Origin of the sequence: Bibersteinia trehalosi (genome assembly GCF_004346205.1) — a bacterium.
Classification (GTDB): Bacteria; Pseudomonadota; Gammaproteobacteria; order Enterobacterales; family Pasteurellaceae; genus Bibersteinia; species Bibersteinia trehalosi.
In genome coordinates this window covers 114,555-229,897 of the sequence record NZ_SMAM01000004.1, presented here as the reverse complement: position 1 = coordinate 229,897, position 115,343 = coordinate 114,555, and the positions used below count along the sequence as shown (strand labels likewise).

Annotated in this window: 115 protein-coding genes, 3 tRNA genes and 1 pseudogene (2 of these 119 cut by a window edge); 33 read left to right on the top strand and 86 right to left on the bottom strand. The window is 42.5% G+C overall.

From position 1 onward, the window contains the following. From mfd to ubiE, 29 genes are all read right to left on the bottom strand, one after another. Nucleotides 1-3,248: the 5' portion of a transcription-repair coupling factor gene (gene mfd / locus EDC51_RS05885; RefSeq protein WP_131928428.1), read on the bottom strand. Its footprint begins 331 nt before the window's first position; 3,248 of the gene's 3,579 nt are visible here — the first part of the coding sequence; its start codon is at nt 3,246-3,248; the stop codon falls past the left edge of the window. Nucleotides 3,249-3,311: 63 nt separating this feature from the next. After that, entirely contained in the window at nt 3,312-4,391 is a 1,080-nt protein-coding gene (gene recF, locus EDC51_RS05880) for a DNA replication/repair protein RecF (RefSeq protein ID WP_131928427.1), read from the bottom strand. A 127-nt stretch (nt 4,392-4,518) separates the two neighbouring features. After that, entirely contained in the window at nt 4,519-5,622 is a 1,104-nt protein-coding gene (dnaN, locus tag EDC51_RS05875; RefSeq protein ID WP_015433494.1) for a DNA polymerase III subunit beta, read from the bottom strand. 10 nt (nt 5,623-5,632) lie between these two features. Next, nucleotides 5,633-6,985 (bottom strand): chromosomal replication initiator protein DnaA, encoded by a 1,353-nt coding sequence (gene dnaA / locus EDC51_RS05870; RefSeq protein WP_131928426.1) that lies wholly within the window; start codon nt 6,983-6,985, stop codon nt 5,633-5,635. Between the two features lie 155 nt (nt 6,986-7,140). Beyond that, on the bottom strand, nt 7,141-7,395 hold the full coding sequence (gene rpsQ / locus EDC51_RS05865; RefSeq protein ID WP_015433496.1) for a 30S ribosomal protein S17: 255 nt from the start codon (nt 7,393-7,395) through the stop codon (nt 7,141-7,143). After that, nucleotides 7,395-7,586: a 50S ribosomal protein L29 gene (rpmC, locus tag EDC51_RS05860; protein WP_015433497.1), complete on the bottom strand. Its 192-nt coding sequence runs from the start codon at nt 7,584-7,586 to the stop codon at nt 7,395-7,397. Before rpmC ends, rpsQ begins: the two co-directional genes overlap by 1 nt. Further along, complete coding sequence (gene rplP, locus EDC51_RS05855) at nt 7,586-7,996, bottom strand: 50S ribosomal protein L16 (protein ID WP_015433498.1); 411 nt, start codon at nt 7,994-7,996, stop codon at nt 7,586-7,588. Before rplP ends, rpmC begins: the two co-directional genes overlap by 1 nt. 13 nt (nt 7,997-8,009) lie before the next feature. After that, on the bottom strand, nt 8,010-8,714 hold the full coding sequence (gene rpsC, locus EDC51_RS05850; protein WP_015433499.1) for a 30S ribosomal protein S3: 705 nt from the start codon (nt 8,712-8,714) through the stop codon (nt 8,010-8,012). A gap of 22 nt (nt 8,715-8,736) precedes the next feature. Next, nucleotides 8,737-9,069: a 50S ribosomal protein L22 gene (gene rplV / locus EDC51_RS05845; protein WP_005599292.1), complete on the bottom strand. Its 333-nt coding sequence runs from the start codon at nt 9,067-9,069 to the stop codon at nt 8,737-8,739. 10 nt (nt 9,070-9,079) lie between these two features. Next, on the bottom strand, nt 9,080-9,355 hold the full coding sequence (rpsS, locus tag EDC51_RS05840) for a 30S ribosomal protein S19 (RefSeq protein WP_005539416.1): 276 nt from the start codon (nt 9,353-9,355) through the stop codon (nt 9,080-9,082). A 30-nt stretch (nt 9,356-9,385) separates the two neighbouring features. Beyond that, nucleotides 9,386-10,207, bottom strand: a complete 822-nt coding sequence (gene rplB / locus EDC51_RS05835; RefSeq protein ID WP_006249360.1) for a 50S ribosomal protein L2 — start codon at nt 10,205-10,207, stop codon at nt 9,386-9,388. A gap of 18 nt (nt 10,208-10,225) precedes the next feature. Further along, entirely contained in the window at nt 10,226-10,528 is a 303-nt protein-coding gene (rplW, locus tag EDC51_RS05830) for a 50S ribosomal protein L23 (RefSeq protein WP_172635305.1), read from the bottom strand. Continuing rightward, the gene (rplD, locus tag EDC51_RS05825; protein ID WP_015433501.1) at nt 10,528-11,130 is read right to left on the bottom strand and encodes a 50S ribosomal protein L4; all 603 of its coding nucleotides are present in this window, start codon (nt 11,128-11,130) and stop codon (nt 10,528-10,530) included. Before rplD ends, rplW begins: the two co-directional genes overlap by 1 nt. Before the next feature lie 15 nt (nt 11,131-11,145). Further along, a complete protein-coding gene (gene rplC / locus EDC51_RS05820; RefSeq protein WP_015433502.1) occupies nt 11,146-11,772 on the bottom strand; it encodes a 50S ribosomal protein L3 in 627 nt (208 codons plus the stop codon). A 16-nt stretch (nt 11,773-11,788) separates the two neighbouring features. After that, nucleotides 11,789-12,100, bottom strand: a complete 312-nt coding sequence (gene rpsJ, locus EDC51_RS05815) for a 30S ribosomal protein S10 (RefSeq protein ID WP_001181005.1) — start codon at nt 12,098-12,100, stop codon at nt 11,789-11,791. A gap of 308 nt (nt 12,101-12,408) precedes the next feature. After that, on the bottom strand, nt 12,409-14,490 hold the full coding sequence (recG, locus tag EDC51_RS05810) for an ATP-dependent DNA helicase RecG (protein WP_131928425.1): 2,082 nt from the start codon (nt 14,488-14,490) through the stop codon (nt 12,409-12,411). A 152-nt stretch (nt 14,491-14,642) separates the two neighbouring features. Next, a complete protein-coding gene (locus EDC51_RS05805; RefSeq protein WP_064318603.1) occupies nt 14,643-15,218 on the bottom strand; it encodes a protein-methionine-sulfoxide reductase heme-binding subunit MsrQ in 576 nt (191 codons plus the stop codon). Further along, on the bottom strand, nt 15,218-16,159 hold the full coding sequence (gene msrP / locus EDC51_RS05800) for a protein-methionine-sulfoxide reductase catalytic subunit MsrP (RefSeq protein WP_131928424.1): 942 nt from the start codon (nt 16,157-16,159) through the stop codon (nt 15,218-15,220). Before msrP ends, EDC51_RS05805 begins: the two co-directional genes overlap by 1 nt. A 101-nt stretch (nt 16,160-16,260) precedes the next feature. Then, nucleotides 16,261-18,147 (bottom strand): RelA/SpoT family protein, encoded by a 1,887-nt coding sequence (locus tag EDC51_RS05795; RefSeq protein WP_015433506.1) that lies wholly within the window; start codon nt 18,145-18,147, stop codon nt 16,261-16,263. An 85-nt stretch (nt 18,148-18,232) separates the two neighbouring features. Next, nucleotides 18,233-18,514 carry a DNA-directed RNA polymerase subunit omega gene (rpoZ, locus tag EDC51_RS05790; RefSeq protein WP_015433507.1) on the bottom strand — a complete coding sequence of 94 codons (282 nt, stop codon included), beginning with the start codon at nt 18,512-18,514 and terminating at the stop codon, nt 18,233-18,235. 148 nt (nt 18,515-18,662) lie between these two features. Beyond that, nucleotides 18,663-18,749 (bottom strand) — tRNA-Leu (locus EDC51_RS05785). A gap of 4 nt (nt 18,750-18,753) precedes the next feature. Further along, nucleotides 18,754-18,829, bottom strand: a tRNA-Gly gene (locus tag EDC51_RS05780). Nucleotides 18,830-18,911: 82 nt separating this feature from the next. Continuing rightward, nucleotides 18,912-19,880 (bottom strand): lipopolysaccharide heptosyltransferase RfaC, encoded by a 969-nt coding sequence (gene rfaC / locus EDC51_RS05775; RefSeq protein WP_131928423.1) that lies wholly within the window; start codon nt 19,878-19,880, stop codon nt 18,912-18,914. 44 nt (nt 19,881-19,924) lie between these two features. Beyond that, nucleotides 19,925-20,668 (bottom strand): twin-arginine translocase subunit TatC, encoded by a 744-nt coding sequence (gene tatC, locus EDC51_RS05770; protein WP_025289991.1) that lies wholly within the window; start codon nt 20,666-20,668, stop codon nt 19,925-19,927. Further along, a complete protein-coding gene (tatB, locus tag EDC51_RS05765) occupies nt 20,658-21,230 on the bottom strand; it encodes a Sec-independent protein translocase protein TatB (protein WP_125134479.1) in 573 nt (190 codons plus the stop codon). Before tatB ends, tatC begins: the two co-directional genes overlap by 11 nt. Nucleotides 21,231-21,233: 3 nt before the next feature. After that, nucleotides 21,234-21,458 carry a Sec-independent protein translocase subunit TatA gene (tatA, locus tag EDC51_RS05760; RefSeq protein WP_015433511.1) on the bottom strand — a complete coding sequence of 75 codons (225 nt, stop codon included), beginning with the start codon at nt 21,456-21,458 and terminating at the stop codon, nt 21,234-21,236. Between the two features lie 82 nt (nt 21,459-21,540). Then, nucleotides 21,541-23,157: a ubiquinone biosynthesis regulatory protein kinase UbiB gene (gene ubiB, locus EDC51_RS05755; RefSeq protein WP_131928422.1), complete on the bottom strand. Its 1,617-nt coding sequence runs from the start codon at nt 23,155-23,157 to the stop codon at nt 21,541-21,543. Beyond that, nucleotides 23,157-23,783: a ubiquinone biosynthesis accessory factor UbiJ gene (locus EDC51_RS05750; RefSeq protein WP_015433516.1), complete on the bottom strand. Its 627-nt coding sequence runs from the start codon at nt 23,781-23,783 to the stop codon at nt 23,157-23,159. Before EDC51_RS05750 ends, ubiB begins: the two co-directional genes overlap by 1 nt. Next, nucleotides 23,783-24,535: a bifunctional demethylmenaquinone methyltransferase/2-methoxy-6-polyprenyl-1,4-benzoquinol methylase UbiE gene (gene ubiE, locus EDC51_RS05745; RefSeq protein WP_015433517.1), complete on the bottom strand. Its 753-nt coding sequence runs from the start codon at nt 24,533-24,535 to the stop codon at nt 23,783-23,785. Before ubiE ends, EDC51_RS05750 begins: the two co-directional genes overlap by 1 nt. 97 nt (nt 24,536-24,632) lie before the next feature. On the opposite strand from ubiE, the gene hemG reads away from it, so the two are divergent. After that, on the top strand, nt 24,633-25,151 hold the full coding sequence (gene hemG / locus EDC51_RS05740) for a menaquinone-dependent protoporphyrinogen IX dehydrogenase (RefSeq protein ID WP_131928421.1): 519 nt from the start codon (nt 24,633-24,635) through the stop codon (nt 25,149-25,151). Nucleotides 25,152-25,258: 107 nt separating this feature from the next. Then, nucleotides 25,259-25,657: a large-conductance mechanosensitive channel protein MscL gene (mscL, locus tag EDC51_RS05735; RefSeq protein ID WP_015433519.1), complete on the top strand. Its 399-nt coding sequence runs from the start codon at nt 25,259-25,261 to the stop codon at nt 25,655-25,657. An 81-nt stretch (nt 25,658-25,738) separates the two neighbouring features. Here the strand turns inward: mscL and EDC51_RS05730 are convergent, their stop codons facing one another. The 13 genes from EDC51_RS05730 to EDC51_RS05670 all read right to left on the bottom strand — a co-directional run bounded on the left by EDC51_RS05730 (nt 25,739) and on the right by EDC51_RS05670 (nt 38,961). Then, on the bottom strand, nt 25,739-26,308 hold the full coding sequence (locus EDC51_RS05730) for a DUF5358 domain-containing protein (RefSeq protein ID WP_125134493.1): 570 nt from the start codon (nt 26,306-26,308) through the stop codon (nt 25,739-25,741). Nucleotides 26,309-26,321: 13 nt separating this feature from the next. Continuing rightward, the gene (locus tag EDC51_RS05725) at nt 26,322-27,071 is read right to left on the bottom strand and encodes an amino acid ABC transporter ATP-binding protein (protein ID WP_015433521.1); all 750 of its coding nucleotides are present in this window, start codon (nt 27,069-27,071) and stop codon (nt 26,322-26,324) included. Nucleotides 27,072-27,146: 75 nt separating this feature from the next. Beyond that, nucleotides 27,147-27,863, bottom strand: a complete 717-nt coding sequence (locus EDC51_RS05720; RefSeq protein ID WP_131928420.1) for an amino acid ABC transporter permease — start codon at nt 27,861-27,863, stop codon at nt 27,147-27,149. A gap of 145 nt (nt 27,864-28,008) precedes the next feature. Next, nucleotides 28,009-29,784, bottom strand: a complete 1,776-nt coding sequence (locus tag EDC51_RS05715) for an AMP-dependent synthetase/ligase (RefSeq protein WP_131928436.1) — start codon at nt 29,782-29,784, stop codon at nt 28,009-28,011. Nucleotides 29,785-29,883: 99 nt separating this feature from the next. Beyond that, nucleotides 29,884-30,516, bottom strand: a complete 633-nt coding sequence (locus tag EDC51_RS05710; protein WP_131928419.1) for a LysE family translocator — start codon at nt 30,514-30,516, stop codon at nt 29,884-29,886. After that, nucleotides 30,517-30,942, bottom strand: coding sequence for a hypothetical protein (locus tag EDC51_RS05705; RefSeq protein ID WP_131928418.1), 426 nt, complete (start codon nt 30,940-30,942; stop codon nt 30,517-30,519). It abuts the gene before it with no gap. Continuing rightward, the gene (locus EDC51_RS05700) at nt 30,923-31,189 is read right to left on the bottom strand and encodes a hypothetical protein (RefSeq protein ID WP_131928417.1); all 267 of its coding nucleotides are present in this window, start codon (nt 31,187-31,189) and stop codon (nt 30,923-30,925) included. The genes EDC51_RS05705 and EDC51_RS05700 overlap by 20 nt, the downstream gene beginning before the upstream one ends. 267 nt (nt 31,190-31,456) lie before the next feature. After that, a complete protein-coding gene (gene mrcB, locus EDC51_RS05695) occupies nt 31,457-33,853 on the bottom strand; it encodes a penicillin-binding protein 1B (RefSeq protein ID WP_131928435.1) in 2,397 nt (798 codons plus the stop codon). A gap of 155 nt (nt 33,854-34,008) precedes the next feature. Further along, nucleotides 34,009-34,872 (bottom strand): pyridoxal kinase PdxY, encoded by an 864-nt coding sequence (pdxY, locus tag EDC51_RS05690; protein ID WP_131928416.1) that lies wholly within the window; start codon nt 34,870-34,872, stop codon nt 34,009-34,011. A 15-nt stretch (nt 34,873-34,887) separates the two neighbouring features. Beyond that, entirely contained in the window at nt 34,888-35,610 is a 723-nt protein-coding gene (locus tag EDC51_RS05685) for a DUF4850 domain-containing protein (protein ID WP_170169271.1), read from the bottom strand. Nucleotides 35,611-35,695: 85 nt separating this feature from the next. Beyond that, a complete protein-coding gene (gene accA / locus EDC51_RS05680) occupies nt 35,696-36,649 on the bottom strand; it encodes an acetyl-CoA carboxylase carboxyl transferase subunit alpha (protein WP_025289998.1) in 954 nt (317 codons plus the stop codon). Between the two features lie 184 nt (nt 36,650-36,833). Further along, complete coding sequence (locus tag EDC51_RS05675) at nt 36,834-38,237, bottom strand: multicopper oxidase domain-containing protein (RefSeq protein ID WP_131928414.1); 1,404 nt, start codon at nt 38,235-38,237, stop codon at nt 36,834-36,836. A gap of 1 nt (nt 38,238) precedes the next feature. Continuing rightward, nucleotides 38,239-38,961 (bottom strand): 1-acylglycerol-3-phosphate O-acyltransferase, encoded by a 723-nt coding sequence (locus tag EDC51_RS05670; protein WP_064318596.1) that lies wholly within the window; start codon nt 38,959-38,961, stop codon nt 38,239-38,241. A gap of 199 nt (nt 38,962-39,160) precedes the next feature. Between EDC51_RS05670 and tpx the strand changes: the two genes are divergently transcribed. The 7 genes from tpx to menH all read left to right on the top strand — a co-directional run bounded on the left by tpx (nt 39,161) and on the right by menH (nt 46,303). Then, nucleotides 39,161-39,661 (top strand): thiol peroxidase, encoded by a 501-nt coding sequence (gene tpx / locus EDC51_RS05665; protein WP_025290001.1) that lies wholly within the window; start codon nt 39,161-39,163, stop codon nt 39,659-39,661. Nucleotides 39,662-40,194: 533 nt separating this feature from the next. Beyond that, nucleotides 40,195-40,788, top strand: coding sequence for an RNA pyrophosphohydrolase (rppH, locus tag EDC51_RS05660; protein WP_015433531.1), 594 nt, complete (start codon nt 40,195-40,197; stop codon nt 40,786-40,788). After that, entirely contained in the window at nt 40,785-41,573 is a 789-nt protein-coding gene (locus tag EDC51_RS05655; RefSeq protein WP_131928413.1) for a sulfite exporter TauE/SafE family protein, read from the top strand. The genes rppH and EDC51_RS05655 overlap by 4 nt, the downstream gene beginning before the upstream one ends. An 8-nt stretch (nt 41,574-41,581) precedes the next feature. Then, nucleotides 41,582-42,376 carry a prolipoprotein diacylglyceryl transferase gene (gene lgt, locus EDC51_RS05650; RefSeq protein ID WP_025290003.1) on the top strand — a complete coding sequence of 265 codons (795 nt, stop codon included), beginning with the start codon at nt 41,582-41,584 and terminating at the stop codon, nt 42,374-42,376. Between the two features lie 84 nt (nt 42,377-42,460). Next, nucleotides 42,461-43,744, top strand: a complete 1,284-nt coding sequence (gene hemL, locus EDC51_RS05645) for a glutamate-1-semialdehyde 2,1-aminomutase (protein WP_131928412.1) — start codon at nt 42,461-42,463, stop codon at nt 43,742-43,744. Nucleotides 43,745-43,835: 91 nt separating this feature from the next. Further along, a complete protein-coding gene (gene menD, locus EDC51_RS05640; RefSeq protein WP_131928411.1) occupies nt 43,836-45,545 on the top strand; it encodes a 2-succinyl-5-enolpyruvyl-6-hydroxy-3-cyclohexene-1-carboxylic-acid synthase in 1,710 nt (569 codons plus the stop codon). Continuing rightward, entirely contained in the window at nt 45,545-46,303 is a 759-nt protein-coding gene (gene menH, locus EDC51_RS05635; RefSeq protein WP_131928410.1) for a 2-succinyl-6-hydroxy-2,4-cyclohexadiene-1-carboxylate synthase, read from the top strand. The genes menD and menH overlap by 1 nt, the downstream gene beginning before the upstream one ends. A 97-nt stretch (nt 46,304-46,400) precedes the next feature. On the opposite strand, the gene EDC51_RS05630 is transcribed toward menH, so the two are convergent. Together EDC51_RS05630 and EDC51_RS05625 are read right to left on the bottom strand one after the other, a co-directional pair. After that, on the bottom strand, nt 46,401-47,438 hold the full coding sequence (locus EDC51_RS05630; RefSeq protein ID WP_131928409.1) for an LLM class flavin-dependent oxidoreductase: 1,038 nt from the start codon (nt 47,436-47,438) through the stop codon (nt 46,401-46,403). Nucleotides 47,439-47,507: 69 nt separating this feature from the next. After that, nucleotides 47,508-48,455, bottom strand: a complete 948-nt coding sequence (locus tag EDC51_RS05625) for a GlxA family transcriptional regulator (protein ID WP_131928408.1) — start codon at nt 48,453-48,455, stop codon at nt 47,508-47,510. A gap of 140 nt (nt 48,456-48,595) precedes the next feature. On the opposite strand from EDC51_RS05625, the gene EDC51_RS05620 reads away from it, so the two are divergent. Next, on the top strand, nt 48,596-49,450 hold the full coding sequence (locus EDC51_RS05620) for an MBL fold metallo-hydrolase (protein WP_131928407.1): 855 nt from the start codon (nt 48,596-48,598) through the stop codon (nt 49,448-49,450). 71 nt (nt 49,451-49,521) lie between these two features. Here EDC51_RS05620 and EDC51_RS05615 read toward each other — a convergent pair whose 3' ends face one another. Next, nucleotides 49,522-51,804 (bottom strand): TonB-dependent receptor domain-containing protein, encoded by a 2,283-nt coding sequence (locus EDC51_RS05615; RefSeq protein ID WP_131928406.1) that lies wholly within the window; start codon nt 51,802-51,804, stop codon nt 49,522-49,524. Between the two features lie 178 nt (nt 51,805-51,982). On the opposite strand from EDC51_RS05615, the gene udp reads away from it, so the two are divergent. The 4 genes from udp to murI all read left to right on the top strand — a co-directional run bounded on the left by udp (nt 51,983) and on the right by murI (nt 54,718). Next, the gene (udp, locus tag EDC51_RS05610) at nt 51,983-52,744 is read left to right on the top strand and encodes a uridine phosphorylase (RefSeq protein WP_025266685.1); all 762 of its coding nucleotides are present in this window, start codon (nt 51,983-51,985) and stop codon (nt 52,742-52,744) included. 113 nt (nt 52,745-52,857) lie between these two features. Beyond that, nucleotides 52,858-53,451, top strand: coding sequence for an SGNH/GDSL hydrolase family protein (locus tag EDC51_RS05605; protein ID WP_131928405.1), 594 nt, complete (start codon nt 52,858-52,860; stop codon nt 53,449-53,451). 3 nt (nt 53,452-53,454) lie between these two features. Further along, a complete protein-coding gene (locus EDC51_RS05600) occupies nt 53,455-53,955 on the top strand; it encodes a chorismate--pyruvate lyase family protein (RefSeq protein WP_125134466.1) in 501 nt (166 codons plus the stop codon). Further along, nucleotides 53,930-54,718 (top strand): glutamate racemase, encoded by a 789-nt coding sequence (gene murI / locus EDC51_RS05595; protein ID WP_015433551.1) that lies wholly within the window; start codon nt 53,930-53,932, stop codon nt 54,716-54,718. The genes EDC51_RS05600 and murI overlap by 26 nt, the downstream gene beginning before the upstream one ends. 10 nt (nt 54,719-54,728) lie before the next feature. On the opposite strand, the gene EDC51_RS05590 is transcribed toward murI, so the two are convergent. Then, a complete protein-coding gene (locus EDC51_RS05590; RefSeq protein WP_015433552.1) occupies nt 54,729-55,601 on the bottom strand; it encodes a LysR family transcriptional regulator in 873 nt (290 codons plus the stop codon). A gap of 102 nt (nt 55,602-55,703) precedes the next feature. Between EDC51_RS05590 and EDC51_RS05585 the strand changes: the two genes are divergently transcribed. The 8 genes from EDC51_RS05585 to crp all read left to right on the top strand — a co-directional run bounded on the left by EDC51_RS05585 (nt 55,704) and on the right by crp (nt 61,066). Next, the gene (locus EDC51_RS05585) at nt 55,704-56,393 is read left to right on the top strand and encodes a pirin family protein (RefSeq protein WP_025266681.1); all 690 of its coding nucleotides are present in this window, start codon (nt 55,704-55,706) and stop codon (nt 56,391-56,393) included. A gap of 67 nt (nt 56,394-56,460) precedes the next feature. Next, nucleotides 56,461-57,006 carry an NADPH-dependent FMN reductase gene (locus EDC51_RS05580; RefSeq protein ID WP_015433554.1) on the top strand — a complete coding sequence of 182 codons (546 nt, stop codon included), beginning with the start codon at nt 56,461-56,463 and terminating at the stop codon, nt 57,004-57,006. Nucleotides 57,007-57,126: 120 nt separating this feature from the next. Further along, nucleotides 57,127-58,020: a site-specific tyrosine recombinase XerD gene (xerD, locus tag EDC51_RS05575; RefSeq protein WP_015433555.1), complete on the top strand. Its 894-nt coding sequence runs from the start codon at nt 57,127-57,129 to the stop codon at nt 58,018-58,020. 2 nt (nt 58,021-58,022) lie between these two features. After that, the gene (locus tag EDC51_RS05570; protein WP_407636809.1) at nt 58,023-58,328 is read left to right on the top strand and encodes a DUF5389 family protein; all 306 of its coding nucleotides are present in this window, start codon (nt 58,023-58,025) and stop codon (nt 58,326-58,328) included. A 74-nt stretch (nt 58,329-58,402) separates the two neighbouring features. After that, the gene (locus EDC51_RS05565) at nt 58,403-58,948 is read left to right on the top strand and encodes a DsbE family thiol:disulfide interchange protein (RefSeq protein ID WP_025266679.1); all 546 of its coding nucleotides are present in this window, start codon (nt 58,403-58,405) and stop codon (nt 58,946-58,948) included. A gap of 1 nt (nt 58,949) precedes the next feature. Next, entirely contained in the window at nt 58,950-59,411 is a 462-nt protein-coding gene (locus EDC51_RS05560) for a cytochrome c-type biogenesis protein (protein ID WP_131928404.1), read from the top strand. A 1-nt stretch (nt 59,412) separates the two neighbouring features. Continuing rightward, nucleotides 59,413-60,306 (top strand): c-type cytochrome biogenesis protein CcmI, encoded by an 894-nt coding sequence (ccmI, locus tag EDC51_RS05555; protein WP_025266677.1) that lies wholly within the window; start codon nt 59,413-59,415, stop codon nt 60,304-60,306. An 85-nt stretch (nt 60,307-60,391) separates the two neighbouring features. Then, nucleotides 60,392-61,066: a cAMP-activated global transcriptional regulator CRP gene (gene crp, locus EDC51_RS05550; protein ID WP_025266676.1), complete on the top strand. Its 675-nt coding sequence runs from the start codon at nt 60,392-60,394 to the stop codon at nt 61,064-61,066. A 40-nt stretch (nt 61,067-61,106) separates the two neighbouring features. On the opposite strand, the gene def is transcribed toward crp, so the two are convergent. Continuing rightward, a complete protein-coding gene (gene def / locus EDC51_RS05545; protein ID WP_015433562.1) occupies nt 61,107-61,619 on the bottom strand; it encodes a peptide deformylase in 513 nt (170 codons plus the stop codon). Between the two features lie 120 nt (nt 61,620-61,739). Between def and dprA the strand changes: the two genes are divergently transcribed. Then, nucleotides 61,740-62,855 carry a DNA-processing protein DprA gene (gene dprA, locus EDC51_RS05540; RefSeq protein WP_131928403.1) on the top strand — a complete coding sequence of 372 codons (1,116 nt, stop codon included), beginning with the start codon at nt 61,740-61,742 and terminating at the stop codon, nt 62,853-62,855. A 112-nt stretch (nt 62,856-62,967) separates the two neighbouring features. Next, on the top strand, nt 62,968-64,362 hold the full coding sequence (gene fumC / locus EDC51_RS05535) for a class II fumarate hydratase (RefSeq protein ID WP_131928402.1): 1,395 nt from the start codon (nt 62,968-62,970) through the stop codon (nt 64,360-64,362). Between the two features lie 49 nt (nt 64,363-64,411). On the opposite strand, the gene pdxH is transcribed toward fumC, so the two are convergent. Next, on the bottom strand, nt 64,412-65,044 hold the full coding sequence (gene pdxH, locus EDC51_RS05530; RefSeq protein ID WP_131928401.1) for a pyridoxamine 5'-phosphate oxidase: 633 nt from the start codon (nt 65,042-65,044) through the stop codon (nt 64,412-64,414). Between the two features lie 57 nt (nt 65,045-65,101). Beyond that, entirely contained in the window at nt 65,102-66,481 is a 1,380-nt protein-coding gene (selA, locus tag EDC51_RS05525; RefSeq protein ID WP_131928400.1) for an L-seryl-tRNA(Sec) selenium transferase, read from the bottom strand. A 66-nt stretch (nt 66,482-66,547) separates the two neighbouring features. On the opposite strand from selA, the gene EDC51_RS10810 reads away from it, so the two are divergent. Both EDC51_RS10810 and gntR read left to right on the top strand, forming a co-directional pair. Then, nucleotides 66,548-66,642 (top strand) — tRNA-Sec (locus tag EDC51_RS10810). Between the two features lie 18 nt (nt 66,643-66,660). Beyond that, a complete protein-coding gene (gene gntR / locus EDC51_RS05520) occupies nt 66,661-67,659 on the top strand; it encodes a gluconate operon transcriptional repressor GntR (protein WP_131928399.1) in 999 nt (332 codons plus the stop codon). Between the two features lie 199 nt (nt 67,660-67,858). Here gntR and EDC51_RS05515 read toward each other — a convergent pair whose 3' ends face one another. From EDC51_RS05515 to ilvC, 3 genes are all read right to left on the bottom strand, one after another. After that, the gene (locus EDC51_RS05515; protein ID WP_131928398.1) at nt 67,859-68,488 is read right to left on the bottom strand and encodes a glutathione S-transferase N-terminal domain-containing protein; all 630 of its coding nucleotides are present in this window, start codon (nt 68,486-68,488) and stop codon (nt 67,859-67,861) included. Nucleotides 68,489-68,649: 161 nt separating this feature from the next. Next, a complete protein-coding gene (locus EDC51_RS05510; protein ID WP_131928397.1) occupies nt 68,650-71,403 on the bottom strand; it encodes an autotransporter outer membrane beta-barrel domain-containing protein in 2,754 nt (917 codons plus the stop codon). Between the two features lie 224 nt (nt 71,404-71,627). Continuing rightward, entirely contained in the window at nt 71,628-73,109 is a 1,482-nt protein-coding gene (ilvC, locus tag EDC51_RS05505) for a ketol-acid reductoisomerase (RefSeq protein ID WP_131928396.1), read from the bottom strand. A gap of 232 nt (nt 73,110-73,341) precedes the next feature. On the opposite strand from ilvC, the gene ppa reads away from it, so the two are divergent. From ppa to EDC51_RS05470, 7 genes are all read left to right on the top strand, one after another. Beyond that, entirely contained in the window at nt 73,342-73,869 is a 528-nt protein-coding gene (ppa, locus tag EDC51_RS05500) for an inorganic diphosphatase (RefSeq protein ID WP_015433573.1), read from the top strand. Between the two features lie 60 nt (nt 73,870-73,929). Next, nucleotides 73,930-74,694 carry a M48 family metallopeptidase gene (locus tag EDC51_RS05495; RefSeq protein ID WP_015433574.1) on the top strand — a complete coding sequence of 255 codons (765 nt, stop codon included), beginning with the start codon at nt 73,930-73,932 and terminating at the stop codon, nt 74,692-74,694. A 217-nt stretch (nt 74,695-74,911) separates the two neighbouring features. Next, nucleotides 74,912-75,277, top strand: coding sequence for a YgiW/YdeI family stress tolerance OB fold protein (locus EDC51_RS05490; protein ID WP_131928395.1), 366 nt, complete (start codon nt 74,912-74,914; stop codon nt 75,275-75,277). A gap of 75 nt (nt 75,278-75,352) precedes the next feature. After that, nucleotides 75,353-76,027, top strand: a complete 675-nt coding sequence (locus EDC51_RS05485; protein ID WP_025290032.1) for a response regulator — start codon at nt 75,353-75,355, stop codon at nt 76,025-76,027. Continuing rightward, the gene (gene qseC, locus EDC51_RS05480) at nt 76,014-77,432 is read left to right on the top strand and encodes a quorum sensing histidine kinase QseC (protein WP_131928394.1); all 1,419 of its coding nucleotides are present in this window, start codon (nt 76,014-76,016) and stop codon (nt 77,430-77,432) included. The genes EDC51_RS05485 and qseC overlap by 14 nt, the downstream gene beginning before the upstream one ends. 95 nt (nt 77,433-77,527) lie before the next feature. Beyond that, nucleotides 77,528-78,229 (top strand): AzlC family ABC transporter permease, encoded by a 702-nt coding sequence (locus tag EDC51_RS05475; RefSeq protein ID WP_015433583.1) that lies wholly within the window; start codon nt 77,528-77,530, stop codon nt 78,227-78,229. Beyond that, nucleotides 78,216-78,545, top strand: coding sequence for an AzlD domain-containing protein (locus EDC51_RS05470; protein WP_015433584.1), 330 nt, complete (start codon nt 78,216-78,218; stop codon nt 78,543-78,545). Before EDC51_RS05475 ends, EDC51_RS05470 begins: the two co-directional genes overlap by 14 nt. A 32-nt stretch (nt 78,546-78,577) precedes the next feature. Here EDC51_RS05470 and EDC51_RS05465 read toward each other — a convergent pair whose 3' ends face one another. From EDC51_RS05465 to rplJ, 34 genes and pseudogenes are all read right to left on the bottom strand, one after another. After that, nucleotides 78,578-79,813, bottom strand: a complete 1,236-nt coding sequence (locus EDC51_RS05465; RefSeq protein WP_131928393.1) for an NAD(P)/FAD-dependent oxidoreductase — start codon at nt 79,811-79,813, stop codon at nt 78,578-78,580. A gap of 127 nt (nt 79,814-79,940) precedes the next feature. Then, nucleotides 79,941-82,286, bottom strand: a complete 2,346-nt coding sequence (locus tag EDC51_RS05460; RefSeq protein ID WP_131928392.1) for an MMPL family transporter — start codon at nt 82,284-82,286, stop codon at nt 79,941-79,943. After that, nucleotides 82,283-82,876, bottom strand: coding sequence for a LolA family protein (locus EDC51_RS05455; RefSeq protein ID WP_131928391.1), 594 nt, complete (start codon nt 82,874-82,876; stop codon nt 82,283-82,285). Before EDC51_RS05455 ends, EDC51_RS05460 begins: the two co-directional genes overlap by 4 nt. Continuing rightward, complete coding sequence (locus EDC51_RS05450) at nt 82,873-83,319, bottom strand: acyl-CoA thioesterase (protein WP_211334994.1); 447 nt, start codon at nt 83,317-83,319, stop codon at nt 82,873-82,875. Before EDC51_RS05450 ends, EDC51_RS05455 begins: the two co-directional genes overlap by 4 nt. A gap of 84 nt (nt 83,320-83,403) precedes the next feature. Then, entirely contained in the window at nt 83,404-83,829 is a 426-nt protein-coding gene (locus tag EDC51_RS05445) for a hypothetical protein (protein WP_015433589.1), read from the bottom strand. Nucleotides 83,830-83,841: 12 nt separating this feature from the next. Then, nucleotides 83,842-84,768: an LpxL/LpxP family acyltransferase gene (locus EDC51_RS05440; protein ID WP_131928389.1), complete on the bottom strand. Its 927-nt coding sequence runs from the start codon at nt 84,766-84,768 to the stop codon at nt 83,842-83,844. Then, nucleotides 84,765-85,487 carry a glycosyltransferase family 2 protein gene (locus tag EDC51_RS05435; RefSeq protein WP_131928388.1) on the bottom strand — a complete coding sequence of 241 codons (723 nt, stop codon included), beginning with the start codon at nt 85,485-85,487 and terminating at the stop codon, nt 84,765-84,767. The genes EDC51_RS05440 and EDC51_RS05435 overlap by 4 nt, the downstream gene beginning before the upstream one ends. Nucleotides 85,488-85,568: 81 nt before the next feature. Next, entirely contained in the window at nt 85,569-86,774 is a 1,206-nt protein-coding gene (locus tag EDC51_RS05430) for an AMP-binding protein (protein WP_131928387.1), read from the bottom strand. 4 nt (nt 86,775-86,778) lie between these two features. Further along, a complete protein-coding gene (locus EDC51_RS05425) occupies nt 86,779-87,330 on the bottom strand; it encodes a COG4648 family protein (RefSeq protein ID WP_131928386.1) in 552 nt (183 codons plus the stop codon). 20 nt (nt 87,331-87,350) lie between these two features. Next, the gene (locus EDC51_RS05420) at nt 87,351-88,862 is read right to left on the bottom strand and encodes an ApeI family dehydratase (protein WP_249038479.1); all 1,512 of its coding nucleotides are present in this window, start codon (nt 88,860-88,862) and stop codon (nt 87,351-87,353) included. A gap of 252 nt (nt 88,863-89,114) precedes the next feature. Further along, the gene (locus tag EDC51_RS05415) at nt 89,115-89,360 is read right to left on the bottom strand and encodes an acyl carrier protein (RefSeq protein ID WP_015433595.1); all 246 of its coding nucleotides are present in this window, start codon (nt 89,358-89,360) and stop codon (nt 89,115-89,117) included. A gap of 1 nt (nt 89,361) precedes the next feature. Next, nucleotides 89,362-89,622: a phosphopantetheine-binding protein gene (locus tag EDC51_RS05410; protein WP_015433596.1), complete on the bottom strand. Its 261-nt coding sequence runs from the start codon at nt 89,620-89,622 to the stop codon at nt 89,362-89,364. Between the two features lie 2 nt (nt 89,623-89,624). Continuing rightward, a complete protein-coding gene (locus EDC51_RS05405) occupies nt 89,625-90,386 on the bottom strand; it encodes a lysophospholipid acyltransferase family protein (RefSeq protein WP_131928384.1) in 762 nt (253 codons plus the stop codon). Beyond that, nucleotides 90,371-91,123: a beta-ketoacyl synthase chain length factor gene (locus tag EDC51_RS05400; protein ID WP_131928383.1), complete on the bottom strand. Its 753-nt coding sequence runs from the start codon at nt 91,121-91,123 to the stop codon at nt 90,371-90,373. Before EDC51_RS05400 ends, EDC51_RS05405 begins: the two co-directional genes overlap by 16 nt. Next, nucleotides 91,120-91,623: a DUF4410 domain-containing protein gene (locus EDC51_RS05395; protein WP_025290050.1), complete on the bottom strand. Its 504-nt coding sequence runs from the start codon at nt 91,621-91,623 to the stop codon at nt 91,120-91,122. Before EDC51_RS05395 ends, EDC51_RS05400 begins: the two co-directional genes overlap by 4 nt. Before the next feature lie 397 nt (nt 91,624-92,020). After that, a complete protein-coding gene (locus tag EDC51_RS11000; protein WP_131928382.1) occupies nt 92,021-92,269 on the bottom strand; it encodes an ATP-binding cassette domain-containing protein in 249 nt (82 codons plus the stop codon). Next, nucleotides 92,266-93,843, bottom strand: a complete 1,578-nt coding sequence (locus EDC51_RS05385) for an RNA-directed DNA polymerase (RefSeq protein WP_211334989.1) — start codon at nt 93,841-93,843, stop codon at nt 92,266-92,268. The genes EDC51_RS11000 and EDC51_RS05385 overlap by 4 nt, the downstream gene beginning before the upstream one ends. 113 nt (nt 93,844-93,956) lie before the next feature. Beyond that, nucleotides 93,957-94,847: a BtrH N-terminal domain-containing protein gene (locus EDC51_RS05380; protein ID WP_249038478.1), complete on the bottom strand. Its 891-nt coding sequence runs from the start codon at nt 94,845-94,847 to the stop codon at nt 93,957-93,959. 80 nt (nt 94,848-94,927) lie between these two features. After that, on the bottom strand, nt 94,928-95,353 hold the full coding sequence (locus tag EDC51_RS05375; RefSeq protein ID WP_131928381.1) for a hypothetical protein: 426 nt from the start codon (nt 95,351-95,353) through the stop codon (nt 94,928-94,930). Further along, nucleotides 95,350-95,697, bottom strand: coding sequence for a hypothetical protein (locus EDC51_RS05370; RefSeq protein WP_249038477.1), 348 nt, complete (start codon nt 95,695-95,697; stop codon nt 95,350-95,352). The genes EDC51_RS05375 and EDC51_RS05370 overlap by 4 nt, the downstream gene beginning before the upstream one ends. A 173-nt stretch (nt 95,698-95,870) precedes the next feature. Beyond that, complete coding sequence (locus tag EDC51_RS05365; protein ID WP_131928380.1) at nt 95,871-97,139, bottom strand: beta-ketoacyl-ACP synthase; 1,269 nt, start codon at nt 97,137-97,139, stop codon at nt 95,871-95,873. A 62-nt stretch (nt 97,140-97,201) separates the two neighbouring features. Continuing rightward, nucleotides 97,202-97,930, bottom strand: coding sequence for a 3-oxoacyl-ACP reductase FabG (gene fabG, locus EDC51_RS05360; RefSeq protein WP_131928379.1), 729 nt, complete (start codon nt 97,928-97,930; stop codon nt 97,202-97,204). A 1-nt stretch (nt 97,931) separates the two neighbouring features. Further along, complete coding sequence (locus tag EDC51_RS05355) at nt 97,932-99,842, bottom strand: RNA-binding domain-containing protein (RefSeq protein WP_131928378.1); 1,911 nt, start codon at nt 99,840-99,842, stop codon at nt 97,932-97,934. A gap of 7 nt (nt 99,843-99,849) precedes the next feature. Further along, on the bottom strand, nt 99,850-100,308 hold the full coding sequence (locus EDC51_RS05350) for an ApeP family dehydratase (RefSeq protein ID WP_131928377.1): 459 nt from the start codon (nt 100,306-100,308) through the stop codon (nt 99,850-99,852). Continuing rightward, entirely contained in the window at nt 100,301-101,518 is a 1,218-nt protein-coding gene (locus EDC51_RS05345; protein WP_131928376.1) for a beta-ketoacyl-ACP synthase, read from the bottom strand. The genes EDC51_RS05350 and EDC51_RS05345 overlap by 8 nt, the downstream gene beginning before the upstream one ends. Before the next feature lie 8 nt (nt 101,519-101,526). After that, nucleotides 101,527-101,982 carry a hypothetical protein gene (locus EDC51_RS05340; RefSeq protein WP_131928375.1) on the bottom strand — a complete coding sequence of 152 codons (456 nt, stop codon included), beginning with the start codon at nt 101,980-101,982 and terminating at the stop codon, nt 101,527-101,529. Between the two features lie 136 nt (nt 101,983-102,118). After that, a pseudogene (locus EDC51_RS05335) lies at nt 102,119-102,724 on the bottom strand (hypothetical protein); the annotation flags it as partial. Nucleotides 102,725-102,778: 54 nt separating this feature from the next. Further along, on the bottom strand, nt 102,779-103,870 hold the full coding sequence (locus EDC51_RS05330) for an MFS transporter (RefSeq protein WP_249038476.1): 1,092 nt from the start codon (nt 103,868-103,870) through the stop codon (nt 102,779-102,781). A 61-nt stretch (nt 103,871-103,931) separates the two neighbouring features. Beyond that, nucleotides 103,932-104,315, bottom strand: coding sequence for a hypothetical protein (locus EDC51_RS05325; protein ID WP_131928373.1), 384 nt, complete (start codon nt 104,313-104,315; stop codon nt 103,932-103,934). Beyond that, the gene (locus EDC51_RS05320) at nt 104,315-105,046 is read right to left on the bottom strand and encodes a HesA/MoeB/ThiF family protein (protein ID WP_249038480.1); all 732 of its coding nucleotides are present in this window, start codon (nt 105,044-105,046) and stop codon (nt 104,315-104,317) included. Before EDC51_RS05320 ends, EDC51_RS05325 begins: the two co-directional genes overlap by 1 nt. Before the next feature lie 439 nt (nt 105,047-105,485). Continuing rightward, entirely contained in the window at nt 105,486-109,763 is a 4,278-nt protein-coding gene (gene rpoC, locus EDC51_RS05315; protein WP_064318548.1) for a DNA-directed RNA polymerase subunit beta', read from the bottom strand. A 323-nt stretch (nt 109,764-110,086) separates the two neighbouring features. Then, a complete protein-coding gene (rpoB, locus tag EDC51_RS05310; protein ID WP_025290060.1) occupies nt 110,087-114,115 on the bottom strand; it encodes a DNA-directed RNA polymerase subunit beta in 4,029 nt (1,342 codons plus the stop codon). A 398-nt stretch (nt 114,116-114,513) separates the two neighbouring features. Further along, entirely contained in the window at nt 114,514-114,882 is a 369-nt protein-coding gene (rplL, locus tag EDC51_RS05305; RefSeq protein WP_005818237.1) for a 50S ribosomal protein L7/L12, read from the bottom strand. Between the two features lie 55 nt (nt 114,883-114,937). Further along, nucleotides 114,938-115,343 carry the 3' portion of a 50S ribosomal protein L10 gene (gene rplJ, locus EDC51_RS05300; protein ID WP_015433609.1) on the bottom strand. It continues 86 nt past the right edge of the window, so only the last 406 of its 492 coding nucleotides appear in the window; the start codon falls outside the window, past its right edge; its stop codon occupies nt 114,938-114,940.

Genomic DNA, 115,343 nt, shown 5'->3' with positions numbered 1-115,343 from the left:
TTTTCACTGCTTGCGATGCGTTTATAGAAGGATAAACGCATATTGACATCAGGCAGGTAATCATCAGGGATTAACGCAGGAACACGCAGTTCAATCTCCGCTTGATTTTGGGTGATTTCATCAAGGCTCGGCTCTCGCCCTTCTTGTAAAGCTTTGACTGCACTTTCTAGTAAATCCATATAAAGCGAAAAACCGATAGATTCAATTTGTCCGCTCTGTTCCGAGCCAAGTAATTCGCCTGCACCACGGATTTCTAAATCGTGGGTCGCCAACGCAAAACCTGCCCCGAGATTATCAATGGTACTCATCGCCTCCAAGCGTTGCTCGGCATCTTTGGTGAGTGTTTTCGGGTGTGGGGTGAGCATATAGGCGTAGGCTTGGTGGTGCGAACGTCCGACTCGTCCTCGCAGTTGGTGCAGTTGTGCCAGCCCGAATTTGTCCGCCCGTTCGATAATAATGGTATTGGCAGTCGGCACGTCAATCCCCGTTTCAATAATGGTGGAGCAGACCAGCAGATTAAAGCGTTGATGATAAAAATCGCTCATCACCCGCTCCAATTCACGCTCACGCATCTGCCCGTGTCCGATCACAATTCTTGCCTCTGGCACAAGTTCTGCCAATTTCTCGGCACAGTTTTCAATGGTTGCCACATCGTTGTGCAGGTAGTAAACCTGCCCACCACGTAGAATTTCACGCAAAATTGCCTCACGGATTACCATTTCATCACTTTGTCGCACAAAGGTTTTGATTGAAAGTCGGCGAGCCGGCGGGCTGGCGATAATCGAGAGATCTCGCATTCCGTTGAGCGCCATATTCAGCGTTCTTGGAATTGGCGTAGCGGTGAGGGTTAGAATATCCACATTGGCACGCAGTTGTTTGATCTTCTCTTTTTGGCGTACGCCGAAACGGTGTTCCTCATCAATCACCAGCAAGCCAAGATCACGGAACGCTACATCGTCTTGCAACAATTTGTGCGTGCCGACCAAAATATCCACTTTGCCCTCCGCCACATTTTGCAAAATCGTTTTCTGCTCTTTGGCGGTTTTAAAGCGAGAGAGAACTTCCACATTCACAGGATAGTTGGCGAAACGATCTTTGAAATTCTCATAATGCTGTTGGGCAAGCAAGGTGGTTGGGGCAAGAATGGCAACCTGTTTATGGTTCATCACCGCTAAGAAAGTCGCTCGAATGGCCACTTCGGTTTTGCCGAAGCCGACATCGCCACACACTAATCTATCCATCGCTTTGGCTTGGCACATATCGCTAATTACGGCATTGATGGCAATTTTCTGATCGTCTGTTTCCTCGTAAGGGAAAGTGGCACTAAACTGGTCAAATTCCGCTTTGTCGTAGGCAAAAGCAAAACCGGTTTGGCTTTCTCGTTTGGCGTAAACATCGAGCAATTCTGCCGCCACATCACGGATTTTTTCCGCTGCTTTCTGACGGGTTTTCGCCCACGCCTCACTGCCTAATTTGTGCAGCGGTGCGGTTTCGTCCGCCCCACCGATATAACGGCTGATTAAATGGAGCGAAGCAACCGGCACATAGAGTTTGGCATCGTTAGCATAATGTAGCACGAGATATTCGGCTTTAATCCCACCGGCGTCCAGCACAGTTAAACCGCCGTAACGCCCCACGCCGTTTTCCAAATGCACCACCGCCTGCCCGATTTTCAGTTCGGCAAGGTTGCGAATTAGGGTATCAGGATTGACGGTTTTGCGGTTTTTCTCACGCCGTGTTTGCACCTTTTCGCCGAGAAGATCGGTTTCGCAGATGATGGCAAGATCTGAGGAGGAGAAGAAACTCCCCCTCCCGTTTACGGGAGGGGGTGGGGGGGAGGGGAGCAAATCGGAGATTTGCCCTGTGGTTGCAACGCTATTGCAATCCCCCCTCCCTAACCCTCCCCCGTGAACGGGGGAGGGGACTTGATTGATAACAAACCCCTGATCAAGCGGTGAAATTATCAAAGAAAATGGCAAATCTTGTGCTTCATCTAATGAGTTTACCTGCTTCGGCTTCACCCCAATCGGGGCAAGCAGATCCAAAAGCGTTTCTCGTCTCCCTTCGCTTTCTACCGAAAAGAGAATACCGCCTTTAAATTTTTGGCGGAATTGTTGCAATGGGCCAAAAGGTTCTTTTGTACCTGATTGAATAGCAATGTCGGGTAAATTTACGACGTTTGCATTCATTTTCGCTGCGGATTTGCGAATTTTCTCGCTGGTGAGTGTTAAACGTGGGTAGGCTTTAAGCCAACGTTGTACATCATCAATCGCAAACCAGAGATCGCTCGGTGGGAGTAGCGGACGCATTGGATCAACTCGTCTGCTCTCATAGCGATGATGGGTATCTTGTTGAAATTGCTCGGCTTTCTCTTTGATACCCTCATAAGTAATAAAGAGACTATTTTCAGGCAGATAATCAAACAGGCTTGCCATTTCATCAAAAAAGAGCGGTTGCCAGTATTCAATCCCTGCATTTAACACGCCTTTGCTAACCTGCTGATAAATATGCTCCGGCTCACGGCGGATTTCACCAAAGGTTTCACGGAATTTCGCTCTAAAATGCTCGATACCATTGCTATCTGTCGGGAACTCGTGAGCCGGCAATAGATTGATTTCACTGATTTCGGCAAGGGTGCGTTGGCTATCCACATCAAAAGTGCGGATAGAATCAATCTCATCATCAAAAAAATCTAAGCGGAATGGGGCTTCTGCACCCATTGGGTATAAATCCAAAATTGAGCCACGCACCGCATATTCACCGTATTCCAACACCTGCTCTACCGCCCGATAGCCAGCATTTTCTAGTTGTAAACGTAGTTTTTGAATGGAAAAACGGTCGCCTTTTTTAATTAAAAAAACGTTATTGCTCAGATAATTGGGCGGACAGACTTTTTGTAATAGGGTTGCCACAGGGAGCAAGATAATCTGTTTCTGACCTTGTTGCAGTTGAAACAGTGCAGAAAGCCGTGCAGAGATAATATCTTGATGAGGCGAAAAATTATCATAAGGCAAGGTTTCCCAATCGGGGAAAAGCTGTACAGGAAGCTGAGCAAATTGCGGTAGGGATTTTTCTAATCGCAATGCTGTACGAGTATCAGGGGTAACAACGATAGTTAAGCCATTAAACTCTCGGGCAGATTGGCTGATAGCAAGAACATCAGCATGCCCGATGAGGTTTCCAAGTGTTTGATGATCTTGAAATTTACCGCCTAGTTGCGGTAGGTTGAATTGAATGAGCGATGACATACAAGCGGTTTAAAATTGATGATTTTTTGCAAAATGGGGGTAGTTTAACATTTTGTGGAAAAATCAGGAAATTCGACCGCTTGTGACAGAAAATGTGCGATCACTCCCCTGCTCTAACCACTCCATTTGTTTGAGCTGATCGTGGGTAATTGCGGTAACGAAAACTTGTGAACCACTTTGGCGTAAGCGGTGAGCGAGTAACTCTCGTTTAACAGGATCAAGTTCTGAAGCAAAATCATCAATTAAAAACAGACATTGACGCTCTTTTTGTGCCACAAGATATTCGCCTTGAGCAAGGCGTAAAGCACACATTAGCAATTTAAGCTGCCCACGAGAAAGCACATCTTCTACAGGTAAACCATTCGCACGGAAACGAAAATCTGCTTTTTGCGGGCCAATCATCGTGTAACCAAGATTTTTATCACGCTCAAATCCTTGAGCAAGAATTTCCAGATAATCTGCCCCTTTTTCCCAGCCTTGATGAAAACTCACACTAATTTCCAACTCAGGCAAGAAAAAACGACAAGTCTTTTCAATTTCAGGGCGCAATGCTTCAGCATACATCGCGCGCATCTCGCTCACACTATGGGCGAGTTTTGCTAGCTCTATATCCCAAAATTTCAGTTCTGTATAGTCGCGCACTTGATTAAGCGCAGCATTGCGCTGCTTTAACAGGCGTTTGAGATCAGACCATAGTCGATGAAATTCGGTATATTGATGAAAAAGCCCCCAGTCTAAAAAAGCACGTCGATAAGTTGGTCCACCATTTAGTAGAGTGAGCCCTTCTGGGGTAATCACTTGCATTGGGAGTAAATGAGCAAGATCAGCAATTTTTTTGGCATCTTCGCCGTTAATTTTCAATTTGGTATCACCTTGGCGATTTTTCTGCAAGCCAACCGACCATTCATGCTTGTCTTCTTCAATTTTGCCAAAGAGCGTGAACTCATCATGATCGTAATGAATAATGCGATTGCTAATATGACTTTTAAATGAGCGCCCATGCCCGAGATAGAAAATCCCCTCCAGCAAGCTGGTTTTACCACTTCCATTTGCTCCCACTAAAAAATTAAAGCCGTGGCTTAAATCCAGATCCACTGCGGTTAAATTTCGAAAGTTGTTAATGATTAGTCGGGAAAGGGACATACAAGCGGTAAAAAATTAAAGTCAAAATACAAAATGGAGGGTACATGCTAGGAAAAGGCTTTATCCTAAAGTAGAAATTGCATGCCGGACGGGGATAACCCCGCCCTAGCAATGATTATCGCAATAATTAAAGTCGCATTGGCATCACAACATATTCCGCCGTGCTGTTATCACAATCTTCAATCAAGCAACTAGAACCCACATCAACTAAACTCATGCGTACTCGTTGGCATTTCAAGGTATTCAACACATCAAGTAAGTAGCTCACATTAAAGCCCACTTCCATTGGTGTGCTTTGATAAGCCACATCAAGGATTTCTTCCACTTCCTCTTGTTCTGGGTTGTTTGCAGTAATTTTAAGCAGATTATCGCTTAGCGCTAAGCGCACTCCGCGCAAACGCTCGTTTGAAAGAATTGCAGCACGAACCAGTGAGCGTTTTAGGCTTTCCGCATCGGCTTCTAAAATTCGCTCTGGGTTACGCGGGAAGACCCGGCGATAGTCAGGGAAACGGCCATCAATCAATTTTGAGGTAAAAACGATACCGTTCATTGAAACACGTAAATTATTGGTGCCAATTTCTAAACGCACAGCATCTTCCCCCCCGCTAATTAAGCGGGCTAACTCTACCACTGCTTTACGAGGCACAATAACAGAATGCGTTGATAGCTCTTGGCTAAGCGGCATAGTACAAACAGCTAAACGGTGTCCATCCGTTGCAACTGTGCGTAACAAATTACCTTCAGTTTCAAACTTCATACCGTTTAAGAAATAGCGGGCATCATCTTTTGCCATTGAAAATTGTGTTGCATCAATCAGGCGCGCAAGTGTAGATTGATCGATCGTAAAATCAACTTCTGGGCTCCAATCCATTAAATTTGGATATTCGCTAGCAGGTAATGTCGCTAAATTAAATTTGCTTCGATCTGCACGAATTAAGGCACGATCTTCCTCGAACTGGATCGAAATAACACTATCTTCTGGCAAACTACGACAAATATCTAAAAACTTTTTCGCGGGAATGGTAAATTTTTCTGCTTTTTTGACCGCTTCAAACAGCTCCGCCTGCGTAGTTAGCTCAACTTCAAGGTCGGTTGCCGTTAGTGATAGCTGTTTGCCATTCGTTTCTAGCAAAATATTGTTGATTATTGGCAGGGTTGGACGACTGCTCAATACGCCACAAACCTGTTGCAATGGTTTGAGCAACTGTTCTCGGGTAATGGTAAATTGCATAAACAAGTCCTTATGACGATAGTTTGCGGGTTAAATTGGTATAATCTTCTTGAATGCTGCTATCTTCAGCACATAATTCATTGATTGTTTTACAGGCGTGAATTACCGTTGTGTGATCTCGCCCAAATTCTCGCCCAATTTCAGGCAAGCTGTGTGTAGTAAGTTCTTTAGCAAGAGCCATAGCCATTTGTCTTGGTCGCGCCACAGAACGTGAACGACTTTTTGATTTAAGATCAGCTACTTTGATATTGTAATATTCTGCCACTGTCCGCTGAATATTTTCGATCGTGATCAAAGAATCATAGGCTGCAAAACGATCCTTTAATGCTTCTCGCACAAAATCGACCGTAATTGGGCGGCGAGTAAACCCTGAAGTTGCAATAACACTATTTAATGCACCTTCTAATTCACGTACGTTAGTCCGCATTTTCTGCGCAAGGAAAAATGCCGCATCTTCTCGCAATTCTAAAGGGAAACCATAAGTAGCCAAAAATTCTGCTGCTTGGTTTTCAACCTTTTTCATCAAAATTGCCACTCGGGTTTCTAATTCTGGCGGTTCAATCGCGGCACTGATTCCCCAACTTAAGCGAGAACGCATCCGTTCTTCAATATTTTCGATATTTTTCGGGAAAACATCAGAGGCCACAATAATCTGTTTATCCTGCTCTAAAAGAGAATTAAAAGTATGGAAGAATTCTTCTTGTGAGCCCTCTTTTTTAGCGAAAAACTGAATGTCGTCCACCATTAATACATCAATTGAACGGTAGAATTTCTTAAAATTCTCCATTTTATTGCTTTGTAATGCACTCACCATCGCACGGGTAAAACTTTCGGCTTGAATATAAAGTACTTTTGCCGATGGGTTCTGTTTCAGAATTTCATTTCCAATTGCATGTAGCAGATGGGTTTTTCCTAAACCCGTGCTTCCATAAAGTGAAAAGGGGTTATAGGTATTTCTTCCTGGATTATTCGCAACTTGCTGGGCAATCGCTTTTGCCAACTGGTTTGAGTTACCCTGTACAAAGTTGTCAAAAGTTAATGTTGAATTAAGATTAGTGCGGATCTGACTTACTTCTGGCTCCTGTGGCGCTCTAGCGCTAACCACTGCTGGCTTTTCTTCAACATCAAAACGATCTTTTACTATCACGCTCAAAGTTGGATCTTGTGAAAGATAACGAGCAAGATCTTGGATCTCTCCAAGAAAAGATTCTTTTACCCAATTAGCCACAATCGGATTCTGAGCATAGAGGATGAGTTCTCCCTTATTCATTGTTGCCTTTAGCGGACGTAGGCAAGCACTATAATCTGATGGTGATACTTTTGACTGCAAATGACTTAAACAATCAGACCAAAGGGAAGACACAATCTACTCCAAAATTATAGAAAAAAGGGTTGTTAATAATACCTGAAAAAGTATGGAAAAGCTTGTGAATTTTTTGTGGATCTTTATCCAATGATCGCTTCACCAACAACAAAAAACCCCCGACAAGCGGGGGTTTTTCTTCTTTATTTTGCCGATTAAGCTTGAGCTTTCTCAACAACACGAACTAAAGTATGTGATTTAGTTTTAGAGAGTGGACGACACTCTTTGATTTCAACTACATCGCCTAATTTAGCTTCGTTGTTTTCATCGTGTACGTGAAGTTTAGTAGTACGACGGATAAACTTACCATAGATTGGGTGTTTAACTGTACGTTCGATAGCAACTACAAATGATTTATCCATTTTGTCGCTAACCACTTTACCTTGTACTGTACGAATTTTATCAGTCATTATTCACCCGCCTTTTCGGTTAATACAGTTTTCACTTGTGCAATGCTACGACGCACTTGTTTTAACTGATGGGTTTGTTGAAGCTGACCGGTGGCTGCTTGCATACGCAATTTGAATTGCTCACCTAAAAGGTTCACTAACTCAGCATTCAGCTCTTCAACAGATTTATTACGTAGTTCTTGAGCTTTCATTACATCACCGTCTTAGTTACAAATGTGGTTTTGAACGGAAGTTTAGCTGCTGCTAATGCAAATGCATTACGTGCAACTTCTTCAGATACACCATCCATTTCATATAATACTTTACCCGGTTGGATTAAGGCTACCCAGTACTCAACGTTACCTTTACCTTTACCCATACGGACTTCTAATGGTTTTTCAGTAATTGGTTTGTCTGGGAACACACGGATCCAGATTTTACCTTGACGTTTTACCGCACGAGTCATCGCACGACGTGCTGCTTCGATTTGACGAGCAGTTAAACGACCACGACCAATCGCTTTTAAACCGAATGTACCGAAGCTCACTTCAGTACCGCCCGCGATACCACGGTTACGGCCTTTGTGTACTTTACGGAATTTTGTACGTTTTGGTTGTAACATTCAGTGATTCTCCTTATTTACGACCTTTGCGAGCTGGCTTTTTAGGCTGTGCCGCTGGTTCTTTTTCAGATTCAATCACTGCAGCCATACCACCGAGGATTTCACCTTTGAAGATCCACACTTTGATACCGATTACACCGTATGTAGTGTGTGCTTCAGCAGTGTTGTAATCGATGTCCGCACGTAAAGTATGTAGAGGCACACGACCTTCACGATACCATTCTGAACGTGCGATTTCTGCACCACCTAAACGACCGCTAACTTCAACTTTGATACCTTTAGCACCTAAACGCATTGCGTTCTGTACTGCTTTTTTCATCGCACGACGGAACATTACACGGCGTTCAAGTTGAGAAGCGATGCTATCCGCAACTAATTTTGCATCAAGCTCAGGTTTTTTCACTTCAGCAATGTTGATTTGTGCTGGAACGCCCGCGATTTTCGCAACTGCGTTACGTAATTTCTCAACATCTTCGCCTTTTTTACCGATAACGATACCAGGACGAGCTGTGTGAATAGTTACACGAATGCTTTTTGCTGGACGCTCGATAGTGATACGAGATACAGAAGCGTTCGCTAACTCTTTGTTTAAAAATTGACGTACTTTGAAATCGCCTTCTAAATTATCAGCGAAATCTTGTGTATTCGCAAACCAAGTAGAGCTCCAAGGCTTAACAATACCTAGGCGAATACCATGTGGATGGACTTTTTGACCCATTTTCTGTTATTCCTCTACTTAATTAACGATCTGATACTACCACAGTGATGTGGCTAGTACGTTTTAAAATACGATCTGCACGACCTTTAGCACGTGGCATTACACGTTTCATGCTTGGACCTTCATCAACGAAGATTTTAGCAACTTTAAGATCATCGACATCTGCACCGTCATTGTGCTCTGCGTTTGCAATAGCTGATTCTAATACTTTCTTAACAAGCGCTGCTGCTTTTTTGTTAGTGAAAGTTAAGATTTCTAGTGCTTGCGCAACTTTTTTACCGCGAATTAAATCAGCAACTAAGCGAGCTTTTTGGGCAGAAGTACGAGCGTAACGATGTTTAGCAATAGTTTCCATCTTTTACCTCTTATTTCTTAGCTTTCTTATCTGCGGCGTGACCGCGGTATGTACGAGTCGGTGCAAATTCACCTAATTTATGACCGATCATTTCGTCGGAAACATAAACTGGAACGTGCTGACGACCATTATGGACTGCGATGGTCAAACCAATCATTGATGGAATGATCATTGAACGACGGGACCAAGTTTTGATTGGTTTTTTATCCCCGCTTTCCACCGCCTTCTCTACCTTCTTCAACAAGTGTAGGTCAAGGAAAGGACCTTTCTTGAGGGAACGTGGCATTGGTGTTTACCTTTTAGTTAATGAATTAAATTATTTGCCACGACGACGTACGATGAATTTATCAGTACGTTTGTTGTGACGAGTTTTCTTACCTTTGGTTTGAACGCCCCAAGGAGTAACAGGGTGTTTACCGAAGTTACGACCTTCACCACCACCGTGTGGGTGGTCTACTGGGTTCATCGCAGTACCACGAACTGTTGGACGAATACCTCTCCAACGGTTTGCACCTGCTTTACCAAGAACGCGAAGCATATGTTCTGAGTTACCTACTTCACCGATAGTTGCAGTACACTCAGCTAATACTTTACGCATTTCGCCTGAACGAAGACGTAAAGTAACATAGTTACCTTCACGGGCAATGATTTGTACGTAAGCACCTGCTGAACGTGCGATTTGACCACCTTTACCAGGTTTCAATTCTACGTTGTGTACAGTTGTACCAACAGGAATATTACGCATTGGTAATGCGTTACCTACTTTAATTGGCGCTGAAGCACCCGCTTGAATTTGATCACCAGCAGTTAAACCTTTTGGTGCTAAAATGTAGCGACGTTCACCATCTTTATAAAGTACTAATGCGATATTCGCAGAACGGTTTGGATCGTATTCTAAACGCTCAACAACACCTGGAATGTCTAATTTATTACGTTTGAAATCAATTAAACGGTAGTGCTGTTTGTGACCGCCACCAATGTGACGAGTTGTGATACGACCTAAGTTGTTACGACCACCAGTTTTAGATTTAGTATCTAAAAGCGCTGCAAAAGGTTTACCTTTATGTAGCTCAGCGTTTACAACTTTAACTACGTGACGACGACCAGCGGAGGTCGGCTTACATTTAACGATAGCCATTTATTTTATCTCCTCTGATTACTCTGCCGCACCTTCAACGAAGTCAAGTGATTGACCTTCTTGAAGAGTTACATAAGCTTTTTTCCAGTCACTACGACGACCAACTTTCACACCACGGCGTTTAGTTTTACCTTTAACAACCACAGTACGAACAGAATCAACTTTCACTTCAAAAAGTTGTTCAACTGCGTTAGCAATTTCAACTTTGTTTGCATCTAATGCAACTTTAAATACGATAGTGTTGCCTTTTTCTGCGTTGTTTGTCGCTTTTTCAGAGATATGCGGTGCTTTAAGCACTTTTAGCAAACGTTCTTCTTGCATCATGCGAACATCTCCTCAATTTGTTTAACTGCATCAACAGTGATAACCACTTTATCAAAAGCGATTAAGCTTACTGGATCGATACCTTGAACATCACGAACGTCCACTTTGTGTAAGTTACGTGCAGCTAAATATAAGTTATCGTTCACTTCTGCAGTGATGATAAGCGCGTCTGTTAACGCCATATCTTTTAATTTTTGAACGAGAGCTTTAGTTTTTGGTGCATCTACTTCAAATTTTTCAACTACCACTAAACGTTCTTGACGAACAAGCTCTGAAAGAATGCTTTTAATTGCACCACGGTACATCTTCTTGTTCACTTTTTGGCTGTGATCTTGTGGTTTTGCTGCGAAAGTTACACCACCAGAACGCCAGATTGGTGATTTGATATCACCTGAACGAGCACGACCTGTACCTTTTTGACGCCAAGGTTTTTTACCTGAACCAGACACTTCTGCACGAGTTTTTTGCGCACGAGATCCTTGACGAGCACCTGCTGCATAAGCAACAACTACTTGGTGGATTAATGCTTCATTAAACTCACGTCCGAAGGTAGTTTCAGAAACAGTTAGTGCGTTTGCACCTACAACTTGTAATTCCATCTCTATCTCCTAGACTTATGCTTTAACTGCTGGTTTAACGATAACATCACTATTAGTTGCACCTGGTACAGAACCTTTAACTAATAATAATTTACGCTCAGCATCTACACGAACCACTTCAAGTGATTGAACGGTTACACGCTCAGCACCTAAGTGACCTGCCATTTTTTTACCTTTAAACACACGACCTGGAGTTTGGTTTTGACCAATAGAACCAAGTACACGGTGTGATAAAGAGTTACCGTGAGTAGCATCTTGGGTACGGAAGTTCCAACGTTTAACACCACCTTGGAAACCTTTACCTTTAGAAGTACCAGTAACATCTACTTTTTTAACATCTGCAAAGATGTCAACATTGATTTCCTGACCTAAAGTGAACTCTTCACCTTCAGTACGGAATTCCCATAAACCGCGACCAGCTTCAACACCTGCTTTCACGAAATGACCTGCTTCTGGCTTAGTTACACGACTTGCTTTTTTAGAGCCAGTAGTAACTTGAACTGCAGAATAGCCATCGTTTTCAAGGGTTTTCACTTGAGTCACACGGTTGGCTTCGATTTCGATAACGGTAACTGGTACAGAAACACCGTCTTCATTGAAGATACGGGTCATACCAACTTTACGACCGACTAAACCAATCATTGTAATAACCTCTTAATTAACCTAGGCTGATCTGCACGTCAACGCCGGCAGCCAAATCTAAACGCATTAATGCATCAACAGTTTTTTCTGTTGGCTCTACGATATCTACTAAACGTTTGTGAGTACGAATTTCGTATTGGTCACGTGCGTCTTTGTTTACGTGTGGAGAAATCAACACGGTGAAACGCTCTTTACGAGTTGGTAAAGGAATTGGACCACGAACTTGTGCACCAGTACGTTTAGCTGTTTCTACGATCTCCGCAGTAGATTGATCAATTAAACGATGATCAAAAGCTTTTAAGCGGATACGGATTCTTTGGTTCTGCATTAGACCAGAGCTCCATTAACAAAAATTAGCTAATAAAAAACCAAACCACCACTAATTCTTTTGAAATTAGGGGGCTCAGCCATACCTTGTTATAGCTCCCAAATCGGGAACATTTTACAGCTGCCAAATCGGCAGCCCACTTAGTAAATGATTACACTAAGCGACTCTTACATATCGTAAAAGCGCAGGGATTCTACCTTAATCACGTACATATTGCAAGCAAATTTAGCAAAAAAGATGAATGCCCATATCAATAGCAAGCGGTAAAATTGGCAGAAAAATTTGCAAACTTACCGCTAGCTTGGCTTCTAAGCATTTGAATACTCTGTTTTCTCTTCCAACCAGCGTTTAATTAGCAAATCTGCCAATAATAAATTACTGCTAATAATCTGCCGTGCGTAGTTTTGTACTAACGGGATCATTTTTCGGTCACGCATCAAATCCGCCACCTTAAACTCCGCCATACCTGTCTGTTTAGTGCCAAGGATCTCGCCTGTGCCTCGAATTTCTAAATCTTTTTCCGCTATATAGAAACCATCTTGACTGTCTCTCATCACTTGCAAACGCTTAGACGAAATTTTACCTAGCGGCGGTTTATAGAGCAAAACACAATGCGATGCCGTTGCTCCCCGTCCCACTCGCCCACGTAACTGGTGAAGTTGTGCTAAACCTAAACGCTCGGAATTTTCAATAATCATCAAGCTCGCATTTGGCACATCTACGCCAACTTCAATCACAGTAGTGGCTACCAGCAAATCAATATTTGCCGCCTTAAATTCCGCCATAATTGCTTGTTTTTCTTGCGGTTTCATTCGGCCATGTACTAAGCCAATACGCAAATCAGGTAAGGCTCGTTGCAAATCTTCGGCAATAGCTGCCGCTGCTTGTGCTTCTAACACCTCGCTTTCATCAATTAAAGTACAAACCCAATAGGCTTGTCGTCCTTCATTTTTACAGGCTTGATAAACGCGTTGCACAATCTCATGACGGCGATCTTCTGAAATCGCTACCGTTTTAATTGGGGTTCGTCCTGGAGGTAATTCATCAATAATTGATGTATCTAGATCAGCATACACTGTCATCGCCAATGTTCTTGGAATTGGCGTTGCGGTCATAATTAACTGATGGGGATACACATTTTCTTTCGCCCCTTTTTCTCGCAAAGTGAGCCGTTGATGTACACCAAAGCGGTGTTGCTCATCAATAATGACTAATGCTAAATCATGAAATTCTACGCTTTCTTGGAACAAAGCGTGTGTACCAATAATCATCTGCACATCACCGTTTTTAATAGCTTCAAGCTGTGCGACTCTTGCTTTTCCTTTTACTTTGCCAGCCAACCAGCCAACCTCTATCCCAAACGGCTGTAGCCAATTTGCAAAGTTATTCGCATGCTGTTCAGCAAGAATTTCGGTAGGTGCCATTAGTGCAACTTGTTTCGCATTATCTATTGCCAACAATGCAGCCAAAGCTGCCACTAAGGTTTTTCCTGACCCGACATCGCCTTGTACTAAACGCATCATGGGGTGTGGTTGGGCAAGATCTCGTTCAATATCCGCTGTGACTCGGCTTTGAGCATTGGTCGGCTGAAAAGGCAAACCAGCAAGAAATCTGCTTTTGATATCTGTTTGATAACGCAATACCTGCGCTACTTGCCGTTGAGCCCCCATACGCACTTTCTGCATCGCCAAATTATGTGCCAGCAACTCTTCAAAAATCAGCCGCTTTTGCGCAGGATGTTCGCCATTTTCTAACTGTTCAAGTGAAATAGACGGTGGCGGATGGTGCAACAATTTCAATGCCTCTTTCAGGCTATATTGGTGCGGGTTGAACTCATCGGGTAGCAGCTCAGCGACTTGAACCTTATCCAATAACGCAAGTGCTTGATCGGTCAGTTTACGCAAAGAGGCTTGTTTTAGCCCTTCAGTAGTGGAATAAATTGGCGTTAATGTTTCATCCAGCACCAGCGGTTGGTTATCTCGGATAATTTGGTATTCTGGGTGGTGAATTTCCGCCATATAGCGCCCACGCTTAATCTCACCAAACGCTTTTACCCGTGCGCCTTGGTGCAGGCTGTTTTTCATTCCAGCATTGAAGTTAAAGAATTTGAGTGTGATCTTACTTGTGCCATCAGAGAGTGTGGTCGATAAAATTGGACGTTTGCCGAACTGTACCTCTGTCAGCTGTACTACGCCCTCAATAGTCGCGTAACTATCGGGACGTAGATCAATCATTGGCGTAATCCGTGTGCGATCTTCATAACGATACGGTAAATGAAACAGCAGATCCTGTACATTATTGATACCGATTTTAGTCAGTTTTGCCGAGACTGCAGCCCCCACACCAGAAAGTGCGGTGAGCGGTACACCATCTAACAATTGTTGGGTCATTTTGCAAAAAATTTGGAAATAAAGACCGCTTGATTGTACAAAAAAGGGAGAAAGCTTGCACTTTTAATTTAGCGCAATCTAGGGTGTGTTGATGTTTAGCGATAACAACACGCCATTTGAAACATCAACATCCCTAGTAAGAGAATAGTTTTCTATTTGTTTTTGATAAGGCGTACTGCCAAAATAAATAGGGTAACACAGCCTACTACAATAGGAGCAATAGTGAGGCTTTTCACTGACCAATAATAGTGTATTGCCGCTGCCGCCAGTGCGATATAGCTCCATTGATGTAAACTAAACCAGCGTTTGCCTAATTTCTGTTTTAAGCTGGGTAACGAGGTTATCGCCATCATGGCTAAAATCAAAAATGCCACCGAGCCTAAAATCAGATAAGGGCGTTTGATTAGCTCTTGTCCGAATAGACGTACATCCAGTGCGAGTTCCAACCATAAAAATGCACTTACATGGAGCACCGCGTAGCTAAATACCCAAAGCCCTAATGCGCGGCGCAAAATCTGATACTGGTTAAGCTGACGCCATTGCAAAAAAATGCCAAGTAAAAACATTGCGCAGAAAATAACAATAGCGTTGTAGCCTAAGAAATGAATCAGTTCTTTACTAGGATCAGCACCAAAAGCGCTTTCATCGCCAGAAACCAGCGCCCAAGTCAGCCACATTAACGGCAAGCTACAACCAAGGTGAATAAGTGTTCGAAATAATCCTAACATTAGAAATTTACTCTCAAATCCAAATCTTTATAAAGATGAGCAACCTCTTTTTCATAGCCATTAAACATTAAGGTTGGCTGGCGTTTTACTGATAACAAGCCTCCACTACCAATAACCCGCTCAGAGGCTTGTGACCAACGAGGATGATCAACTTCTGGATTCACATTGGCGTAAAACCCATACTCATGTGGGGCAAGGCTTTCCCATGTAGTGGTTGGGCGCGTTTCTGAAAAGGTAATTTTGACAATCGATTTAATGCTTTTAAAACCATATTTCCATGGCACAACCAAGCGAATCGGCGCACCATTTTGTGGGGGGAGGCTCTTGCCATATAAGCCGACAGCAAGCAATGAAAGAGAGTTTAACGCTTCATCCAGACGCAATGCTTCCACATATGGATACTCAATACCACCACCAAATAAGCGATTTTTTTGTCCTGGCATTTGTTTTGGATCATAAAGCGTATGGAATACCACATATTTTGCTTTTGTAGTTGGTTTGGCTCTTTCAACTAAACGCGCAAGTTCAAAACCAACCCAAGGAATGACCATCGACCACGCCTCAACACAACGAAAACGGTAAATCTTCTCACTTAACGGAAAAGTGCTAAATAGTTCCGCGTAATTGAGTGTAAACGGATTTTCGATCTCACCACCAATTTCTACGTGCCATGGCTCAAGTTTTAGATCTTGTGCAAATTTTGCGGGTGCACTTTTCTCTGTACCAAATTCATAAAAATTATTATAACCAGTGACCTTATTTTCAGGCGTGAGCATCAACTGGGTTTCATTTGCTTTATGAAAATCCAGAGTTTTTTGTGTGCTTGCTAACGAAATATTTGGCAATAATGCTGCCGCAGAACCAATACCCAGCGCTTTAATAATTTGGCGGCGTTGACGGAATAGATGTTCAGGTGTGACATCAAAGCGAGTAAAGCTCATAAACTGTTCCCCTTTAAACTAAAACAGAGACATATTCTAATTAGACGACACCGTTTTCTTTTTCTCACAAAAAAAGTGCCGCTAAGGCACTTTTTTGTAAATTATTCTGCAATTTGCACCGCTTGTATTACCGCTGAAAGGCTATTTATTTTTGCCAATAACATTTCTAAATGACTTTGGCTAGTCGCCGTAATACGCAAGCGTAGCTGGTAGCCACCTTCAATCGGCTGGCTTTGAATATCGTTGATATTGCTATTTAAGGTGGAAATGGTCGTAATAATTTCAGCTAAAATGCCTTGTTGATCGTGCAAATCCACTAAAATCACACTTTCAAATTCGGCTTGATTTACCACTGTGTTTGTCTGCATTTTGCCCCGTAATCGCTCTGCCACTGCCGAGCTCAACAGATGCCCTAAGCCAATTTGTGCAAGTAACTCATCAACAGTGTCAATTTTCAGTTCAACAAGTGCTGTTTCCAGTGCAAGCGGGTCAATATCTTCAAAATATTGCAAATTGAGCGCAAGCAGCAACTGGCGACGCCCAAGCGAAACCGCTTCGCCATATTGTTGGCGTTTAAGGATACTACGAATGCTAGAGCGAGCCTTAGCAGTCACCACAGAATTTAACCATAATGCATTAAGACGCACACTATCTGCCGTTTGAATTTCTATGGTTTGCCCAGATTGTAGCGGCTGAGAAAGTGGATATGGTTGATGATCAACAACGGCGCCAATACAGCGATCACCAATATCGGTATGCACCGCATAAGCAAAATCCACTGCTGTTGCATTGGCTGGTAACTGCACAATTCTGCCTTTTGGCGTGAAAACATAAATATCGCTGGAGAACAAATCTGATTTTACATTTTCGATAAATTCTGCTGAGTTTTCTGCACTCTGCTGCATTTCAACAATGCTTTTTAGCCATTGTTGTGCGCGTACTTGCACACTCGTTTCGTGATCTTTATACCCCCAGTGCGCAGCCACACCAAAACGTGCCGCTTGATCCATCTCTTCGGTGCGAATTAGCACATCAATCGGTACACCTTTATGCCCAATCATCGCTGTATGCAATGACTGGTAGCCATTCGTTTTCGGCACGGCAATATAGTCTTTTACTTGGAAGGGGCGTGGCTTATAGAGTGCGTGCATCTGCCCTAGCACTCGATAGCAAGTATCAACGTTATCCACTACCACTCGGAAAGAATAAATATCCAGAATAGAATAAAAATGCTGTTCTTTTGCCTGCATTTTTTGATAGAGATAGTATAGTGGGCGTTCTCTACCATAAATGCGGCAAGCAATGCCTGCACTATTAAGCTTAGCTTGGATCTCATTAGAAATACGCTCAATTAACTCTTGTTTATTGCTACGCGCCATCTCTATCGCCATTTTCATGACACGATAGCGGTGTGGAAACATTGCCTCAAAACAGAGATCTTCCAATTCATTTTTAATATGTTCAATCCCTAAACGGTGAGCGAGTGGCGTGTAGATTTCAAGCGTCTCTTTCGCAATACGACGGCGTTTATCTGGGCGAAGCGAACCCAGTGTACGCATATTATGTGTGCGGTCCGCAAGCTTAATTAGCACTACACGAATATCTTTGGTCATTGCCAAAATCATTTTACGAAAGTTTTCAACCTGTGCTTCTTGGCGAGTACGGAATTTTAATTTATCTAATTTAGATACCCCCTGTACAATCTCGGCCACATTAGTACCAAATTCAGCAGCGATTTGCTCTTCAGTATAAGGCGTATCTTCAATCACATCATGCAGCAATGCAGCCATTACCGCTTCATGATCAAGTTCCATCTCTGCAATAATGCAAGCAACGGCAACAGGATGCGTAATGTAGGGCTCACCGCTGGAACGAAATTGCCCAGTATGCCCATCTTTTGCCATCAAAAAAGCGCGTTTGATGATCTCAATCTTATCTTCCGGTAAATAGTGACGAATAACTCGTTCTAAAGGCTCAAACAATTCCATATCGCACCCCACGCATTTCAAGTTACCAAATAGAAATGGGCAAAGAATATCACTATTCCTTGCCCATTCTCAATAATCTATTGTATTAAGAGTTTGCTTGCACATCTGCCAAGAAAGAAATGGCTTCTTTCTCAGCAACTTCTTGTTGCATTGCTTCAAAGTTCTCTTGCTGATCCATAATTTGGTTATTGATTAAACCTTCTTCAATTTCACGTAACGCAATCACTGTTGGTTTATCATCTTCTTCTGCCACTAATGGCTCACGGGTATGAAGTTGTAATTGTCTTGCACGACGTGCCGCAGTTAAAATTAAATCAAAACGGTTGCCGATTTTCTCTACTGCATCTTGTACGGTTACACGAGCCATTTATATTCTCCGAATATTGCAAAAATTCAAACTTAAAAAAGGTTGCGAATTATACAGAATTTGCCAAAAGCTGGCAATGGGGAAGCCAAATTTCAGGTATAAAAAAAGCACCTCGTGGTGCTATCTTTAAGATCTTGCGGAATTAAAATGGTGCCCGAGGCCAGACTTGAACTGGCACGCCCCGAAAGGCGAGGGATTTTAAATCCCTTGCGTCTACCGATTCCGCCACTCGGGCAAAATGGAGCGGGAAACGAGGCTCGAACTCGCGACCCCGACCTTGGCAAGGTCGTGCTCTACCAACTGAGCTATTCCCGCATCGTTATCGCTTAGCAGCGAAAACAGGTGCGTATTATATAGATGACATTTTGCTTGTCAAACAGATTTTTTTATTTTTATTTCAAGCGGTTAAAATCTGCTCTAAGACCTGCCAAACTTGCGAAACTTGAATATTTTGCATACGGTTTGCCTGCAAGTAATGCTGATTTTTACCATAAGCCCCTATTAATTTCGGGTTTGTTGCGCCGTATAAAATAATATTTGGGGTATCTAAAGCAGCCGCTAAATGGCTCAAACCTGTGTCCACCGACACCACGGCCTTAGCATTTGCCAATTCTGCTGCTAATTCGGTTAAACTCATTTTCGGTAACACTCGGATATGCTCACCCTGTGCGGCTAATCGCTCTGCTCTAGCTTTTTCTTGCTCGTTCCCCCAAGGCAGACGCACTTCAAGATGCTGCTGATCGCATAAAGCAAATAATTCCGTCCAATAATCTTCCTCCCAATGCTTATCATCACGAGTTGTGGCATGAACAGCAATAATATAAGGCAAACAAGCGGTCTTTTTTTCTCTATTTTTTACAAAATGACATGCGATACCATAATCGCCCATTTCTTGCGTTAATTGATAACCTAGTGCACGGGCAAAAAGCTGGCGAATTCGCTCTACTGCATGTTGCTGATAAGGAATATTAAAAGTCTGATCGTAAAATAGACTGCTTAAGCCTTCTCGAGCTGAACGGCAGTCATAGCCATATTTTTTGCCTTGAGCAAGACGAGTAGCCAATAGTGCACTTTTGAGCAGCCCTTGTGCGTCAATAATGGCATCATACTGCACTGCCTGCAAAGTAGCTTTATAGGCTTGCCACTCCTGCCACGTTTTTGCTTGGCAAAGATTTTTCCGCCAACGGCGAATTTCAAGTGGAATAACACGATTTACCGCACTATGCCAATTTGGAATTTCACTAAATGCTTTCTCAACCACCCAATCCACTTGCAAATTAGGTATTGCTCGTTGTGCATCGGTTAATGCGGGCAATGTATGAATTACATCGCCCATTGATGAGGTTTTAATTACACAAACTTTCATTTTGCATTTTTTTCTAAAAAAAGACCCGCTTGTGCGGGTCGAGATTATTCCATTTCAGTGGTATTCTCATCTTTCGGCACATAAAAACGTGCAACAAGTACTCCCACCTCAAATAGCAAGACCATTGGAATCGCAAGCAACGTTTGCGAAAAAATATCTGGTGGGGTTAGGAACATACCGATCACAAAGGCAGCCACAATAATGTATGGGCGTTTCGCAGTTAGATCAGCTGGAGTGGTTACCCCTGACCAACAAAGTAAAATAATCGCAACAGGTACTTCAAAACAGATGCCAAAGGCTAAGAAAATAGTCAGCACAAAATCTAAATAACTGCTGATATCCGTTGCCATCATCACACCATCAGGGGCGGTACTCGTTAAAAAACCAAAAACGAGCGGAAATACCACATAGTAAGCAAAGGCAACACCAATATAGAACAATAAAGTACTTGAAATGAGCAGTGGATAGACTAAGCGCTTCTCTTGCTTATAAAGCGCAGGCGCAACAAACGCCCAGATTTGGTACAAAATATAAGGAACGGATAAAAATACCGAAGCAATCAAGGTTAATTTGATTGGGGTAAAAAATGGGGTTGCAACATTGGTTGCAATCATCGTTGCCCCTTCAGGCAAACGCTCAGTTAAAGGGCTTGCGAGTAATGAATAGATGTCATTCGCCCAATAAACGAGTAAAACAAAAACAATCAAAACGCAAATAACCGCTTTAAGTAAGCGGTTACGCAATTCGACTAAATGGGAAATAAGCGGTTGGGATTCTTCAACTGACATTCGATTTTTCCTGCTCTAGTGTCGGATTTTCAGCCGTATCTAATGGCTCATCTGGTGGATAATACGCATGCAAACTTTCGGTATCCATATCGGGATGCTCTTCACCCTCGTGCAATTCTGCCAGCTCGACTAATTCTTCAGGTGTTTTACCCTCAGCTTGGTGCAATTCAGCAACTTGTTCACTTGATAGTGCTTGATGCTCCTGCTCAATGCGATTTTGAATATCCGCCACTTGCTGATCACTTAAGCCTTGAATTTCACCTTTGGCAGAATTGAGCGTTTCCTGCATTTTTTGTGCCGACTGTTTTAGCTCTTCCACCGTTTTGCTCAACTCTGGAGAAAGATTGCTAATATTCAATGCCTCTGCTTTTTTAATGCTCTCTTGCAACTCTTGCAGTTTAAGCTCTTGAGCAAGTTCAGTTTGGACATTATGTGCCAAACCACGAATGGTACGTACCCACCCCATTACGGTGCGGATTGCCACTGGCATACGTTGGGGACCTAGCACCACTAAGCCCACCAAAAAAATTAGCACTAATTCAGAGAAACCAATATCAAACACGGATTATGCCTGCTCTTTATCTTTTGCGGTTTGTTCTACTTTTTCTGCGGCTTTTTGTTCCACTTTTTCAAATTCAGCATCTTTTGGCTTATCATCATTCATCGCTTTTTTAAAGCCTTTCACCGACTCACCCAAATCCGCCCCTAAAGTACGCAATTTCTTAGTACCAAATAATAAAACAATGATTGCAACCACGATCAGAAGCTGCCAAATACTGATACCACCCATGTAATGTCCTCTTAAGTTAAAAATAAAAACTGCGTACGATTATACGCACTTTCTTCTTGAATTTGCACAGAATTTTTTTGATCTATTTCACAAAACGGAGCAATAATCCAAATTCAATCATAAACATTGGAATACTGCACCATAGTGGCAATATATCAAATTTCAAAAACGTTCCTGCTATTGCTATGCCTAGCACCACAAATTTTGCAAAATTTCCCTGTGTTTTACCCGCTTGTAAGCTTTGGTTTATTTCAGACAAACGCAAATTAATCTGCTTTTGTTGCTGTAGTGCTTGAAATACTGCTTCAGGAAATTCGGCAAAATGCTCACGGAATTGGGGTAAACGTTGTTTCACTTGGCGGAACATTGCTTTTACGCCAACTTGTTCATCAAGCCACTCTTGTAAGAATGGTTTTGCGGTTGCCCACAAATCTAGCTGCGGATAGAGCTGTCTGCCTAAGCCTTCGATATAGAGCAGGGTTTTCTGCAATAGCACGAGTTGCGGTTGCACTTCCATATTAAATTGACGAGCTACATTAAACAAATTGAGCAAGAAATGTCCGAACGAAATTTCCGCCAACGGCTTAGCAAAGATCGGCTCACATACTTCACGGAAGGCTTGCTCAAAAGCGTCAATATCGGTATCCGCTGGCGTCCAGCCCGACTCAACGTGCATCAAGGCTACTCGACGATAATCTCGATTGAAAAAAGCTAAGAAACTCTCAGCAAGATAGCGTTTATCATTGTTATTCAGCTGCCCAATGATGCCACAATCAATCCCAATATATTGCGGATTTTCAGGGTGATTAGGGTTGACAAAGATATTTCCCGGGTGCATATCCGCATGGAAAAAACTATCTCGAAAGACTTGGGTAAAAAATACCTGTACACCACGTTCGGCAAGCAGCTGCATATTCGTGCCATTAGCTTCTAGCTCGGCAACATTGGAAACTGGAATGCCGTAAATCCGTTCCTGCACAATCACATTCTTGTGAGCAAATTCAGGATACATTAACGGCACATAAAGTTTCTCATCCTGCTCAAAATTAGCACGCAAACGAATCGCATTTTGCATCTCTTTTCGCAGATCAAGTTCATCTAACACCGTTTTTTCATATTCACGCACGACTTCTCTCGCTCGTAGGCGTTTGCCTTCTGGTGCAAGCTTCGGCACAAAATCCGCAAGCTGATACATTAACGCTAAGTCGGCTTTAATCATGGGCTCAATATCGGGGCGAATGACTTTCAACACCACTTCTTGTCCATTTTTTTTGAGCTTAGCGGTATGCACTTGTGCAATAGAAGCGGAGGCAAGCGCTTGCTCATCAAAATCCGTAAACCACTGTTCAAGGCTGCCTCCTAGAGCTTGCTCAATCAATTGGCGAGCTATTTTGCCATCAAATGGTTCAACTTTATCTTGTAGCAGTGCAAGTTGATCAGCAAGTTCTGGTTCGAAGAGATCTCGGCGGGTAGAAAGCATCTGCCCAAGTTTAATCCAAACCGGCCCGAGTTCTTGTAAAGCAAGACGTAAACGTGCGCCAAATTGCTCATTGGGATATTGGTTTTTCACCCAAAATAACGATCGACGAACAGCCCGAACCATACGCGTTTTAGGAATGTCTGGGATAATTTCATCGATTCCATAACGTAGAAAGGTTTGAGTGATTTGGTAAAAGCGTTTGAGATTTTTGATGTTCATTATTTTGATAAATTTGCCATTTTTTGCTCTAATTCGACCGCTTGTTTTGCTAATTCTCGTACTTGATCGCAAAAATCAACAACTTGCAAACGATGGACTAAAACTGGGCGCTCCACCATCAAGTTATCCACGATATTTGCGCTGTTCGTTTGAATTTGAGTTTTCAATTTAGCCAATAACCCTTTGGCAAAATCTGTGCTGGCTTGAGCCACCACATCACCGAGCAAAGGCGAAAGCAACTCAGCAGGATTTTTTTCTAAACCATCAAGCAGTACGGTAAAATGTTGCAATACCTGCAAATCGCCGTGTAGCACTAAAGTTTGATTGTTAATGAGTTCCGTTAAACGGCTTTTATCCGCAAGTTTTGGTAGCGCATTGGCAGCAAGATTCACTTGGCAGTCTATCTCACCTTCATAACAGCCAAGCCAATCTATACGTTGCTCACTAAAAAATGCAAAGAGCGTTAAATCTGGCTGTTTCAGGCAAATTTGCAGGTTTTTCCCTGCTAATTTGCGTAAGATCGGCAAAATATGCGGAGAGCGTTTTATTAAGCCATTTAATGCGGTTTCTAGCCCAGCAATGGCAAATTGTGGCAGCATAAGCTGTTGCTTGAGTTGATGTAACATTAGAATTTATATCCACGATGTAAAGCCACAATCCCTGCACTCAAATTGTAATAGCTCACACTTTCAAAGCCAGCATTTTCCATCATTGCTTTGAGTTCGTCCTGTTTAGGGTGCATTCGGATAGATTCGGCAAGATAGCGATAGCTGTCGCCATCATTGACCACCACTTCGCCCACTTTGGGCAAAATGTTAAATGAATAGAAGTTATAGACTTGGCTAATCGGGTCAATAATTGGCTTAGAAAATTCCAACACCAGCAGACGGCCACCGGGTTTTAATACACGGAACATTGAACGTAGTGCTTTATCTTTATCAGTCACATTACGCAGCCCAAAACTAATTACAATGCAGTCGAATGTGTTATCGGCAAACGGTAAACATTCTGCATTCGCTTGCACATAACTCACATTTCCTACCACGCCAAGATTACGCAATTTTTCACGCCCAACTTGCAACATAGAGCTATTAATATCCGCCAATACCACTTCGCCTGTTTCGCCCACAATGCGAGAGAATTTTGCAGTAAAATCGCCTGTGCCACCTGCTAGATCAAGCACTTTTTGCCCGCGGCGTACACCCGAGCAGTCAATCGTAAAGCGTTTCCAAATACGGTGGATACCAAAAGAGAGCAGGTCGTTCATTAAATCATATTTACCTGCCACAGAATGGAAAACATTGGCAACCAGTTGCTGCTTTTCTGCTTTGGCAACGGTTTTAAAGCCAAAATGGGTGGTTTCTTTTTGTTCGCTCATGGTTAGATTCCGTCAAAAAAATTGTGCGTATCATAGCAAAAAGCGGTCAATTTGCCTTAAAATTTTGCAACTATTTGAAATCGTTTTTGGAAGTATAATGAAAACCGCTATTCTCTATTTAACCCGTGATGGGCAAACGAAAAAAATTGCTGAACGTATGGCATCGCAAATTCCTGACTGCCAGCTAATTTCTCTGCGTGATCAAGCGGTCGTTTCTGCAACAAATTTTGCTAATTTCGACCAGATTATTATTGGTGCTTCTATCCGCTATGGACATTTTGACCCTTTATTGGAAAAATTTATTGCTCAGCATTATGCTTTGCTCAATACGAAAAAATCAGCATTTTTCAGCGTAAATCTCACCGCACGTAAAGCAAATCGCAACACCCCACAAACGAATGTTTATACTCGAAAACTGCTGGCTCGTATTGCTTGGCAACCTAGTTTGGTGGAGGTGTTTGCCGGTGCGTTACTTTATCCTCGCTATAATTGGTTTGATCGTACGATGATTCGCTTTATTATGCGAATTACCAAGGGTGATACCGATATTTCGCGAGAATATGAATATACAGATTGGCAAAAAGTAGATCTCTTTGTTAAGCGTTTCGTAAATTAAGTTAAATTTGCTATACAAATGTCACGATTAAATTATAATCAGGACTCTTTTTCTCGGTAGGGCTGGCATTTCAGCCCTATTTTTTGTTTCATTTTAAGGATATTTCCATGAGTATTTTAAAAGAGTTCCGCGAGTTTGCGGTAAAAGGCAATGTTGTTGATATGGCTGTCGGTGTGATCATTGGTGGTGCATTCGGTAAAATCGTTTCGTCTTTAGTTAGCGATGTTGTTATGCCACCAATCGGTATGTTAATCGGTGGCGTAGATTTCAAAGATTTAGCCATTGTGTTACAAGAAGCACAAGGCGAAGCAGAAGCTGTTACCTTAAAATACGGTGCATTTATTCAAAATATTTTTGATTTCTTAATCATCGCCATTGCAGTATTTGGTATGGTAAAAGCAATTAACAGCTTGAAAAAAGCACCAGAGCCAGAACCAGAAAAACCAGCTGAGCCAAGCGCTGAAGAGAAATTATTAACTGAAATTCGTGATTTATTGAAAAAATAATGCTGAATAAAAGAAGGCATAAGTTTAAACTCTTATGCCTTTTCTTTTGCAAAATCTTAGCGAAAACCGACTGCTTGCAAACTATAACAGCAAAGCGGCGCCCCATTTGATAATATCAAAGAAAAATTTGTTATCATTGGTCGCAACCCCCTCGCCATTTTTGCTGTCGTTTGGGATATCATCCACCATTCCACTCTTATATTGCCCTTTTACAACTGCCAAATCATCTTTTGCATTGAGCCTTAATGTAGCACATTGTTTATCCGTAAGCTTAGGAATTGATTCAGGGTTCTGTTTAAATCGCTTAAATTGATATTGTGCATAACCCATTGATTTTTCATCATTTTGAATAAATTTTACATACTGCTCACCAATCACACTTTCTAGCGGGTAGAAAAACACATATTGCGAATAAATATAAGCATCTTCCTTGGAAAAATGAGCCTGTTGGATACGAGTTAAATTGGGGTAAACACATTGAGCAGTTTGTTCACTTAATACAACCCAACGGCGGGCATCATCATCAGATAATACATAATCTGCATTTGCAAATTCACCAGGAAAAGCAACACCATGTTGGGTTGGAGATTGCAAAATACTGCATCCGACCTCAACGATAGTCAAACTTATTAACAATACTTTCTTTAACATCATTTAATCTCAATTATTCCAATCTAAGTTGCTGTAAAAAGCGCTTAGTCCGCTCATGCTGCGGGTTCTCAAACAGTGATTTAGCTGAGCCTTGTTCCACAATTTTGCCGCCATCCATCACAATCACAATATCAGCTACATCTAGTGCAAATTTTATTTCGTGAGTAACCACAACCATTGTCCAACCTTCATTTGCCAATGATTTCATTGTATTCAACACATCTTGCACTAACTCGGGATCAAGCGCTGAAGTTGGTTCATCAAACAGCATTAATTCTGGCTGAATTGCCAATGCACGTGCAATCCCTACTCGCTGTTGCTGACCACCTGAAAGCTGAAATGGATAGAGATCGACTTTATCCGCTAATCCCACTTTAGCCAGCAATGCTTTTGCATTTTTTTGTGCGATTTCAACCGCTTGCTGCTGTACAAAAACAGGGCCTTCCATCACATTCTCTAATGCTGTTTTATGCGGAAATAAATTGTAATTTTGAAACACCATGCCTGATTTTCGGCGCAAATTTAAAATAGTCTTTTTGCTTGGTTTTGCAGAAAAATCTACCATTAACGGCTCAGCCCCTTCAAATTCAATGGAGCCCTGTTCAGGCATTTCTAACGCATTTAAACAGCGTAGAAATGTTGTTTTACCAGAGCCTGAAGGCCCAAGAATCACAACAACTTGCCCTTTTTGAATATCTAAATCAATCCCTTGTAAAATGGCGTTATCACCGAAGGTTTTGTGAATATTGCGGATTTTTATCATAACAATTACTTTATTGTAAGGTGCTGCTTACACCACTATTTATGACCAGAGACACAGTAAATTGCCTCTGACTTTTTATTTCGAGACATATCTGTCAAAGCGTTTTTCTAATCTGGCTTGAATGAAGAATAACACCCAGCAAAAGCACCAGTAAATCAAACCAGCCTCAATATAAACGGGCAAGAAATCGTACGACATATTCGCCACTTGCTGTGCGACACGAAACATTTCCGTCACTGTCACAACCGAGGCTAACGAGGTATCTTTAAATAAACCGATAAACGTATTACTCAGTGGCGGCACTGCGACACGAAATGCTTGCGGTGCAATGATACGTCGGAAAGTCTGGATATAGCTCATCCCAATAGTATAACCCGCCTCCCACTGCCCTTTTGGCACAGAAAGAATAGCGGCCCGAATCGTTTCTGAACCGTAGGCTCCGATATTCAAAGAAAACCCGATAATTGCGGCAGGTATAGGATCGATATACACGCCAACCGCAGGTAGGCCGTAAAATACGATACAAATTTGTACCAACATCGGCGTGCCACGAATAATCGAAATATAGCCTTTGACAAACCAAAGAAAAATACGATGTAGCCAGCTATTTACTGGTGTCACTCGCACCAGCGCAACAGCAACCGCTATCACCATTCCGATAACAAAAGAAGCAATGGCTAACGGAATAGAAACCAAAAATGCCGCTTTAACCATTGGAAAAAAGCCATTTATCACCAAATCGACACGCGCTTGAGTCATAAAAGGAATAGAAAGTAATAGATCGTTTAACACGAATAATCCTTAAAAATGAAGGAGGCTTTGCCTCCTAGATAAATTTAGCTAACTATATCAGCTTTAATCAAAAATCAAAACCGCCAAGCTGTTAAAGCTGGCGGCGATTTTATTTAGGTTTATTAATAATGCAAATTCCGAAACCCTACTTATACATTTTCTCAATCTGCGCTTTATAGCGTTCTAAAATCACTTTGCGGCGCAATTTCAGTGTTGGCGTGATTTCTTCCATTTTCGTACTAAATGCTTGCGAAAGTAAGGTAAATTTTTTCACTTGCTCAAAACTTGCCAAATCCTTTTGTAACTCGTTAATACGCTGTTCAAACATTTTAACGACTTCAGAATTTTTAATCAGCTCCATGCGATCTTGATACGTAATATTGAGCTTTTTAGCATATTCTTCTAGGCTGTCAAAACACGGAACAATAAGCGCTGAAACATATTTTTTTGCATCCGCAATAATCGCAATCTGCTCAATAAATTTATCCTTGCCAATTTTGCCTTCAATATATTGTGGCGCAATATATTTGCCATTTGAGGTTTTCATCAGTTCTTTGATGCGGTCGGTAATATAAAGGTTGCCTTCCGCATCTAATTCCCCTGCATCACCTGTTTTTAAAAAACCATCTGCAGTAAAGGCTTTTGCTGTCTCTTCTGGTTTTTTATAGTAGCCGCGCATTACCGAACCGCCACGCACTAGAATTTCGTTTTCTTCTCCAATTTTCACTTCCATGTCGGGCATTAAAACCCCAATTGAATTTGGATTAAAGCCTTTTTCTTGCCAGCATGAAACCGTGGCTGTCGTTTCTGTCATGCCGTAGCCTAATTTCACATTGACACCTATACTTTGGAAAAATAGCCCAATTGAATGATCGAGTTTTGCCCCACCGCACGGCATCATACGAATTCGACCGCCTAATAAATGGCGTAACTTAGAGAGCACCAATTTATCCGCGAGACGATATTGCAAGCGGTGAAAAATCACATTTTTTTTACCAAGAAATTCATTTTCTGCAGTGCGAATCGCCCAGTTAAATAAAGCGCGGCGGTGCACCGGTGCATGGTTTACTTTATCCCACACCGCAGTATAAATTTTTTCATAAAAACGAGGCACTGCACACATTAACGTTGGACGAACCGTTGCCATCGCTTCCCGCACTTGATGAGGATCTTCTAAATAGCAGTTCACCGCTCCACGGTGCAATACATAAGAGATCCAAGCGCGTTCAAAAATATGTGAAAACGGTAGAAAAGAGAGCGATACGTCATTTTCATCGACAGTTGGCAGTGCTTTATCATGTGCTTGTAATTGATGCCCTAAGTTGGCGTAATCAAGCATAACTCCTTTTGGCTCACCCGTTGTGCCTGAAGTGTAAATAAGCGTGAAAAGATCATCTAAACGCTTTTCTGCTAGACGCTGTTGCAAACACGATTCATCAGCTTCCACTTGTATAAAATCAGCCCAATGTTGTGCAAGGGGAGAATGATGCAATTCAATATTTGCTTTCATCGCAACAATTTTTTGTAATTGTGGACAGTTGTGCGCTATTTCGAGCGCATGGTCAAACTGCTCCTGATCACCAACAAACAGAATTTTAATATCACCATCATTGAGTACATATTCCACTTGCTTTGCCGTATTCGTTGCATAAATCGGCACAGCTACAGCGCGAATTTGCATCGCACCAATATCTGTGATCGTCCAACGTGGCATATTATGGGCAAAAATTGCAATTTTATCTTGTACACCAATACCGTTGGCAAGCAAAGCATAAGAGAGTTGATTAACCTGATTTTGTAACTCAGCCCAACTCATATCTACCCATTGCTGATCTTGCATAAAACGCAATGCAGGGCGTTGAGCCAACTTTTCTGCTTGGTGACGAAAACGATTGATAAAATGAAAATCGAGAGATGACATAGCCATTTAAACCTGATTATATTCAGCGAACAATTTTTCGCTAATATAATCTTTTCGACTCAAAAAAGCCAGAAAAATAAACAGATGTACGCTGAAATTCTAGTGACTTAGCATCGTCCCATACAACATATATAACGCTAAACCGAGAAAAATAATGCCTACACCTACATTAAATTGTTGATTATACCGATGAAACAGTATTGTCATTTTATTCATTAATGCGCTGTAAATAAGATGAATCACTAAAGTGCAAAGCAATAAAATAAATAATAACCAAATATTCTGGGCTAAAATAGGTTGATTACTATCTAGGAATAAGGGAAAAAAAGAGGTAAAAAAAAGTAAAGTTTTTGGGCTGGCAAATGTTACAATCGCGCCATGGTAAAAATTCCCTTTCCCTCCTCTATCTCGTATACTCGCCTCAATATTGCTGCTTTGTTTCTGACGATAAGTAGCAAGCAAACTTGAAATCCCAAGCCAAGCGATATATCCAGCCCCGAGATACTGTAAGGCAATAAAGAGTATTGGTGATGTAGTAATCACTGCACTAATACCAGATAAAGCCAAAATGGCCATAGCAAACATACCCACCTGAATCCCGAAAATAACAGGTAAAGTCCTTTTCCAACCAATCATTGCTCCATATACAATAACACTGAGTGTACCAGGACCAGGTGTACCCGCTGCAACAAGACAAGTGAGAATATAAGTAAATAATGTTTGCTGTTCCATCTAAATTTCTCCATCACATATCATTAATGTCATATCCCAGTTCAAATATATTTTATTGCCATAATAAGTTATACCTAAATACTTCTTGACCGCGTTTAATGTTTCTTGCTCTGATGTACTTTCATCTATTCCCAGTAATAGATATAAGAACTCTATCATCTCTTTTTCATGATGGAACACCCATCTCAATGAAATATCATGAAATTTAGGCACTCCCCATCCAGTTAAGTGACATAGACTATCTGCAAATTCTTTAGTTAAAAAAGCAACTTCATGCCCAGTAATACAGACTTTAGATATAAAAGCATCAAAAAATTTAGCGGTATTATTGTGAGTAAATATATCAAATATATACATCTTAGCTGAGTCTTCGCTATATTTTCTCCAGCAAAGAAATGCATCTGTCTTATTTCTTATATGGTGCACCGCCCCCCCTACTCCATATTTTGTGAACCTTCTTGTCTAGAATAAAATTTTCAGCGGAGGAAATCACTGGCTTAATATTGCTGATTTTTTTATCGAAAAAAGGCTCCAATTGTTCTTCAGATGGATCTAATGCATATAAAAAACCATCGCTCCCAATTCTTTCTGCAATAGGAAAAGAAAAAAATCCAGCTCCTGCACCAATTTCTAAAATAATATCTGACGGCTGGGGAGCAAGATAAGAATACATAATAAGTAAATCATCCTACCAGACATCTTTACTACGCCTTGTAGCTTCTTTGTATTTTAAAGCTCTATCAGCAAAGAATTCGCATTGAGTATCTTTTAACATAATTATCCTCACTATTTTTACGCTCAACAAACCAAGACGCATTCTATGCAGAGCAATGCAAAAAATCAAATTTTATTTACACCGTAAATAAATAATTACAACAAGTTTACAAACAAAAAAGCAAGCATATTTACTATGCTTGCTTCTTATATCAATAGGGATAAATTACTCACTTGGCGCAATTTCTTCTGCCGGAACCGCCATATCCTCGGAGACTTCTGCTTTAGTGTTACTATTCATGCTATCTTTAGTCAGCGACAATGCATCCCATACACTTGGTTTGCCCACTTGAACAGTTTGACCTCCTATACAATAACGCTGTCCTTTATCACGCCATACAGGAATTTTTCTCGCACTGCTGCAATCCCAAGAACCAAAACTACTGATACCAACCCACTGTAAATTTGAATTTGCGGGTAAGCGATATGCGGTTGGCTGCGAGCGCTTCAAATACTCTTTGTAAACCTGTAATGCACCACTTGAGCCGGTTAAATGCGTGTTGGTATTATTGTCTTTTCCAAGCCAAACGGTCGCAATATGCTCACCATCTACGCCAACATACCACGTATCTTTTGCGCCATTAGTTGTCCCTGTTTTTCCGGCTAAGCGTAAGCGGGCAAATTCATTCTGTAGGCTACGTGCTGTACCACGCTCAACAACTTGTTGCATAGCATACATGGTTTGAATGGCTGCTTCCGCTGGCAATACCTGTTTCGCACTTTGCACAGGGTTTGGCTGATAAATTACCTCGCCATTTGGTGCAATAATCGATTCCACCGTCGTTAAAGGAATACGTACTCCTTCATTGGCAATGGTTTGATAAGATTTGGTAAGATCATACGGCGAAATCGAGTAAGAACCCAGTAAGGTTGATGGGTAAGGCGGAATATCAACGCTGTCCCAGCCCATCTCTTTTTGTTTGGCAATCACATTTTTCAGACCGACTTTCATCCCAATATTGACGGTTGGAATATTTAATGAACGCACTAAAGAGTCCATTAACATCACCGAACCACCTGTGCGTCCATCATAGTTTTTTGGTGTCCACCATGTACTTCCCACTTTAATTGAGCGGGTTTTGTTCTCAATTGGGGTATTTAAGCGGAAATTTTTCGGATCAGAGAGTGCAATGGCATAAATAGATGGTTTTACCGTTGAACCAATTTGACGCTTAGTCTGCGTGGCACGATTAAAGCCCGCAAATTGCGTATTTCTGTCACCAACTATGGCGCGCACTTTACCTGTGCGATACTCCGCCACCACAATAGCACTTTGTAAATCTTTAATTTTCTTACTGGAATTTTCTAAATCTTCCAATCCTTGAATAACCGCAAGCTCAGCAGAACGCTGTAATTTGCGATCAAGCGTGGTAAAAATCTTTGCCCCTTTCGACAATAACGCTGTTCGGTTTTCACCTAATTGCTGTTTAAGCTCCATATTCAAGGCTTGCATAAAGGCTGGCTGCGGCACATAAAAACCCCCTTTATCGATCACCGCTAAAGGTTGCTGCGATAAAAAGTCGTACTCTGCTTGGGTAATTCTGCCATTTTCCTTCATGACGTAAAGCACCACATTGCGTCGTGCTTTGGCGGCCTCGGGGAAACGCCATGGGTTATAGTTAGATGGTGCTTTCACCATACCCACCAATAACGCCATTTGATTTAGCGTGATTTCATTAATCGGTCGCCCAAAATAGAATTGACTCGCCAAACCAAATCCATGCACTTGATATTGATGATTTTGCCCTAAATAGACTTCGTTTAGATAAGTTTCCAAAATGGTATTTTTGTCGTAGCGGAAATCTAAAATCAACGACATCAGAATTTCATTGATCTTACGCTCGAAGGATTTCTCACGAGTGAGAAACAGATTCTTCACTAATTGCTGTGTTAAAGTACTCGCACCTTGCACGCGTTCGCCAGCTTCGTAGTTTGCTTTTAAAGCACGTGCAATACCGATTAAACTGATCCCGTCATGTTGGAAGAACCGTTTATCTTCTGTTAATAACAGAGCATCAATTAATAATTGCGGATATTGATGCAAACGTAGGGCTTGACGCTCTTCATCATTATCCGAATGGATCATAGAAATTAATTTCGGATCAAGGCGGAACTCTTCAATTTCACGCAGTAAGTTTAAATCTTCAATGCGTGCTAAATACCCATTGAGAAACGTTAAACGCAACACTCGCTGGGTTTCTGGATTTTCAGGAAATTGAAAGCCTCGACGCAACACCACTAAGCGGTTTTTCTCATCAAATTTAAAATCCCCAGGCGTAATAATGTTATTCACCTCGCGATAGCCGTAATCAATCAGCATTTGGCGCACTTGGTCAGTGGTGAGGTTATCTTCAATTCGAATACTTTCAATTCGGCTATATACTTCCGCAGGCAACTGCCAAATTTGGCCGTCCATTGTGGCTCGAATTTTGCCATCAAGATAAATACCATAAATACCGATGCAACAAGCGCCAAGCAGGGATAATTTTAACAACGTCGGAATCCAATACGCCTTTTTCTTTGGCTTTTCTTCAACTTCGTTTTCAACAAATTCTTCCGCCATTTCTTCTTCGTCAGAGGCATTTTCCAGCTCGTCTGTGTGCCGAGGAAGAACCGGCTCTGCAACAAAAGTGGTTGATTTTTCGGTTTCGTGGTTGTTCGACATTTTCTTTACCATGGTTTACAAGCGGTGCATTTTTACACAAATTTTGCAAAAATTTAGCCAATTTTTACCGCTTGATAGCGGCTTTGCGGATGAACAATCAACTCGCGGGCTTGAATAATTTGTAGCTCATATTTGCCACTTTGCTGGGTAACGCTCATTACATCATTAACCGCATTGGCAGTATGTTCAAAAGCTTCCACATCAGATTTACCATTGAGTAAGTTGGCTAGAAAGATACCACTGGTTAAATCACCCACGCCAACAGGATCTTTTGCCTTAAATTCATGCAATGGACGGCTGATATGCCAAATCCCCTCTTGAGTCGCAAGTAGCATCTCGAATTGGCTTGGATCTTTGCCCACTTGACTTAAATGCTTAACTAGCACCTTTTTTACACCTTTGCCCAGAATTGTTCGAATAGCTTCAATTGCTCCGTCAAAATCCAAGACTGGTAAACCCGTTAGCTCTCTTAGTTCGACTAAATTTGGTGCAATAATATCGGCCTTTGCCATAGCTTCATCACGTAAGAACTCGGCAACCCCAGGAGCAACAATACACCCTTTATCTGGGTGTCCCATAACTGGGTCGCAAAAATAGATCGCATTGGGATTTAACGCTTTAATTTTCGCTACCACCGCTAAAATTTCTGCCCCTTGTTCTGCCGCACCAATGTAGCCAGAAAGAATGGCATCACACTCGTGTAGTGCCTCAATTTCCGCAATACCTTGGGCTATCTCCCCAATCTGCTCTTTTGGTATCACCATTCCTTTCCATTTGCCATATTGGGTGTGATTAGAAAACTGTACCGTATTCAATGCCCAAGTATCTACACCGAGTAATTGCATTGGAAAAACAGCAGCCTTATTTCCCGCGTAGCCATACACCACATGAGATTGGATAGAGAGAACATTTTTCATAAAAACTTCCTGAAGCTAATTGTATTTGGTAATAAATTGATTAAGTAACGGATTCACCAAATGGCGTTGCATAGGCGGCAGACTCACTTCGGCTTTCCAAAAGGGAATTTTTGCAAAGGGATCATAAAAGGCGATACCATCTAAACGTAAGTAACCTGATTCTGCATAATAAGAAACCAAATCTTGCTTAATCTTCACTACATTCAGCGGTAAATTACTTTCAAAGGTATTAAAATCGTGATCTTTTGCATGCTTTGCTGCTTCACTAAAAAATAGCGAACCATTTTCCATGGCACAACTTAAGCAACTGCCGTTGTGATAAAACGTGAGATAACCATCATCACCATGCGGAGGGACAAAGGTATAAAAAATGCCGCCGGTACTAGAAATACCCCCGTAAACCAGTTTCCAATCCTTTGGGACAAACACCACACCATTTGGCATAGCATACAGCTCAAAATGCTTTAAATACTCGGCTTTAATCTTCGCGTTGATTTGTTTGGCATAGTTAGTCTTAGGCCCTGCATTGCGAGGGTCTTTAAAAATGGTATTAAAGCCTTTCATCTTCACGCCATTTACCGCCACAGTACCACCATCTTGCACGATAGGCTTATACTCGGTGAGGTCTTGCGAACGATCTTGATGGTTGAACTTAAAATGGTACACTTCGGCAGACAGTGTGCTACTTATTATCAGCAGACTGCCTAATAAACCGAATAATCGACCCAACTTTCTCATTCTATTCCTTTCATGGCAATACAAGCGGTCGATTTGTACAAAAAATTTGCTTTGCAATTTTTTAGACAAAAACGACCGCTTGCCATTAAACATAACCGTAAGTCATCAAGCGTTCATATCGACGATCCAGCAGATTCTCGGTATCCAATGGTGAGAGATCTTCTAAATCCGCAAGAATTCGCTGCTTCAAACTTGCTGCCATCTGATCAAAATCACGATGTGCCCCACCTAGAGGTTCTGGCACGATATTGTCAATCAGTTCTAATTCTTTTAGACGCGTAGCGGTTAATCCCATCACTTCTGCTGCAGTTGAAGCTTTTTCAGCACTTTTCCATAAAATGGATGCACAACCCTCTGGCGAAATAACTGAATAGGTACTGTATTGCAACATATTGACCTTATCACCCACACCAATCGCGAGTGCTCCGCCTGAACCGCCTTCGCCAATCACCGTACAAATCACAGGCACTTTGAGTAACGACATTTCTCGCAGGTTACGGGCAATCGCTTCAGATTGTCCTCGCTCCTCCGCTCCCACGCCTGGATATGCCCCCGGAGTATCAATAAAAGTGATAATCGGCATATTAAAACGTTCAGCCATCTGCATTAAACGCAATGCTTTACGATATCCTTCTGGTGCCGGCATACCAAAATTACGTTTGACTTTGTCTTTCACAGAGCGTCCTTTTTGATGACCGATAACCATCACTGGTCTGCCATCAAGGCGCGCGATACCCCCTACAATTGCCTTATCGTCAGCAAATGCACGATCACCTGCCAATTCATCAAATTCAGTGAAAATACGTTCTATATAATCTAATGTATAAGGACGGCTTGGATGACGTGCCATTCGTGAAATTTGCCATGCATCCAAATTAGCAAAAGTTTTTTTGGTTAATTCTTCGCTTTTCTTCTTAAGGCGAGCAATCTCATCATCAAGATTAATTTCTGCATCGCCACTACTTGCCGAACGCAACGCTTCAATCTTGGCTTCCAGTTCTGCAATCGGCAGTTCAAAATCTAAATATTCAGTAGTCATAACGTTTCCTATATCAGTACAAATCTCTATTTTCCGTTTAGTGCTGCGCTCAAAACATAAAAATAGGGACTTGCCCTATTATTGCCTGAAATAAACTCGGGTTATTCTAACAGTGAATGACAGCATAATCGCAAGATTTACATTTTTTTTCGTAAAAAAATGTACAGATCCGACCGCTTGTATATTATTTGACAATAAATTGCCCCATCAAACCTTTATCACGTAAGCTAAAATCGCTTGCGCCAAAAGTAAATGGTAAATGTGCTTCCGCCATTTTTTCAAATTTGACTAGCAATGTTACCTCCTCATCTTTTTCAATACGTACGGTATCTCGCCATGCCAGCTGTTTATGTGGCTGTGGTTTACGGTTGCGTGTTTCCAATACAAATTTAGCCCCTTGTAGGGTAAAACCAATAGTTTCCGTAGCCAAAATATACCAACGCTCTACACTACCAAGTTTCACTTCGGCATCAATTCGTTTCGGATCAAAACGTTGGCGATTAATTAATGCATCTTGTACACGCAGTTCAAATTTTCGTTCTTGCGCAATCTTTAAATTAAATGCGCTTAAATCAAATTCTGGCAGTTGTGGTTCTATATTTAGCGCCGAAGGTAAGCCCTCTGGCTGCATCTCAAGTACCACATTATCAACCAATTCATGGTTGTCTTGAAAAAATTGCCCCACGGTGTGCAAAATTGAACGCTTTTCACCTGTCAAAAGTGCTACGCGTTCTCCCTCATTGAGATCCACTAATAATTCAACCCGTTCACTCGGTGCTAACATAACAACAGACATTTCAAGTGGCTCAGCAAGCATACCGATACCGGTTGCAATAACATACAACGGCTTACCATTATCCAGCTGCAAAGCATAGTGACGAGACACCGAAGCATTCACTAAACGCAAGCGCACCCAGCCGCGGGGAAGCGTGACTTTAGGGTTCTCTTTCCCATTAACAAATAGCCGTTTAGCCAAGAACGGAGCATTCGCACTAAACACCGGCTTGCCATTTTTATCCAATAACTGATCTTGTAAAATCAACGGAATATCATTAATCCCGTATTTATTCGGTAATTTTGCCTGTTTACTTGCTTCATCATCAATAATCCACAGTCCAGCAATGCCACGATAAAGTTGAGGTGCAGAATTGAGCATCGTATCAGCATGATACCAGCAGGTACAAGCCGCTTGCTGAATATTGACAATAGGCGACCAACTACTATTTGGCTTAAGCTGACGGTGATTCGACCCAATCATCGCTGTTGGAGCTAGTAGGCCTTGGATGTTAATTGATAAAACTTGTGGCAAGCTGTTTGCATAGGTTAGCTTAACAAAATCTCCTGATTTTACTTTCACCGTTGGCGCAAGATATTGCCCATTCGCGCCCCAAACATCTGCCCATTTCCCTGCTTCAAATTGGGTTTGCGCAGGATGAAAATCTAAACGCACAGGGCGCCCTCTCCCGACTTCTATTAATGGCGGAATACTTAAATTCGGGCGTTCCTTCGCTAATAAAGGTGGAGGTAACAAAGTGAAAGCGCTACCTAAGGTGGCTCGATGTAAAAATTGACGACGGGAAAGTTTCATACTACTTTTGTTCTAATCTCGCTACTTCTTGATCCAATTGTGCAATTTTAGCTGCCATCACGCTGTGGCAGCGCTCAATCAACTCTTTTAAATTCTCTCGGTTGTAACCTTCTGTTGAAATCGGATCAAGCTGTTCGCAGATCACAATACCATTATCTTTACGATTAAGATCTACCTTATTATGTAAACTCGAACACACAACTGGTACTATCGGCACACCTGCAGCGATAGCAGTATGAAATGCCCCTGTTTTAAATGGTAATAGCCCCCGCCCGCGACTGCGTGTGCCTTCAGGGAACATCCAAATAGAAACCTGCTTGTCACGAATGATTTCGCCCACTCTATTCATGGTGCTGATTGCACTGCTACGCTTTTCACGGTGAATAAAAATGTTGCCTGTTGCCCAATATACCAAGCCAAAAAATGGAATCCAAATCAGACTTTTTTTACCGACACTCACCGTGCGCTCCGGCACCATAGCCGCAATGGTAAGCATATCGTAGTTGTTTTGGTGATTGCCAATATAGATCGCTGGCTGATTAAATTCTGGTTTTTTGCGAGTAATCACCTTTAAGCCAACTAATGGGTGCAATGCCCCAAATAGGCGTGCAACCACGCCAACACTACTTGGATGACGCCCACGTAATAAAGCATAGATTGTCCCGAAAAGACAAATAAATATTGCTGCGAATACCACAGCAATTACACGCAAAACCTTTAACATAGCCTGCTCCTGAATAAACGGAAAAAATGGGGTTAAGTATAGCTGAGATCCCTTAAAATGCCTATTGCTTAAATTAATATGTCCTCGTTTTCAGCATGACGAAAAAACGCTATAGTAGCTAGGCTGTTATTCGTCAAATAAATAAATTTGAATAGGTAACAGCTCCTCATATTTTAACTTCACCAAAAGGAACATTCCTATGACAACAATTACTCTCGCAGGCACACCTATTGAAATTGCAGGCACTTTCCCTACCAAAGATAGCCAAGTGGCTGATTTCACCTTAGTCGCAAACGATTTAAGCGATGTCTCACTAGCCAATTTTGCTGGCAAACGTAAGGTACTAAACATTTTCCCAAGCATTGATACTGGTATTTGCGCAACTTCTGTGCGCGTATTCAACCAGCAAGCGGCTAATTTGAATAATACGGTGGTACTCTGCATTTCCGCCGATTTACCTTTTGCACAAGCTCGTTTTTGTGGCGCAGAAGGCATAGAAAACGCTAAAACGTTGTCCTGTTTCCGAGCAAATACTTTCGCAAAAAACCTTGGTGTAGCAATAGTGACAGGCCCATTAGCAGGTTTAACCGCACGTTCTGTGATTGTATTAGATGAAAATAACAAAGTATTACACAGCGAGCTTGTACCTGAAATTAAGCAAGAACCAAATTACGCAGCAGCGTTAGCCGCTCTTGCTTGATCCCTCACCTTCTTCCCCTATCTTGGGGAAGAAATTATGTTGGACAAAAAACAACCATACTTATCCTTCTTTTTCCACAAACACATAACCATTTGTTTTTATTGAATTTTATTATTTATTTCAATAGTTATTCTGAGTTATACACGATTTCTTTCAACAATTATCACAATTTTATCCCCAGCCAATGGGGATAAGATCCTGCGCTGATCGCTCATTTAAATGATTAATGCATCTACTTTGATCTTTTTGCCAGCTTTTCCGCTGTTTTTTACCACTTTTCTGGTGATTTATCCAGAGTCTGACGAGCTTGTCTAGAGCGTTATACCACAAAAAGATCCTTTTCAAGATCAATTAGTTACCACCGTTATCCACAAACCAATTTCTGAGAATACTCAACTTATCCACAGATTTATCCACTTTGGTAAATTTTTAAGCAAAATTAACCGCTTGTTTTGGGCTTCCGCCTTGTTCTAAAGGGCGAATTATGAAACAATCAACGCCATTTTGAATTTAAAAAAATAAGGCGGTCTAAATTGATCGATTTCGATGGTTACCGCCCAAATGTTGGTATCGTCATCTGTAATAAACAGGGGCAAGTTCTCTGGGCAAAACGGTTTGGACAAAATTCGTGGCAATTTCCACAAGGAGGAATTCACGAAGGTGAAAACATTGAATCTGCAATGTACCGTGAGCTTTATGAAGAAGTTGGTTTATCTAAAAAAGATGTGCGCTTACTTTGGGCATCGAAGTATTGGCTAAAATACAAATTGCCAAAACGCTTAATTCGTCATGACGCCCCTAGTGGGCAGCCGGTCTGTATCGGGCAAAAACAGCGTTGGTTTCTGCTACAGCTGACAGGCAAAGAGAGCGAAATTAATCTCGGCACAACCAAAACACCAGAATTTGATGGCTGGCGCTGGGTGAGTTTTTGGTACCCTGTACGCCAAGTGGTTTCATTTAAACGAGATGTCTATCGCAAAGTTATGAAAGAGTTTGCTCAAGTGCTAATGAATGAAAGCAAACGCGCCGAACTAGAGAGAGGGCGGGAAGAACGTGGTGAAAAACGGCCTTTTCGCAATGAAAAATATGACGGACAAAAAGCCCGTTTTCATAAGGGGAAAAAATGATTTTTATCAGCTTTTTAATTCTTGGCGCAGTCGCGGGCTTTTTAGCAGGGCTATTTGGTATTGGCGGCGGTATGATTATCGTACCAACATTGGTCTGGTTATTACCCAAAATGGGTGTGGCAAATGAATTACTGATGTCGATTGCACTCGGTACCTCTTTTGCCACTATCGTATTCACGACTTTCTCCGCAGCACAACGCCATAATAAATTAGGCAATGTTGAATGGTCTGTCGCAAAATTTTTTGTGCCTGCATTGATGACAGCAGTATTTATCTCTGGTTTGCTGGTTAGCGATTTACCAAAAGAAATAATGACCAAGATCTTTGGCACCTTGGTGCTCTATATGGCAATCAAAATGTTCTTGGCACTGAAACCAAAGCAAACCGAAACCAAACCAATGACAACACAATCTATGCTTATTGGCGGAGGAATAATAGGTGTGCTATCAAGCTTTGCCGGCATTGCAGGTGGTGCCTTTATTGTGCCGTTTTTAAATAGCCGTGGCGTGGAATTAAAACGAGCGATTGGCACATCTTCTTTCTGTGGCTGTTTGTTAGGCGCTGCGGCAACTATTAGCTTTATAATCAGTGGCTGGAAAAATCCAAATCTGCCGGAATATTCACTTGGCTATGTTTATTTGCCCGCACTATTTGGCATTGCCGCCACCTCAATTTTTACTTCAAAAATCGGTGCTAGCATGGCAAATAAATTACCGGTTGCGACACTGAAAAAAGCCTTTGCCATTATGCTCATGTTAATTGCATTAAATATGTTTTTGAAATAAGGAATCGCATGAACCAGTTTTTCGTTTTCCCTAAAATCGATCCTATTATCTTTGAAATCGGTCCAATCGCATTACGTTGGTATGGCGTGATGTATCTGCTTGGTTTTGCTTTTGCTTACTGGCTTGGCACAAAGCGTGCCAAAACCTCTAACGGTGTATGGAGTGTTGAACAAGTTGATCAACTGCTGTATAACGGTTTTTTCGGTGTAGTACTGGGCGGGCGTATCGGCGATGTACTATTTTACAACTTTGAGCAACTCCTTGCTGATCCGCTGTTCCTTTTCCGCATCTGGGAAGGTGGAATGTCATTCCATGGTGGCTTAATTGGGGTTATCGTCTCCATGATTTGGACAAGCTATCGCCAACACCGCAGTTTCTGGCAAACCGCCGATTTCATCGCACCACTAATTCCTTTTGGATTAGGCTTAGGGCGTATAGGTAACTTTATCAACAGCGAATTATGGGGACGGGTCACCAATGTACCTTGGGCAATGGTAGAACAATATGCGGACGGTTCATTTAGCCCGCCTCGCCATCCATCACAGTTATACGAAGCCTTTTTAGAAGGTTTAGTATTGTTTGTTATTCTAAACTGCTTTATCCGTAAACCTCGTCCAACAGGCTCGGTCGCAGGGCTATTCTTAATAGGCTATGGCGTGTTCCGCTTTGTGGTGGAATATGTACGAGAAATCGATCCAACCGTAAATACCACAGCAGATTTAATCACCCGTGGGCAAATGCTCTCATTACCGATGATTATTGGTGGCGCAGCGATAATGGTTTGGGCGTATAAAAAGCGATAGTTTTACGGCAATAATTTACAAAATAACCGTAGGGGCGGATACATCGTGCCGCTCTTAAAAATAAAATTCAAAAAAGGATAAAATATGACCATATCTCAAACCCTATTCGAACAAGCGCAAAAAGTTATCCCAGGTGGGGTAAATTCACCTGTACGTGCTTTTAAAGGTGTAGGCGGTACGCCTGTGTTTATTGATTCTGCCAAAGGGGCATACATTACTGACACTGACGGCAAAAAATATATTGATTATGTTGGCTCTTGGGGCCCAATGGTTTTAGGGCATAACCACCCTGCAATTATCGATGCGGTATTAGAGGCCGTGCCACACGGATTAAGCTTTGGTGCACCAACGGCAAAAGAGATTGAATTAGCAGAACTCGTTTGTAAGCTCGTGCCAAGTATTGAGATGGTACGTATGGTAAGCAGTGGTACAGAAGCAACAATGTCAGCAATCCGTTTAGCGCGTGGTTACACTGGGCGAGATAAAATCATTAAATTTGAAGGCTGTTACCACGGACATTCGGATAGCTTACTCGTTAAAGCAGGTTCCGGTGCTTTAACACTCGGGCAACCAAGTTCACCGGGTGTACCAGAAGATTTTGCCAAACATACACTAACTTGTGAATACAATAATTTAGATTCCGTCAAAGCTGCTTTTGAACAATATCCAAATGAAATTGCTTGTTTAATCATTGAGCCAGTGGCTGGAAATATGAACTGCATTCCACCAAAAGAGGGATTTTTGCAAGGTTTACGTGAACTTTGCACGCAGTATGGCACAGTATTTATTATTGACGAGGTGATGACAGGTTTCCGTGTCGCACTCGGTGGCGCACAATCTTACTACGGCGTAACCCCTGATTTGACCACGCTCGGCAAAATCATTGGTGGCGGTATGCCTGTGGGAGCATTTGGTGGTAAAAAAGAGATTATGGAATTTATCGCACCAACTGGCCCGGTTTACCAAGCAGGCACACTTTCAGGCAATCCAATTGCAATGGCTGCAGGGCTAGCCTGTTTAACTGAGTTAAGTAAAGATGGCAATGAGCAACAACTTGCAGCAAAGACCGAACGCTTAGCCAAAGGCTTTAAAGCAGCGGCAGACAAACACGGCATTCCACTTTGTGTGCAGTATGTCGGCGGTATGTTCGGCATTTTCTTTACCGAGCAAGAAAACGTGACAAGCTATGCCGACGTAACAAAATGCGATGTACAAGCATTTAACACCTTCTTCCACAAAATGCTTGAACAAGGCGTTTATCTTGCCCCTTCGGCATTTGAAGCCGGCTTTATGAGTTTGGCTCACACAGATAGTGATATTGAACAAACGCTTGTCGCGGCTGATCGTGCTTTTGCACAGATGAAATAATTAACCAAGCGGTCTAATTTGCTTATTTTTTTGCAAAATCATACCGCTTGTCACTGCCGATTGAGCAGTTTATCTGAAATAGAGAGCAACAATGAACAACACAGTAACTTTTAACCGAACTTGGGCAAGAGTAATTTTAAATGCAGTAACCCGTTATGGTGTTAAGCATTTCTGTATCGCTCCCGGTTCACGTTCTACCCCATTAACTTTAGAAGCCTTGCATTTACAAAAGCAAGGTATTGCTGAATGCCACAGCCATTTTGATGAACGTGGGCTCGGCTTTTTCGCACTCGGTTTGGCAAAAGCAACGCAAGATCCCGTTGCCATTATTGTCACCTCTGGCACTGCTGTAGCCAATTTATTGCCAGCGGTAATAGAAGCATCAATCACGCATCATAACCTGATCGTTCTAACCGCAGACCGTCCGCCAGAATTAATTGGTTGCGGAGCTAATCAAGCGATTGAGCAACAGCATATTTTTGCAAAATACCCAGTTGCCAGCCTCAATTTACCTAAACCGAGCCAAGTGTTTAGTGCAAATTGGTTAGTTGCAAGCGTAGAACAAGTTTGTGGCCAACAAGCCAATCAAAAAGGGGTTGTGCATATTAATGTACCATTTGCAGAACCATTGTATAACGCCAATGAAGAAGTGATTGGCAGTGATGCATGGCTTGCGCCAATTACACGTTGGCTTAGCCAACCTCAGGCAAAATGGCTCGATCATCAACCCACCCAACAAGATGTGCTTATGCATGAAAATTGGGACTACTGGCGCACGAAACGTGGTGTTGTCGTTGTAGGTAAACTGCCATTAGAGCAAGGAATGGGATTGGCAAAATGGGCAGAAACCCTTGGTTGGTGCTTAATTAGTGATGTTCAATCCGGTATTGAAGCCACTCTACCTTATGCGGATATTTGGCTTTCAAATAAAACTGTTGAGCAACGTTTACTACAGGCTGATATTGTAATCCAATTTGGCTCACAAATTGTCAGCAAACGTGTCAATCAATTTCTAGAACACTTTAAAGGCGAATTTTGGTTGGTGGATGAAAGCCAAGATTACCTCAATCAATTTGCTCATCATCAAACCCGTTTTATTGCTAAAGCACACCATTTTACGCGTGTACACCCACCATTACGCCAGAAACCTTGGTTGCTTGAGCCATTGGCATTATCTAACTTCTGTGAAACCTTTATTGAGCAACAGGTTGGAGGCAATTTGAATGAAGCTTCACTTGCACACCATATTGAGCGAGTCTTACCACCGAATAGCAATTTATTCTTAGGTAACAGCTTATTCGTACGCTTAGTTGATGCTTTATGCAAATTACCCGAAGGGCAAGCTATTTATACCAACCGCGGCGCAAGTGGTATTGATGGCTTAATTGCAACTATAGCAGGGATTGCAAAAGGTAACGGCTTACCAACCATTGCCGTGATTGGCGATGTTTCAGCGCTGCATGATCTCAACTCTGTGGCTCTATTACGTCAAATCAGCCAACCGACTATTCTGTTTGTTATCAACAACAACGGCGGGGCGATTTTTGATATGCTGCCAGTCGAACCAAGCGCCAAAGATAAATTCTATCGTCTCTCGCATAATTTAGAGTTTTCTCAAATTGCAACCATGTTTGGTTTAGAATATCTGCGTCCCTACACTTGGGCAGATTTAGGCACAAAATTAAAACAAGCATATGCACGTAAAGGGGTGACGATTGTGGAGGTAAAAGTAAACGATCAAGAAGGAAGCAGTCTATATAAATCCTTACTTGAACAAATTTCTCGAGCGTCCATAGACTAATGCTTGCGTATCAATGGTTGGCGGCGCATGGCACGCCAGTGGTTTTTTTACACGGCCTACTCGGTTCTCGTGAAGACTGGGCTGAGGTTTTTTCCGTTTTGCAAAATATCTCTGAAATTCGCCCGCTTGCCATTGATCTGCCGTTTCACCACCACAGTGCAAATATTGCATGCCGTAGCTTTGCTGAGGTTCGTCAGCAACTGCATCAAACACTACAACATTGCCTTGGCAATCAGCCTTTCTACCTTGTGGGTTACTCACTCGGTGGACGACTGGCGCTGGATTACCTCTGCCATATGCATAATCCTCATTTACAAGGCGCATTGCTAGAAGGGGCAAATGTCGGCTTAGCCAGCCAACAAGCACGCCAACGCCGCTGGCAAAATGACAATGAGTGGGCAAAACGCTTTCAATATGAGCCGATAGAGCAGGTGCTAAAAGATTGGTATCAGCAAGCTGTCTTTGCCGATCTCGATGCCCGCAAGCGGGCAGAATTTCTACAAAAGCGGCAAAAGAATGACGGCAAACTCATTGCGCAGATGCTACGCGCTACCAGCCTAGCCAAACAGCCACTACTGCTACCACCTGCACAAGTAAAATATTGTTTTGTGATTGGTGAAAAAGATCAAAAATTCCGCCAGATGGCAACACAATATCAGCTACATTATCAACTGATTGAACAGGCTGGGCACAACACTCATCAAGCAAATCCGCATGCGTTCGCACAAATGTTAATTCAGTTTGTACAAACGCCATAAGCAGAAACAAGCAAGCGCCCCATTTTCAACGATTTTTTGCAAACCGCGAAAATAGAGCGCTTAATATTAGGGCGTGTTGATGTTTCAAATAGTGCAATTACTCTGCCAGCTCAACAATTTCTTTTAGCCAGCTATAGCTACGGAATTGTTTTTCTTCGTCAAAAATATAGCTTACCGCCATAATTTCATCAAAATTTACCCGCGCTTTAAGTGCTTTTAATTGCTGTGCAACACTTTCTTTGCTACCAATCAGAGAACATGCTGTCATCTGCTCCACTACAGCACGTCCTTCATAGTAAGCTGGGATTGTAGCTAATTCTAACGGGCCAAAATGCGTATTACGCCCAGCATATTTTTGCTGCCAAGCAGCATTATCATTTTCCAACGGAGGTTGTAATGGTTGCTGCCCGTTGGTTACCACGTTCATAAAAAATTGCGTTTGCGTTGTGGCAAGCTGCTCAGCTTCTTTATCACTTTCGCCAATAATAGCATTCACGCCGATAATCACATATGGCTGAGCTAACACTTCTGACGGTTTGAAATGCGAACGATAAATCTCAACGGCCATCTCAAGCATGCGTGGTGCAAAGTGTGAAGCAAAAGCATATGGAAGACCTAATTCAGCAGCTAAAAAGGCACTTTCCGTGCTTGAACCTAAAATATAAAAAGGTAAATCCATTCCCGCAGCAGGGTAAGCTGAAACCTCATTGGTATTTTCAAAATAGCCTTTGAGTTCTGCGATTTCTGTCGCAAAATCCGCATGCTGACGATTTTTGCGTAATGCAAAAGCCGTTTGCATATCCGTTCCCAGCGCTCGCCCTAAACCAACTTGCACACGATTTGGGTAGAGTGTGGCCAACGTACCATACTGTTCAGCCACAATGTAAGGGCTATGATTAGGCAGCATCACACCACCAGAGCCGACTTTTAAGGTCTGAGTATTGGCAAGAGTATGTTGAATTAACAACGCAGTCGCAGAACTAGCAAGATTTTTCATATTATGATGCTCTGCAATCCAATAACGCTCTAACCCTAATTTTTCTGCATGTTGCGCAAGACGCACCATTGATGCTATAGCGGCATGATAATCTTGACCTTCTCGCACTGGCACAAGATTAAGTAACGAGAGTTTCATATGCTTTCCTCATTAAATTAAAAACCACCTGATTATATCTATAAATTTAGATTTGTGAATCTATTTTGCTTAAGCAAAACTATTCCGCCACTGATTCGGGCTGACGCAATGTTTGGCTTTAAAATGTTGCCGAAATGACACCGCCGTATGGAAACCGATTTCCGCTGAAATTTGTTCAATACTCAAATCACTGCTTTCTAACAACTCTCGCCCACGTTGTAGGCGTGCTTCAATCAGCCACTGCCCGACCGCCATGCCCGTTGCTTTGCGAAAATGGCGGGTAAAAGTGCTGCGACTCATGGCTAATTTAGTAGCCAGTTCATCAATGCTGTGGGAATGTGCCAAGTTTTCCCGTAAATACGCCAACAATTCATTGATATTCTGATTATTGGTACGTTGAGCGATAGGTTGTTCAATAAACTGCGCTTGCCCGCCTTCACGATGGGGGGCAGAAACCAGCAAACGAGCCAAGCGATTACTGATTTTTACCCCATAAAATTTCCGCACAATCGCCAAACAACAATCCACCCCAGCCATTGACCCTGCGGAGGTGATGAGATTATCTTGTTCCACATACAATGCATTCATATCTAACTGAATTTGCGGAAAACGCTGGGCAAAATCAGGCTCGGCAAGCCAATGGGTTGATGCTGTTTTACCATCTAACAATCCAGCATAAGCAAGGGCGTAAGTGCCGTAACACAATCCAACAATCGTCGCCCCTTGTTGATAGCGTTGTTGCAGTAATTTTTTTAACGCAGCCGAAGGTGGCGTATCCAAATCTGTCCAACCAGCGATCACAATTAAATCCGCTTCTTCCGCCCAACTGAGATCAGCATCAGCACAAATGGCAATTTTTCCGCCCATTCCCACCGCTTGCGAGCGATTTTCTGCCACAGTTTTACACTCAAACAATGGTTCACCTTCTAATTCCATCGTAAAAATCATTTGCGGCGGAATAAAAACCAACGGATTAAACTCGGGGTAAAGGACTAGGGCGATTTTGGGGAGATTCATCTTTGTTTCCAGAAAATTTTTGACCCAATTCTTTCGTTTATTGCCTTTAAAGTCAATTTTTTTGTTTGTTATTGTTTGAAATAATGCACACATCGTCACAAGCGATCTATTTTTCTCAATTTTTTACAAAGGAATTTTCAATGAAATTAAAGGCACTGATTACCGCTTTAAGCTTAGGTTCAATCATTTCTGCAACGGCAAATGCCGAGATCAGCTATCAGCATATCCGCAATGCGACGGCTAAAATTCAATATGGTGATGCGACTTTCTTAGTTGATCCTTATTTAGCCGAAAAAGGGGCATATGAAGGCTTTGCAGGCACACCAAATAGCCAGTTACGCAATCCGTTAATTGCGCTTGCCGAGCCTGTGGAAAGTGTATTGAAAGGCGTGGATGCGGTAATTGTTACCCACACCCACGATGATCACTGGGATAAAGCCGCACAAGAGCTAATTAGCAAAGACTTGCCAATTTTTGTACAAGATGCCAATGACGCTAAAATCATTCGTGCACAAGGCTTTAAAGATGTGCGAGTCGTCGGCAAAAACACCCCGTTTAAAAATGTGAAATTATCTAAAACTGGCGGTCAGCACGGTACTGATGAAATGTATGCTAACCCAATGTTAGCGGAACTTTTGGGCGAAGCGATGGGCGTGGTGTTCCAAACTGAGAATGAAAAAACACTTTATATCGTGGGCGATACCGTTTGGAATGGTGAAGTGGAAACAGCATTAAAACAATATAATCCAGAGGTCGTTGTGATGAATACTGGCGGAGCAGAATTAGAGAATTTTGAGCCAGCGGGCATTATTATGGATACCAACGATGTGGCAAAAATGGCTGAAACCATGCCAAAAGCCAATATCATTACCGTGCATATGGATACGGTTAATCACGGCACCGTTAGCAAAGCGGATATGCGTGAATTTATCAAAGGTAAAGCGTTTGAAAACCGTGTTGCCGTGCCGAATGAGAGTGAAGTGTTAAAATACTAATATTATTCAACAAACAAGCGGTGGATTTTGCAGAAAAATATGCAAAATCCACTGCTTGTCTCAGCTATTAATTAAAACTCGTAGCGGATGCCCACATTAAAGTTTCGTCCTGGCGCACTATAACGATCGGCATTACTTGCTGTGATAGCAAGCGGAATCCCATTCGTGCCACGTCCTTGATCTACACTGGCTTTGCTTAATAGTGCAAGATAGGAAATATCATTCCAATTCCAATATTTCTTATTAAACACATTATTTAAGTTTGCACTGATAGTTAAATTTTTCACTGGGCGAATATAAGCGCCAATATCCACCAAACTGTAGCTACCGCTTGGGTTATAAAGATAGCTTGAGGACTGTTCAATATCCTTATCAGCCTTACCACGAGAATAGCTCCAGAGTACATTGGCACCAAATGTCTCACTTTCATAGCTAAGCCCCAGTTTTGTTTTCAGTGGCTGTACGCTGTTAATTGGTGTCTTTTCTCCATGGTTCTCGGCTTTACCACGCATATAGGCAAGTCCACCAATCAGGTAATAATCCGCATAGAATTGCCATTTTGCATCAAAGGTAATGCCGTACACCTTGGCTTTATCGAGGTTTTGATATTGTACAAAGCTAGTATATTTACAACCACTCATACAACCTAGCGAGCTATCAGCTTGCCAATCAATAAAGTTTTTATAATGGTTATAGTAGCCCGTCAGCAAATATTCCAGATCAGCCGATTTCCCCTTCACACCAATTTCGAAATTATCCGCCGTTTCCGCTTTTAAATTTGGATTTCCAATAACCGCCACCGTCCTAGAGCCTGTTACCATTCTGCCTAATGCTGGCATATAATAGCTGTAAGTTGGGTTTTCAAAGAAATATGAGGTAAGCTGTTGTGGCGATGGTGTACGAACACCACGTGAATATTGTAAATACGGATTAAACTCAGGGCTAGCTCGCCATTCTAAGCTGATTTTTGGGGTAAATTTCGAGGCACGCTGTTTGCGCGGGCTAAATTCTTCAACCTGAGATTGATCAGCGGCTTTTGGGCGAATACGATAATGTACAAAACCAATTTGTGGTGTCACAAATAAAGTACCAAATCCAATTTCGTCTTCAAGATATGCTGTGAACTTATCTTGGCTCGTATCCGCAGTTGGCCTGCCGTCAAAATAAGCATTACCTGTTGTTAAACTCATATAAGCAGGGCGCTCATAACGCAAGTGGTTCGTTGCTTGGGTATGGTTGTAGCTCACGCCATAACGTAATACCTGCGGCACGTTGCCATCAATGTAGCTCATTAAATCACTATTAAAACCAAAGGTTTTATGCCCTGATGTGGTATGCTCTTGACGATAATTTCTGCTACCTTGGCGGAAACGTTCATTTTCCGTATGCGCTGACTGATAATAAATTTGGTTAGTCGCAGTCTGCAACCAGCCCTCATCATTACTATAATCGTGCCCTAACGAAATTCGATTACGGGTAACTTTATCATTGCTCGTACCATACAGTTGAGTGCCACTACCAGAGTCAATGCTTGTCCCTGTCTGCGCTAACAAATTGGTATCGACTTTCTTATGCAAATGTTCAAAAGCCAAACGCAATGTGTGCTGATCATTAAATTTATAATGGTGTTTTGTTAGCACATACTGGCTTTTTGATTCAGCAGGGTTAGGCTCGGTACGGCTATCACCGATTCCACGATCTTTACCTTGGTTAATGGTCTGATCGCCATCGCGTAACGTTGTCATCAACATTCCTTGATAATCGCCCAGCGCAACGGCTCCACCAAGCGTACCATATACAGAATTATCTACACTGTTGTAGCCCGTACCTGCAAAGCCACCGTACGTCTTATCCTTAAGTAAATCAGCAGGGTTGAGTGTGGCAAAGTTTACACTGCCCGATAAACTATTTGCTGAGCCGGCATACTGCACTGCTGTACCGCGTAACCCCGTCACTTCAATATAATCACCACGCCCAAATTCTGAGCCATACGCCATAAAATGTTTAGCTTCTTGCGTTTCTGGTAATGGAATATCATCGACTGTCGTTGTCACACGATTACCTTGCAAGCCACGAATATTGACGCCTTCACTGGCACGCGTCATCTGCGCCTGCGTACCATATACATCCATTTTGTTTTTAAATAACGTTTTAATATCATGTGCCTGTTTTTGTTGGAGCTCCTTCTGCTTAACAGTAGTATTGACAAGCGTATCGCTGATCTCTAAAGCGATAACATTGACCTCATCCAGCACTGCCACGTTTTGAATCTGCTGTGCCCAAGCCGGTGCACAAGCTAGCACCACTAACATTGCCGCTTTACTTGGCATAAAATGAGTATGTAATTGCATCATAACCTTTCCTTATTGATAACGATTTTTATTAATTTAACAAAAATAAGCCTGAAACCGCAACCGTTTCCTTTTGATCAACTTCACAAAATCCGAAATTCTTTGCAAAAAATCATTGCTTATTCACCGCTTGTATTGCGACAATCTCAACGCAAGTCATCACTCAATTAAGGAGTTAAAAATGTCAGAAGTATTTCACTTAGGCCTAACTAAAGCGATGTTAAAAGGCGCTACTGTTGCCATCGTCCCAGGTGATCCTGCAAGAAGCGAACGTATCGCCGCTAAGATGGATAATCCAGAATTTTTAGTCTCTACCCGTGAATTTACCTCATGGCTAGGCTATGTTAATGGCAAACCGATTGTGGTCTGTTCAACAGGTATCGGTGGCCCATCAGTTTCTATCTGCGTTGAAGAGCTTGCGCAATTGGGTATTCGCACCTTCTTACGTATCGGCACTACAGGCGCAATCCAAGAGCATATTAATGTTGGCGATATTCTCATTACCACTGGTGCGGTGCGGCTTGACGGCGCGAGCCAACACTTTGCTCCGTTAGAATTCCCTGCGGTAGCTGATTTCCACTGCACTACAACGCTGTTTGATGCGGCACAAAAACACGGTGTCAAACCTTATGTGGGCATTACCGCCTCAAGTGACACTTTCTACCCTGGTCAAGAACGTTACGACACTTATACAGGTCGCGTTACCCGCCGTTTCCAAGGTTCACTCAAACAGTGGCAAGAGTTGGGTGTAATGAACTTTGAAATGGAATCTGCCACCTTATTTACTATGTGTTCTGCCCTAGGCTTAAAAGCGGGTATGGTTGCAGGTGTGATCGTTAATCGTACACAACAAGAAATCCCGAATGAAGAAACGATGAAAGATACAGAAGACAAAGCTGTCACTGTTGTCGTTGAAGCGGCAGGAAAATTGGCAAGCGAATAATCTCAAGCTAAAATAAAAAAAGCAAACCAGCGGTCAATTTTGCAATTTTTTCTGCAAAATTGACCGCTGGTTTGTTATGATCTGAATGTTCATTTCCATTACAAGGTGCAACTATGCTCACCGATCAAGCTATTTTCCAGCGTTATCAAAGTAAACAAGCTGAATTTGAAAAACAGGCAGAGGTTTCCCTTATTGGGCATTCGCTATTTGATATGTGGAGCGATATGCCAGCCGGTACACCATCTTTAAACGGGCAATCGGTAGCAAATCTGGGGCTTTCTGGCACAAGTACCCGCCAATATCTTGATGTAATTATCAAACCTCAGCGCATTCGCTCGCTGGGTAAAACCGTATTTATCTTTTTAGGGGTGAACGATATTGTCAAAGAGCCTGATTATTCGCCTAAACAAGTATTGGCTTGGATTGAAGAGATCGTGGCAAATTTACGCCAAATCGCCCCCCATTCTCGCTATTTTCTGCTTGAAGCAACGCCTGTGAATAATATTGCCACAACGGACAACCCCGCTATTTTGCAACTAAATCACTATTTTGCCGAACACTGCCCAACAGACATTGGTTATATCCGTACTTGGGCACAATTTAGTAATGCAGAAGGCAAACTTGATCTTGCGCTCTGCCATGATGGTTTACACTTTACTGAGCAAGGCTATGAAAAACTTGCTGCTATTTTAAGCCAGTATTTATAATCTATGTCACCACAAGATTTACGCCTATATCGTTCGCTACTATCGTGCTCTGCATGGCAACAGCACAAGAATAATCTGCCTGTAGAGGTGGCGAAATGGCTGCTGCATACCAGTTCACTTACCGAAAAACTACAAGGCGTTTGCCACTGTTTTCAGGTAGAAGTACTGCAGGAAGGCTGGCAACACATTGCACAACGGGGACTCTGCTGGGTGCGGGAGGTTGTGCTAAAATGCGGTACAACCGAGTGGATTTTTGCTCAAACTATTTTGCCGCAAGCAACCATTGATAATGTTGCTCAGCCAGTATTAACGCTGGGAGAGAAAGCTATTGGTTTATGGCTATTTCCACAAAATCCTGAACGGATTAGTCTCGAATGGCAGCGTAAAAACAGCTTGTATGCCCGTCGTTCTGAGCTTCTTTTAAAGGGCTATCCAATTGAAATTAAAGAACTTTTCTTAAGAGATTTTCCATTTGCCTATGAAACCAACCATTCTGCTGTATGATTCAGGTATGGGCGGGCTGACCATCTATGACGCACTCCGCCAAGTGCTACCAAGCGCACATTATCTCTATTGCTTTGATAATGCTTATTTCCCGTATTCAGAAAAACCAGAAAAGGTGCTGATTGCTCGTGCAGTCGAGATTGTGCAAAAAATTGCGCAAAAATACCCGCTTGATCTGGTCGTTGTCGCGTGTAATACCGCCAGTACCGTAGTATTACCTGCCTTACGGCAAACGTTTGATCTTCCCATAGTAGGCACCGTGCCGGCAATTAAACCGGCTGCACAAATTTCACAAACCAAAACGATCGGCTTACTCGCAACAAAAGGCACCGTCTCTCGCCCCTATGTGGATGAGCTCATCGCTAAATATGCAGCCGACTGCCGAGTTGAAAAAATTGGAACGACCGATTTAGTAGAGATTGTGGAAGAAAAGCAACGCACGGGTAAAGTGGATATGGCACGTTTGCAAACCGTGGTGCAAGCATGGCAACACCATCCGACACTGGATACCGTCATTTTAGGCTGTACGCACTTTCCGTTAGTCAAAAATGAGTTGCAACAGCTGCTACCCAAAGTGCCATTCTTTGTCGATCCCAATAACGGTATTGCCCATCGCGTGCAGGCACTCTTGCAAGGCAAGCGGTTTGAAAATAAAGAAAATTTGCAAAATGTTGCGTTTTGCACTGCACATGATGCAGATTTCTTAAGCCAAAACCAGATTATGCAAACATGGGGCTTCGCTAAATTGCAGGTTTTAGATTAATACCTCTGCATTAATCAAACAAAATCTCCTGCAAAAACTCCACAAAACAGCGAATTGTTGGTACTGCGCCTCGATTTTTATAATAGATTAATGAAATTGGCACGCTTGGCAATTGCCAGTCTGGCAATAAGCGTACCAAATCCGAATGCTCATCAAGGCGAGGCATTGGCAAAATACCGAGCCCATTACCTTGCCGAATTTGGCATGCAACCAACTCAAAATCATTACAACTCACGCGGCTCACTGGGGCAATTTCTACCGTCCGATTCTCTTGGCTAAAACGCCATGGCAACGTATGCATCTGGCTAATAATTTGATGCCGATAAAGTTCATTCGGGCTTTCTGGCATGCCATGGCAAGCCAAATATTCCTCACTGGCAAATAAACCAAACTGCATTGTCAGCCATGCTTTTGCGACCACATTATCATTATCAATCGTCCCCGCTCGCACGGCTAAATCAATGCCATCTTGAATCATGTTTATTTTCTGCTGGCTTAAATTAAGCTCCAAATTTACATCAGGATAGCGCGCTAAAAAGGTACTTAAATGGGGCTCAATAAGGCGATGAAAAATATCCGCCGCCACAGAAATTCTCAGCAATCCTTGCGGATTTTGCAGGCTATTTTGCACACTTTCTACGGCAAACTGCGCCTGTTGTAACATGGTTTGTGCCTGCAGAAAAAAGCGTTCACCCACTTCATTTAAAGTAATACCTTTCTTACCTCGACTCATTAATTTTGTGCCTAAAGCGAGTTCCAAGCGGGTTAAACGACGGCTTAGTTTGGAGACAGGCACATTGGTCAGTTCTTGAGCATGACTTAAGCTCCCAGCCTGTACCACCGCAACAAACAACCGCATATCATCAAGACTAATGTTTTCCATCTTATCTTTCTATTTATGCAAAATATGTTTGAAAAATTGTATCTTGTTGCATTTTTGTTTTCAATTACAATGCAAATATTCAAACAAAACAGGAATAGTATGATGTTACAAATAAGAAAAGCCAATGAACGAGGATATGCAAATCACGGTTGGCTAGAAAGCTGGCACACCTTTTCATTCGCTGATTATTATGACCCAAAGCATATGCACTTTTCTCATCTCAGAGTGATTAACGATGACTACATCGCGCCAAGCATGGGCTTTGGCATGCACCCACACAAAGATATGGAAATTTTAACCTATGTATTAAATGGACGTGTGGCACATAAAGACAGCATGGGGAATCAAACTGAAGTAAAAGCGGGCGAATTTCAGATTATGTCGGCAGGTACAGGCATCTACCATTCTGAATTTAACCCCGATGCGCAAGAAACGCTACATCTTTACCAAATCTGGATTATGCCTCATACCAAAGGGATTACACCGAGGTATAGCCAAGGCAGCTTTGCCGAAAAACAAGGCGCGACTTTAATTTTGTCACCAAATGCAGAGCAAGGCTCGTTTAAGGTTTACCAAGATATGAAGCTATGGCGTTATCAATTTTTGCAAAAAAATGGCGAAAATCTAGCGCTTGATCCAACCCGCCGTTACTGGCTACAAGTCGTGAAAGGCTCTCTTTTAGTGGAAGACCATCTGCTTTTTGCAGGAGATGCCGTGGGTATTAGCCAACAAGCAACATTATCAATTGAAAATAGTGAAACTGTAGAATTTCTATTATTTGACTTGGTATAAATACATTAACTTTTCCGTAGGGGCATGCTATATATCCCCTCACATTTCTTTTTAAAAGGACATTAACATGAGTAAACAAATCGCTGTACTTATCGGCTCTGCAAGCCAAACTTCATTTAATCATCTCGCGGTGAAACATTTACAAAAAATCGCGCCAACTTCACTGCAATTAAACATTGTAGAAATCGGTGATTTACCCCTTTATGACCGTGATTTAGAAAGCCAAGATATTCCCGCCTATAACCGCGTACGTGAAGCGATAAAACATGCCGATGGTGTTATGTGGGTTAGCCCTGAACATAATGGCGGTTATTCTGCCATGCTAAAAAATGCCATTGATGTGATTTCTCGTCCAGCTGGACAAAGCCAATGGATTGGCAAACCACTAGCCTTAATGAGCGTAAGTGCCAGCGGCAGCCCACGAGTGACCGACGCACTTCGCACTATTGCAGCTGGCGCTTATATTAATATGCCAGTCCTGCCATTTGCTGCCAATATTGGTGGTATTTTTGCTGGTGCGTTTAATGAACAAGGCGAACTGGTTTCTGAACCGGCAAAAGCAACGCTTGAAGGCTTTATCAATGCCTATGCGGAATTCGTTGCGAAATTTTAATACGCTATAGTGTCACCAAGTAAGCGGCTGAATTTGCGAAAAAATTTGCAAATTCAGCCGTTTGCTTTTGGGCAATCAATGCTAGAATTTGCAAAATTTTCTTAAATTTGCACCGCTTGTATGAAACCGCTTGATCCAATTATTGAACAATTCCTTGATACCCTGTGGCAGGAACACGGTTTGTCAGACAATACTGTGGCTTCCTACCGTTTAGACTTGGAGAGTTTTAGTCAATGGCTATCCGAGCCTCGTGCATTTTTAACGCTGGATAAGGTAGATTTACAAACCTTTTTAGGCGAACGCTTAATGCAGGGCTATAAAGCAAGTAGCTCAGCGCGGATGCTAAGTTGTTTACGCAAGTTTTTTCGTTTTCTTTATTTAGAAAACTACCGTTCAGATGATCCTGCCGCGCTACTTTCATCACCCAAGAAAGCCGCGCGTTTACCAAAATCTTTGAGTGAAGATCAGGTGCAAGATTTGCTGGATACACCAAATACTCTCGACCCAATTGAGCTGCGTGATAAAGCCATGCTGGAATTACTCTATGCAACGGGGCTGCGAGTTACCGAGCTGACCTCACTAACGCTAGAAAATCTAAGCCTAAGGCAAGGTGTGGTACGCGTAATCGGGAAAGGCGATAAAGAACGGTTGGTACCAATGGGAGAAGAAGCGGTGTATTGGATTACAGAATTTTTCAATTACGCGCGCCCATTATTGCTTAATCACAAACAATCTGATGTAGTGTTTCCAAGTAAACGTGGTGTGGAGATGACTCGCCAAACCTTTTGGCACAGAATTAAACATTATGCCGTGCTAGCTGGGATTGACTCTGATAAACTCTCTCCCCACGTTTTACGCCACGCCTTCGCGACCCATTTGGTCAATCATGGTGCGGATTTGCGTGTGGTGCAAATGTTGCTAGGGCATAGCGATCTTTCCACTACACAAATTTATACCCATGTCGCCAAAGCGCGTTTAAAATCTATTCATCAACAATTTCATCCAAGGGGTTAAAAATGCAATCAGAAATGCAAAAAGGCTTTTCTAAATTTAGCTGGGCTTTAGCGCTGTTTTGCCTACCATCGGCACTATTTCCACTCGCATGGTTTTTATCACCACATTTTTCGCACCACCCAGATTTAAGTGCTGAGCAAATTAATTTTTTCTCCATCGTGTTTTGGATCTATCCGCTTGCTCTGCTGTTCATTGCGGCTCTTTTATTTAAGTTACACCGCGTACAACCTGCTCTCGCAAAGCTGTTACTTGCACTCGGTTTTCTCACTTTTTACGCTTTACTCTGGCACATTGTTAGCTATTTTTAATCATTGGCTTGATCCGCGTCGATTTATCGGCAGATGGAATATGCTAGAATTTGTTATCTTTTTTCGGAGCCATAATGAATAAAAAACTTTTTCTCCCATTAATTGCGTTTCTTACTTTAGTCGTTGCTTTTGTCGTGCAATTAAATTGGAATGCAAATGGACACGATCCTAAAGCGCTAGAATCCGCATTGGTTGGCAAAAGCATGCCAAATTTCCAGCTTGAAAGTGTGCTAGATGAAAAACAAATACTCACTGCCGATGTAGTAAAAACAGGCAAACCCAGATTACTCAACGTGTGGGCAACTTGGTGTCCAACCTGCTACGCAGAGCATCAGTATTTAACCGTGTTGGCAAAACAAGGCGTAGAAATTGTTGGTGTCGATTATAAAGATGAACGCACCAAAGCACTCAAATTCCTTGCCAGCTATGGTGATCCGTATAAAGCGATTATTTACGATCCAAAGGGCGCATTAGGCCTAGATTTAGGTGTTTATGGCGCGCCAGAAACCTTTGTTATTGATGGCAATGGTATCATTCACTACCGCCATGCCGGTGATGTGAATGAAAAAGTGTGGCAAGAGGTTCTACAACCAATTTATCAGAAATTACAGACACAATAAGATGAAAAAAACATTAATTTTACTTTGTGGATTGGCTCCTGCGGTTTTCGCAGCCCCAATTGAGGTTCAACAATTTGATACGCCACAGCAAGAATCGGATTATCGCGCATTAATTCAAGAATTACGCTGCCCACAGTGCCAGAATAATAATATTGCCGATTCTAATGCAACCATCGCGACCGATATGCGTAATAAAACCTTGGAGTTACTTAAACAAGGTAAAAGCAAAAATGAAGTGGTTGATTACATGATTGAACGTTATGGCAACTTCGTTACCTACGATCCGCCATTAACCCCTGCAACAATTTTCTTATGGGTGATGCCTCTCGCGCTTATCTTATTGGGCTTTGCTGTCTTGTTCCGCCGCCGTAAAACAGCTCAACAAGCGGGTAAAATTGCAGAAAAAAATGCAAAAACGCTTGATCAAGCACGCTTAGCAGAAATTTTAAAAGAGAAACAATAGTATGAGTTTTTGGATTTTAATTGCGTTGGTTACACTGATAGTAAGTACTATCGCTTTTTACCCTTTGCTAACCAAACACGTTGCTCGCAAGGATAATAAGCGGGATAGTTTAAACAAAGCATTTTATTTTGATCGCTTAAAAGAAGTCGAACAGGAAGCAAACGAAGGTGTCATTGATGATCCTGAGCGCACCAAGCAAGAACTACAACAAAGTTTGCTTGATGATATTCCTGAAACAGCAGAACCAACCTTGGTGGCACACAACCGCTTTGGTAAAGGCTGGTTTATCGCACTGATATTATTAGTCACCACAGCGAGTATTGGCTCTTATTTAAGCGTTGGTTCATGGTTTAGCGGCAACATGTTAGATATGAGCCATCAAAAATTAAACTACTTTTTTGAGCGTATTAAGCAAGAAGAAGCCAATCCACTTTCTGAGGCTGAAATGAACCAATTTGCTACGGCGTTACGCGTAGAATTACAGAAAAATCCAAGCGACCATGCTAACTGGTTTATGCTTGGACAACTGGGTATGGCAACGGAAAATGGGCAATTAGCATTAGATAGCTTTGCTAAAGCGGTAAACTTACAACCTGAAAATATGCAATACAACTTAAGCTATGCACAGGTATTGATGTTCTCTGCCGATCCAAAAGACAAAGAGCAAGGCATGGAAGTGCTGAAAAAAATCTTACGCACTGATCATACAAATCTAGATGCTTTAAGTATGATTGCCTTCTACTATTTTGAGCAAGAAGACTACAAAATGGCCGCGATGACATGGGGAATGATGCTGAAATTTGTTTCAGATGATGATCCTCGTAAACAAACGCTAGAGCGAAGCATGAAATCTGCCTTATCAATGCTAAAAGAATCGCAAGACGCTGAAAAATAAAGCCATAAGAAACGCTGGCCTTGCTTTAGCAATTCCAGCGTATATGTTAGAATTTCCTTATATTTACATACCCAAACAAAATGTTATGAAAGATGTTTCAATCTCGACAGCACAACTCGAAAATCTCACTCCTCCTCCTTCCATCCACGATCCGGCTGTCGAGTGGTTTTTGAGTCATTGTCACATTCACCGTTATCAAACTAAACACACGTTGATTAACGCTGGGGATTCAGCAGAATCTCTATTCTATATTGTGAAAGGTGCCGTTTCCGTTTTTGTAAAAGATGATGACGGCAAAGAAATGCTACTGACAAACTTAGGACAAGGCGAGTTTGTGGGTGAGCTACTCTTGTTTGAAGAAAAAGCTCAACAACGCACCGCTTGGGTACGCACTAAATGTGATTGCGAAATTGCTGAAATTTCTTATAAAAAATTCAAACAGCTGGTGCATTTAAATCCAGATATTTTGATGTATCTCTCTGCTCAAATGGCACGGCGCTTACGTATGACTTCTCGCCAAGTGAGCAATTTAGCCTTCCTTGATGTTACGGGTAGAATTGCACAAACGCTACTGAATTTAGCGAAATTGCCTGATGCAATGACACATCCACAAGGAATGCAAATTAAAATTACCCGACAAGAAATTGGACAAATGGTAGGATGCTCACGCGAAACGGTTGGTCGAGTGTTGAAGCTATTAGAAGACGAAGGCTTAATTTCTGCTCATGGTAAAACTATTGTAGTGTATGGCACACGTTAAAAGATAAGGCTAAATAGCACGTCCTATTTAGCCTTATTTATTATTTTGCTCGCGCAATTTGCTTTTTCAGCTTCAACATTTTCTCTTTTACCCGCTGGCGCTTCAACGTTGAAATATGATCGACAAACAACACACCGTTTAAATGATCAATTTCATGCTGAATGCAGATTGCTAACAACCCATCCGCATCTAACACAAATTCCTCACCTTGACGGTTTAATGCCTTCACCTTCACCTTTTCTTTACGTGGTACTAAAGCTCTGCAACCAGGAATAGATAGGCACCCTTCTTCAATGCCCGTTTCACCACTTGATTCTAAAATCTCAGGGTTAATGAGCACGATTTGATTGGTTTTATCGCCTTCAATATCAATCGTAATCACTCGTTTTAAGACATTCACTTGCGGTGCAGCAAGTCCAATGCCTTCGTGATCGTACATAGTATCGAACATATCATCGATAAATTGATTTAACGCTGCATCCACTATTTCAACTGGCTCGCAGACTTTTGCCAGATTCGCTTCAGGGTAAATTAATACGTCTAAAACTGCCATTTTTGTGATCTTTCTCCCAAATTTACAATTTAAGGTTTGGCTATTCTAACGGTTTTCTTATGATTATGGAAAAAATACCTGACTTTTCTTAAGGTTTATTGATAGCTTTCTGGAGGAAACATGCTCGAAAAACTTTTAACGTTATTACAAATCCCCCAGCTTGGCGCGCAAAAAATCAATCGCTTACTCACGGAAATCGATTTTGCCACCTTCTGCCAATTTGATAAAACGCAACTGCGCCAAATAGGCTGGAATGAAAAACAAATCCAACGCTGGTTTCACCCAGAACAACGTTGGCAGGAAGATGCATTACGCTGGGTAGAACATGCCGATTGCCATATTCTCACGTTATTTGATGAAAATTATCCTTTCTTACTAAAACAGATTGCAACTGCACCACCCATCTTATTCGTACACGGTAACATTGAAAGCCTCTCTTTGCCACAAATTGCCATTGTTGGCAGCCGTAATTACTCACATTACGGCGAATATTGGGCTGGGCATTTTTCTGCGGAATTAGTCAAACATCATTTTGCGATAACCAGCGGCTTAGCTATTGGGATTGATGGCTTCTGCCATCAACGAACAATTGATGAAGGCGGCATAACCATCGCGGTATTAGGTTCTGGTTTAAATTGCCTATACCCTGCACGTCATCGCAAGCTTGCTGAAAAAATTGTTGAAACAGGCGGAGCTCTAGTTTCAGAGTTTTTTCCAAAACAGCCGCCACTTGCTGAAAACTTTCCGCGCCGCAACCGTATTATCAGTGGCTTATCGCTCGGTACATTAGTAGTAGAAGCAGCTTTAAATAGTGGCTCACTTATCACTGCACGCTATGCACTCGAACAAGGGCGAGAGGTCTTCGCCATTCCCAATACCCTCCAAAACCCCTATGCCGCAGGTTGCCATAAATTGATTAAAGACGGTGCAATACTTGTCGATAACATACAAGATATTTTAGAAGCGATCGCTTGGCAATACCAACCACAACAAGGCGAATTATTTGAACTAGAAACCAAACAAGCGCTACAAAAACCACAAAATTTTGCAAAAAATATCCCCGAATTGACCGCTTGCCAAGCCGCTATTTTTGCCCAAATAACACTCAACCCAATTAGCGCTGATGATTTAGCCAAAGCGGTAGAATTGGACATTGCGAGCGTTTTGGTGGAATTACTTAATTTAGAATTGCTCGGCATTATTAAACAAACCACTGGAGGCTATACGAGAATATGATCCATATCACAAAAATAGAAAAAAGCCCTCAATAAAAGCGCTTTAACATTTCTTTCAATCTTTGGCAGTGCTACTATTTGGGCAATTATTTTTGTTAATTGAGGAGTAAACAATGGCATTCCGTATCGAAAAAGACACCATGGGTGAAGTGCAAGTCCCTGCGGATAAATACTGGGCAGCACAAACTGAACGTTCTCGTAACAACTTCAAAATCGGTCCTGAGGCTTCAATGCCAAAAGAGATTATTGAAGCCTTTGGATACTTAAAAAAAGCCGCCGCTTATGCTAACCATGATTTAGGCGTATTAAGCCAAGAAAAACGCGATCTTATTGCGCAAGCCTGTGACGAAATTTTGGCGAATCAATTAGATGACCAATTCCCTCTCGTTATTTGGCAAACAGGTTCAGGCACGCAATCTAATATGAATGTGAACGAAGTTGTTTCTAACCGCGCTCACGTACTGAATGGCGGTAAATTAGGCGAAAAATCAATTATCCATCCGAATGATGATGTGAATAAATCCCAATCTTCTAACGATACCTACCCAACCGCAATGCACATTGCTGCTTATAAAAAAGTGGTTGAGCATACCCTTCCAGCAGTAAAACGCTTACAAAAAACCTTAAGTGAGAAAGCAGAAACCTTTAAAGATGTAGTCAAAATTGGGCGTACTCACTTAATGGATGCAACACCATTAACACTAGGGCAAGAATTCTCTGCTTATGCTGCACAATTATCCTTTGGCATTAAGGCCTTAGAAAACACACTACCGCATTTGGCAGAATTAGCATTAGGCGGCACAGCTGTAGGTACAGGTTTAAACACGCCAAAAGGCTATGATGTAAAAGTAGCAAACTATATCGCCCAATTTACTGGCTTACCATTTGTTACTGCACAAAATAAATTTGAAGCCTTGGCAACTCATGATGCAGTAGTAGAAACCCACGGCGCATTAAAACAGCTTGCCGTTTCACTCTACAAAATTGCCAACGATGTGCGCTTATTAGCATCGGGACCGCGCTCTGGTATTGGTGAGATTTTAATCCCTGAAAACGAACCTGGCTCATCAATTATGCCTGGCAAAGTAAACCCAACACAGTGTGAAGCAATGACTATGGTCTGTGCGCAAGTGTTAGGAAACGATGTCACTATTTCTTTTGCTGGCACACAAGGTCATTTCCAATTAAACGTGTATAAACCTGTGATGGCGTTTAACTTCTTACAATCTGCACAGCTTTTAGCCGATGCGTGTATCTCATTTGATGAACACTGTGCGATTGGTATAGAGTCAAATCACCCTCGCATTAAACAGCAATTAGAGCAATCATTAATGCTGGTTACCGCGTTAAATACGCATATTGGCTACGAAAACGCCGCAAAAATTGCGAAAACTGCACATAAAAATGGTACAACCCTAAAAGAAGAAGCGATTAATTTAGGTCTATTAACTGCAGAACAATTCGATGAATGGGTACGCCCAGAAGATATGGTGGGTAGCTTAAAATAATTCCCCCAAAAAATTGTAATGCCCTATCAGCTGATAGGGCATTTTATCACTATGGCGATAACCGCTCTTTTTTCCACTCATTATTTTCCAACCAATAATGAATACGGTCGTGTAATCGGCTGCTTCTGCCTTGCCAAAATTCAATGCTGTCGGGAATCAGAATATAGCCACCCCAATGTGGTGGACGAGGCACTGAAAGTGGATATTTCAATGCAAATTGAGCTGATTTTAGCAACAAAGCCTTGTAGTTTTCGATAGGCTGGCTTTGCTCGCTCGCCCAAGCCCCCAAACGGCTGGTGTAAGGACGTGAGTCAAAATAGGCATCGGATTCTGCTGCCGGAATTTTTGCTATTTTCCCTTCAATCCGCACTTGGCGTTGTAATTCCGCCCAAAAGAAGGTTAAACAGCCAAACGGATTATCGGCAATTTCCCGTCCTTTACGGCTTTGGTAATTGGTAAAGAACACAAAGCCTTGTGAATTGACCTCTTTCAACAGCACCATTCGGCTACTTGGTCGCCCGTTTGCTGCAACTGTAGCAATATTCATTGCTGTCGGCTCATTCACTTTGGCATTGATTGCCTCACTCAACCATTGTTCAAATTGGGTAATTGGGTTTGGGTGACAATCTTGGATTGAAAGCACTTTTTTGGTGTAATCTTCTCGAATGTGGTGCAGATCCATAAGGATTCCTTTATCTTACTCTAAATAATCGGACAGGCACAGTCTGCCCTACCAAAATTAATATTCCAACATCTCAATCAACTTATCAAACTCCGCGACCGAGCGTAAATCCAACCAAAATTTCTGCTGAGCGAAACGCCCGATAATCGGGTTTGGGTAGGTTTTAAATTGTTGTTCCAATGCAATTAAATCACTCTGTTTTTCAGCGGAAATAGTGACAGCCATCGAAGGTAAGGTGTCTGTGGGTAACGCACCACTGCCGATTTGAGCGAGGCTTGGCTCAATTTGCAAAATATAAGCAGAATTTAACCGCTTGTGTAGTGCCTGTTTTAATCGCTCTGCCTTGTGTTGCAAGGTTTCAAGCGGTTGAGTGAGTAAATGAAGAGTCGGCAAGTTATCGGTTAATTGCTCCGGAAATAAGTAGTGGCGTAGCGTTGCCTCAAGTGCCGATAAAATCACTTTATCGCAACGTAGCACCCGTTTCAGCGGGTGTTGTTGCAGTTGGCTAATCATCGCTTGGCTACCGACAATAATGCCGGCTTGCGGCCCGCCTAACAATTTATCGCCCGAGAAGGAAACCAAATCTACCCCTGCTGCCACCTTTTTCTGAACCATTGGCTCAGCAGGCAAATTAAGGGTTTGCATATCAGTTAGCGAACCACTGCCTAAGTCGGTAATTACAGGTAAATTAAATTCTTTTCCTAGAGCGACCAATTCCTCTTCCGATACCGAACTGGTGAACCCCTCAATGTGGTAGTTACTGGTGTGAACTTTCATTAAAAAGGCTGTATTTTCGGTGATCGCGTTGCGATAATCCTTTAAATGAGTGCGATTAGTCGTACCGACTTCCACCAATTTGCAACCGGCTTGAGCCATAATATCCGGAATGCGAAATGCCCCGCCAATTTCCACCAGCTCACCACGGGAAACGATCACTTCCTTGCCCTGTGCGAATGTCGCTAACATCAACAACACCGCCGCCGCATTATTATTCACAATGCAAGCTGCCTCCGCTCCGGTAAGTATTTGCAACAGCTCGGAAATGTAGTTGTCTCGGTGCGAGCGTTTGCCTGCTTCAATATCAAATTCCAACGCCACATTATTCCGCATTGCATTGGTTGCTGCCTGTATTGCCTTTTCCGACCATAACCCACGCCCTAAGTTGGTATGCAATACTGTCCCTGTGAGATTGAATACTTTCTTCATCTGCACCGATTGCAAGCGGTCTAAATTTGCAGAAATTTTGCCAAAAAACACCGCTTGTTCCAGCCAATCTGGCAGGGTTTGCGTTTGCTGGATATAGGTTCTAGCTTGTTCTAACAATGTGCGAGCTTGATGAACAAAAGCAGTATGCCCAAATTGAGCAATAAGCTGTTTGGCTTGTTCGCTATTAAGCAGTTTATCAATGGAAGGCAGTTGGCGGAAAAGCGTATTCATGGGTGATTTTACTTAAGAAAAATTTGGCTAATTCTAATCAATTCGCTACAATATCGCCACTTTTTCGGAAGGTAGTCGTATCCGGTGATGCGGCAGGACTTCAAATCCTGTTAAGGACGCCAGCGTTCTTGGGTGGGTTCAACTCCCATTGCCTTCCGCCAATCAAATAATCCATTCTCATGAATAAACCAAAACGCCCAACTCTACAAGATATTGCGACGCATCTCGGCATTACCAAAATGACGGTGAGCCGTTATCTACGTAATCCCAACACCGTTGCGAAAGAAACCGGTGAAAAAATCGCTGCTGCCATTGAGCAATTTGGTTATATCCCAAACCGTGCGCCAGATATTCTCTCTAATGCCAAAAGCCGTGCCATTGGGGTTTTAGTGCCTTCGCTGACTAACCAAGTTTTTGCTGATGTGATTAAAGGGATTGAGCAAATTACTGATAAAGCAGGCTATCAGACGATGCTTGCTCACTATGGGTATAGTGAAGAGAAGGAAGAACAGCGGATTGAATCACTGCTTTCTTACAACATTGACGGGATTATTTTGTCGGAAAACCATCATACGCCTCGTACACTGAAAATGTTGGAAGTGGCAAACATTCCTGTGATTGAAATTATGGAAAGCGGTGAAGGCGGTATTCAACAAGCAGTTGGTTTTGACAACATTTCTGCGGCTCAAGCAATGGTAGAGACGATGATCAGTCGTGGTTGTCGGCAGGTGGTCTATTTCGGGGCGAGAATGGATAAACGTTCTAAACTGAAAATGCAAGGGTATGAGCAAGCGATGCGAAAACACGGCTTAACCCCTAATAGCATTACCACAGAACAGCACTCTTCTTTCACGCTAGGCGCAACTCAGCTCAAACAAGCGTTACAACAATTTCCACAAATAGATGGTATTTTTTGCACCAATGACGATTTAGCAATCGGGGCATTATTTGAGTGCCAACGCTTAGGCATTACCGTGCCAACACAGATCAAAATTGCGGGCTTTCACGGGCACGATGTGGGGCAATCGCTTACGCCACAACTAGCCAGCGTGATTACTCCTCGCTTAGAGATGGGTAAAATTGCTGCCGAAGAACTGCTTAACCGCATTCACGGTATTCCACAGCAAAGTGCCATTATCAATCTGGGTTATCAAATTCATTTAGGGGAGAGCATCTAGGAAACGGCATGCCTCAGAATCTTTGATAAAACCTATTGCTCAATACAAGCGGTTAAATTTACCCAAGAAACAGCTCGATGAGTATATTTGGTTTGTACTGACTTAGTCGACTTTTTCTCATTGGGTTATCTTAACCTAAATAGAGGTTTTAGCCGTTATCTACATCCCCTTTCATAAAAATTTAACCGCTTGTCATAAATCACGCCATATACGGCTTGGTTTGTGCTAAACACGAATAACGACTATTCATCTCTATCGCCCAGTCGGATAATTTCGCTAAGGCAGAATAATTTGCCGAACCACAAGCTTCAAAGCGGAAATTCAAAAAATCCACTAAACAAACCACATAAAGCGTGGCAATATTCAGCTCAAAACCAACCGCTTGCACCGCTGCCCATACCATATTTAACGAACGTTCATTACGCTCTACTACCTGCTTGTGGCGTGCTGTCCACCACTCATTCTCAGGGCGAAACATTTTTTCTGGCAACATCAAGGCAGTAGCGTTTTCCAAAATGCCCTCTGCGAGTTTATACAGATTCAGCCAATCCCAACGATCTTCACCCAGTGGAAACAGAGATTGGCTGCCATTTTGCACACCTAAATCGTCCAAGTATTCCGCAATCAGCGAACTATCAAACAGCCATTTGCCATTATCTCGTTGCAGTGCTGGGATTTTCCCTAACGGATTAACCGCATTCTGCCCAGAATCCAACGCAAATGCTTTGGTGGTTTGCAGTAATTCAATTTGATTCTCTAAGCCGTGAAAATGTGCCACCGCCCGCACTTTACGCACAAACGGGCTAGTGGTGGAGTACCAGAGTTTCATAGTTATTACCTCAGAAGTGAGAAAATTTCTAAGCGGTGTAAATCGGGAATTTTATTGCCATAAAACAAAAAGGTGCAGATCGACGAACATCACACCTTTACACTTCTTTTTTGGAGTAACGCCGAGTTATCTTAATAGGCTAAAGCTACTTTTTATTAAACCTACCACTGATAACGATAGTTCACTATCGCCGCCAATAGCTGACGAACCTGATTACCATAGGTTTGCACTACTTCGATACCAATACGATGCGATCCGTTACCAGCATTCAGCCCCAGAGCCGCTTGCAATCTGCCCTTGCTTTCTGGCACATCAAACAGATACTGATTCACACGCACTTTCGCATTATTACTTCTTTCAGCAATACCATTCACTTCCGCATAAGGTTGTACCACCCAGCCATTGGCAAATTCAAAGCCTTTTGCTAAACGAAAACCAGTTCGAGCCGTAAACAGATTTAAACGTTTTTCATCATCTTTGCCTGCAATGGTGTGATAAGACAGTTGAGCTTGTGGCGTCAGTGTCCAGTTCTGCCCAAAGATCATACGTTTACCAATTTCATTAGATAAGCTAACTGCGTGATATTTGCGTTTTTCACTTGCTTGAGAAGTTAAACGTTCATATTTTACAACATTGTCCACATACCAGCCGTCAGCATTTGCAAAAGTAGCGTATAAACCGACTGCTTGCGAACGCAATTTGCCTTTGCCATATTCACCATTGAAATCCACATCAGCACGACTTGAACCAACAAATCCACCTAAGCGAACATTCTCGGATACCGCACGATCTGCACCAATTTGCAAATTGTGATAATCCATTTCAAAGCCCGATGAACGGCTATCAGCCGAAACGGCTTGAGATTTCGCTTTATGGCGACCATTGACATTTTTCACCCAAACACTATTAGCTTGCTCATTTTTTAGTTCACCTAAACGCTGATGAACACCTTGTAAATTTTGGCTAATCAATAAACCTTGTGCTTGACGTAGGGAAACCAGTGCATTCGATTTTTCACTTAATGCTTTCATTGCTGGCTGTTCGTTTGGCACGTTGTCAGTCGCTATTTCTACAATTGCAGGCACAACAGGAGTAACCACTACTACTGGCGAAACCGTTTCTTCTGCAGATGTTTCAGGAATTGGCTGCTCGATCTGTGGCTCTAGCTGAACTTCTGGCTCAGTAATGACCACCTCAAGTTCTGGCTGAACTTCTGGCTCGGTAATAACTACTTCAGGTTCTGGCTTAACTTCTGGCTCGGTAATAACTACTTCAGGCTCTGGCTGAACTTCTGGCTCGGTAATAACTACTTCAGGTTCTGGTTGAACTTCTGGCTCGGTAATAACTACTTCAGGTTCTGGTTGAACTTCTGGCTCGGTAATGACCACTTCAGGTTCTGGCTCAGATATTGGCTCAATTCTATTAGAAAGTACCCAATTAGTCCCATCTTTATTCAGAAAATACCGATAAGCACCCGCATCAACAAATTCTCTATCTTTTAAAGCAAAATTTGCGATACCGTCTTTAGTTTCAACCAAAGTAACTTTTCCACCAGATGTTTTTGGCTCATTACCCGAATCTTTCACTGTTAAAGTATGTTCACCACTCGATGAGCCATTAACAACAATTTTATCACCTCGCTGTGAAGCAATATCTGTATTTAGCCCAAAATGCAAATTCCCACTCAGATTTCCATCAATAGTTAAAGTTGAAAAATAACTTGCTTTATCTACTTCTATAGTAGAATTTGCTCCAGATAAATCTTTAACTTTTCCAGAATAATCTGAAGAATACTTCCATGTAGAATCGTTTAATGTTACCGCCATTTTTCTGTCATGAATATAACCAATTAATGTCGAATTTCTGGCGATTAATTGATTTTCTTCTGCATTATTCCAAAACCCTTCCTTTCTAAAAGCTTTAGTATTTACAGTACTATTTTCAATTTGAACATTTAACCCTGTATTAAATCGCCCATCAAACGAAGAAATTGCAGTATCTGCACTTAAATGGCTATTTCTAATAGTAATATTATTCTGACCATTACCTTCACCAAAAAGAATAGAATTAGTTCTATTACTAACAGATAAAGTTGAATTATCTACAGAAATAGTCGCATTCGTCATAGAAAATAAAGCATCGCCCTTCTCACTTATTAATTGGCTGTCTTTTAATAACATTGTTGAGTTTGTTAAACTCACTAAACTCGTAAAAAAAGAAGATGTACTGGCAATATTTTTAACATGGGAAAGATTAGATGAAACAACATTTAATTCAGAACCATTCAAATAAATGAAGCCTGCATCATTATTTGATGATAATGTTGAATTAGAAATATTGATGGTAGAGCGATTAAGTCCATTAATTTGAACAACATTCGAATAGAAATTCGAACTTTCTTCATCCGTGATAGATGATTTTAAAATACTATCATTAATATTAACTGTTGCAGCATTATCCGCATATAAAATTTTTGCATGTTTCGAAGAAGTATGTGTGACATTACTATTATTCAGTGTTAATGTTGAATTATCTACATTTAAAAGGTTATTTAGATTATTAGATAATGTATTTAATTCTAAAGTTGCATTATTAAAAATCACTGAAGAATTTTCACTTGCCGAAAAGAGATCTATATTTCCACCAAATCGCCAATACCTCTTAGATCTTTTCTCCCCATCACCCAAAATAGTCACGTGATTAAAGGTTGCATTCGTATTTCTTAACTCAATTTCGGGATCTTCCGTATTTGTACCCGATAAATCATATGTACAATAATTACGTAAAACAGTCTGATCTTTTAATAAAAAACCTTCTGTCACAGTATGCTCGCAGGTTTCTGCGCTCGCCAAATTAGAAAAGCCTGCATAGACTAACAACATCGCAATAGGCGTTAATTTTAATGACCTTTTCATAGCATTTCCTTCAATTTAAGAATAAATACAATAATCCCTTAGAGGCACTATCTCGTTTAATACGGTTTCGTTCCTCAAATGCACCAGCAACGATTCATTTCTACTCACTCGTTAAATAAAAACAAGCGGTCAAATTCTAACAAATTTTTGCAAAATTTCAGCCAAAATTTACCGCTTGTTTCAAATAGTAAAAAAGGGGCAAAAGCCCCTTTCAATATTACTCATTAACCTTGCGAAGAAATACGTTTCATATCCGTCATATAACCACGTAATTCTTGACCGATGTACTCGATTGGGTGGTTACGGATTGCATCGTTTACATCACGCAATGTTACGTTGTCAATTTCAGTCGCTGGGGTTGGTTCGCCTAAATCGCCACGTTGTAAAGTTGGGATCACTTTTTCACGCAAAATTGGGGTCGCCACGTTTGCGAATAGGTAGTTACCGTATTCTGCGGTGTCTGAAATAACTACGTTCATTTCGTACAAGCGTTTACGAGCAATGGTGTTGGCAATTAACGGTAATTCGTGGAGTGATTCATAGTATGCTGATTCTTCATAGATGCCGCTTGCTACCATTGTATCAAAGGCCAATTCCACGCCAGCTTTTACCATTGCCACCATAATTACGCCGTTATCAAAGTATTCTTGTTCAGAAATTTTGATATTGTCGCCTTTTGGTGCGTTCTCAAAAGCGGCTTTACCGGTCTCTTCACGCCATTTTAATAGGTTTGCATCGCCGTTTGCCCAGTCTGCCATCATGGTTGATGAAAATTCGCCACTGATGATGTCGTCCATATGTTTGTGGAATAAGAAGGTTAATTCTTCTTTAATTTGCTCAGAAAGTTCAAATGCACGGAGTTTCGCTGCGTTTGAAAGTCTGTCCATCATTAAGGTGATACCGCCTTGTTTTAACGCTTCGGTGATAGTTTCCCAACCGTATTGGATCAATTTTGCAGCGTATGCTGGGTCTTTGCCGTCCGCCACTAATTTTTCATAGCACACGATAGAACCTGCTTGAAGCATACCGCAAAGAATAGTTTGCTCGCCCATTAAGTCCGATTTTACTTCGGCAACGAAAGAAGATTCTAACACGCCCGCACGGTCGCCACCTGTGGCACTCGCCCACGCTTTCGCAATCGCTAAGCCTTCGCCTTTCGGATCGTTTTCTGGGTGAACCGCGATTAAGGTTGGCACACCAAAACCACGTTTGTACTCTTCACGTACTTCTGTACCCGGGCATTTTGGTGCAACCATTACCACAGTAATGTCTTTACGAATTTGTTCGCCTTGTTCTACGATGTTTAAACCGTGAGAGTAACCTAATGCCGCACCTTGTTTCATTAACGGCATAACGTCCGCAACCACTTTACTGTGTTGTTTATCAGGGGTTAAGTTCACCACTAAATCTGCGGTTGGGATTAACTCTTCATAAGTGCCCACTTTAAAACCGTTTTCGCTTGCACGCACGAAAGATGCACGTTTTTCATCAATCGCCGCTTGGCGTAATGCGTAAGCGATGTCTAAACCAGAATCACGCATATTTAAGCCTTGGTTTAAGCCCTGTGCACCACAGCCCACAATCACGATTTTTTTGCCTTTTAAGAAATTGCAACCATCTGCAAATTCATTACGATCCATAAAACGGCAACGACCTAATTGATCTAGCTGCTGACGAAGATTTAAGGTATTGAAATAGTTAGACATTGTGTTTTCCTCATTGTGAAATGTAGGGGCGAATCACATTCGCCCATTTAATGAGAAGCAGTATACTGAGCTTTTTTTGTTGCGTAAAATGATATTATCAGAATATATAATTGCATTTTGAGCAACATTATTTGCAAATTTCTGCTTAAAATCTACCGCTTGCTTTTCGCTTTTTACAATATCCGCTATAATCAAGCGAATTTTCACTCCACTATTTTAGAAGGAAACCAAAATGGGCTTAGAAAACGTACCTGCTGGTAAAGAGCTACCAGATGATATTTATGTTGTAATCGAAATTCCTGCAAACTCAGATCCAATCAAATACGAAGTGGACAAAGAGAGTGGTGCATTATTCGTTGATCGCTTCATGGCAACAGCAATGTTCTACCCAGCAAACTACGGTTATGTAAACCACACTTTATCTTTAGATGGTGACCCTGTGGACGTATTAGTGCCGACACCATACCCATTACAACCTGGTTCGGTTATTCGTTGTCGTCCAGTTGGCGTATTAAAAATGGAAGATGAGTCTGGCGTAGATGCGAAAGTGATTGCCGTACCACATACTAAATTAAGCAAAGAGTACGACCACATTCAGGACGTAAACGATGTACCAGCACTATTAAAAGCACAAATCCAGCACTTCTTCGAAAGCTATAAAGCGTTAGAAGCGGGTAAATGGGTAAAAGTATTAGGCTGGGAAGATGTTGCCGCAGCACGTCAAGAGATCTTAGAATCTTTCGAACGTGCCAAAAAATAATCCTATTTAATTTTGTTAAATGCCAAAGTTTACTTTGGCATTTTTTCTATGGAGTAGATAATGAAAAAATGGACTAAAGTTGCCAGTACTCTGTTTGTCACGGGTGCTTTAAGTGCCTGTGTAACCACAGAAGGCATTAATCAAGAGGCCGCCAGTAGCTATGCACGAGTAAAACAACAAGCCGCTGCCCAAGGTGTGATTGATACCAGCTCACAAACTGCGAAACGCATTTATTCCGTATTTAATACGATGAAACCTCATGCAGAGCGCGAAAATAAAACCGGTGTACCCTTTAATTGGGAAATTACCGTTTTAAAATCGAGTGAATTAAATGCATGGGCAATGCCAGGCGGTAAAATGGCGTTTTACACAGGATTGGTGGAAAAACTGAATTTAAATAATGATGAAATTGCTGTTGTAATGGGGCATGAAATGGCTCATGCACTACAAGAGCATGGTAAGTCAGACCGTACCGTCAGTGCGGTAACAGGTATTGCCGCAACCGTTGGCAGTATCGGATTACAAGCAATGGGCATTCAAACCAATTATGGTGGTATTGATTTAGTTGGTACTATCGCCGATCTTGGTGTAAATAAGCCCTTCTCCCGCAGCCAAGAGACGGAAGCAGATGAAGTTGGCTTAACCTTAATGGCAAAAGCAGGCTATAACCCAGAATATGCACCAAATTTATGGAAAAAAATGAGCCAAGCAACCGGTGGAGGTAGTTCCATTTTCTCAACTCACCCATCGAATGAAGCGCGTCAAGCAAATTTAGCACGCCTAGTGCCTGAAGCAATGAAAGTATATCAAGCGAATAAAAAATAGCTTATTGCCTTGAGAGAATATAAATATCAAGAGAGAGATATTCTGATTAAGTTTCTCTTAAGCTTTCAATGCTTTAATAATTTTAGGGCTGTTGATAATTCAAAGTAAACAGCGTTATCACCGAAAAATAGCGCAGGCAAGGAAGCCTCTGCATTATTGACAGACCCTAGCAATGTTATTTTTACACTTTTATTGACTTAAAAAAGGAATGGACTCAATGAGAAAATTACTTTCATTCGCAACACTCCTCACACTCTCTTCGGTTGCTTTTGCCGGTTTTGATGCGGGTCATCAAACAGGCGGTTTTAATGCTGGCACAGGCAAATCAGCAACGGTTGCGCAAGCACTTAAAGCTAATCAAGATGATATGCCAATTCAATTAACTGGAAAAATTATCCGCCAAGTAGATGGCGATGAGTTTATCTTCCGCGATGCCACAGGAGAAATCAAAATTGAAGTAGAAGATGAAGCATGGCAAGGTCAAAATATCACTCCAAATGACACTATTACTATCTTTGGTAAAATCGATAAAGAGCGTTTTAAAAGCAATACGGTTGATGTTTACCGTATCCAAAAACATTAATCTTATATTGCAAGCGGTTGAATTTTGTAAAATTTCCGCCAAATTCAACCGCTTGCTTAATAAAGGGATAAGCTTATGCGAATTTTATTAATTGAGGATGACAACCTAATTGGTGAAGGTTTAAAACTGGGTTTAACTAAATCTGGCTTTAGTGTCGATTGGTTTCAGGATGGCAAAACAGGTGCGCAAGCAGTTAATACAGCAGCTTACGATGCGGTAGTTTTAGATCTCACCCTACCACAAATGGATGGACTAGCAATCCTTAATTTATGGCGTAAAGCAAATAACGATGTCCCTGTATTAATTTTAACCGCACGCGACACACTGGATGAACGCATTGCCGGTTTACAACACGGCGCAGACGATTATCTCTGTAAACCTTTTGCGCTTGCCGAAGTTGTGGCTCGCTTACAAGCACTTATTCGCCGTCGTTATGGGCAAAGCAACCCTATATTGCAACATGAAGCCGTTAAATTTGACCCAAATCAGCGTAAAGTCTTTTTAAACGAAAATGAAATTGCGCTAACTACCCGAGAATATAATTTGCTTGAGTTGTTTATGCGCAATAAAGAACGAGTTTTAACCCGCTCAGCTATTGAAGAAAAACTCTATACTTGGGATGATGAAGTCAGTTCTAATGCATTAGAAGTCCATATTCATAACCTACGCCAAAAACTGGGCAAACAATTTATCCGTACGGTACACGGTGTTGGTTACACGCTGGGGAAAACCAAACATGAGCCTGTTTAAAAACCGGAGCTTACGCTTTCGACTCATCTTAGTTATCTGTGTTGCCTCATTATTTATTTGGCTACTCTCTACCACCGTTGCTTGGTTTCAGGTACGCAAAGAAGTGGATAAAATGTTTGATACCCAACAAATTTTATTTGCACAGCGACTCGCCTCTTCCAATCTACATTCACTACTTATCGAACGCCGCCCACCAAAGGAGCTGCGCCGTGAATTTCGTAAAGAAATTGCCGGCAGAGGATTCTTAAAAAGACATTTCAAAAAAGTGGGCTTTGATGACGATGCCCTCGCTTTCGCCGTCTTTAATCGCCACGGTGAAATGTTATTGCACGATGGCAGCAATGGCGAATTTTTCCCCTTTGCACCCAAACCCAACAACTTCTCACGCGACTATCTCACAGACGGTGATGATGATCCATGGCAAATCTTCTGGCTGCCTGTTGTAGATGGCAATCTAATGATTGCGGTTGGTCAAGAAATCGACTATCGCGATGACTTAATCGAAGATATGGTCATTGGACAAATGTGGGTGTGGTTTGTCAGCCTGCCACTTCTACTGATTTTAATCGTATGGGTAATTAACTATGAACTCAAAAGCTTGCGACAAGTAAGCGATGAAGTACGCCGCCGAACGCCTGAAAATAGTCAGCCAATTACTACTGAAGTACCACAAGAAATTGCACCATTAGTAAATAGCTTAAACCAATTTTTCGATCGTACTTCCGCTATGTTATTAAGAGAGCGGCGTTTTACCTCCGATGCAGCTCATGAACTGCGTAGCCCGCTTGCTGCACTTAAAATTCAAACAGAAATTGCACAAATTGCCGGTGAAGATCATGAATTACGCGAAAAAGCATTAAATAACCTCACAAAAAGTATTGATCGCGCAACACAACTTGTGGAACAGCTGCTGACACTTTCGCGCTTAGATAACTTACAACAACTTGAAGATTTAGAGCCAATTGACTGGGAAAAACTCATCCCATCACTCATTGCTGAGCTCTACTTCCAAGCAGAAAAACGCCATATTGATTTGCAATTTTTCACCAAAACTGCACCGCTTGTACGGCAAGGACAGCCATTGTTACTTTCTTTAATGTTACGTAATTTGCTGGAAAACGCGATAAAATATTGTTCTGAAGGCTCACAAATTCGCGTCACACTTGATAACGATTGCATCATTATTGAAGATAATGGTGGCGGAGTAGAAGAAAGTGATCTTATGAAACTAGGGCAACGTTTTTATCGCCCAGCAGGACAGAATGAAAAAGGTAGTGGTTTAGGGCTTTCCATTGCATACCGTATAGCGGAGTTACATCACTACAAAATTATGCTCAGCAATGGCTTCGAGCTCAAAGGTAAAAAAGGGTTAAAAGTAACCGTCTGCTATAAAGAACAGCAATAAATTTTGTAAAATTTAGTACAAAATTTACCGCTTGCCACACTCGCAATTTTCTGAAAAAAGCGGATAATACTGCTTTTTCCTGACTTTATTTGCCAATGTCTTTAAATACTGAAAATAGTTGGAAAAATGCTTTCCGGCTAACCAGCCCAATTTTCATGGGCTACTTTGCTGCCGGAGTAGCTTACGGTATGCTCGCCACCAATGCCGGTATGCCGGCATGGTTTACTATCGCAATGTGCTTTACCGTTTTCTCCGGTACAGCTCAATATGCTGCCATTCCCTTTTTTGCTTCTGGTGCGGGTGTACTCTCGGTTTTTCTCAGCACATTACTCATGAGCCTACGTTTTATTTTCTATACGCTAAATATGCATGATGCATTGCCTAAAGAAAAACTCAAACGTATTTTCACATTAAGTTATCTTACTGATGAAAACTTTGCGCTACTCTCAACATTCTCGGCAGAAAAACGCCAAGCCTTGATGTTCAAAACCAGCATTTTAGGCATGTCGTACTGGACCTTTGCCACCATCGTTGGGGTTGTGCTTGGAGACAGCGTGGCGAATTACATTCCAAATTTAGACTTCGCTCTCCCCTGCCTATTTACCATTCTCGCTTTTGAACAATACAACAGCCAAAAGCAGTGGAAACCGATCGCCATTGCACTTATTGGCTTTCTACTTGCTCGCCAAATTACCGACACCAGTGTCTTACTCGTCGCGATTTTGCTCGCAATTATTATCGTCTCCTTATTGCCACAATCATTAAATCATAAAGAGAAAAACAATGCCGACCACTGATATTCTTGCCATGTTTGCGGCACTCATTCTTGGCACTCAACTCTGCCGTTTTATCCCCGAATTTCTACCGAAAAAGGTACTTGCTCACCCAATTTTGCAGAAATTAAATAAAACCTTACCGCTTGTGATCATGTTGCTGCTGGTACTGACAAGTTTAACTATCCCTCACAATAACAGCGACATGCCCCTTCTCTACGCCCAACTGCTCGCGCTTATTTGCGTAATACTCAGCTACAAATGGTTTAAAAACACCCTGCTCAGTGTCGCACTAGGCATTGCAAGTTTAAATGGCATACTGTGGGTATTCGGGGCATAAGCCATATACGGTAGCGCTAAGCGGCTGGAAAATTAATCCTGCGTTGCCAAACCACAAATTTCAGCAAGTGCGGCTAAACGAGATTCAGATTTCGCCACAAACGGATTATTTTCGTCCCACGCATAACCTGCAAGGATTGAGGAAATCATTTGGCGGATTTCCGGTTGCGGATTGCGGGCGTAGATCACATCTTGGAATGCGCAGTCATACCAGCCGTTTACATAGGTACGGAAGGCGTTTACCCCCACCATCAGCGGTTTGGTAAATTCCTGCTCCCAATCAACCGCTTGCCCATTGAGTTGTTGAGTAACAAGACGGGCGGCAAGTTGTGCCGAGTGTAGCGCAATCGTCACACCAGAGGAGAACACTGGATCTAAAAACTCAGCCGCATTGCCCAGCAGGGCGAAATGTTTACCGTATAGGGATTTTACATTTGCCGAGTAGCCTTGAATGTTACGGAACGGAAATTCGTTGTTCCAGTTGGCATTGGCAAGAATGCGGTTTAGCATTGGGCATTCGAGGGCAAATTTTTTCAACACGGTTTCGCTGTCGCCTTCCAGCACATCAGGCAAGCCGACCACGCCGATAGAACAACGGTTATCCGCAAATGGAATTAACCATAGCCAAACATCACGATGGCTTGGGTGCGTGGTAATCAAAATTTTATTGCGGTCGAAGTCTTCGGCGGTAATGTTGTCGTCAATATGGGTAAAATGTGCTAAACGTGCCGGCAGGTGAGACGGTGTATCCAACTGCATTAAGCGAGGCAATACACGCCCGTAACCACTGGCATCTAACACAAATTTGGCTTGAATTTGATAGGCTTCACCGGCTTCGGTACGAGCCGAAATTACCGCCAGATCCCCCGAATTATCCAACGCTAACACCTCGTGCCCGAATCGCACTTCCACGCCTTTTTTGGCGGTTTCATCGATCAAAATTTTATCGAAAATCCCACGGCGGACTTGATAAGTCGTTCCCGGCCCGGCGGTAAATTTATCGGTAAAATCAAAATAGGTGTAACGATTCCCCCAAGTGAAAGCCGCCCCGTTTTTGAACTGGAAACTCGGTTCAGCGTGAACCGCCTCGACCAACCCTGCATCCTCTAAAATTTCCATACAGTGTGGTAGCAGGCTCTCGCCAATCACAAAACGTGGGAAATGCTGTTTTTCCAACACGCACACTGAAAAACCCTGTTTTTTCAGCAGCGAGGCAGACACCGAACCTGATGGGCCGGCACCAATAATCACGACATCAAATTGTTGCATACTCTTTTCTCCGTTGGGTGCGTTTTAAAGCACCGCTAAACATAATCCATTTTATTTGATGGTGCGTTAGCACAAATGATTGTATTTGAGCGCAGGTACGAAGTGCCAGCCAAGCGAGTAAACGACTCTAATTAAAAATTTTAAAGGTAAAGATCACACTAAATACGATACCGAGGCTAACACTTAAACCGAAACTTGCCACTGCTGGTGTATGGCTCTGGCTGAGCAGTAAAAATGAAATCAGCGTGGTAGTGGCGGCAAGCAATACCGCAATCCGTTTTGCCGCCAGAGGCTCTTCGGCAGTTTGCATATAGGCGGTATAATCAATGCTGATTGCTGAAACCAGCAACAAGCCAAACATCGCAAACAGGCTAATCGGCAGCCCCAGCCAGCCGAACAGTGCCATGGTTGCCAAAATCGCCCCGAACGGCACAAGCAACATTCGAGCAGTGTGGCGTAGCCCAAAGAAATAGCCTAGCAGCAAGCCAGCCAGCCCGAAAGAGACCACTTTCAGCCACGCCGCTTGGTTGCGGCTCTGTTCAAAGGCTTGGTTGAGGTAAGCACGTTTGTCTTGCCAAAAAATATCAACGCCGTTTGCAAGCGGTGTCATTTCCGCAACATTTTGCAAACCGCTGATTTTCACCACGCTCGCCACTTGCCCCTGTGCCAGCTCGCCCAAATAGAGCGAACGCCAAGCCTGCCCGAGTTCGGTCTGCAACGCACTTTTCAAGGAAATCGGTTTTTCTTGGGCAAATGCTTCAATCGCCTGTTGAATATGAGCTTGCTCAATGCCGATCTCGCTTAAAACCGCATAATCCTCAGGCTGAATTTGCCTTGCCAGTTGTTGCGTAAACGCCTTTTGTTGTTGCGGTGACATTATCCACTGGCTCAATGCCTGAAACGAGTGAATTTTGCCTTGTTGCTGTAATAAAAGCAGTTGTTGTGTCAAATTTTGCTCTTTATTGAGCAAATTATCATCATTTTCGGCGATCACTAAAAAATACTGACTACCGAGATCGGTTTGGGTGATACGGCTGATTTGTTGTGCATCGGCAAGCAAATTTTCCGGCAATGCAACCCAATGGCGAATATCGTCTTGCCAGTGGGTTTGGGCTAAGCCACTTATGGTGAATATGCCCAATATCACATAGCCTAATTCAGACCAACGAGAGAATGTAGGAGCGTACTGCGTACGCCCGTCACAATGTTTATTCCAACCAATGAACGTCAATAATGTTTTGAACGGGCGTAGGCAGTACGCCCCTACATTTAGAACCTGAGCTTGTTTATGCCGTTGAAATAACATCGGCAAAAACAACACCGTTGCCAACATTGCCGTCACCAACGCCACAGCAGAGAAAAGTGCGGTCTGTTTTAGCACCGTTAAGGGCGTGAAACCTAACAGCAGATAGCCCAGCAATGTCACCAGCAGGCTAATCAAAAAGCTGAACCGCAGGCGGTTCATCGCCTGTTGTGGCTGCCAATTTGGGTTGGAAAGTGCGCCGCTCAGCCAATGGAGCGGGAAATCGATTAACACCCCAATCAGGCTGGTGCCGATAACCAAGGTTAAAATATGAATATGCCCAAAGCCCAGCACCGTTGCCGTTATGCCACACAACATTCCCACCGCAATCGGCAAGAACAGCCACAGCACTCGCAACGAGCGGAAAACACCCAGCAGGAGCAGCAGAGTAAAGCCAATGCCAAGACTACTCATCAGCACACTTTCTGTTTCCGCTTGTTGTTTAGCGTGAGCCGCAAACAGCGAAGTGCCGGTAGCGAGTAATTTGCCGTGTTGAGCTTGGATCTGTTGCTTGCTCTCTTCAACCAGATTTAACAACGCCAGCGAGGGGCTAACCAAATCCGCCTGAGCTAATTCGGCGTGAATGGCAACCCACGTCATTTTTTCGCTTTCTTGATAAAGCATTCCGTTTTCCGAATGCCATTTAAGCGAAGACAAGCCCTGTGCGGCACTCAATGCAAAACGCCCAAAGCCAAGCCAATCTTGGTTCAGCGGTAACAGATTTTGTTGTTGGAAAGGGTTCGCCAGTTGCTCGGCATAGGCTTGAAAATAGCGGTTTGGCTGGCTGAGTAGCTCTGCTCGCACGGTTTCCGGCAAGGTTGCGACACGCAGTTGCTGCAATTGTTGGCGAAGAGTGGGCAAATTAGGTTCAACCCGCCAATTTACCACCGAAAAATGACCGCTCTTTTGCCATTTTTCGCCCAATTCAGCAGTAAGTTGAAAGGCGGATTGTGCCTCAGAATGCCCGACAAGGGCAATGAATTGGCGGTTAAGTTGCGCCTCTTGGTGGCGGTCGGCTTGTCGTTGTGCTGCCGACCAATGGCTTTCAGGGAGTAATGCTTGCAGTTCGGTTTGGAGCCAACCGCCTTGGCGCAACTGTACGCCAAAGACAATCAACACGCCCAATAAAAACAGGGCGTAAAGCCAACGGCAAGCGGTCAATTTTTTCATTCTTTTTGCAACGCAGATTGGGCAAATGCCGATAACGGCTGATCTTGCTGAATTTGCTCGAAACGGATCAGTGTGCGATCCCCCTGTTTTTCCCGAATTTCGATGCTTTTCACCACCAGATCGCCTCGGATTTCAATATTGTCAAAAATCTGTTTCATCAGCAAACTGTTCGGCACAAGGCTGAGTTGCCACGCTTTTTCGGTGCCGTTCAGTTGCAGATCAAATTGTGAAGAAAGTGCCGCCACATCGCCCGACAACAGCCCTAAAAACAGCTTAATCTGTTCCGACTGCCCGAGTTGCTGGCTGCTTACCCACTCCGAACCGTTCCACTGGCTAATGCCGTCTGCTTTCACACGCAGTTGGTTTTCAAACGGCTTTTTCATCTGCCACAGTAAGCCCTGATTTTTCAGCAACACAAAATCACCCTGTGTCGTCATCGGCTTGGTTAGCCCGTTTAAAAAACGTTGCTGGCTAAACTGCCCTTGCAAATTGCTTGGCTTTTGGAGTTGCAAAACTAAATCTTGTTGCGAAAATGCCACAACAAGTGGTGAAAATAGGCTAAAAATCAGCAAAAAGATCAATTTTTTCATTCTATATTCTCTGCCACAAAGCCCTGATAATTTTCCACCGCACTTCGCCAAGACGGAGGGGTTTGGAACTGCATTTCTTGACTGGCAATTTCCACCGCCACTTGCGTGGTGCTGCCGGTGGTTAATTTCTTGCCGGTGGCAAGATCGACAATAGTGTAATCAAAGCGAATGGAGCTTTCATATTCCACCAACGCCACATCGACCCGAATTTTTTGGCGAAACAGCGCAGGGCGGACATATTTTAAATTCAGTTGCACAATCGGATAGCCGTAGCCGTGGGCTTTCATCACGTCATAGGTGTAATGAATTTGCTCCAAAAAGGCACAGCGAGCCATTTCCAGATATTTGACATAATGCCCATGCCACATAATGTCCATCGAATCCACATCAAAAAACGGGATTTCATATTCGGAGGAGTGGCGGGCGTAAATGTGTTTTTTTATTCGCATAATAGTAGGGTATGTTTACCAATGCGCCGTTTTAATAAAATGAAAGAATAAGGTGCATTAACAAATGCACCTTAGGAATTATTTAGTAATGTCACCTTTTAATGCAACACCTGCCATAGTGCGGCCGGCATGGCATTCAAATTGTGTTGTGCTACTAAATTCTTTGTGATTGTAGTTGCTCACAATATTGCCAACTTTAGTAACGCCAGCTCGTCTAGCGCCTTCTTGCATTCGTTTTACTGCAGATAAAAAGACCCAGTTACAAGCTTCAGCATCTGTTTTGTTTAAAGCGTTGGTGCGCTGACTAGTGGTTGCACCAGCTCTAACCACCTCCCCTGGTGCTGGTGTACCAAAATAGAGTTTGATATTTGGATCTAAAACTTCTTTCGCTTTTGACGAGTTAAGTACTTCTTGAATAGAATAATATTGAGTATCATTGCGAGGAGCACAAGCAGAGATCGCCACAACTACAGCCGCAATAGCAGCTAGTCTAATAAATTTCATAAGTTCTCCTTATTAAGATTGTTGATGCCAAAAATCATAGAAATTAAACCACAAAAGCGGATTTTTCGCACACGCTTTTTCAAGCAGTTTGGCATAGTTTTGCATGGCTTGTTGAATGTTCTGCTGACGAACTGTGCCTCGTCCGCTAATCGGTGGGCTGAATTTACGCAACTGCAAGCGGTATTTTCCATTCTCTTTTAAGCAAAAAACCGTGTTGAGTTCCGCTTTTAGCAGACTTGCCAGCAACCACGCCCCTTCGGGGAAGTTTGCAGATTTTCCGAGAAATTCAACCGCTTGGGTTTTATCCCCCCGTAGCGGAACACGGTCAGCAGCCAAGGCAATCCACTCGCCTCGTTCAATCCGTTCGCTTAATTCCAACATTTTTTGTGCGTCCAACTCGTCCACTTGAATTAACGAAAGCTCACTCGCACCAGCTTTTGTCAAGGCTTGATTAAACACCTCTGCATTACGACTATGCACCAACACATTTAGCTTAAAATGCGGGAGATGACCACTACCCACCAATGCTCGGCAAATTTCCATATTGCCAAAATGGGAACAAACTAAAATCTGCCCTCTCCTTTTAGGATTGCCCATTTCTGCATGGAGATTATCTGCATCATCCACCACTAAATCTGTATAGCAAATTTTACGTTGCCACACGGCAAAACGGTCGGTTATTGCCTCGCCAAAGGCAAGAAACTGACGAAAAACCGCCTGTTTCGGAAGTCTAAGATGAGGAAAAGTCGCCTGTAGATGAGTGTGATATTCGGCAATATGCGAGCGGGCTTTTTTTGAGGTAAGGTAAAAATAAAGCACCACCCAAAAGGTAACAAAACGAATGCCTCCCAGCGGAAAGTACTTCACAATTAAGGTGGTTAAACGTAGAAAAAACGGCGAGCCACGCTCTGCTTGTTTTGCCCAGTGGGTTGATTTCATCGCATTTTCCCCATAAGCCAGCGCCTCAACATCTTGAAAAACAGCCGTGCATGCATTTTGCTGATAAGCCAATTATCCGCCCAACCTCGAAAGTGTGAAACACCGCCGGCTTCATATTTCACCTGCGTGCCCACCCAAACCAGTGGAATTTTACGCCAGTGGCAGTGAACAAGAATTTCAATGTCGAAATCCATTCTGTCGCCAAGCTGCTCGCTTTGTAAAATCAGCATGACTTCGGCAAGCGGATAGAGGCGGAAGCCACACATTCCGTCCGCAATTTGGGTGGAGTGAGTGTTTACCGCCAGCCAAAAGTTGGTGATTTTCCGCCCATAGAGCCGTGCTTTTGGCGCATCCTCGCCATAAATCGGTTTACCGCAAATGCAAGCGGTCGGATTTGCCCGAGATTTTGCAAGCATTTCAACCACGTCTGCCAAGTTGTGCTGACCGTCCGCATCCACCTGCACTGCGTGGCTAAATCCCAGCTCAAAGGCTTTTGTTAAACCGGTTTTCACCGCCACCCCTTTACCACCGTTTTTCTCACGAAAAACCAACTGCACTTTGTCACTTTCCAGCGTTTTCAGCACCCTTTTATGCTCGATTGAGGAGCCGTCATCGACAATCAATACCGGCAAATCAAGCGCAAGCAATTCTGCCACCACCTTGCCTATAGTGGCGGAATGGTTGTAGTGGGGAATGACGGCGGTGGGCGTGAAGTTCATTGTTCTTGTTTCCTAAATCGTGCTTTTAATTTTTCAATCTCTTCTCTTGTATTATATCGTTAAATACACATTCTATATTTATTATACTTTTTCCAAACACACCCTCTCAAAATCCGCTCGGCTGATTTTCGATTGGCTGTTTCTTGGCAGTTTGTCGCAAAAACGCCAGTAGCGGGGCAGGGCAAATTTTTCTTGGGTTGGGAGCAAGTGCTTTCTCAATTCGGCGATCAGACTTTTCCGCTGTGCTGCCAGCCCTGCTGAGTTGAGGGCAACCCATGCCACAGGGCGTTGATGTTCAGGGTGTAAGCCAAGATAGCAATCGCTCACCCAAGGGTGTTTCAGCAAATCTTGCTCAATTTTTGCCAATGAAACCCGCTTGTCGCCCAGTTTGACGATGCGGTCAATCCGCCCGAGTAGTTCAAAGCCGTTCTCAGCAAACTGCACGCTGTCGGCGGTCTGTTCACGTTGTGCCAACCACGGGCTTTCTACCCACAAGGCTCCGTCTGCATTTAAGCCAAGCCGGCTTTGTGGCATTGGCTGCCAACCGCCTGCTTGGGTGCGATGGGCAATCACACCGGTTTCGGTGCTGCCATAGATTTCAATGATCGGGCAAGCAAGGGTATGACGCAGTGCCGAAGCGGTCTGTGCCGGCAATGCCCCGCCGGAAGAGAGAATGCCAGCAAGGGGGAGCGTAGCAAATTCAGGGTTAGCCAGATGGAGGTTCATCAGCAGTGCCGGACTGCTGATCCAGACTGCTTTTTGACGGCGGGTTTCGGCAATCAGAAATTCGGGGTATTGCAACGCTGCCCCGCCCAATTGCCAGCCCATTTCTAATGCCAAGAAGATGCGAAAGGTTAAACCGTAGAGGTGCTGAGTGCTGACACTGCCGAGCAGTTGCACAGTCCCGCCTTTTTCGAGTGGTAACACATGCGAAAGTGCGGCTGCTTCACACCACATTTGTGCAGCGGTTTTGCGGATAATTTTTGCCTCGCCACTGCTGCCCGAGGTTTTCAGCCAAATCTCGCTTTCACTCTGTTTATCCACAAGCGGTAGGATTTGCTCGATTTCTTGCAAATCGCCAACCTCGGCAAGATTATCATCACAAATAAACAGATCGGCGTTTTCGTCCAGCCACGCCCGATTTTCCGCCAATAAATTCGGCGGTAAAAGCAACCGCACGTTGGCGTGCAAACAGTGAAGCAACACTTGGGCGAACCGGCGACTGTCTTCCAGCCACAGCCCAACAGATTGGATATTATGTTCGGTTAAATAATCGGAAAATTTCATTGTGTTATCGTTGTATCACTATTTTTCGGTACAACCATTCGCCCCCCATCACCACGCCCATAATGACATAGGCAATCACGCCGGTGTAAATCGCCCACCACGCAAATTGTTCGGCAGCGATAAGCAGGGTTGAAATCACTATATTCAGCATAAACACGCCACACCAAAGTTGGGTCACTTTTCGGGTGTAACGCACGCCCTCTTCGGGCAAATTCGGATCTTGCAAACGGGCGAGGCGTTCGACTATGGTTTGATTTTGCCACAAACTGCCGCCAAACATCGCCAGCATAATGCCGTTGATGATAATCGGATACCAATACATTGTTTCAAGGCTTCGGCTAACCCCAACAATCAGTAAAATAATCGCCATTAAAATGGCAAAAAATTGCTGAAAATCAACCGCTTGCAGCCCCGCTTTCGCCCCCCAGCAAAGCGCAAGCAGAAACGGCAGATAGCCTAATATCGAGCTATCCTGCCCCTGCCACAGCCAAATAAGGGGGTAGGCGAGGCTTAATAGCGTAAGTAAAACGGTTATCAGCACAGTCAATTTTTTCATTGTCTTTAAGTAAGGGGTATTTACTCATCCACAAACACCACTAACCCGCTGCCGCACATTTCGCCACCGGTTTTGAGTTGGAATGCCATTCGGTTTTTGCTTTCTTCCCATTTGAGGCGGAGTTCCAGCTCGTCGTTCGGGCGGAGGAATTTTTGGAATTTGAGGTTATCAAAGCGTGCCACGGCTTTCTCTTCGCCAAAGTAGCTGTGGATTTTATCCATCACCCACTGCATTTCTACTACGCCGGGAACGAGCGGAAAATTAGCGAAATGTCCGCCGAAATAGGCAAGATCAAGCGGGACTTTGCCGTGAAAAATCTGCCAATCCGCTTCCACGCTTTCTGCAAGCCAAATCGGGTCCGTGGCAAAGTGCAGACAGATTTTCTCAAATTCCACACAGCTGATTTTCGATTGGCTGTTGCGTGGCAGATGGTCGGTAAACCGCCAAAAATGGGGAACCGCCGAGCTTTCTTGGCTGGCACTTAGGAAGCGTCGCAATGCCTCAATCACCGCCTTGCGCCCTTGTTCCCGAAAAGCGGTAATGCCTTCGTCATTCAGCTCCACCCACGCCGCCAAGCGAGGATGGCTCGGTTGTTGGGCGATATAGCAATCGTTCAGCCAAGGGTGCTGATTTAACGCCGTTTCCACCCCCACCAATGAAGTGCGTTTGTCGCCGATTTTGACAATACGCTCAATCCGCCCAAGTAGTTCAAAACCATTTGGGTAAACTTCCATCACAGGCTTGTTGAGGCAGTGGCGGATTTGCTCGAAAAGCAGGGTATCCAATGCACCATCGGAGGAAATCACGCCGACCAATTGAGGAAAATCAAGCTGCTGCCAAGCCATTCGGCTCAACATTGCCGGACTGCTAATCAGCACACTTTGACGGGTTGCGGCACTTTCCGCCTGTAAATTTTCCGGAAAGAATTGCTGTTTGCGCCCGATGATCCAGCCTTGCACTAGCGACATCATAATCTGCACCGTTAAGCCGTAAATGTGCTGGGCGCTGACGCTGGTGATGGCGGTAATCTGATTTCCCTGCGCAAAAGGCAGTGCATTTGCCAGCACTTCGGCACTGAGCCACAGCTCTTCGGCGGTTTTCTCGATGGTTTTCGCCTCACCACTGCTGCCGGAGGTTTTCATTAAAAGTGCGGTCTGATTTTGGCGAGAAACAAGCGGTCGATTTTCGACATTTTTTTGCAACATCGCTCTGGCAGAAAAATCGGCAAATTGTACCGCTTGCGGGTGCGAAAGCGTGGTGTCGGTAAGCCAAATATCGGCATTGGCTTCCACCCATTCACGGCTTTCCGGCGCGTCATTCGGCGGAAACAGGGTTTTGACACCGGCATGCCAACAGGCAAGCAGGGTACAAGCCAGTTTTGCACCGTCCTCAAACCAAAGAGCAATCGAACGAATTTGTTCAACTTGCAAGTGTGCCGAGAGTTGCAGAGCGTGGCGTTCAAAATCGGCGAACGCCCAGTTGGGGTGGGTGGCAATTAAATCGGTTGGGGAATAAGGTAGTTTCATCATCATTGTAGGGTGCGTTTGCGACAGCACCATTTTTCGTTATAGCAGGGCAAGATCGTATTTTACGAAATATGTTTTCATTAAAAATCAATCAGTTATATCATGTTTGTCTTATAAAGAACAAACTCCCCTCTTTGAAAAAGAGGGGAATTTGATCGTACACTAAATAAACAACATATGCGCTTGCCCTGCTCATTATAGTGCGTTAGGCACACACTATTTTTCATTGCGGTGCGTTGGTAAACGCACCCTACTATATTACTGTGCAGAAATTTTCTTCACCGCCTCAATCACATCAGCCACGGTGCGTACGTTGCGGAAATCGTCCGCTTGCAGTTTGTAACCGGTTTGGCGTTTGATGTGGTCGATTAAGTCAATCGCATCAATGCTGTCGATTTCTAAATCTTGGTAGAGATGCGTTTCGGGCGTGATTTTGCTCTCGTCAATTTCAAACAAATTCACCAACGCTTCGGTTAAGATTTTCTGAATCTCTTGTTCGGTCATTTTATGCCCCCTGTTGGCTACGAATAAAGGCTGCCAGTGTTGCCACGCTTTCAAAGTGGCTACGCAGATTTTGGTTTTCGCTGTCGAGCTTTAAGCCGAAGGTTTTTTGCACCGCCAAGCCAAGTTCCAGCGCATCAACAGAATCTAAACCTAAGCCGTCATCACCAAACAGCGGCGCATCGGTTTCAATGTCATCAATGCTAATATCTTCAAGGGCAAGACTATCAATAATCAGTTGTTTAAGTTGTTGTTCTAATTGCATTTTTATTCCTTCGAGTAGGTATTAAAATAGGTTTCCAAATCTGCATTCAGGCGGCGTGAGGCAATCGGCAACGGCTTTTCTGCCAAATAGGTTTGCGGATCGATGTCCTCGCCCACCCTGAGCGTATAAATCATTTTGTGCTTGGCAATGTCATACCACGGCTGCCCTTTTTTCAAGGCACGATGTTGCAGTTGAATCACAATCGGAGTAATCACTTTCGCACTGCGTAGCCCGATAGAGACCGCCCCACGGTGCAATCGCACCACGCCGTCATCTTTGGTTCTCGTGCCTTCAGGGAACAGCAGTAACGGCTGGGTTTGCAAGATTTGGTGGCTAATTTCAAGCAGTTCTTCACTTTCGGTGTTCGGCACAAAACCGCAGGCTTTAATCGGGCTGACCATTGCCGAATTTTGCATTAAATCTTGCTTTACAATGCAGTTAAAGCGGTGTTCTTGGCTGAAAATCAGCACCACATCCAGTAGTGAAGGGTGATTAGCAAGCACTAATTGCCCTGCTCTGCCGAGTTTTTCAAAGCCGTGATAATGCACTTCCAGCACCCCACTCCATTGCAGATACCGCACAAAATAGTACCAGGTTCGGCTGACGATTTTTCGCCCTTTGAGTTGGGTGGCGAGCGGGTTATGCGGGTAATTTTTGGCGTAAGGATAAAGCAGCGGGATAAACAGCACCCCCACCACGCCGAAAATCACAAAACCAAACAGCGTGGCGACAAAGCGTTTCAGCCAGTTTAGTTTTTCACCCATCGCCACACACCTCCACGGCTTGCCGAGGTTTGCCACGCTCGGTTGCCCAAGTGCTGTTGTTGCACAAAGATCAGGGCATTATCCCCATTTGTAACTTTTTCGCTGTTTTCGACCGCTTGTGAGTTCAGTTCAAGCTGATACTGACTGCCTTGCTCCACCACCAACGCCAAGGCATAAGCAAAGGGTTGGCGATAAACCGGCTCGGCGTTATACACTTTCGCCAGCGGATCTTCCGCCACCACGACCAGCACTTTCTGATGCCCATCATTGAGCAACAAATAGGCTTCCAGCAGGGCAGTTTCCAAATTATCGTGTTGAGCGGCAATCGCGGTGGTCTCCGCTTTCACCCAACGCATTTCCGACCACTGCCCCACCAGTGCATTATGCACCGACAGGCTAAATGAAGTCGGCGACACATCGCCCTCTTTCAACAAACTTTCCCACAGGGCAAAACTACGATTGATTTCGCTGTTTTGTGAGGCATACACCACCGGCAGATTTTCGCCCTCTGCCGTTAATTCCCACGCACTTTCAAAGAAAAGGCGAGCGGCATCGCTTAAACGGCGGCGTTTGAGCGGTGGCAGAAATGCCAATTTCGGCGAAACCGTTTCCCAACGCTCAGCATTTGCCTGCCAAAACGCCTCGCCCTGTTGCCAATCTTCAACCGACAAGGCTTTATTGGCAACTACGTTCCATGCTGAAATATTGAAAGAGAAGGTGCAGATTGGGTTCATCACTCTTTAGCTTGTTCCGCTTTTTGGAAAATTTTTGCTTTATGAATACGAGTTGCAACAGCAATAGCATTTTTACGGATTAAATTATCCAAACTTCCGCCAAAAAATCCCATTTTTAGTGCAGATTCAGTTGAAATATTGCCAAGCGATTTGCCCGATTTATCTTTTAATGCCGTAGAAAACTCCATTGTGCCTTTCCCTACACCAAAGCCAACAAACATTCGAAGCGCGCGGTTACCTTGATCAAAAGCATCAACGCTATAACTGATCGTTACATCATCGCCTTCTTTATAGCCAAATTTACTCAACTGTGCGCGAAGTTCTGCACCAAAAAGGTTAGCGACTTTAGGATCAATAGAATGCTCCGAAGTCGTATTCACCACTTTAAATGAAGCATATTTAGTTTCAGGGTTTCTTTCTAAGTTGTTTTCGGTCTTAAGAGAGCTACAACCTGTTAAGATAAGTGATAATCCTAAAATAAAGAGTGATAAAAGTTTTTTCATTGTTGTTCCAATGAATAGATAAAATTTAACTTATTTTACACGAATGCGATAAGCTTTTCTAATATTTGGGGAAGAGTGCGGTTAAAATTGTTGATCTTTTCCATTTAACTCAGCTATAGGTAATAGAATTTAAGTGCCCTGCAGACCAATGCCTATGACTTCGGTTTTAACACCAACCCCACTTACTGTAGAAGTTACTAAAAGCTAACAAGGACAGTGAATACGGATGAGAATGTTAGCCAATTAGTTGAAAAATTAAATACCAAGATGAAAAAATAAGAGGTAAAAATGAAAAAACTGCTTCATCTAAAATAAATTAACGAGATTGCATATCTATTTCAGCAGGAATTAAGCAGAGGTTTTCCCACCCCATTAAAAGCGGATAAAAAGTGAAATCCTACAGCGCAAGGGAAATTGGATGACACTCGGCACGGCTTAATTGCTCAAACGGCACACCATTAAGCAAAATCTGCCCCGATTGCACCGCTTGCAACCCCGTCAGCAACGACATTAAAGTCGTCTTCCCCGCCCCATTTTCACCGAGCAAACCAATAGCGGAGGCCGGGGGGATATGCAAATTGATATTTTGCAGGGCAGAACTATTGGCATTTGTATATTTATGCTTTAAATTTATAATTTGAATCATTTACTTTTTTTTGCCTTATCAAATATTTCTACAGCAAATAAATCATCTCCTAAATGAATTTTAATATTTTTCAACCATGGTCTAAGTTCATCGCCAGGTAGAGCATTAATGACAAGGCGGATAATAGCTCTTTTTTCCCATAAATCAGCACGATTAAAATACTGTCTAATTTCCAATGCTTCTGTTCTTGAGACGTTATTAAAAAGGGCATCTAATACAGCACGACCTATATAAACCCCAGAGTTTCTTTTTAAATTTCTAAAATACTCCATTAATGCAGGTATATTTCTATAGTGTTCTTTACCTAACAAAGATATTATAGAGCTCATAATATACTCTGGATAATTAGCATTACTAGTTATCTTTTCTGTAAAATAATTTTTAATGTCATCCCTAATATGTGGACTTATTAAATCAGCTTTCTTTATGAAGACGTCGATTACTAGTGGAGTAAATTGAGGAAATTTATCAATAAAATTAGTAAGGTAAAAAATTTTATCAAACTCCTCTCTAGCAATTAGAGTCCTTATAAATTTTTTAACATCATCAGGGCTTAATATTTGCTCATTATCTATCTTTTGTACTAATAAATCTAGGGAGTCATCTTTTAAATTCCTAATTTCCTTTTCGGAAATTTCTCTAAATTTAGTTGGTATTGTTCCTGAATACCCAACAACTATCCTACTATGTTTCTTTATGCTATTAGAAATTACAACCCCTTCATTTTTATTTATGCCATCCATAAGGGATACATCCTCGATAGTTGTCTTGAGAGGATTAATTGTGAGTCCTTCAAGATGTAATCTTTCAATAAACATTGTTAGCCATTCATGTGCGACTTCTATACTAGGAGCAAAAAATCTATAATCATCAACGAATCTGCAAAATTTAACTTTATGCGATAATAAATAGTCATCTAATGATATAAGAGCTGACTCGGCTAATATTCTACTAGCATTTCCTCCAGTAGGTAGACCATAAGAATCACGATTAGCCCAGAAAAGCAATAAATTATTAGTTAAATTAATTAGCTTACTATTAATATTAGGAAGACTTAGGAGTGTAGATTCTAGCCTATGTAGATTAAGTCTATCATAGAAATTTGATATATCACATTTTACCAAGACTTTAGTATGTTTCTTTTTTATTTGCTTTGAAACCTCATGGTTAAATGAGGTATAATTATACTTTGCATCGAATAAATAACCGTCTTTAGGTTTAAATCTATATGAAAATACAATCTTTTTTGATTTTGGTATTCTATTTTTTTCAATTTCATCTGCAAATTGTAAAATAATAGCCAAATAAATTATAGTATCAAGAGGTTGTAAAAGAGCTGCTTTTCTAAAATCATAAGCCTCCTTTTTAGGGAAAAGAACATGACCTAATGGATGAATTTTCAATTTTCCTAACTCATTAGGCATAAGTCTAGATTTTATTTGCTTGAATACCTCATTTTTAAAATCATCATTATTCTTTAATAAAGAGACCTCAAAAGGAGTAGGAAAAATATCAGTTATCCCCTCCTTCTTAACATTATCAATAGCTAACATTATTGCCTTTTCTATATTCATTATTACTCCTAAATAACTTTATAGATTCTTTTCCAAAAATGATTCTCATATTCTGAGATTATCTTTAAAAAATCCGCCACTTCCCGATATCCTTCCGCTGTCGGTTTTCGGCACTATTTGACACAGAGACTTGCAAATTCCCGCCATTGGTCGCCGATTTCGGTCATTTGCTCGGAAGCCTGTTTGAAATTTGGCTCTTGGCAAATTTCAGCCGCTTGTTCGAGAAAATAGGCATAGAGATAGCGGAAACCTGCGCCGCCGGTGCTGATTTCTTCCTGCATTCGTACAATATGCCCTAGGTACAAGCGGTTATATTTTTCGCCTTTTTTGCAACGGCTCAGTTTTTCGATGGATTTTGCCACCGTGCGAATACCTTTCCCCCCCACAAAAAACAGTGGAGCGAGCATCTGTTTTGCCTGTTTGTACACGGCTTGGCGAATGAGGGTCGGCAAATCAAGAGCGCTCAAATCCGGCGTGCTGTCGAAATAGTACATCAGTCCTTTCGCCGCCAATGCGCCTTTGGCAAAACGAGCGCGTTGCAGGTCGGCAGCGGAGCAGCGTTGCACGTTTTCAAACACGGGATCGCTGATTAAATACTCCTCGCCCTCTTTGCCATACACCAACAAATTATGGGCGTTGAAATGAAAACGCATTTCCGGCGGGAAGTAGGGTAGCCAGAATACGGAAGTCTGTAGCCCGACTAATTTACCCTGTGCCAATGCCTTATCTAACGCCTGCTGCCCTGCCATTTCATTGGAAAACTTCTGCATTTTCAACCGCACTTTCAGGCGTTTTGACAGGGTTTTGATAATCGATTTCGGCGGCATTCGGTAGGAAATCAGCGGCATTCCGCTCACTTTAATCAAGGGCAGATAGACAAACGTCAAGGCGTGCGACAGCCCAAAAACCATCGCTTCGTTAAAATCAACACCCTGCGATTTCAGCAGGGTACTCATCACACCACTCTCGCAGTGGGCAGTGTGTTGGTGGGGGAAGTTGTTCATTGGCAAAAAATTTCTGTTATTTGAGCGCTTGTTTGTTTAGCTAAATAGAGGCGAGCTTCGGCCCGCCCCTACAAGTATGGTTACATAGGCAATAAACGCGGTCTGCGATATGGGCCAAAGCTAATTCTAAATAAGTTGTCTTGGTCTTTACGAATTTGCTGTGTTTCAAATACAGGATTAAAGCCATCGACCCCGCATAATGCTTTACCATTAGGATCAGGAACTATTGCAAATTTCCATTCCCCTTCCGGAAGATAGAAAATCCCTTTTTCAGCCACATCAAATCTGCCTAAGATCGTTTGGCGATACATTACCCCAATATAACAAGCACCGCCTAAATTTCCGCTGTCTCGGATAATCTGAACTTTTGCATAGTCTGGTTTAGGTTCTGTATAAGCTAACATCCTTTCTTTAGGCATAGGAATAGCTTTATCCGATGACACAGGTGTTGTTGCACAACCTGTCACACCTAAAACAGCAAGTAATAATACAGCGAGTTTTTTCATTTGATATTCTCCGTTGTGATAAATAATTCGTTGAGAGAAAGGCTAAATACTGTTGCATATCTCCCCAAAGTCTTTTCACTTAACTTCGCAAAAACCTCCGGTCTAAAATGCCTTCTCACCTGCCACTTCCTGAACCCTGTTGCCTGTGCAAGGGTGGTTTCGTCGAAGCGGTATTTGTACATTAAGTAGTAAATTGCAGATTTTTCGCCGTTTTTGACCGCTTGTAGAGCCTGTTCGGTGAGTTCGTCCAAGGCTTGTACCGCTTGTTGGGTGGCGAACTCTTCTTCTACCCAGCCGTTGGATTTGCCGGCTTCAAATTTGCCGTTGCGGGCAGCGTAGACCACTTTGCGTTCGCCGTTGGAGATTTTGCTGTTGTATTGGGAAATGTCTTTTATATCTAATAATTTGTAGTGGCATTTGCTTGCTATACTCGCACTTAGTGCCGTTGTTTTGCAAATGTAAGCATTTATCCAACGTACAGCTAAAATTTTGTTACATGGTGTATTTACTAATACCGTTAAAAACTCTTGGTATGTAGCGCACCGTCCTCCCACCGTTTAAAAATCAGCGAGGTATTCACACCGCCGAAGGCGAAATTGTTGTTCATCACATAATCGGTGTGGATTTCCCGTCCGTCACCTTGAAGGTAATCCAAGTCGCCACAGCGTTCATCGACATTTTCTAAATTCAGTGTTGGGGCGAACCAGCCATCTCGCATCATTTCAATGCTGAACCAACTTTCCAACGCACCACAGGCACCGAGTGTATGCCCTAAGTAGCTTTTTTGCGAGCTGAGCGGAATTTTGCCGAACACCGCTGCGGTGGCTTGAGTTTCGGCAATGTCGCCCTGCTCGGTGGCCGTACCGTGTCCGTTTACATAGCCGACTTGGTTCGGTTGAATACCGGCATCTTTGAGGGCGAGTTCCATACAGCGTTGCATTGTGGTGGCTTGTGGGCGGGTGACGTGGGAACCGTCACTGTTTGCACCATAGCCCACCACTTCGGCGATAATGTTTGCCCCTCGTGCCAACGCGTGTTCCAGCTCTTCTAACACAAACATCCCCGCTCCCTCGCCGATCACTAAGCCGTCTCGGTCTTTGTCATAGGGGCGTGGCGTGCCTTTTGGGTTGTCGTTGCGGCGGCTGGCAGCATAGAGGCTGTCAAATACATAGACTTCGGAGGCACAAAATTCTTCTCCACCGCCGGCAAGCATCATCGGGATCATACCGTATTTAATGGCTTCGTAAGCGTAGCCGATACCTTGGCTGCCCGAGGAGCAAGCGCTGGAGGTGGGGATAATCCGCCCTGTCAGCCCGAAGAAAATGCCAATATTGGCAGCGGTGGTGTGGGGCATCATTCGCACATAGGTGTTGGCATTGAAGCCGTCTGATTTGCCGGTCATCAGCAATTCAGCGGCGTCTTTGATATCATTGGTAGAGCCTGTGGACGAGCCACACGCCACCCCCATTCGCCCGTCTTTTAGCCAGTCGAAAATCACGCCGTTTTCGTCCAGCAAACCGGCCTGTGCTAAAGCTCGCTCGCTGGCCTCCACCACAAATTGCGACACTCGTCCAAGGCTGCGCAACTGCTTGCGGTTCCAATGTTTCGGCGGTTGATAGCCGTGAATTTCCGCCCCTAATTGTGCCTCTAATTCCGGGTAACGTTCTACCCAATCGGCTTTATGTTGAACGGCATTTTGCTTGCGTTGGAAGGCAGCTTTCACTTCCGCCCACTCTTTACCAAAAGCGGTAACCGCACCAATGCCAGTGATGACGACTCGTTTCATATTTATCTCTTTTTGGCTTCGGGCGGGTACTGGATCCGCCCCTACGAATTATTATCCTAAATTTAACACAACCCACCATTAACGGCGATGACTTGGCGTGTGATGTAAGCGGCTTTTTCATCCATTAAAAACGCAACGGCGTGTGCTACTTCTTCCGGATCGCCCATTCGTCCGGCGGGAATCATTTTGAGAATTTCTTCGATTGGGACGTTTTCGTCCAGAATATCGGTATCAATCAAGCCGGGCGCCACGCAGTTTACCGTGATTTTACGTTTGGCAAGCTCGATGGCGAGTGCTTTTGCCGCACCAATAATGCCGGCTTTTGAAGCGCTGTAATTGACCTGCCCACGGTTGCCAATCAAGCCGGAAACCGAAGTAATACAGACAATCCTGCCTGCTTTACGGCGGCGGATCATCGGCATCATAATCGGGTGCAGGACATTATAAAAACCGTCTAAATTAGTACGCAACACGCTATCCCAATCCTCATCGGTTAAAGCAGGAAAGGCGTTATCACGGGTAAGCCCTGCATTTAGCACCACGCCGTAATAGGCACCATGTTGTTCCACATCTGCCTCTAAAATCGACCGCACTTTTTCACGATCCGCCACATCAAACTGTAACACTCTGGCATTTTTTCCGAGATTTCTGACCGCTTGTGCCACCGCTTCCGCCTCTTCCACACGAGAACGGCAATGCACCACAATATCAAACCCTTGTTGTGCAAGGGTTAAAGCAATCGCTTTACCGATACCACGGCTCGAGCCGGTGATTAAAATGGTGTTATTCATTTTATTGTCCTACGGTTTTATACGCTTGTTTAGGGTGATTTTTAGCCGTTGGGTAGGCTAACTCTAACTTGTTTTCTTTGACTAATGGATTTAAGTAATTCTTCCGGAGCGTATCCGCTTTTTTATCTAGCAGCAAAGCAAGATCAGCAATCGTAATATAGCCAAATTGGCAAAGTTTCAGAATCCCTTCAATAAAAGGCTCTTTACCAATTCTTCTAACATCTCCTTGCAGCTCACTCGCGATCAATTTCAATGCTTGCCACCTCTGGTTATCACCAATATCTGCTTTGGATTCCAGAGTTAAGTCCGGATCCAACTCCGGATTATCCGGACTTAGCTCCGGATTTTTAATAAAGTCCTGAGCAAGTGCTTTGCCTGTTTGGTTATCAGGTGTTGGTATTTCAAACTCAGGACGATGATAAATTTTGTTTCGTTGCTCACCACTTGACGAAATCATACTGAGCTTTTCTAATTTCACTAATGCAATTGTTACATCTCGAGAATGTACCGAAATATGTAGACAAATTTGCTTATGAGTTAAAGATTCATTCGTATAAATTTCAATCAAAATTATTCGCTCTAATTCTGAAAGCTGAATAAATCGCTCACCATATTGTTTTGTGAGGAAATCAATAATCTCTTGTGGATATAAAGAGAGCATTTTGAGTTCTAAAATAGTTTGCTCATTGGGTTCTCTCACCTCTTTCAAATATGGCATACGCCAATGTTGCGTTTTCCAACCGCTTAAAATTCTTGGTAGACCAGACCCTGCCTGATCGCCAAAACGAATATAACGAAACATTTGAGCCAATAAGCGATTACGGCAGTCAGCCTCTCCCCCTTTCAGCGCAATTTCAATCGGGATTCTCATTAAGCCAGGGTTACGAAAATAAAAAGTATCTGGTTTTTTGATAATTTGGATCGAGGCTTTATTACTATAATCCGCATGAATAAGCGAATTTGCTAAGGCTTCTCTTAATGCGATATGTACAGGGGTATCTTCCTGTCGTAAACCATCTTCTACCCTGAAAGGCACTTTAATATTTTCAACTAATTTACGATAAACTCGCTGAGAAAAATCATATAAATTACCTGACCATTTGCCGTCTAATGTGACTCTATCAATCCAACGTTCTTCCGGATTATTTGAATGCTCTTGATAATCTAGCATATAAAAAGGAAATTTCTCTTGAATAGCCGTATGATTACCAAACATCAATAGCCCTGCAATGGTTAGCCCTTTATTACCTGTTTCACGCTCAACTTTATAAGCACCAATTTTCTCTAAAAATGCTAAATCTGATAATTCATTCCAAGGATGGGTAGGATCTAAATTAGCATAACGTTGCCGATAATTGTGTAACGACTCTAAGTTTAAATCGTTAATTTGAAAGTGCTTTAATACCTCAGAGTCCAGTGAATCTGATGTTTGCTCTGCCAACATTCTTTTCACTTGCTCATCAGTTAAACGTTGATCTGATTCATTCAAACGATGATAACTATTCCCTAACGGATTTCCTTTTAAATAAACAGGTCTTTCAGCTCTCTTCGCTCTTGGAACATAAATGATAAGCAAGGATTTTTGATCATCAAGCGGCAATTCTTTGATAAAAGAATTTGTCAGTAAGTTGATACTGACTTTTTGAGGGTTGTTTGCAAGGTCAAATATTTGTTTTTTTACTTGTACTACGTTTGTAATACCCTTTGCAATAAAGCCATTTCTCTTTTCTTGCACACCAAGGACAATATAACCGCCATCCGTATTCGCAAAGGCACTATATGTCTCCCACATATCAGAAGGTACTTCACCTAATCCATCTTTCCCTTGAGCCAGCTTGCACTCTAATTCAGAAGATTCTCGCAACAGCTTTAAATCATCAATACTTTCCAAATAGTCAAAAATATCTTTCATAACACAACTATTTCTCCAAATATTCTTCCTTCGGGCTAAACACATTCAGCGTACCTTCCAAAATCACTTGGTTGTCGGCTAAATCGATCAGTTGGCAGTCGAATACGCCGAAGCCGGTGGCATCTTGAATAGACATTTTGATCTGAATTTGTAGCTGTGAGCCAATCGGGATTTCTTGGCGGTGGAGGTGCAGTTTGCGAGTACCGAGCAGATAGCCTAAGCGAACCGGTTCGCCGGCTTGTGTGGCAATACACCCAGCCCACGCAGCCACGCCTTGAGCCATAATTTCAATGCCGGCGTAGGTGGCAAGTTTGCCGTGTTTGATCAGCGGATTATCAGGGCGAATGTTGGCTTCAGCGGTCAGAAAATCCTCGCCGAATGCGGTAATGCGGTCGAGTAGGATCATATTGCCACTATGCGGAACCAATGGTGCAATTTGTTCGATAGGGAAGGTGAATTTATGCATCGCTTTCTCCCAAAATCAGCACGCTGTTGTTGCCGCCAAAGGCAAAAGAGCTGCTTGCGCCAATTCGTCTGCCTGCTGCCCAACGGCTTTGTTCATCGGTAATTGCAAGGTTCGGCAGGTTTTCGTCCGCTTGTTTATCCCATAATTGCGCAGGGAGCTTGCCAGTCGGGTTGTGTTGGCGACTGAGCATTCCCCACAAAATTGCCGCTTCCACCGCACCGGCAGCCCCGAGCGTATGCCCTGTGTAGGGTTTGGTGGTGGTGCAAGCGGTCTGATTACCGAAGATTTTTGCCACAGCGAGGCTTTCCATTTGATCGTTGTGAAGCGTCCCTGTGCCGTGCAGGTTGATCCAGCCAATGTCGGCTGCGTCTAAGTTGGCATTGTGCAGGGCATTTTGGAAAGCGGAAATTGCCCCTTCCCCTTCGGGGTGAGGCGAGGACATATGGTAAGCGTCCGAGCTGGAACCATAGCCCAGTAACTGAATGCGATGTTCGTCCAACGGTTCACGGCTCATCACACACACCGCTGCACCTTCGCCGATGTTAATGCCGTTGCGGTTGGCGGAAAATGGGTTGGTTTGTTGGTTTGATAGCACTTCCAGCGAGCTAAATCCGCTGATAGTTAAAGGCGAAAGGGTATCCACACCGCCGCAAATTACCGCATCGCACAAGCCGGTTTTTAGTAAGCGGGCGGCAGAAATTAACGCTCTTGCTCCAGAAGTGCAAGCAGTGGAAATGCCATAACTCAGCCCCGTTAAGCCATACACTTCGGCAACAAAGTCGGACGGCGCAGAGAAGAGAATTTGCTGTTGATTAAACCGCTCGGCGGCATAATCGCCCTGCACACCGGCTTTGAAGACGGGAATATTTTCATCGGCGCCGGTAGTGGACGTGCCGATGATCACCGCAATCCGCTCACGCCCGAATTGCTCGATACAAGCGGTAATTTTCGGCTCAATTTCTGCAAGGACATGCCAAAGTAATTGGTTATTACGGCTACGATGTACCGCTGATAAATCTGCTGGAAATTCGCGTAAAACCGTGCGAACCTCGCCCAACATTTTAGCTTCACTTGAAATTTGATGCTCAGAAAAGGGATTATTTGTTAATGATAAAGGCGAGCTTGCATTATTGAGTAATATATCAATATGTGCATTTATACCATCACCTAGCGAAGTTGTTATTGCCGGCCGAGAGAGATATAGCATCATTTCATTTCCTAATTTATTGCTGTTTCACTTAACTCTTCCACTTTCCACCATGTATTATCAGGCAAACCGATCAAAAAATACGATGCATTCTTTTCTGGTTTTGCTATTGCCCATTTTTCATCTAGCTTAAAAGGGGGAGTATTTGGATTAAGAGCAACTGCGAGTGCGGTAAACAACGCTTTTGCTTGAGAATTTGGCATTACAAATCCATCATTTTGCCAACCTTTCGGGGTTAAAATGAGCCGAGCTAATGGACTACCTAATGGATCGGTCAGTATCCAACGCCAATGTTGCGATTCAAATTGCACAATAAGTAAGGAAGTTTGATATTTTGGCGTTTGTTGCTCAATTTTAAATGACTTTATAGACTCAGTTTGCGAGGGAAGTTGTACAGGTTCTGGTAAAGTCTGACAAGCGGTTAATAAACCGCAAAAAATTGCAAAAAAGAAATATCTCAGCACCATATAACCACCATGTTTTTTTAAGCTAGTATAGCGTAATTTAATATTTATGTGCGAAAAAAGCCCTGAACAGCTAAACCATTCAGGGCTTTTCTATTAGAGCGTATGACATACGCCCCTAGATTTTGCCAGTTAATGATTACTCTTCTACTTCATCCATACCTGCATTTAACAATGCGGCTAGGCTGCTAGTTGCATCATCAGCGACAAAGCTTTGAGTTTCCGCTTCAATGTCTTCTGCACTTGCAAAAGAAGAAACTGGCGTCGCTGCTTCGATATTCAAGCTGAACTCTTCACCCGCTGCACGGCGTTTTGCTCGCTCTTTGTGGTAGGCAAAGCCTGTACCTGCTGGGATTAAGCGACCTACGATGACGTTCTCTTTTAAGCCACACAACATTTGACGGACGATCACTTCGATGCGCTTGTCGTTAATTTTTACCCCTTGTAAGCGGTAAACTTCTTGCACTTCGTTTACGATGTAGTCAGTTACAGCGTGAACGCCACGTAAACGTAAGATGTCGTGTGGTGTTTCTGCACCATCAGAGATCACATCACCACGTTGAACCATCTCGCCTTCAAATACGTTGAGCTGACGCCATTTTGGAATCATCTCTTCATGTGCTTCGCCTTCTGCTGGAGTGATCACCAAGCGGCGTTTTCCTTTGGTTTCTTTACCAAATGAGACAATACCTGAGATTTCCGCCAAGATGGCTGGCTCTTTCGGTTTACGAGCTTCGAAGAAATTTCATCCTCACAAAGCAACAACACAAAGTAGCTTACTTTCTATAAAATATCTTTATTAAGAAAACACTATTTTCTTCTTATAGATAAAAAATAATGACAGGTATAACAATATAGTAATAATACCATACGAAAAGATCAAACTAGAAAATTCAAAATATCTAGATAAAATTCCAATAATCATAAATGAGGCTGTCATTACGAATGCACATAATGAATTTGTTATTGAAAGATATGTTCCTCTTATCTCTGGTGTAAGCATATGATTTAGAATTACACCTAATGATGTATCAATAATCTCATAGCAAATCAATACAACAAAAAACGTTACAATAAGCAAACCTATATTTAAAGATAGAGATAAAACAAAAGAGAACAACAATAAAAGTGAAAATAATAAAACAGCTTTTACCTCTCCTATCTTCTCTGAAACAAACCCAGACATAACTGAAGAAAAAGAGCTAAAAACAAAAGATAATGAATAGAGAATAGAAATATAAAAAATTGAAACTCCAGCATAATCTAAAACTTTCTGATAATATAAGACAACAGAAGAAAAAACCCCTTGAAATATACCAAGTATACAGATAATAAAAAGCACCTTCCCATCCACTCTTAAAATACCTATCCCAAAGAATGACTTTTTCGCTTTATTATTATGGGGTAGTAGTTTATAGAAATCCTTAATAAAATATAGAAATAGTAATGACATTAATTGGAAAAGCACACCAAAATAGAAAATAAGCTCCCAATATTTATTTTCAGCAAGCCAACCTCCCACTAATGCACTCACAGCTAGGGCAGCAATTGATATTGCATTATAAAAACCTATTGTTTTATGGTATATTTCTTGTTTACCATAATAATCTAATTGCTCATAAATAAGAGATTGATCTACTCCAGATAGCAAAGATATCCCTATACCATATACTATAAATACTATAACTAGATAAAAAAACTCATTTAAATACAACATTCCAATAAGATATATGATCGAAAAAGATATACCTAAAAAAGCAGGAGGTTTTCTTCCAAACTTATCTGACAAAATCCCTGAAGGAACTTCAAACAAAAACATAGTGATATTTAGAGCCATCTGTAAAATGGAAATTTCATACATAGACAATCCTTTTGCTTGTAAAAAGATCATCCAAATACTCCTTTCAAAGAAAAAATTTCCTAGAAAACCAAAAACCATTATCTTTTTAAGATTACTTATTTTCATTTTTCACATCTATAATATTTATTAAAGACTCGTCACCATCGTTATACAAATAATCAGAAACACCAGATATAAAGTCTAAGTAACAGGAAAAAATTGTCTTATTTCTTATCTGATATAGTAATGTATTATATACATCTGTAGATGTAAGATAATCACTATTAGACCATCTTAGATCATTAAAAAATTCTAGCTCAAGATATCCATCACGCAAGGAATACTTCTTAATATAATAACTATTGTATTCTCCATTCACCTTATTAAATAATGGTTCATACATAGTAGAAAGTATAACTCTTGATGAAAAACCCTTGCATAAAAAGGGAAAACACTCTGCAAACTCAGAATCTAAAATAATATTAATATTACTCATTAAATGACCTCACAATAATTACTATGGAAATTAATTATCTTTCTTTTAAAGAGATTATTATTCGGATTCACCCAATATAACAATATATCATTACACATTAGACTTGCTATAATCATATTTGTAGTTGATACAGAACCAGATACTACAGCATTACTAATTCTATGACCTATATGATGTAATTCTGAGTTTGGATAAATAGGCCCCCAAAAACCACTATTAATACCAACTCCACAGCTAATACTAGGTATATTAAACAATCTTGAAACATTAAAGACTATTTCCTCTATATTCGCTGGAGTATCTAAAGCATTCACGATAAAATCAGGTCTATACTCCATACATATATCATTTAACTGCTCTATTGTATTCAAATACACATCCCTAGGTATAATATTAACATCTTTATTTTTATACTTAACAACATCAACTTTTTTTATTCCAATATCAGCTTCTGAAAAAAATAATTGGCGATTAAGATTTGTACAATCAACATAATCGCAATCCAAAACTATAAAGTTCCGTACCCCTATTCTCAATAAGTTATCCAAAACAACACCACCAACCCCCAATAACAATATTCTTTTATTAAAAATATTCTCTTGAATATCAATAGGGGTTTTTATATAACTAAATTCCATCAAAGACTCAAATAAAATAATATTCTTCTCAAATCTAGTATCAATATAATAATTATTATATTCTCGAATAATTAAATTATACTCAACAAGCATATCCCACAATGAGATTTCCAAATCATGCTTATACCATATTCTCTTTTCTAAAATAAAAAATAGTGCATATTTTCATCTTCGATATCAACACAAAGAGTACCTAGTGTTATCTTAGTTACCCCATCTAAATGATGTACCATTGCATCAGATTTTAATTTATATCTATTCTCCATAGGAAATCTCCTTGACATAACATATATTCTATAGTATAGGCACAAATGGTTATCATTAGCAATAATAATAGAGATTAAAAACTAACTATGAGGGCACTCAAATGAAACAACATAATGAATCAAGAAAAACTATGAAAATTACAGCTAAGCATGTAAGAGAAAGTACAACTCGCTGTTGATTACAAAAAAATAGCCCTCTAGTATGTCTACTAGAGGGCTAGTCTTATTAATGAGTAATTATCTACTCTTCTACTATGAGTAATTATCTACTCTTCTACTTCATCCATACCTGCATTTAACAATGCGGCTAGGCTGCTAGTTGCATCATCAGCGATAAAGCTTTGGGTTTCCGCTTCAATGTCTTCTGCACTTGCAAAAGAAGAAACTGGCGCCGCTGCTTCGATATTCAAGCTGAACTCTTCACCCGCTGCACGGCGTTTTGCACGTTCCTTGTGGTAGGCAAAACCTGTACCTGCTGGGATTAAGCGACCAACGATAACGTTCTCTTTTAAGCCACGCAATTCATCACGTTTACCTGCAACTGCTGCTTCGGTAAGCACGCGAGTAGTCTCTTGGAACGATGCCGCAGAAATAAAACTTTCTGTTGCAAGTGATGCTTTGGTAATACCAAGTAGTTCACGTTCAAATTCTACCAGCGGTTTGCCTTCCGCTTCGCGTTTGCGGTTAACGATTTTAACTCGTGCAACTTCAACTTGTTCGCCTTCGAGGAACTCGCTGTCGTAAGCATTAGTGATGATCGCTTTACGCAACATTTGACGGACGATCACTTCAATGTGCTTGTCGTTAATTTTTACCCCTTGTAAGCGGTAAACTTCTTGCACTTCGTTTACGATGTAGTCAGTTACAGCGTGAACGCCACGTAAACGTAAGATGTCATGTGGTGTCTCTGCACCATCAGAGATCACATCACCACGTTGAACCATCTCACCTTCAAATACGTTGAGCTGACGCCATTTTGGAATCATCTCTTCATGTGCTTCGCCTTCTGCTGGGGTAATCACTAAGCGGCGTTTTCCTTTGGTTTCTTTACCAAATGATACGATACCTGAGATTTCCGCCAAGATGGCTGGCTCTTTCGGTTTGCGAGCTTCGAATAAGTCTGCAACGCGTGGAAGACCACCGGTAATATCTTTCGTACCTGTACTTTCTTGTGGAATACGTGCTAACGCTTCACCCACAGACACTTCCGCACCTTCGTTCAAGCTTACAATCGCTTTACCCGGAAGGATATATTGTACTGGAGTATCGTTGTGCAGAATGTCATTACCTTGCGCATCCACTAATTTTAATGCTGGGCGTAAATCTTTACCTGCGGTTGGACGCTCACCCGCATCTTGTACCACGATAGAAGATAAACCTGTTAATTCATCGGTTTGACGAGTAACAGTTAAGCCGTCCACGATGTCTGCAAATTTGATGAAACCAGATACTTCCGAGATGATCGGCATGGTATGTGGGTCCCAGTTTGCGACCACTTCACCAGCGGTAACTTCTGCACCATCGTTTTTGCTTAATACTGCACCGTAAGGCACTTTATAGTTCTCTTTGGTACGACCAAAGCTGTCGATCACGGTTAATTCAGTATTACGTGAAGTAAGCACAATCTTACCATCTTTGTTAGTTACAAATTTCGCATTGGCTAATTTAATCGTACCTGCATTTTTCACTTGTACGCTAGATTCTTTAGCTGCTGCAGATGCCGCACCACCGATATGGAACGTACGCATCGTTAGCTGTGTACCCGGTTCACCGATAGATTGTGCTGCGATAACACCCACTGCTTCACCTTGGTTAATCAAGTGACCACGAGCTAAGTCACGACCGTAACATTTCGCACACACACCAAAGTCTGTGTTACAGGTTACGACTGAGCGTACTTTGATGCTATCGACAGAGTTTTGGTCGATCACATCACACAATTTTTCATCGATTAGTGTATTACGTGCAATTAAAACTTCGTCCGAACCCGGTTTTAATACATCTTCTGCAACCACACGACCTAATACAAGCTCACGTAATGGTACTTTCTCATCGCCACCTTCAATATGTGGTGTCATGACGATACCTTCCTCGGTGCCACAGTCGTCTTCAACGATTACTAAGTCTTGTGCTACATCCACTAGACGACGAGTTAAGTAACCAGAGTTCGCTGTTTTTAATGCGGTATCCGCAAGACCTTTACGCGCACCATGGGTTGAAATAAAGTACTGTAATACGTTTAAGCCTTCACGGAAGTTCGCGGTGATTGGCGTTTCGATAATCGAACCATCTGGACGTGCCATCAAACCACGCATACCAGCAAGCTGACGAATCTGTGCCGCAGAACCACGCGCACCAGAATCTGCCATCATAAAGATGCTGTTAAATGAGGCTTGTTTTTCAGGGTTACCTTCACGGTTGATTACTTCTTCCGTTGAAAGGTTTTCCATCATCGCTTTTGCTACACGCTCATTAGCAGCCGCCCAAATATCGATCACTTTGTTATAACGCTCACCTGCGGTTACAAGACCTGCGTTAAACTGTTCTTGAATTTCCGCAACTTCTGCTTCTGCTGCTTCGATAATTGAGTATTTTTGCTCTGGGATCACCATATCATCGATACCTACCGATGAACCAGAACGGGCTGCATAAGCAAAACCGGTGTACATAATTTGGTCTGCAAAAACAACTGACTCTTTCAAACCTAAACGGCGATAGCTTTCGTTGATCAGTTTCGAGATCGCTTTTTTACCTAAAGTTTGGTTAAACAGTGAATATGGCATACCTTTTGGTGCGATCATCCATAAAATAGCACGACCAATAGTCGTTTCCACTAATGAAGTTTTTGCTTCAAATTCACCAGCTTCATTCTTCTCATATTCAGTGATGCGCACTTTAACACGGGCGTGTAATTCCGCTTGACCGGTACGATATGCTTTTTCCGCTTCACGTGGGTCAAGGAAATACATACCTTCACCTTTGCCGTTCACTTTATCACGGGTCATATAGTAGAGACCAAGTACAACGTCCTGAGATGGTACGATAATCGGATCACCGTTCGCAGGAGATAAAACGTTGTTGGTAGACATCATTAACGCTCGTGCTTCTAATTGTGCTTCAAGGGTTAATGGTACGTGTACCGCCATTTGGTCACCATCGAAGTCCGCGTTAAACGCCGCACACACAAGTGGGTGTAACTGAATTGCTTTACCTTCAATTAACAATGGTTCAAACGCTTGGATACCTAAACGGTGAAGAGTTGGTGCACGGTTAAGCAGAATTGGGTGTTCACGAATCACTTCCGCAAGGATATCCCAAACGATTGGATCTTCACGCTCCACCATTTTCTTCGCTGCTTTGATGGTTGATGCAATGCCACGGCTCTCTAATTTAGAGTAAATAAACGGACGGAATAATTCCAATGCCATTTTTTTCGGTAAACCACATTGGTGTAGGCGTAAGTATGGACCTACGGTGATTACCGAACGGCCTGAGTAGTCCACACGTTTACCGAGCAAGTTTTGACGGAAACGACCTTGTTTACCTTTGATCATATCTGCCAAAGATTTTAACGGACGTTTGTTTGAACCTGTAATCGCACGACCACGACGACCGTTATCTAATAACGCATCAACAGATTCTTGCAACATACGTTTTTCGTTACGCACGATAATGTCTGGTGCAACTAAGTCTAATAAGCGTTTTAAACGATTGTTACGGTTGATTACACGGCGATATAAATCGTTCAGATCTGAAGTCGCAAAACGACCACCATCAAGTGGTACTAATGGACGTAAATCTGGTGGAAGCACAGGTAATACAGTCATTACCATCCATTCTGGTTTGTTACCAGATTGCATGAATGCTTCTAATAATTTCAAACGTTTAGTGATTTTTTTACGTTTGGTTTCAGAGTTAGTTTCTTGTAACTCTTCACGCAATACTTCACATTGATGCTCTAAATCTAAGTCTTTCAACAATGCCTGGATACCTTCTGCACCCATTTTTGCTTCAAACTCATCACCCCAACGCTCTTCCGCTTCCCAGTATTGTTCTTCGGTTAAAAGTTGGTTTTTCTCGAGATCAGTCATACCCGGCTCGATAACCACATAGCTTTCAAAATAAAGCACACGCTCAATATCACGCAATGGCATATCTAAAATCAAACCGATACGGGACGGTAGTGATTTTAAGAACCAGATGTGCGCAACAGGACACGCCAATTCGATGTGACCCATACGATCACGGCGAACTTTAGTTTGCGTTACTTCAACGCCACATTTTTCACAGATTACACCACGGTGTTTTAAACGTTTGTATTTACCACACAAACATTCGTAATCTTTTACCGGCCCAAAGATACGCGCACAGAACAGACCATCACGCTCTGGTTTAAAAGTACGGTAGTTGATGGTTTCTGGTTTTTTCACTTCACCGAATGACCAAGAACGGATCTTGTCTGGTGATGCTAAACCGATTTTAATCACATCAAAATCATCGCTTGATTTAGATTGTGCTTTTAAAAACTTAACTAAGTCTTTCACTTTTTTGCCCCTAGTGTAGGTTTTAGGTTCGCCCTATTTTTAACAAGGCGAGTAAATTTGGTTGCAAGCGGTCGATTTTTGCAGATTTTTTGCGATTTTTGACCGCTTGTTTTGTTTCTTCTCCGAACTGATCCCCCTCTTTGAGCTGCGAGGGGTTAGGGGAGATTTGGCAGACGAGAAACCGAAGTGAGAGAGCAATCAGTCTTTCTTATTCGTGCTTTTCGTGCGTTTAATTACTTATTTTCTCCGTAATTTACTTCTGTCAAATCTCCCCCCACCCCTCTTTTCTAAAGAGGGGAGTTTGATCGAGGGAAAATCAACTATTACGCCTCATCCAACTCCATATCGATACCCAGTGCACGGATCTCTTTGGTAATTACGTTGAATGATTCTGGCATTCCCGGTTCCATATAGTGTGTACCGTCCACGATGTTTTTATACATCTTCGTACGACCGTTCACGTCATCGGATTTCACTGTTAGCATTTCTTGTAAGGTATAAGCTGCACCGTATGCTTCTAATGCCCAAACCTCCATCTCACCAAAACGCTGACCACCGAACTGTGCTTTACCACCCAGTGGTTGTTGGGTAACAAGGCTATAAGAACCTGTTGAACGTGCGTGCATTTTGTCATCAACTAAGTGGTTCAATTTGAGCATATACATATAACCTACGGTTACAGGACGCTCGAATTTCTCACCTGTACGACCATCGTAAAGGGTGATCTGACCTGAAGTTGGTAAGCCACCTAGCTCCAATAAGCCTTTAATTTCGCTTTCATGTGCACCGTCAAACACTGGCGTTGCAAGTGGTAAACCTTTACGTAAATTTTGTGCTAAGCGTAACACTTCTTCATCAGAGAATGTGCTTAAATCTACAGATTGTGCACCGTGACCTAAATCGTACGCTTTTTGGATATATTCACGCAGTTTCGCCACTTCTTGTTGCTGTTTGATCATCTTGTCGATTTGATCACCGATACCACGAGCCGCTAAGCCTAGGTGGGTTTCTAAGATCTGACCGATGTTCATACGAGATGGTACGCCCAGTGGGTTCAATACGATTTCAACTGGCTGACCGTTTTCATCGTATGGCATATCTTCAACTGGGTTGATTTTCGAGATAACACCTTTGTTACCGTGACGACCTGCCATTTTATCACCCGGTTGAATTTGGCGTTTCACCGCGAGGTAAACTTTCACCACTTTCATCACACCCGGTGCTAAATCATCGCCTTGAATGATCTTATTGCGTTTAATTTCTAATTTACGCTCAAACTCTTTGCGTAATTCTTCGTGCTGTTCCGCAAGTTGTTCAAGTTGGTTTTGTTTCGCTTCGTCATCTAAGGTTTGTTCTAACCATTTTTCACGAGGTAAGCTATCTAATACCGATTCTTGTACGCCACCTTCAATCAATAAGTTACGAACACGGGTAAATAAACCTGCTTCTAAGATCTCTAACTCTTCGGTTAAGTCTTTTTTCGCTTCACGCAACTGCATCTCTTCGATGTCTTTCGCACGTTTATCTTTCTCTACGCCATCACGAGTAAAGACTTGAACGTCGATAACTGTACCTGAAGTGCCGTTTGGTACACGCAGTGAGCTATCTTTTACGTCGGACGCTTTCTCACCGAAGATAGCACGAAGTAATTTTTCTTCTGGGGTTAATTGTGTTTCGCCTTTTGGCGTTACTTTACCCACTAAGATGTCGCCACCTTTTACTTCCGCACCAATATAAACGATACCAGATTCATCAAGTTTGCTTAATGCAGCTTCACCTACGTTTGGAATGTCGGCGGTAATTTCTTCCGCACCCAGTTTGGTGTCACGCGCCACACAAGAGAGTTCTTGAATGTGAATTGTGGTAAAGCGGTCTTCTTGCACCACACGCTCAGAAACCAACATGGAGTCTTCGAAGTTATAACCATTCCATGGCATGAAGGCAACACGGATATTTTGACCTAATGCTAATTCACCTAAATCGGTTGAAGGGCCGTCTGCAAGGATTTCGCCACGCTCCACAGGTTCACCCAATTTCACACAAGGAATTTGGTTGATACAGGTGTTTTGGTTAGAACGGGTGTATTTGATTAAGTTATAAATATCAATACCCGCTTCGCCTGCAACGGTTTCATCTTCGTTTACTTTCACTACGATACGAGATGCATCAACGTATTGGATAGTACCACCACGTTTTGCCACCACCGCAACACCAGAGTCGAGTGCGATTGGTTTTTCCATACCTGTACCGACTAATGGTTTGTCCGCACGCAATGTTGGAACTGCCTGACGTTGCATGTTCGCTCCCATCAACGCACGGTTCGCATCGTCGTGCTCAAGGAATGGAATTAACGCAGCTGCAACAGAAACAACCTGCTGGGTTGAAACGTCCATATAGTGAATTTCTTCTGGACGGTATAAACCAGATTCACCGTGTTCACCACGACAGGTCACATAAGTATCAGTAAAGCGGAAATTCTCATCTAAGTTTGAGTTCGCCTGTGCGATAACGTAGTTACCTTCTTCAATCGCAGATAAATACTCGATCTCTTCGGTTACTTGACCATTTACCACTTTACGGAATGGGGTTTCTAAGAAACCGTAGTTGTTAGTACGTGCGTAAACAGAAAGTGAGTTGATCAAACCGATGTTCGGACCTTCAGGGGTTTCAATTGGACATAAACGACCATAGTGAGTGGTGTGTACGTCACGTACTTCAAAGCCTGCGCGTTCACGAGTTAAACCACCCGGACCTAATGCTGAAATACGACGTTTGTGCGTTACTTCTGAAAGCGGGTTGTTTTGGTCCATAAATTGCGAAAGTTGTGATGAACCAAAGAACTCTTTTACTGCCGCAGAAATTGGTTTCGCATTGATTAAATCTTGTGGGGTTACGCCGTCTAAGTCGCCTAATGAAAGACGTTCACGTACCGCACGCTCAACACGCACTAAACCAATACGGAATTGGTTTTCAGCCATTTCACCCACGCTGCGGATACGACGGTTACCTAAGTGGTCGATATCGTCCACTTCGCCACGACCGTTACGGATTTCGATCAATTTTTTCATCACGCCGATGATGTCATCATGGCTTAAAATGCCAGTACCCACGCCTTCAGGAATGTCTAAAGAGCGGTTGAACTTCATACGACCTACCGCGGATAAATCATAGCGGTCGGTTGAGAAGAACATATTGTCAAATAAGCCTTCTGCCGCTTCTTTTGTTGGTGGTTCACCTGGACGCATCATACGGTAGATTTCCACTAACGCACTTAAACGGTCGTAAGTTGGATCAATGCGTAAGGTTTCAGAAATGTATGCACCGTGATCTAAATCATTAGTGAATAACACTTCGATTTGGTTGTAACCTGCTTGAGCTAGTTTCGCTAATAACTCAAGGGAGATTTCCATATTCGCAGGGCAAACGATCTCACCAGTTTCTAAATCAATATAATCTTTTGCTGTGACTTTACCTACGATGTACTCAGTTGGCACAACGATTTGAGTAATATTATCTTTTTCTAATGCTTTGATATGGCGTGCTGTGATACGACGACCACTTTCAACATAGACTTTGCCGTTTGCTTCAATATCGAACGCTGCAGTTTCACCACGCAGACGTTCTGGTACTAAGGTCATCAGTAGTTGGTTATCGCTGATTTCAAACAACACTTTATCGAAGAAGAGATTTAAAATTTCTTCAGTAGTGTAACCTAAAGCACGCAAAATAATGGTGGCAGGTAACTTACGACGACGGTCAATACGTGCGTATAAGTTATCTTTTGGATCGAACTCAAAATCTAACCAAGAACCACGGTAAGGAATAATACGCGCGTTATAAAGCACTTTTCCTGAAGCGTGAGTTTTACCTTTGTCTGAATCGAAGAATACACCTGGACTACGATGTAATTGCGAAACGATAACACGCTCTGTACCGTTGATCACGAATGTACCGTTATCGGTCATTAATGGGATTTCGCCCATATAAACGCTTTGTTCTTTAATATCTTTTACTGTGCCAGCAGCAGCTTCACGGTCGAAAGACACCAAACGAAGTTTTACACGTAATGGAGCAGCATAGGTTGTGCCACGAATTTGACATTCACGCACATCAAATGCGGGCTCACCTAATTCATAAGAAACATATTGCAGTTCAGTTGCGCCGTTTTGGCTCACAATTGGAAACACAGAACGGAATGCCGCTTCTAAACCTTGTTGTCCTTCTGGATCTCTTTGGATAAATTTATCGAAAGAATCGAGCTGAATGGTTAATAAATAAGGTACGTTCAGAACTTGTGGGCGTTTACCAAAGCTCTTACGAATACGCTTTTTCTCGGAATATGAGTATGCCATTTTGAGATAGCCTCTGATTTTTTATGGTTGAGATAATTACAATTCTGCACAGACTTCAGCAGAAGTGGCATTAAAAAATAAGGATACGGGATTGTCGTTTTCCGAACAGGGATCAGGGGTCAAAAATCACTACCGCACTGGCGTTTGTTCAGGAAGGATAGCGGTTTAAAATTTGCATTTTTTTACAAAAAGTAGCCGCTTGTATTGATTTCATCATTTAACAAAAAATTTTAACAAATGTTATCTGCAGATTAACACTCATCAAAAAATCACTTTGAAATCAATCAATTAGGCAAGATTAAAACGACTCAAATCTAACCTAAAGTTTAAAGCACAAAAGGCAGGCGGAAAATCCACCTGCCGTTTAGCTTTCAAAGCTAGAAAAGTATCATCAAAAATTATTTGATTTCTACTTTCGCACCAGCTTCTTCTAATTCTTTTTTGAGTGCTTCAGCTTCAGCTTTAGAGATGCCTTCTTTTAAGTTAGCTGGAGCAGATTCAACTAAGTCTTTAGCTTCTTTTAAGCCTAAGCCAGTTGCACCACGTACTGCTTTGATTACAGCAACTTTGTTCGCACCTGCGTCTGCTAATACTACGTCAAATTCAGTTTTCTCTTCTGCTGCCGCAGCGCCTGCTGCTGGAGCTGCTGCTACTGCTGCCGCTGCTGAAACACCGAATTTTTCTTCCATCGCAGTGATTAATTCAACGATTTCAGATACTGATTTAGAAGCAATCGCTTCAATGATTTGTTCGTTAGTTAATGACATAACAATCGATTCCTAAAATAAATAAAGTTAAACGAATAAAGAAGAGCGCTCAAAATTAAGCTGCTGCTTCCATTTGGTCGCGTAATGCTGCAAGAGTGCGAACAAGTTTTCCTGCCGCAGCTTCTTTCATTGTGCCCATTAAACGTGCAATTGCTTCTTCGTAAGTCGGTAACGTTGCTAAGAATGCAACATCTTGTGTTTTACCTTCAAAGGCTGCACCTTTAATTTCAAACTCTTTGTTTGTTTTCGCAAATTCAGTGAACAAACGTGCTGCTGCACCTGGGTGTTCAGTTGAGAATGCGATAAGAGTAGGACCAGTAAACGTATCGGTTAAGCACTCGAATTCAGTGCCTTCTACCGCACGACGTAATAAAGTATTACGTACAACGCGCATAGAAACGCCCGCTTCGCGAGCTGCTTTACGTAACTCAGTCATTTTTTCTACAGTAACACCACGAGAA

Coding starts and splice junctions, on each gene's coding strand:
- recF (WP_131928427.1), bottom strand. CDS start 4,391: ATGTCCCTTTCCCGACTAATCATTAACAACTTTCGAAATTTAACCGCA.
- dnaN (WP_015433494.1), bottom strand. CDS start 5,622: ATGCAATTTACCATTACCCGAGAACAGTTGCTCAAACCATTGCAACAG.
- rpsQ (WP_015433496.1), bottom strand. CDS start 7,395: ATGACTGATAAAATTCGTACAGTACAAGGTAAAGTGGTTAGCGACAAA.
- rpmC (WP_015433497.1), bottom strand. CDS start 7,586: ATGAAAGCTCAAGAACTACGTAATAAATCTGTTGAAGAGCTGAATGCT.
- rplP (WP_015433498.1), bottom strand. CDS start 7,996: ATGTTACAACCAAAACGTACAAAATTCCGTAAAGTACACAAAGGCCGT.
- rpsC (WP_015433499.1), bottom strand. CDS start 8,714: ATGGGTCAAAAAGTCCATCCACATGGTATTCGCCTAGGTATTGTTAAG.
- rplV (WP_005599292.1), bottom strand. CDS start 9,069: ATGGAAACTATTGCTAAACATCGTTACGCTCGTACTTCTGCCCAAAAA.
- rpsS (WP_005539416.1), bottom strand. CDS start 9,355: ATGCCACGTTCCCTCAAGAAAGGTCCTTTCCTTGACCTACACTTGTTG.
- rplB (WP_006249360.1), bottom strand. CDS start 10,207: ATGGCTATCGTTAAATGTAAGCCGACCTCCGCTGGTCGTCGTCACGTA.
- rplW (WP_172635305.1), bottom strand. CDS start 10,528: ATGCAAGAAGAACGTTTGCTAAAAGTGCTTAAAGCACCGCATATCTCT.
- rplD (WP_015433501.1), bottom strand. CDS start 11,130: ATGGAATTACAAGTTGTAGGTGCAAACGCACTAACTGTTTCTGAAACT.
- rplC (WP_015433502.1), bottom strand. CDS start 11,772: ATGATTGGTTTAGTCGGTCGTAAAGTTGGTATGACCCGTATCTTCAAT.
- rpsJ (WP_001181005.1), bottom strand. CDS start 12,100: ATGCAGAACCAAAGAATCCGTATCCGCTTAAAAGCTTTTGATCATCGT.
- recG (WP_131928425.1), bottom strand. CDS start 14,490: ATGACCCAACAATTGTTAGATGGTGTACCGCTCACCGCACTTTCTGGT.
- EDC51_RS05805 (WP_064318603.1), bottom strand. CDS start 15,218: ATGTTAGGATTATTTCGAACACTTATTCACCTTGGTTGTAGCTTGCCG.
- msrP (WP_131928424.1), bottom strand. CDS start 16,159: ATGAGCTTTACTCGCTTTGATGTCACACCTGAACATCTATTCCGTCAA.
- EDC51_RS05795 (WP_015433506.1), bottom strand. CDS start 18,147: ATGGAATTGTTTGAGCCTTTAGAACGAGTTATTCGTCACTATTTACCG.
- rpoZ (WP_015433507.1), bottom strand. CDS start 18,514: ATGGCTCGTGTAACCGTACAAGATGCAGTAGAGAAAATCGGCAACCGT.
- rfaC (WP_131928423.1), bottom strand. CDS start 19,880: ATGAAAGTTTGTGTAATTAAAACCTCATCAATGGGCGATGTAATTCAT.
- tatC (WP_025289991.1), bottom strand. CDS start 20,668: ATGTCAGTTGAAGAATCCCAACCGCTTATTTCCCATTTAGTCGAATTG.
- tatA (WP_015433511.1), bottom strand. CDS start 21,458: ATGGGTGGTATCAGTATTTGGCAGCTTCTGATCGTGGTTGCAATCATT.
- ubiB (WP_131928422.1), bottom strand. CDS start 23,157: ATGAACATCAAAAATCTCAAACGCTTTTACCAAATCACTCAAACCTTT.
- EDC51_RS05750 (WP_015433516.1), bottom strand. CDS start 23,783: ATGTTACATCAACTCAAGCAACAGCTTATGCTGCCACAATTTGCCATT.
- ubiE (WP_015433517.1), bottom strand. CDS start 24,535: ATGAGCGAACAAAAAGAAACCACCCATTTTGGCTTTAAAACCGTTGCC.
- hemG (WP_131928421.1), top strand. CDS start 24,633: ATGAAAACCGCTATTCTCTATTTAACCCGTGATGGGCAAACGAAAAAA.
- mscL (WP_015433519.1), top strand. CDS start 25,259: ATGAGTATTTTAAAAGAGTTCCGCGAGTTTGCGGTAAAAGGCAATGTT.
- EDC51_RS05730 (WP_125134493.1), bottom strand. CDS start 26,308: ATGTTAAAGAAAGTATTGTTAATAAGTTTGACTATCGTTGAGGTCGGA.
- EDC51_RS05725 (WP_015433521.1), bottom strand. CDS start 27,071: ATGATAAAAATCCGCAATATTCACAAAACCTTCGGTGATAACGCCATT.
- EDC51_RS05715 (WP_131928436.1), bottom strand. CDS start 29,784: ATGTCATCTCTCGATTTTCATTTTATCAATCGTTTTCGTCACCAAGCA.
- EDC51_RS05710 (WP_131928419.1), bottom strand. CDS start 30,516: ATGGAACAGCAAACATTATTTACTTATATTCTCACTTGTCTTGTTGCA.
- EDC51_RS05700 (WP_131928417.1), bottom strand. CDS start 31,189: ATGTATTCTTATCTTGCTCCCCAGCCGTCAGATATTATTTTAGAAATT.
- mrcB (WP_131928435.1), bottom strand. CDS start 33,853: ATGGCGGAAGAATTTGTTGAAAACGAAGTTGAAGAAAAGCCAAAGAAA.
- pdxY (WP_131928416.1), bottom strand. CDS start 34,872: ATGAAAAATGTTCTCTCTATCCAATCTCATGTGGTGTATGGCTACGCG.
- EDC51_RS05685 (WP_170169271.1), bottom strand. CDS start 35,610: ATGAGAAAGTTGGGTCGATTATTCGGTTTATTAGGCAGTCTGCTGATA.
- accA (WP_025289998.1), bottom strand. CDS start 36,649: ATGACTACTGAATATTTAGATTTTGAACTGCCGATTGCAGAACTGGAA.
- EDC51_RS05675 (WP_131928414.1), bottom strand. CDS start 38,237: ATGAAACTTTCCCGTCGTCAATTTTTACATCGAGCCACCTTAGGTAGC.
- EDC51_RS05670 (WP_064318596.1), bottom strand. CDS start 38,961: ATGTTAAAGGTTTTGCGTGTAATTGCTGTGGTATTCGCAGCAATATTT.
- tpx (WP_025290001.1), top strand. CDS start 39,161: ATGACAACAATTACTCTCGCAGGCACACCTATTGAAATTGCAGGCACT.
- EDC51_RS05655 (WP_131928413.1), top strand. CDS start 40,785: ATGATTTTTATCAGCTTTTTAATTCTTGGCGCAGTCGCGGGCTTTTTA.
- lgt (WP_025290003.1), top strand. CDS start 41,582: ATGAACCAGTTTTTCGTTTTCCCTAAAATCGATCCTATTATCTTTGAA.
- hemL (WP_131928412.1), top strand. CDS start 42,461: ATGACCATATCTCAAACCCTATTCGAACAAGCGCAAAAAGTTATCCCA.
- menD (WP_131928411.1), top strand. CDS start 43,836: ATGAACAACACAGTAACTTTTAACCGAACTTGGGCAAGAGTAATTTTA.
- menH (WP_131928410.1), top strand. CDS start 45,545: ATGCTTGCGTATCAATGGTTGGCGGCGCATGGCACGCCAGTGGTTTTT.
- EDC51_RS05630 (WP_131928409.1), bottom strand. CDS start 47,438: ATGAAACTCTCGTTACTTAATCTTGTGCCAGTGCGAGAAGGTCAAGAT.
- EDC51_RS05625 (WP_131928408.1), bottom strand. CDS start 48,455: ATGAATCTCCCCAAAATCGCCCTAGTCCTTTACCCCGAGTTTAATCCG.
- EDC51_RS05620 (WP_131928407.1), top strand. CDS start 48,596: ATGAAATTAAAGGCACTGATTACCGCTTTAAGCTTAGGTTCAATCATT.
- EDC51_RS05615 (WP_131928406.1), bottom strand. CDS start 51,804: ATGATGCAATTACATACTCATTTTATGCCAAGTAAAGCGGCAATGTTA.
- udp (WP_025266685.1), top strand. CDS start 51,983: ATGTCAGAAGTATTTCACTTAGGCCTAACTAAAGCGATGTTAAAAGGC.
- EDC51_RS05605 (WP_131928405.1), top strand. CDS start 52,858: ATGCTCACCGATCAAGCTATTTTCCAGCGTTATCAAAGTAAACAAGCT.
- EDC51_RS05600 (WP_125134466.1), top strand. CDS start 53,455: ATGTCACCACAAGATTTACGCCTATATCGTTCGCTACTATCGTGCTCT.
- murI (WP_015433551.1), top strand. CDS start 53,930: ATGAAACCAACCATTCTGCTGTATGATTCAGGTATGGGCGGGCTGACC.
- EDC51_RS05590 (WP_015433552.1), bottom strand. CDS start 55,601: ATGGAAAACATTAGTCTTGATGATATGCGGTTGTTTGTTGCGGTGGTA.
- EDC51_RS05585 (WP_025266681.1), top strand. CDS start 55,704: ATGTTACAAATAAGAAAAGCCAATGAACGAGGATATGCAAATCACGGT.
- EDC51_RS05580 (WP_015433554.1), top strand. CDS start 56,461: ATGAGTAAACAAATCGCTGTACTTATCGGCTCTGCAAGCCAAACTTCA.
- xerD (WP_015433555.1), top strand. CDS start 57,127: ATGAAACCGCTTGATCCAATTATTGAACAATTCCTTGATACCCTGTGG.
- EDC51_RS05570 (WP_407636809.1), top strand. CDS start 58,023: ATGCAATCAGAAATGCAAAAAGGCTTTTCTAAATTTAGCTGGGCTTTA.
- EDC51_RS05565 (WP_025266679.1), top strand. CDS start 58,403: ATGAATAAAAAACTTTTTCTCCCATTAATTGCGTTTCTTACTTTAGTC.
- EDC51_RS05560 (WP_131928404.1), top strand. CDS start 58,950: ATGAAAAAAACATTAATTTTACTTTGTGGATTGGCTCCTGCGGTTTTC.
- ccmI (WP_025266677.1), top strand. CDS start 59,413: ATGAGTTTTTGGATTTTAATTGCGTTGGTTACACTGATAGTAAGTACT.
- crp (WP_025266676.1), top strand. CDS start 60,392: ATGAAAGATGTTTCAATCTCGACAGCACAACTCGAAAATCTCACTCCT.
- def (WP_015433562.1), bottom strand. CDS start 61,619: ATGGCAGTTTTAGACGTATTAATTTACCCTGAAGCGAATCTGGCAAAA.
- dprA (WP_131928403.1), top strand. CDS start 61,740: ATGCTCGAAAAACTTTTAACGTTATTACAAATCCCCCAGCTTGGCGCG.
- fumC (WP_131928402.1), top strand. CDS start 62,968: ATGGCATTCCGTATCGAAAAAGACACCATGGGTGAAGTGCAAGTCCCT.
- pdxH (WP_131928401.1), bottom strand. CDS start 65,044: ATGGATCTGCACCACATTCGAGAAGATTACACCAAAAAAGTGCTTTCA.
- selA (WP_131928400.1), bottom strand. CDS start 66,481: ATGAATACGCTTTTCCGCCAACTGCCTTCCATTGATAAACTGCTTAAT.
- gntR (WP_131928399.1), top strand. CDS start 66,661: ATGAATAAACCAAAACGCCCAACTCTACAAGATATTGCGACGCATCTC.
- EDC51_RS05515 (WP_131928398.1), bottom strand. CDS start 68,488: ATGAAACTCTGGTACTCCACCACTAGCCCGTTTGTGCGTAAAGTGCGG.
- EDC51_RS05510 (WP_131928397.1), bottom strand. CDS start 71,403: ATGAAAAGGTCATTAAAATTAACGCCTATTGCGATGTTGTTAGTCTAT.
- ilvC (WP_131928396.1), bottom strand. CDS start 73,109: ATGTCTAACTATTTCAATACCTTAAATCTTCGTCAGCAGCTAGATCAA.
- ppa (WP_015433573.1), top strand. CDS start 73,342: ATGGGCTTAGAAAACGTACCTGCTGGTAAAGAGCTACCAGATGATATT.
- EDC51_RS05495 (WP_015433574.1), top strand. CDS start 73,930: ATGAAAAAATGGACTAAAGTTGCCAGTACTCTGTTTGTCACGGGTGCT.
- EDC51_RS05490 (WP_131928395.1), top strand. CDS start 74,912: ATGAGAAAATTACTTTCATTCGCAACACTCCTCACACTCTCTTCGGTT.
- EDC51_RS05485 (WP_025290032.1), top strand. CDS start 75,353: ATGCGAATTTTATTAATTGAGGATGACAACCTAATTGGTGAAGGTTTA.
- qseC (WP_131928394.1), top strand. CDS start 76,014: ATGAGCCTGTTTAAAAACCGGAGCTTACGCTTTCGACTCATCTTAGTT.
- EDC51_RS05475 (WP_015433583.1), top strand. CDS start 77,528: ATGTCTTTAAATACTGAAAATAGTTGGAAAAATGCTTTCCGGCTAACC.
- EDC51_RS05470 (WP_015433584.1), top strand. CDS start 78,216: ATGCCGACCACTGATATTCTTGCCATGTTTGCGGCACTCATTCTTGGC.
- EDC51_RS05465 (WP_131928393.1), bottom strand. CDS start 79,813: ATGCAACAATTTGATGTCGTGATTATTGGTGCCGGCCCATCAGGTTCG.
- EDC51_RS05460 (WP_131928392.1), bottom strand. CDS start 82,286: ATGAAAAAATTGACCGCTTGCCGTTGGCTTTACGCCCTGTTTTTATTG.
- EDC51_RS05455 (WP_131928391.1), bottom strand. CDS start 82,876: ATGAAAAAATTGATCTTTTTGCTGATTTTTAGCCTATTTTCACCACTT.
- EDC51_RS05445 (WP_015433589.1), bottom strand. CDS start 83,829: ATGAAATTTATTAGACTAGCTGCTATTGCGGCTGTAGTTGTGGCGATC.
- EDC51_RS05440 (WP_131928389.1), bottom strand. CDS start 84,768: ATGAAATCAACCCACTGGGCAAAACAAGCAGAGCGTGGCTCGCCGTTT.
- EDC51_RS05435 (WP_131928388.1), bottom strand. CDS start 85,487: ATGAACTTCACGCCCACCGCCGTCATTCCCCACTACAACCATTCCGCC.
- EDC51_RS05430 (WP_131928387.1), bottom strand. CDS start 86,774: ATGAAATTTTCCGATTATTTAACCGAACATAATATCCAATCTGTTGGG.
- EDC51_RS05425 (WP_131928386.1), bottom strand. CDS start 87,330: ATGAAAAAATTGACTGTGCTGATAACCGTTTTACTTACGCTATTAAGC.
- EDC51_RS05420 (WP_249038479.1), bottom strand. CDS start 88,862: ATGATGATGAAACTACCTTATTCCCCAACCGATTTAATTGCCACCCAC.
- EDC51_RS05415 (WP_015433595.1), bottom strand. CDS start 89,360: ATGACCGAACAAGAGATTCAGAAAATCTTAACCGAAGCGTTGGTGAAT.
- EDC51_RS05410 (WP_015433596.1), bottom strand. CDS start 89,622: ATGCAATTAGAACAACAACTTAAACAACTGATTATTGATAGTCTTGCC.
- EDC51_RS05405 (WP_131928384.1), bottom strand. CDS start 90,386: ATGGGTGAAAAACTAAACTGGCTGAAACGCTTTGTCGCCACGCTGTTT.
- EDC51_RS05395 (WP_025290050.1), bottom strand. CDS start 91,623: ATGAAAAAACTTTTATCACTCTTTATTTTAGGATTATCACTTATCTTA.
- EDC51_RS11000 (WP_131928382.1), bottom strand. CDS start 92,269: ATGATTCAAATTATAAATTTAAAGCATAAATATACAAATGCCAATAGT.
- EDC51_RS05385 (WP_211334989.1), bottom strand. CDS start 93,843: ATGAATATAGAAAAGGCAATAATGTTAGCTATTGATAATGTTAAGAAG.
- EDC51_RS05380 (WP_249038478.1), bottom strand. CDS start 94,847: ATGAACAACTTCCCCCACCAACACACTGCCCACTGCGAGAGTGGTGTG.
- EDC51_RS05375 (WP_131928381.1), bottom strand. CDS start 95,353: ATGAAAAAACTCGCTGTATTATTACTTGCTGTTTTAGGTGTGACAGGT.
- EDC51_RS05365 (WP_131928380.1), bottom strand. CDS start 97,139: ATGAAACGAGTCGTCATCACTGGCATTGGTGCGGTTACCGCTTTTGGT.
- fabG (WP_131928379.1), bottom strand. CDS start 97,930: ATGAATAACACCATTTTAATCACCGGCTCGAGCCGTGGTATCGGTAAA.
- EDC51_RS05355 (WP_131928378.1), bottom strand. CDS start 99,842: ATGAAAGATATTTTTGACTATTTGGAAAGTATTGATGATTTAAAGCTG.
- EDC51_RS05350 (WP_131928377.1), bottom strand. CDS start 100,308: ATGCATAAATTCACCTTCCCTATCGAACAAATTGCACCATTGGTTCCG.
- EDC51_RS05345 (WP_131928376.1), bottom strand. CDS start 101,518: ATGATGCTATATCTCTCTCGGCCGGCAATAACAACTTCGCTAGGTGAT.
- EDC51_RS05340 (WP_131928375.1), bottom strand. CDS start 101,982: ATGGTGCTGAGATATTTCTTTTTTGCAATTTTTTGCGGTTTATTAACC.
- EDC51_RS05330 (WP_249038476.1), bottom strand. CDS start 103,870: ATGATCTTTTTACAAGCAAAAGGATTGTCTATGTATGAAATTTCCATT.
- EDC51_RS05325 (WP_131928373.1), bottom strand. CDS start 104,315: ATGAGTAATATTAATATTATTTTAGATTCTGAGTTTGCAGAGTGTTTT.
- EDC51_RS05320 (WP_249038480.1), bottom strand. CDS start 105,046: ATGCTTGTTGAGTATAATTTAATTATTCGAGAATATAATAATTATTAT.
- rpoB (WP_025290060.1), bottom strand. CDS start 114,115: ATGGCATACTCATATTCCGAGAAAAAGCGTATTCGTAAGAGCTTTGGT.
- rplL (WP_005818237.1), bottom strand. CDS start 114,882: ATGTCATTAACTAACGAACAAATCATTGAAGCGATTGCTTCTAAATCA.